Source organism: Enterobacter sp. RIT637, assembly GCF_019718755.1.
Lineage (GTDB): Bacteria > Pseudomonadota > Gammaproteobacteria > Enterobacterales > Enterobacteriaceae > Enterobacter.
On the sequence record NZ_JAIHAZ010000006.1, the window covers coordinates 146,599 to 244,147 of the forward strand.

84 protein-coding genes and 3 tRNA genes (1 of these 87 cut by a window edge) are annotated in these 97,549 nt (G+C 55.9%); 28 read left to right on the forward strand and 59 right to left on the reverse strand.

Features of this window, described 5'->3' with window-relative positions; genetic code table 11:
• A protein-coding gene (locus K5E19_RS11875; protein WP_221551373.1) for a MarR family winged helix-turn-helix transcriptional regulator crosses the window boundary here: on the forward strand, window positions 1-299 show its 3' portion. The gene continues 109 nt to the left of window position 1, outside the view; only the last 299 of its 408 coding nucleotides appear in the window; its start codon lies off the left edge, out of view; the stop codon is at window positions 297-299.
• Here K5E19_RS11875 and K5E19_RS11880 read toward each other — a convergent pair.
• Entirely contained in the window at window positions 296-1,183 is an 888-nt protein-coding gene (locus K5E19_RS11880) for a LysR family transcriptional regulator (protein ID WP_221551452.1), read from the reverse strand. The two genes, K5E19_RS11875 and K5E19_RS11880, sit on opposite strands and share 4 nt — an antisense overlap.
• 108 nt (window positions 1,184-1,291) lie before the next feature.
• On the opposite strand from K5E19_RS11880, the gene K5E19_RS11885 reads away from it, so the two are divergent.
• Together K5E19_RS11885 and K5E19_RS11890 are read left to right on the forward strand one after the other, a co-directional pair.
• Window positions 1,292-2,500: an MFS transporter gene (locus K5E19_RS11885; protein ID WP_221551374.1), complete on the forward strand. Its 1,209-nt coding sequence runs from the start codon at window positions 1,292-1,294 to the stop codon at window positions 2,498-2,500.
• Complete coding sequence (locus K5E19_RS11890; protein WP_221551376.1) at window positions 2,497-2,874, forward strand: DUF4440 domain-containing protein; 378 nt, start codon at window positions 2,497-2,499, stop codon at window positions 2,872-2,874. The genes K5E19_RS11885 and K5E19_RS11890 overlap by 4 nt, the downstream gene beginning before the upstream one ends.
• Before the next feature lie 54 nt (window positions 2,875-2,928).
• Here K5E19_RS11890 and rpoS read toward each other — a convergent pair whose 3' ends face one another.
• From rpoS to cysG, 13 genes are all read right to left on the reverse strand, one after another.
• Window positions 2,929-3,921, reverse strand: coding sequence for an RNA polymerase sigma factor RpoS (gene rpoS / locus K5E19_RS11895; protein WP_013098493.1), 993 nt, complete (start codon window positions 3,919-3,921; stop codon window positions 2,929-2,931).
• A 59-nt stretch (window positions 3,922-3,980) separates the two neighbouring features.
• Window positions 3,981-5,105: a murein hydrolase activator NlpD gene (nlpD, locus tag K5E19_RS11900; protein WP_126544875.1), complete on the reverse strand. Its 1,125-nt coding sequence runs from the start codon at window positions 5,103-5,105 to the stop codon at window positions 3,981-3,983.
• A 116-nt stretch (window positions 5,106-5,221) separates the two neighbouring features.
• A complete protein-coding gene (locus K5E19_RS11905; protein WP_010434533.1) occupies window positions 5,222-5,848 on the reverse strand; it encodes a protein-L-isoaspartate(D-aspartate) O-methyltransferase in 627 nt (208 codons plus the stop codon).
• Entirely contained in the window at window positions 5,842-6,603 is a 762-nt protein-coding gene (surE, locus tag K5E19_RS11910) for a 5'/3'-nucleotidase SurE (protein WP_010434534.1), read from the reverse strand. The genes K5E19_RS11905 and surE overlap by 7 nt, the downstream gene beginning before the upstream one ends.
• Entirely contained in the window at window positions 6,584-7,633 is a 1,050-nt protein-coding gene (gene truD / locus K5E19_RS11915) for a tRNA pseudouridine(13) synthase TruD (protein ID WP_221551378.1), read from the reverse strand. The genes surE and truD overlap by 20 nt, the downstream gene beginning before the upstream one ends.
• Complete coding sequence (ispF, locus tag K5E19_RS11920; RefSeq protein WP_221551380.1) at window positions 7,630-8,109, reverse strand: 2-C-methyl-D-erythritol 2,4-cyclodiphosphate synthase; 480 nt, start codon at window positions 8,107-8,109, stop codon at window positions 7,630-7,632. Before ispF ends, truD begins: the two co-directional genes overlap by 4 nt.
• On the reverse strand, window positions 8,109-8,819 hold the full coding sequence (gene ispD, locus K5E19_RS11925; RefSeq protein WP_221551382.1) for a 2-C-methyl-D-erythritol 4-phosphate cytidylyltransferase: 711 nt from the start codon (window positions 8,817-8,819) through the stop codon (window positions 8,109-8,111). Before ispD ends, ispF begins: the two co-directional genes overlap by 1 nt.
• Window positions 8,820-8,838: 19 nt before the next feature.
• Window positions 8,839-9,150, reverse strand: coding sequence for a cell division protein FtsB (ftsB, locus tag K5E19_RS11930; RefSeq protein WP_003862095.1), 312 nt, complete (start codon window positions 9,148-9,150; stop codon window positions 8,839-8,841).
• A 79-nt stretch (window positions 9,151-9,229) separates the two neighbouring features.
• Complete coding sequence (locus K5E19_RS11935; protein WP_042716229.1) at window positions 9,230-9,556, reverse strand: DUF3561 family protein; 327 nt, start codon at window positions 9,554-9,556, stop codon at window positions 9,230-9,232.
• Between the two features lie 58 nt (window positions 9,557-9,614).
• Window positions 9,615-10,220, reverse strand: coding sequence for an adenylyl-sulfate kinase (gene cysC / locus K5E19_RS11940; RefSeq protein WP_010434543.1), 606 nt, complete (start codon window positions 10,218-10,220; stop codon window positions 9,615-9,617).
• On the reverse strand, window positions 10,220-11,644 hold the full coding sequence (gene cysN / locus K5E19_RS11945; RefSeq protein WP_221551384.1) for a sulfate adenylyltransferase subunit CysN: 1,425 nt from the start codon (window positions 11,642-11,644) through the stop codon (window positions 10,220-10,222). Before cysN ends, cysC begins: the two co-directional genes overlap by 1 nt.
• Before the next feature lie 9 nt (window positions 11,645-11,653).
• Entirely contained in the window at window positions 11,654-12,562 is a 909-nt protein-coding gene (gene cysD / locus K5E19_RS11950) for a sulfate adenylyltransferase subunit CysD (RefSeq protein WP_010434549.1), read from the reverse strand.
• A 9-nt stretch (window positions 12,563-12,571) separates the two neighbouring features.
• On the reverse strand, window positions 12,572-13,930 hold the full coding sequence (gene cysG / locus K5E19_RS11955; protein ID WP_409334604.1) for a siroheme synthase CysG: 1,359 nt from the start codon (window positions 13,928-13,930) through the stop codon (window positions 12,572-12,574).
• A gap of 236 nt (window positions 13,931-14,166) precedes the next feature.
• Here cysG and K5E19_RS11960 point away from each other — a divergent pair, with 236 nt between their 5' ends.
• The gene (locus K5E19_RS11960; RefSeq protein ID WP_221551385.1) at window positions 14,167-15,210 is read left to right on the forward strand and encodes an aminopeptidase; all 1,044 of its coding nucleotides are present in this window, start codon (window positions 14,167-14,169) and stop codon (window positions 15,208-15,210) included.
• A 97-nt stretch (window positions 15,211-15,307) separates the two neighbouring features.
• Here the strand turns inward: K5E19_RS11960 and cysH are convergent, their stop codons facing one another.
• From cysH to cysJ, 3 genes are read right to left on the reverse strand one after another with little or no spacing between them, the layout of a single operon-like run.
• A complete protein-coding gene (gene cysH / locus K5E19_RS11965) occupies window positions 15,308-16,042 on the reverse strand; it encodes a phosphoadenosine phosphosulfate reductase (RefSeq protein WP_221551386.1) in 735 nt (244 codons plus the stop codon).
• A gap of 15 nt (window positions 16,043-16,057) precedes the next feature.
• Window positions 16,058-17,770, reverse strand: a complete 1,713-nt coding sequence (cysI, locus tag K5E19_RS11970) for an assimilatory sulfite reductase (NADPH) hemoprotein subunit (RefSeq protein ID WP_221551387.1) — start codon at window positions 17,768-17,770, stop codon at window positions 16,058-16,060.
• The gene (gene cysJ / locus K5E19_RS11975; protein WP_221551388.1) at window positions 17,770-19,575 is read right to left on the reverse strand and encodes an NADPH-dependent assimilatory sulfite reductase flavoprotein subunit; all 1,806 of its coding nucleotides are present in this window, start codon (window positions 19,573-19,575) and stop codon (window positions 17,770-17,772) included. Before cysJ ends, cysI begins: the two co-directional genes overlap by 1 nt.
• A 306-nt stretch (window positions 19,576-19,881) precedes the next feature.
• Here cysJ and queD point away from each other — a divergent pair, with 306 nt between their 5' ends.
• Window positions 19,882-20,244 carry a 6-carboxytetrahydropterin synthase QueD gene (queD, locus tag K5E19_RS11980; protein ID WP_023309002.1) on the forward strand — a complete coding sequence of 121 codons (363 nt, stop codon included), beginning with the start codon at window positions 19,882-19,884 and terminating at the stop codon, window positions 20,242-20,244.
• Between the two features lie 88 nt (window positions 20,245-20,332).
• Here queD and queE read toward each other — a convergent pair whose 3' ends face one another.
• The 6 genes from queE to rlmD all read right to left on the reverse strand — a co-directional run bounded on the left by queE (window position 20,333) and on the right by rlmD (window position 28,818).
• Entirely contained in the window at window positions 20,333-21,004 is a 672-nt protein-coding gene (gene queE, locus K5E19_RS11985; RefSeq protein ID WP_221551389.1) for a 7-carboxy-7-deazaguanine synthase QueE, read from the reverse strand.
• Window positions 21,005-21,136: 132 nt separating this feature from the next.
• Window positions 21,137-22,435 carry a phosphopyruvate hydratase gene (eno, locus tag K5E19_RS11990; RefSeq protein ID WP_023309012.1) on the reverse strand — a complete coding sequence of 433 codons (1,299 nt, stop codon included), beginning with the start codon at window positions 22,433-22,435 and terminating at the stop codon, window positions 21,137-21,139.
• An 82-nt stretch (window positions 22,436-22,517) separates the two neighbouring features.
• Window positions 22,518-24,155 (reverse strand): glutamine hydrolyzing CTP synthase, encoded by a 1,638-nt coding sequence (gene pyrG / locus K5E19_RS11995; RefSeq protein WP_010434601.1) that lies wholly within the window; start codon window positions 24,153-24,155, stop codon window positions 22,518-22,520.
• Between the two features lie 223 nt (window positions 24,156-24,378).
• Complete coding sequence (gene mazG, locus K5E19_RS12000; RefSeq protein WP_221551390.1) at window positions 24,379-25,170, reverse strand: nucleoside triphosphate pyrophosphohydrolase; 792 nt, start codon at window positions 25,168-25,170, stop codon at window positions 24,379-24,381.
• A 66-nt stretch (window positions 25,171-25,236) separates the two neighbouring features.
• Window positions 25,237-27,468, reverse strand: a complete 2,232-nt coding sequence (gene relA, locus K5E19_RS12005) for a GTP diphosphokinase (protein ID WP_109082232.1) — start codon at window positions 27,466-27,468, stop codon at window positions 25,237-25,239.
• A 51-nt stretch (window positions 27,469-27,519) separates the two neighbouring features.
• Complete coding sequence (gene rlmD / locus K5E19_RS12010) at window positions 27,520-28,818, reverse strand: 23S rRNA (uracil(1939)-C(5))-methyltransferase RlmD (protein WP_221551391.1); 1,299 nt, start codon at window positions 28,816-28,818, stop codon at window positions 27,520-27,522.
• 59 nt (window positions 28,819-28,877) lie between these two features.
• Between rlmD and barA the strand changes: the two genes are divergently transcribed.
• Window positions 28,878-31,637: a two-component sensor histidine kinase BarA gene (gene barA, locus K5E19_RS12015; protein WP_221551392.1), complete on the forward strand. Its 2,760-nt coding sequence runs from the start codon at window positions 28,878-28,880 to the stop codon at window positions 31,635-31,637.
• Between the two features lie 89 nt (window positions 31,638-31,726).
• Here barA and K5E19_RS12020 read toward each other — a convergent pair whose 3' ends face one another.
• From K5E19_RS12020 to syd, 8 genes are all read right to left on the reverse strand, one after another.
• On the reverse strand, window positions 31,727-32,866 hold the full coding sequence (locus tag K5E19_RS12020) for a glycerate kinase (protein ID WP_221551394.1): 1,140 nt from the start codon (window positions 32,864-32,866) through the stop codon (window positions 31,727-31,729).
• Window positions 32,867-32,943: 77 nt separating this feature from the next.
• Window positions 32,944-34,281 carry a glucarate dehydratase gene (gudD, locus tag K5E19_RS12025; RefSeq protein ID WP_221551395.1) on the reverse strand — a complete coding sequence of 446 codons (1,338 nt, stop codon included), beginning with the start codon at window positions 34,279-34,281 and terminating at the stop codon, window positions 32,944-32,946.
• Between the two features lie 15 nt (window positions 34,282-34,296).
• The gene (locus K5E19_RS12030; protein WP_221551454.1) at window positions 34,297-35,637 is read right to left on the reverse strand and encodes a glucarate dehydratase family protein; all 1,341 of its coding nucleotides are present in this window, start codon (window positions 35,635-35,637) and stop codon (window positions 34,297-34,299) included.
• The gene (gene gudP, locus K5E19_RS12035) at window positions 35,637-36,992 is read right to left on the reverse strand and encodes a galactarate/glucarate/glycerate transporter GudP (protein WP_221551396.1); all 1,356 of its coding nucleotides are present in this window, start codon (window positions 36,990-36,992) and stop codon (window positions 35,637-35,639) included. Before gudP ends, K5E19_RS12030 begins: the two co-directional genes overlap by 1 nt.
• 295 nt (window positions 36,993-37,287) lie before the next feature.
• A complete protein-coding gene (locus K5E19_RS12040; protein WP_221551397.1) occupies window positions 37,288-37,737 on the reverse strand; it encodes a flavodoxin in 450 nt (149 codons plus the stop codon).
• Window positions 37,738-37,752: 15 nt separating this feature from the next.
• A complete protein-coding gene (gene truC / locus K5E19_RS12045; protein ID WP_221551398.1) occupies window positions 37,753-38,538 on the reverse strand; it encodes a tRNA pseudouridine(65) synthase TruC in 786 nt (261 codons plus the stop codon).
• Entirely contained in the window at window positions 38,535-38,864 is a 330-nt protein-coding gene (locus K5E19_RS12050) for a YqcC family protein (protein ID WP_221551399.1), read from the reverse strand. The genes truC and K5E19_RS12050 overlap by 4 nt, the downstream gene beginning before the upstream one ends.
• Before the next feature lie 632 nt (window positions 38,865-39,496).
• Window positions 39,497-40,042: a SecY-interacting protein gene (syd, locus tag K5E19_RS12055; protein ID WP_221551400.1), complete on the reverse strand. Its 546-nt coding sequence runs from the start codon at window positions 40,040-40,042 to the stop codon at window positions 39,497-39,499.
• Window positions 40,043-40,111: 69 nt separating this feature from the next.
• Between syd and queF the strand changes: the two genes are divergently transcribed.
• From queF to xni, 5 genes are all read left to right on the forward strand, one after another.
• A complete protein-coding gene (gene queF, locus K5E19_RS12060) occupies window positions 40,112-40,954 on the forward strand; it encodes an NADPH-dependent 7-cyano-7-deazaguanine reductase QueF (RefSeq protein ID WP_221551401.1) in 843 nt (280 codons plus the stop codon).
• A 116-nt stretch (window positions 40,955-41,070) separates the two neighbouring features.
• A complete protein-coding gene (gene ppnN, locus K5E19_RS12065) occupies window positions 41,071-42,435 on the forward strand; it encodes a nucleotide 5'-monophosphate nucleosidase PpnN (RefSeq protein WP_221551402.1) in 1,365 nt (454 codons plus the stop codon).
• A 513-nt stretch (window positions 42,436-42,948) separates the two neighbouring features.
• Window positions 42,949-44,238, forward strand: coding sequence for an HAAAP family serine/threonine permease (locus K5E19_RS12070; RefSeq protein WP_221551404.1), 1,290 nt, complete (start codon window positions 42,949-42,951; stop codon window positions 44,236-44,238).
• 63 nt (window positions 44,239-44,301) lie between these two features.
• Window positions 44,302-45,669, forward strand: coding sequence for an L-serine ammonia-lyase (locus K5E19_RS12075; RefSeq protein ID WP_221551406.1), 1,368 nt, complete (start codon window positions 44,302-44,304; stop codon window positions 45,667-45,669).
• A 112-nt stretch (window positions 45,670-45,781) separates the two neighbouring features.
• Complete coding sequence (gene xni / locus K5E19_RS12080) at window positions 45,782-46,537, forward strand: flap endonuclease Xni (RefSeq protein ID WP_221551407.1); 756 nt, start codon at window positions 45,782-45,784, stop codon at window positions 46,535-46,537.
• A 62-nt stretch (window positions 46,538-46,599) separates the two neighbouring features.
• Here xni and rlmM read toward each other — a convergent pair whose 3' ends face one another.
• The 4 genes from rlmM to K5E19_RS12100 all read right to left on the reverse strand — a co-directional run bounded on the left by rlmM (window position 46,600) and on the right by K5E19_RS12100 (window position 49,620).
• Window positions 46,600-47,700, reverse strand: a complete 1,101-nt coding sequence (gene rlmM / locus K5E19_RS12085; RefSeq protein ID WP_221551408.1) for a 23S rRNA (cytidine(2498)-2'-O)-methyltransferase RlmM — start codon at window positions 47,698-47,700, stop codon at window positions 46,600-46,602.
• Window positions 47,693-48,088 (reverse strand): DUF423 domain-containing protein, encoded by a 396-nt coding sequence (locus K5E19_RS12090; RefSeq protein WP_010435099.1) that lies wholly within the window; start codon window positions 48,086-48,088, stop codon window positions 47,693-47,695. Before K5E19_RS12090 ends, rlmM begins: the two co-directional genes overlap by 8 nt.
• A gap of 39 nt (window positions 48,089-48,127) precedes the next feature.
• Window positions 48,128-49,045, reverse strand: a complete 918-nt coding sequence (gene gcvA, locus K5E19_RS12095) for a glycine cleavage system transcriptional regulator GcvA (RefSeq protein WP_010435102.1) — start codon at window positions 49,043-49,045, stop codon at window positions 48,128-48,130.
• A gap of 347 nt (window positions 49,046-49,392) precedes the next feature.
• The gene (locus K5E19_RS12100; RefSeq protein ID WP_010435104.1) at window positions 49,393-49,620 is read right to left on the reverse strand and encodes a YgdI/YgdR family lipoprotein; all 228 of its coding nucleotides are present in this window, start codon (window positions 49,618-49,620) and stop codon (window positions 49,393-49,395) included.
• Window positions 49,621-49,812: 192 nt separating this feature from the next.
• Here K5E19_RS12100 and csdA point away from each other — a divergent pair, with 192 nt between their 5' ends.
• Window positions 49,813-51,018, forward strand: a complete 1,206-nt coding sequence (gene csdA / locus K5E19_RS12105; protein WP_221551455.1) for a cysteine desulfurase CsdA — start codon at window positions 49,813-49,815, stop codon at window positions 51,016-51,018.
• On the forward strand, window positions 51,018-51,464 hold the full coding sequence (csdE, locus tag K5E19_RS12110) for a cysteine desulfurase sulfur acceptor subunit CsdE (RefSeq protein WP_221551409.1): 447 nt from the start codon (window positions 51,018-51,020) through the stop codon (window positions 51,462-51,464). The genes csdA and csdE overlap by 1 nt, the downstream gene beginning before the upstream one ends.
• Here the strand turns inward: csdE and tcdA are convergent.
• Together tcdA and mltA are read right to left on the reverse strand one after the other, a co-directional pair.
• Window positions 51,455-52,261 (reverse strand): tRNA cyclic N6-threonylcarbamoyladenosine(37) synthase TcdA, encoded by an 807-nt coding sequence (tcdA, locus tag K5E19_RS12115; RefSeq protein WP_221551410.1) that lies wholly within the window; start codon window positions 52,259-52,261, stop codon window positions 51,455-51,457. The two genes, csdE and tcdA, sit on opposite strands and share 10 nt — an antisense overlap.
• A 75-nt stretch (window positions 52,262-52,336) precedes the next feature.
• Entirely contained in the window at window positions 52,337-53,434 is a 1,098-nt protein-coding gene (mltA, locus tag K5E19_RS12120) for a murein transglycosylase A (protein WP_221551411.1), read from the reverse strand.
• 208 nt (window positions 53,435-53,642) lie between these two features.
• On the opposite strand from mltA, the gene K5E19_RS12125 reads away from it, so the two are divergent.
• The 3 genes from K5E19_RS12125 (at window position 53,643) to K5E19_RS12135 (ending at window position 53,961) form a co-directional block, all read left to right on the forward strand.
• Window positions 53,643-53,719, forward strand: a tRNA-Met gene (locus K5E19_RS12125).
• Between the two features lie 44 nt (window positions 53,720-53,763).
• Window positions 53,764-53,840 (forward strand) — tRNA-Met (locus K5E19_RS12130).
• Window positions 53,841-53,884: 44 nt separating this feature from the next.
• Window positions 53,885-53,961: transfer RNA gene (locus K5E19_RS12135), tRNA-Met, on the forward strand.
• 88 nt (window positions 53,962-54,049) lie between these two features.
• Here the strand turns inward: K5E19_RS12135 and amiC are convergent.
• Window positions 54,050-55,303, reverse strand: coding sequence for an N-acetylmuramoyl-L-alanine amidase AmiC (gene amiC / locus K5E19_RS12140; protein WP_089601161.1), 1,254 nt, complete (start codon window positions 55,301-55,303; stop codon window positions 54,050-54,052).
• 227 nt (window positions 55,304-55,530) lie between these two features.
• Between amiC and argA the strand changes: the two genes are divergently transcribed.
• The gene (gene argA, locus K5E19_RS12145; RefSeq protein ID WP_010435120.1) at window positions 55,531-56,862 is read left to right on the forward strand and encodes an amino-acid N-acetyltransferase; all 1,332 of its coding nucleotides are present in this window, start codon (window positions 55,531-55,533) and stop codon (window positions 56,860-56,862) included.
• 35 nt (window positions 56,863-56,897) lie between these two features.
• On the opposite strand, the gene recD is transcribed toward argA, so the two are convergent.
• The 12 genes from recD to rppH all read right to left on the reverse strand — a co-directional run bounded on the left by recD (window position 56,898) and on the right by rppH (window position 75,211).
• On the reverse strand, window positions 56,898-58,718 hold the full coding sequence (gene recD, locus K5E19_RS12150; RefSeq protein ID WP_221551412.1) for an exodeoxyribonuclease V subunit alpha: 1,821 nt from the start codon (window positions 58,716-58,718) through the stop codon (window positions 56,898-56,900).
• Complete coding sequence (recB, locus tag K5E19_RS12155) at window positions 58,715-62,257, reverse strand: exodeoxyribonuclease V subunit beta (protein ID WP_221551414.1); 3,543 nt, start codon at window positions 62,255-62,257, stop codon at window positions 58,715-58,717. Before recB ends, recD begins: the two co-directional genes overlap by 4 nt.
• Window positions 62,254-65,121 carry a pitrilysin gene (ptrA, locus tag K5E19_RS12160; protein WP_221551416.1) on the reverse strand — a complete coding sequence of 956 codons (2,868 nt, stop codon included), beginning with the start codon at window positions 65,119-65,121 and terminating at the stop codon, window positions 62,254-62,256. Before ptrA ends, recB begins: the two co-directional genes overlap by 4 nt.
• 140 nt (window positions 65,122-65,261) lie before the next feature.
• On the reverse strand, window positions 65,262-68,636 hold the full coding sequence (gene recC, locus K5E19_RS12165; protein ID WP_221551417.1) for an exodeoxyribonuclease V subunit gamma: 3,375 nt from the start codon (window positions 68,634-68,636) through the stop codon (window positions 65,262-65,264).
• A gap of 12 nt (window positions 68,637-68,648) precedes the next feature.
• Window positions 68,649-68,972, reverse strand: coding sequence for a prepilin-type N-terminal cleavage/methylation domain-containing protein (locus K5E19_RS12170; RefSeq protein ID WP_221551419.1), 324 nt, complete (start codon window positions 68,970-68,972; stop codon window positions 68,649-68,651).
• Window positions 68,957-69,358, reverse strand: a complete 402-nt coding sequence (locus K5E19_RS12175) for a DUF2509 family protein (RefSeq protein WP_221551422.1) — start codon at window positions 69,356-69,358, stop codon at window positions 68,957-68,959. The genes K5E19_RS12170 and K5E19_RS12175 overlap by 16 nt, the downstream gene beginning before the upstream one ends.
• Window positions 69,355-69,915 carry a prepilin peptidase-dependent protein gene (locus K5E19_RS12180; RefSeq protein ID WP_221551424.1) on the reverse strand — a complete coding sequence of 187 codons (561 nt, stop codon included), beginning with the start codon at window positions 69,913-69,915 and terminating at the stop codon, window positions 69,355-69,357. Before K5E19_RS12180 ends, K5E19_RS12175 begins: the two co-directional genes overlap by 4 nt.
• Window positions 69,906-70,370 (reverse strand): prepilin peptidase-dependent protein, encoded by a 465-nt coding sequence (locus K5E19_RS12185; RefSeq protein WP_221551426.1) that lies wholly within the window; start codon window positions 70,368-70,370, stop codon window positions 69,906-69,908. Before K5E19_RS12185 ends, K5E19_RS12180 begins: the two co-directional genes overlap by 10 nt.
• Window positions 70,371-70,554: 184 nt before the next feature.
• Complete coding sequence (gene thyA, locus K5E19_RS12190; protein ID WP_014171447.1) at window positions 70,555-71,349, reverse strand: thymidylate synthase; 795 nt, start codon at window positions 71,347-71,349, stop codon at window positions 70,555-70,557.
• Between the two features lie 6 nt (window positions 71,350-71,355).
• Entirely contained in the window at window positions 71,356-72,231 is an 876-nt protein-coding gene (gene lgt, locus K5E19_RS12195; RefSeq protein ID WP_221551428.1) for a prolipoprotein diacylglyceryl transferase, read from the reverse strand.
• A gap of 190 nt (window positions 72,232-72,421) precedes the next feature.
• The gene (ptsP, locus tag K5E19_RS12200; RefSeq protein ID WP_221551430.1) at window positions 72,422-74,668 is read right to left on the reverse strand and encodes a phosphoenolpyruvate--protein phosphotransferase; all 2,247 of its coding nucleotides are present in this window, start codon (window positions 74,666-74,668) and stop codon (window positions 72,422-72,424) included.
• Window positions 74,669-74,680: 12 nt separating this feature from the next.
• Entirely contained in the window at window positions 74,681-75,211 is a 531-nt protein-coding gene (rppH, locus tag K5E19_RS12205) for an RNA pyrophosphohydrolase (RefSeq protein WP_013098553.1), read from the reverse strand.
• 683 nt (window positions 75,212-75,894) lie between these two features.
• Between rppH and mutH the strand changes: the two genes are divergently transcribed.
• The 3 genes from mutH to K5E19_RS12220 all read left to right on the forward strand — a co-directional run bounded on the left by mutH (window position 75,895) and on the right by K5E19_RS12220 (window position 78,108).
• The gene (mutH, locus tag K5E19_RS12210) at window positions 75,895-76,587 is read left to right on the forward strand and encodes a DNA mismatch repair endonuclease MutH (RefSeq protein ID WP_221551432.1); all 693 of its coding nucleotides are present in this window, start codon (window positions 75,895-75,897) and stop codon (window positions 76,585-76,587) included.
• A gap of 129 nt (window positions 76,588-76,716) precedes the next feature.
• Window positions 76,717-76,935 (forward strand): YgdI/YgdR family lipoprotein, encoded by a 219-nt coding sequence (locus K5E19_RS12215; RefSeq protein ID WP_010435144.1) that lies wholly within the window; start codon window positions 76,717-76,719, stop codon window positions 76,933-76,935.
• A gap of 132 nt (window positions 76,936-77,067) precedes the next feature.
• The gene (locus K5E19_RS12220; protein ID WP_221551433.1) at window positions 77,068-78,108 is read left to right on the forward strand and encodes an NADP(H)-dependent aldo-keto reductase; all 1,041 of its coding nucleotides are present in this window, start codon (window positions 77,068-77,070) and stop codon (window positions 78,106-78,108) included.
• A gap of 106 nt (window positions 78,109-78,214) precedes the next feature.
• Here the strand turns inward: K5E19_RS12220 and lplT are convergent, their stop codons facing one another.
• Together lplT and aas are read right to left on the reverse strand one after the other, a co-directional pair.
• Window positions 78,215-79,408 carry a lysophospholipid transporter LplT gene (lplT, locus tag K5E19_RS12225; protein WP_221551434.1) on the reverse strand — a complete coding sequence of 398 codons (1,194 nt, stop codon included), beginning with the start codon at window positions 79,406-79,408 and terminating at the stop codon, window positions 78,215-78,217.
• Complete coding sequence (gene aas / locus K5E19_RS12230) at window positions 79,401-81,560, reverse strand: bifunctional acyl-ACP--phospholipid O-acyltransferase/long-chain-fatty-acid--ACP ligase (RefSeq protein ID WP_221551435.1); 2,160 nt, start codon at window positions 81,558-81,560, stop codon at window positions 79,401-79,403. Before aas ends, lplT begins: the two co-directional genes overlap by 8 nt.
• Window positions 81,561-82,184: 624 nt before the next feature.
• On the opposite strand from aas, the gene galR reads away from it, so the two are divergent.
• Complete coding sequence (gene galR, locus K5E19_RS12235; protein WP_010435148.1) at window positions 82,185-83,201, forward strand: HTH-type transcriptional regulator GalR; 1,017 nt, start codon at window positions 82,185-82,187, stop codon at window positions 83,199-83,201.
• Here the strand turns inward: galR and K5E19_RS12240 are convergent.
• The 4 genes from K5E19_RS12240 to K5E19_RS12255 form a co-directional block, all read right to left on the reverse strand.
• Window positions 83,162-83,638, reverse strand: coding sequence for a GNAT family N-acetyltransferase (locus K5E19_RS12240; RefSeq protein ID WP_221551436.1), 477 nt, complete (start codon window positions 83,636-83,638; stop codon window positions 83,162-83,164). The genes galR and K5E19_RS12240 overlap by 40 nt on opposite strands.
• Window positions 83,635-84,408 carry a GntR family transcriptional regulator gene (locus K5E19_RS12245; RefSeq protein ID WP_010435154.1) on the reverse strand — a complete coding sequence of 258 codons (774 nt, stop codon included), beginning with the start codon at window positions 84,406-84,408 and terminating at the stop codon, window positions 83,635-83,637. Before K5E19_RS12245 ends, K5E19_RS12240 begins: the two co-directional genes overlap by 4 nt.
• A 77-nt stretch (window positions 84,409-84,485) precedes the next feature.
• Entirely contained in the window at window positions 84,486-85,913 is a 1,428-nt protein-coding gene (locus tag K5E19_RS12250; protein ID WP_221551437.1) for a glycoside hydrolase family 1 protein, read from the reverse strand.
• 7 nt (window positions 85,914-85,920) lie between these two features.
• Complete coding sequence (locus K5E19_RS12255) at window positions 85,921-87,246, reverse strand: PTS sugar transporter subunit IIC (RefSeq protein ID WP_010435159.1); 1,326 nt, start codon at window positions 87,244-87,246, stop codon at window positions 85,921-85,923.
• Between the two features lie 300 nt (window positions 87,247-87,546).
• Here K5E19_RS12255 and K5E19_RS12260 point away from each other — a divergent pair, with 300 nt between their 5' ends.
• Complete coding sequence (locus tag K5E19_RS12260; protein ID WP_221551438.1) at window positions 87,547-88,584, forward strand: LacI family DNA-binding transcriptional regulator; 1,038 nt, start codon at window positions 87,547-87,549, stop codon at window positions 88,582-88,584.
• Here K5E19_RS12260 and lysA read toward each other — a convergent pair.
• The gene (gene lysA, locus K5E19_RS12265; RefSeq protein WP_221551439.1) at window positions 88,554-89,816 is read right to left on the reverse strand and encodes a diaminopimelate decarboxylase; all 1,263 of its coding nucleotides are present in this window, start codon (window positions 89,814-89,816) and stop codon (window positions 88,554-88,556) included. The two genes, K5E19_RS12260 and lysA, sit on opposite strands and share 31 nt — an antisense overlap.
• A gap of 127 nt (window positions 89,817-89,943) precedes the next feature.
• On the opposite strand from lysA, the gene K5E19_RS12270 reads away from it, so the two are divergent.
• Window positions 89,944-90,870 (forward strand): LysR family transcriptional regulator, encoded by a 927-nt coding sequence (locus tag K5E19_RS12270; RefSeq protein ID WP_221551440.1) that lies wholly within the window; start codon window positions 89,944-89,946, stop codon window positions 90,868-90,870.
• Here K5E19_RS12270 and K5E19_RS12275 read toward each other — a convergent pair.
• Window positions 90,865-91,557 (reverse strand): aspartate/glutamate racemase, encoded by a 693-nt coding sequence (locus tag K5E19_RS12275; RefSeq protein WP_221551441.1) that lies wholly within the window; start codon window positions 91,555-91,557, stop codon window positions 90,865-90,867. The two genes, K5E19_RS12270 and K5E19_RS12275, sit on opposite strands and share 6 nt — an antisense overlap.
• Before the next feature lie 137 nt (window positions 91,558-91,694).
• Between K5E19_RS12275 and K5E19_RS12280 the strand changes: the two genes are divergently transcribed.
• Window positions 91,695-92,018 carry a cupin domain-containing protein gene (locus K5E19_RS12280; RefSeq protein ID WP_042715918.1) on the forward strand — a complete coding sequence of 108 codons (324 nt, stop codon included), beginning with the start codon at window positions 91,695-91,697 and terminating at the stop codon, window positions 92,016-92,018.
• A 38-nt stretch (window positions 92,019-92,056) separates the two neighbouring features.
• On the opposite strand, the gene wzz(fepE) is transcribed toward K5E19_RS12280, so the two are convergent.
• The gene (gene wzz(fepE) / locus K5E19_RS12285) at window positions 92,057-93,199 is read right to left on the reverse strand and encodes an LPS O-antigen length regulator Wzz(fepE) (protein ID WP_221551442.1); all 1,143 of its coding nucleotides are present in this window, start codon (window positions 93,197-93,199) and stop codon (window positions 92,057-92,059) included.
• 538 nt (window positions 93,200-93,737) lie between these two features.
• Between wzz(fepE) and K5E19_RS12290 the strand changes: the two genes are divergently transcribed.
• The 4 genes from K5E19_RS12290 to K5E19_RS12305 all read left to right on the forward strand — a co-directional run.
• Window positions 93,738-94,628, forward strand: a complete 891-nt coding sequence (locus K5E19_RS12290; RefSeq protein ID WP_010435175.1) for a carbohydrate ABC transporter permease — start codon at window positions 93,738-93,740, stop codon at window positions 94,626-94,628.
• Complete coding sequence (locus tag K5E19_RS12295; protein ID WP_221551444.1) at window positions 94,621-95,523, forward strand: carbohydrate ABC transporter permease; 903 nt, start codon at window positions 94,621-94,623, stop codon at window positions 95,521-95,523. Before K5E19_RS12290 ends, K5E19_RS12295 begins: the two co-directional genes overlap by 8 nt.
• Before the next feature lie 12 nt (window positions 95,524-95,535).
• Window positions 95,536-96,663 (forward strand): ABC transporter ATP-binding protein, encoded by a 1,128-nt coding sequence (locus K5E19_RS12300; protein ID WP_221551445.1) that lies wholly within the window; start codon window positions 95,536-95,538, stop codon window positions 96,661-96,663.
• Window positions 96,664-96,676: 13 nt separating this feature from the next.
• A partial coding sequence (locus tag K5E19_RS12305) for an ABC transporter substrate-binding protein (RefSeq protein ID WP_221551446.1) occupies window positions 96,677-97,549 on the forward strand: 873 nt, incomplete at its 3' end.

The window sequence follows — 97,549 nt, forward strand, 5'->3', positions numbered from 1 at the left end:
TGCGCTCAATTGCCGAACATCCGGGCATCGAACAGGTGGCATTGACCGAAGTGGCGGTGAGTACGAAAGCGACGCTGGCAGAGATGCTCAGCCGCATGGAGGCGCGTGGGTTGGTAAAACGCGAGCACGATCCCGCAGATAAGCGCCGCCGGTTTGTCTTCCTGACGCCAGAAGGTGAAGCCCTGCTTGCAGGCTGTAAACCGGTCGGCAATGACGTGGATGAGGCGTTTTTAGGACGCCTGAGCAAGGCCGAACGCGAGCAATTTTCTGCGCTTGTCAAAAAGATGATGCACGACTAATTCACCCTCGCACGCATAAAATCGATAAACTTGCGGACTTTCGCGGGCACGTGTTGGGCATCGGGATAAACCGCATAGATGCCCTGCTGTGCAAAGGTGTAGCCGGGTAATACCGACACCAGCTGCCCGCCGTCCAGCGCATTTCGCGCCAGCCATTCAGGCAGTAACGCCACGCCGCTTCCGGCACGTGCGAAAGCCATCAGCGCCTGAGCACTGTCAGCATAGAGACGCGGGGCTTTCGTAATTTCAAACGAGACAAGCTCTCCGCTGCTCGCTTTCACCTGCCAGCGCAGTGGAGAAGGCAAACGCTCGTGAATGATCCAGTCGGCTTTTGCCAGCTGTTCAAGGGTGTCAACCGGGTGCTTAGCCAGCCAGTCCGGCGCCGCTACGGGCAATATGGTGAAAGAGGCGATCATCGCGGCGTGGTAGCGTGAGTCGGCGAGCGTTCCCAGCCGGATAGCGACGTCAAAGCGCTCCGAGATAAGGTCGGCATGCAAAGAGGACGAAACGTGACGCACGCGAAGTTCGGGGTGCTGTTGGTTAAATTCTGCCAGCAAGGGCACCACAACCTGCGAGCCGTACTCGGGCGTGGTGGTGATCCGCAATTCTCCGGTGAGTCCCGCATGATTCGCGCGAACATCGTCCTGCAGTTGTTCTGCATCCCTCAGAAGCACGACGCTTCTCTGATGAAAAAGCGCGCCCGCCTCGGTTAACGTCAGACGGCGGGTGGACCGCAGCAGCAGCGTCACGCCCAGCTCGTCCTCAAGCTGGCGAATGTTGAAACTGACCACGGCTTTTGTCAGCCCCAATGCCTCGGCTGCGGCAGTGAAGCTGCCGGTATCGGCCACCGCGACAAACATCTGCGTCCGCTGTAAGTTAATCATCATTACGCCTTTTACTGTCAAAATATTTTTGACAGTATATCGCGCTTTGTCAGGTTTATCCGTGCTTCCGGGGTCGATACGATACGCCACCTTACCGGAGGATCCGCCATGACGTATCGCAGCAAAGTCGCCGTTGTCTATCTGCTCGGCTTTTTCCTTGATTTGATAAATATGTTTATAGCCAGCGTCGCCTTTCCGGCCATGGCGCGCGCGTTCAACACTACTCCCTCAGCGCTTGCCTGGGTCAGTAACGGATACATTGCCGGTCTGACGCTTGCGATCCCTTTCGGCAGCGCGCTGACGCGCCGCATCGGGCCAAAGCGCGTCATCCTTCTCTCTCTGGCTCTCTTTAGCGCGGCCTCCGCTGCTGCGGGACTGTCTTCCTCGCTGGAAAGCCTGATTGCCTGGCGTGCGCTGCAAGGGATTGGCGGTGGATTGCTGATCCCGGTGGGACAGGCGCTGACCTGGCAACAGTTTAAGCCTCACGAACGCGCCAGACTCTCTTCGGCGGTGATGCTGGTCGCGTTGCTTGCCCCTGCCTGCTCCCCTGCTATCGGCGGACTGCTGGTGCAGACGCTAAGCTGGCGCTGGATCTTTTTTGCTACGCTTCCCATCGCCATCGTCACCTTTGTTTTAGCCTGCGTGTGGCTTAACGCTGAAATGCCGCCGAAGAAAGCAACCAGGCTGTTAAATCTCTCCTTGCTGGCCGACCCACTCTTGCGTTTTTCCATGCTTGTTTACGTGTGTGTGCCCGGCATCTTTATCGGGGTAAACGTAACGGGCATGTATTATCTTCAAAGCGAAGCCAGCATGACGCCCGCCGCAACGGGCATGCTTATGCTGCCATGGTCCGCGGCATCGTTTATAGCCATCATGGTAACGGGACGCTATTTTAACCGCGTCGGGCCCCGGCCTCTGGTGGTAATCGGGTGCCTTTTGCAGGCGACGGGCATTCTGCTGTTACTGTACGTCAGTTCTACAACGCCAGCGCTGTTATCTGTCGCGGCTTTTGTGTTGATGGGGGCCGGAGGTAGCCTTTGCAGCAGCACGGCGCAGAGCAGCGCGTTTCTGACGACAGCCCGGGACGATATGCCCGACGCCAGCGCCCTGTGGAATCTTAATCGTCAGCTAAGCTTTTTTGCGGGGACCCTGCTACTGGCGCAGGTGCTGAGCATTGCGCAGGTTTATCTTGCGCCGCTCGTCGCCTGGCACGGGATGTTTATTTTTGCCGCAGGCATCACTTTACTGCCTGTATTGTACGTTTTTCGTCTTAACACGATGCAGGTGCTCAGCCAGCTGCGACAGGAGAATTCATGACGCTTTTTGAACACGACATTATCGACCTCCACATTGCGCTTGAAAACTGGTTAGGCAAAGGTGAAGGTGAGGCTGAAACCTTGCTCATCCGCTTTCGATCAGACTTTCTGATGATACCACCGGGCGGCGCACATCTTGACCATCACGCGCTTGCCCATTTTCTCGACGCCCAGCGTGGCAGCCGACCCGGTCTGAAAATCATTATTGATGAACTCACCACGATAGAAGCCTGGGATAACGGCGCGGTGCTTCACTATCGGGAAACACAAACCCGCCCTGATATGCCGGTAAACGTGCGCTGGTCTACGGCGGTGCTGAATCTGGAAGGCGACAGGATTACGTGGCGTTTACTGCACGAAACGGCGCAGCCGTAGCCCCAAAGAAAAATGGCCCGTCCTAAGACGAGCCATTTTTTGACGAAAAGTTGCTTATTCGCGGAACAGCGCTTCGATATTCAGACCTTGTCCCTGCAGGATTTCACGCAGGCGACGCAGACCTTCAACCTGAATCTGACGAACACGTTCACGGGTCAGGCCAATTTCGCGGCCGACGTCTTCCAGTGTCGCAGCTTCATACCCCAGTAAACCGAAACGACGTGCCAGCACTTCACGCTGTTTGGCGTTCAGTTCGAACAGCCATTTAACGATGCTCTGTTTCATGTCATCGTCCTGCGTGGTGTCTTCCGGGCCGTTGTCTTTTTCGTCGGCCAGGATGTCCAGCAGCGCTTTTTCGGAGTCGCCACCCAGCGGGGTGTCAACCGAGGTAATGCGCTCGTTGAGACGCAGCATACGGCTTACGTCATCAACCGGTTTATCAAGCTGTTCGGCAATCTCTTCCGCGCTTGGTTCGTGGTCCAGTTTATGGGACAACTCGCGCGCGGTACGCAGATAGACGTTCAGCTCTTTGACGATGTGGATCGGCAGTCGAATCGTACGGGTTTGGTTCATAATTGCCCGTTCGATGGTCTGACGAATCCACCAGGTCGCGTAGGTTGAGAAGCGGAACCCGCGTTCCGGGTCAAATTTCTCAACTGCGCGGATGAGACCTAAGTTGCCCTCTTCAATCAGGTCCAGCAGAGCCAGACCACGATTGCCGTAACGGCGGGCAATTTTCACGACCAGTCGCAGGTTACTTTCAATCATGCGACGGCGCGAGGCAACATCACCACGCAAAGCACGACGTGCGAAATAGACTTCTTCTTCGGCCGTTAACAGTGGGGAGTAACCAATCTCCCCAAGGTAAAGCTGAGTCGCGTCCAGTACACGCTGTGTGGCGCCCTGCGATAACAGCTCTTCTTCAGCCAAATCGTTATCACTGGGTTCCTCTTCTACTAAGGCTTTTTCGTCAAAAGCCTCTGCTCCGTTCTCATCAAATTCCGCATCTTCATTTAAATCATGAACTTTCAGCGTATTCTGACTCATAAGGTGGCTCCTACCCGTGATCCCTGAACGAGACACCCTGGCTGGCATGCCCCGTCAAATTATCGCTGCGGCAGATACTGCAGCGGGTTTACGGATTTCCCCTTGTAACGAATTTCAAAATGCAAGCGTGTAGAACTGGTTCCGGTGCTACCCATGGTAGCGATTTTTTGCCCCGCCTTAACTTCTTGTTGTTCCCGGACCAGCATTGTGTCGTTATGGGCGTAGGCACTCAGGTAATCATCGTTATGTTTGATGATAATAAGATTACCGTAACCGCGCAGAGCGTTACCGGCATATACAACGCGTCCGTCTGAGGTCGCGATAATAGCCTGTCCCTTACTCCCTGCGATATCGATCCCTTTATTTCCTCCCTCGGAGGAAGAGAAGTTTTCGATAACCTTGCCGTCAGTCGGCCATCGCCATGCAGAGATAGGCGAACTGGTGGAGGTACTGCTGGCAGTCGGTTCAGTAGAGCTAACCACAGGTGCCGTAACCGGTGCTGTGACAGCAGTCGCAGTCCCTTTATTATTCGGCAACATTTTGTTAGCACTCTGATCACCTGAATCCTCAGAATACGTAATTACAGGTTGTGAAGCAACCACCGTGGTGGATTTTTGTGCAGGCACAACGCTGTTATTTTGCGCGGTCACATCCGCCGCAGAAACAGTGTTCCCCGGCGTGAGTGGCGTACCCGTCGCGTTGCCCACCTGGAGCGTTTGGCCGACTTCCAGTCCATACGGGGCCTGCACGTTATTGCGCTGTGCCAGGTCACGGAAATCGTTCCCGGTGATCCAGGCAATATAGAACAGCGTGTCGCCGCGCTTCACGGTGTAGGTGCTGCCGCCGGTATAGCTCCCTTTCGGAATGTTCCCATACTTGCGGTTGTATACAATGCGGCCATTTTCCGTCTGAACAGGTTGTTCAACTGGTTGAATCTGCGTTGGCTGCGTGGTTGGACGCTGAACCGGCTGGATCTGCGGAGTTTGCTGCGCCGTAGAGGTGCCCATTTTAGGCGGAGGAGTGATCAACATTCCGCTGGACGTGTTACCCGAGCCGCTGTTCCCGCCGACGGAGCTTACAGGCGCAGGTGCGTTATTCGAACTTGTACAGCCTGCCAGCCATAGCGAAACCAGTGATAATGCCGCAACACGGCTGATGGTGAATTTTGGGCTTCCCGCGCTCATTTATCCCCCAGGAATGTGTTAACTACCAGTGACTTAATAATAACCGTGATGGCACGAACCTTTTGCGCCACACAATACGCTGAATTTGCCTTAATAACCCTGGATAAATCCGAGTCTCAGGCCAGCTCTCCCTTAACCAGAGGCACAAAGCGTACGGCTTCTACGGTATCGATAATAAACTCGCCGCCACGCCGACGAACACGCTTCAGGAGCTGGTGTTCATCACCCACGGGCAAAACGAGAATGCCGCCTTCATCCAGCTGCGACAAAAGTGCTGCCGGGATCTCCAGCGGTGCGGCCGTGACGATAATGGCATCAAACGGGGCGCGAGCCTGCCAACCCTGCCATCCATCACCGTGACGTGTTGAAACATTATGTAAATCAAGTTGTTTCAGGCGACGACGCGCCTGCCACTGTAAACCTTTGATGCGTTCGACGGAACACACATGGCGAACAAGATGCGCGAGGATCGCGGTTTGATACCCCGACCCGGTGCCAATCTCCAGCACGCGGGACTCTGGCGTTAACTCCAGCAGTTCCGTCATGCGCGCCACCATGTAGGGCTGAGAAATGGTCTGGCCTTGCCCAATGGGCAGCGCCACGTTTTCCCACGCTTTGTGCTCAAACGCCTCGTCTACAAACTTCTCGCGCGGCACCTGAGCAAGCGCATCCAGCACATGCTCGTTGGTGATCCCCTGAGCGCGAAGCTGTTCCAGAAGAGTTTGTACACGTTTGCTTACCATTGCACGTTCACTCCGACCCGATCTAACCAGTCCGACACCACATCATGCGCGCTATAAGCGGTTAAATCTACGTGCAGCGGCGTAACGGATACATACCCTTCATCCACAGCAGCGAAGTCCGTATCTGGACCGGCATCGCATTTTTCGCCCGGAGGCCCAATCCAGTAGAGGGTATTGCCGCGCGGATCCTGCTGCGGAATAACCTGGTCAGCAGGATGACGGCTGCCACAGCGCGTCACACGGATCCCTTTGATCTCATTGAGCGGGAGGTCGGGCACATTGATATTCAGGATACGGCCCGTGCGCAGGGGTTCGCGCCCCAGCGCGCGAAGAATTGAACAGGTGACCGACGCCGCCGTGTCGTAATGCGTATGGCCGTTAAGCGAAACCGCCAGCGCCGGGAAACCCAGATGACGTCCTTCCATCGCAGCCGCCACGGTACCGGAGTAGATCACGTCATCGCCGAGATTGGGTCCGGCATTGATACCTGACACCACAATGTCCGGGCGCGGGCGCATCAGCGCATTCACGCCGAGGAACACGCAGTCGGTCGGCGTGCCCATCTGTACGGCGATATCGCCATTTTCAAAGGTAAAGGTGCGAAGCGACGACTCCAGCGTCAGTGAGTTAGACGCTCCACTGCGGTTACGATCGGGAGCCACAACCTGCACATCCGCAAATTCGCGAAGGTGTTTCGCCAGGGTCTGTATACCTGGCGCGTGGATCCCGTCATCGTTACTCAGCAATATTCGCATAATCACCCGAGGTGTTGATAAGTTCCCTGACAACACTGGTGGCAAAGCTACCTGCAGGTAGCCAGAAGCGTAACTCAACGGTCACGTCATCCCACCAGTTCCAGCTTAACTGCTGCGGGTAGAGCAGCATCGCGCGGCGTGCTGCTTCGACTTTTTCCCGCACCAGCAGTGATTGTAATTCTGGCGCATCCGCGACGGCGGACTGCTCAGAAGCCAGCGCGTCGCCCTGTGTGCCCCAGTCGCCCGTACCGGGCATCGCGGCAGTAATCATCAGCGCTTTGGCGTCCACACGAGACTGGACATCGGCCATTTCTTCGGCCGTTGCCACAAACCAGCTTCCGCGTCCCGCTAATTGTAGCGCATCGCCAACAACAACTTGATTCGCGTCCGATTTTTTCAGACGTTCGCTCACAATCTGATTAAACAACGCACTGCGGGCCGCCGACAACCAAAAACTGCGTTTATTCCTGTCGCGCACCGGCGCATCGCTCTGCGCCCAGCGCAGTGCGCCCTGCAGGTTGCTGCCACCGATACCAAAACGCTGTGCGCCAAAGTAGTTCGGTACGCCGCGTTCGTTTATCGCCTTTAGGCGTTTTTCAACGTCTTCGCGGTCGGTCACTTCACGCAGCACCAGGGTAAAAGCGTTGCCTTTCAACGCGCCCAGACGAAGCTTGCGCTTGTGGCGGGCATACTCCAGCACTTTACAGCCTTCAAGCTCAAACTGACTTAAATCCGGCATCGTATTGCCGGGAACGCGCGCACAAAGCCACTGTTCAGTGACGGCATGTTTATCTTTCTGCCCGGCAAAGCTCACCTCGCGGGCATGAATTTTGAGGAATTTTGCCAGCGCGTCGGCCACAAAGCGGGTGTTGCAGCCGTTTTTCAGAATGCGCACCAGAATGTGCTCGCCTTCGCCATCCGGCTCAAAGCCCAGATCCTCTACCACGAGGAAATCTTCCGGGCTGGCTTTCAGCACTCCGTTCCCCTGCGGTTTACCGTGCAGGTATGTCAGGTTGTCAAAATCCGTCATTTGCCCGCCTTCACCAGCAGCGCCACGGCCTCGCAGGCAATGCCTTCGCCACGGCCCGTGAAGCCCAGCTTCTCGGTGGTGGTCGCTTTGACGTTAACGTCGTCCATATGGCAGCCCAGATCTTCCGCGATAAACACGCGCATCTGCGGAATGTGCGGCAGCATTTTCGGTGCCTGAGCGATGATTGTCACATCGACGTTACCCAGGGTGTAGCCTTTAGCCTGAATGCGGCGCCACGCTTCGCGCAGCAGTTCGCGGCTGTCTGCCCCTTTAAATGCCGGGTCGGTGTCCGGAAACAGCTTGCCGATATCCCCCAGCGCGGCAGCGCCCAGCAGCGCGTCGGTCAGCGCATGTAGCGCCACGTCGCCATCAGAATGCGCCAGCAGTCCTTTTTCGTAAGGAATACGCACGCCGCCAATGATAATTGGGCCTTCTCCGCCAAAAGCGTGTACATCAAAACCGTGTCCAATTCGCATTATGCCTTCTCCTGATGGGTCGAACGGGTAAGATAAAATTCCGCGAGCTGCAAATCTTCCGGGCGCGTCACTTTAATATTATCAGCGCGCCCTTCAACAAGCTCAGGATGGAAACCGCAATACTCCAGCGCCGAGGCTTCGTCCGTAATGGTCGCACCTTCTTGAAGCGCACGCGTTAAGCAGTCGTGGAGCAGTTCGCGGGGGAAAAATTGTGGCGTCAGCGCGTGCCATAAATCAACGCGCTCGACGGTATGGGCGATGGCCTGTTTGCCCGGCTCGGCGCGCTTCATGGTGTCACGCACGGGGGCAGCCAGAATCCCGCCGACCTTGCTTGTTTCGCTCAGGGCCAGCAGTCGAGCAAGATCGTCCTGATGCAGACACGGACGCGCCGCGTCATGTACCAGCACCCACGAGGCGTGTCCGGCAGCCTGAATGCCCGCCAGCACGGAATCGGCGCGCTCGGCGCCACCGTCAACGACGGTAATTTGTGGGTGGTTTGCCAGCGGGAGCTGCGCGAAGCGCGCATCGCCTGGGCTGATAGCGATGACCACGTGCGTCACCCTCGGGTGCGCCAGCAGCGCCGCCACGGCGTGCTCAAGGATCGTTTTATCGCCAATTGAAAGGTACTGCTTGGGACATTCTGTCTGCATGCGCCGGCCAAAACCTGCGGCCGGCACCACGGCACAGACGTCCGAAAAAGTTGCTGCCATGTCGTAATCCTGGGCCTGATTATCGATTGTTTTGTGCTGAGCCCTGATTGCGTTTAGACGCATCCGGAACCAGACGATAAAAGGTTTCGCCCGGCTTAGTCATACTGAGTTCATTGCGTGCGCGTTCCTCAATCGCCTCTTGCCCGCCATTGAGGTCATCAATTTCAGCAAAGAGTTGATCGTTTCGCGCCTTGAGTTTGGCGTTTGTTGCCTGCTGAGCCGCAACGTCATCGCTTACCCGGCTATAGTCGTGCAGTCCGTTCTTACCGAACCACAGCGAATATTGCAGCCAGACCAGCAAAGCCAGCAACAGCAGCGTTAGTTTACCCATCCTGCCCCCTGAAAAAACGGCATCATCATCCCATAACTTTCCGTTCGACTCTACTCCGGGGTTTTAATTATGTCGCAAGTTAGCCCATCAGCCATAAAAACAGCAGGCCAAACATCACCACAACGGTCACAATCGTGATAACCGTACTATACAGGAGTCGGCCATTGAAGAGGGAATGCAGCGCAATACCCACCACGACCGCCACGGGCATCAGCGCCAGGAAGAAAGGCCAGGTATAGAGGAAGAAGAACAGCGTGTTACCGCCGTAAATGAGAAACGGGATGCCCAGCGCCAGTAACCACGAGATAAAGCCGACAATGGCCCCGGGGAAGGACCAGGTCGTCTCGTCGTCGGTCGTTAACGGCTCCGACCCGGTGGTGATAATGTAGTTTTCACTGTTGCGCATAGCTGATCCTGTGACCATGACTCATCGTTCGGGGAGACAGCTCCCGAACGATACCGTCTCAGGATCTGATAATATCGTCCCGTCTGAGCAGGTCTAATAATTGGCTTACTAAATTTGTTACCAATTGTTGACCTTCCAGGTGAATCTCTGGCGATTCAGGCGCTTCGTAGACCGCGTCAATGCCGGTGAAGTTGCGCAGTTCACCGGCACGGGCTTTTTTGTATAGCCCTTTCGGGTCGCGCGCTTCGCAAATCTCCAGCGGCGTATCGACAAACACTTCGATAAAGCGATCCTGACCCACGCGTTCGCGCACCATCTGGCGCTCGGCGCGGTGCGGAGAGATAAACGCGGTCAGCACCACCAGACCGGCGTCAGCCATCAGACTAGCCACTTCGCCCACCCGCCGGATGTTCTCTTTGCGGTCATCGTCGCTAAACCCTAAATCGCTGCACAGGCCGTGACGCACGTTGTCGCCGTCCAGCAGGTACGTGCTTACGCCCTGCTGGTGCAACGCCTCTTCCAGCGCGCCTGCAACCGTCGATTTACCCGAGCCGGACAGCCCGGTAAACCACAGCACAACCCCACGGTGACCGTGGAGCTGCTCGCGCTGTGCAACGGTCACCGGATGAGGATGCCAGACGACGTTCTCATCATGGGCGGCCATTACTTGCCTCCCAGCAGATCGCGTGCGCCCCAGTGCGGGAAGTGCTTGCGCACCAGCGCGTTCAACTCCAGCTCGAAGGCGCTGAATTCAGACGTCGCTGCAGCCTGCTCTTTAGGCTCGCGCACCATACCGGCCCCGACGGTCACGTTGGTCAGCCTGTCGATAAAGATCAGCCCGCCCGTAACCGGATTCTGCTGATACGGATCCAGCACCAGCGGTTCGTCGAAGGTCAGATCGACCAGGCCAATGCCGTTCAGCGGCAGTTCGGTGACGTCACGATGGGTCAGGTTGTTGATATCCACCTGGAACTGAATACCGTCCACGCGGGCGCGGGTTTTCTTACCGGCAATTTTGATGTCATAGCTTTGGCCTGCGGTCAGCGGCTGTTCGGCCATCCACACCACATCCACGGACGCGCCCTGCACTGCCGCCAGCGTTTCGTGGGCATCCACCAGCAGATCGCCGCGGCTGATGTCAATTTCGTCTTTCAGCACCAGCGTTACCGCTTCACCGGCGCCCGCTTCCTGCAGGTCACCGTCGAAGGTGACGATGCGGGCGATAGTCGATTCCACGCCGGATGGCAGCACCTTGACGCGCTGACCCACTTTCACGGAGCCTGACGCGAGGGTGCCGGAGAAGCCGCGGAAATCGAGGTTAGGACGGTTCACGTACTGTACCGGGAAGCGCATCGGCTGGGTGTCGACCACGCGCTGAATTTCAACGGTTTCCAGCACCTCCAACAGCGTAGGACCGCTGTACCACGGCATGTTCGCGCTCTGGGAGGCGACGTTATCCCCTTCCAGCGCCGAAAGCGGTACAAAGCGAATATCCAGGTTGCCCGGCAGCTGTTCGGCAAAGGTCAGGTAGCTCTGACGGATCTCCTCGAACGTCTCTTCGCTGAAGTTCACCAGATCCATCTTGTTGACCGCCACCACCAGGTGTTTGATCCCCAGCAGCGTCGAGATAAAGCTGTGACGACGGGTCTGATCCAGCACGCCTTTACGCGCGTCCATCAGCAGGATCGCCAGGTCGCAGGTAGACGCCCCGGTCGCCATGTTACGGGTGTACTGCTCGTGCCCCGGGGTGTCGGCAATAATAAATTTGCGCTTCTCGGTAGAGAAGTAGCGGTAGGCCACGTCGATGGTGATGCCCTGCTCGCGCTCCGCCTGCAGGCCATCCACCAGCAGGGCCAGGTCGAGTTTTTCACCCTGAGTACCGTGACGCTTGCTGTCGTTATGCAGCGAAGAGAGCTGATCTTCGTAAATCTGGCGCGTATCGTGCAGCAGGCGGCCAATCAGGGTACTTTTCCCGTCATCCACGCTGCCGCAGGTCAGAAAACGCAGCAGGCTTTTGTGTTGTTGCGCGTGCAGATACGCTTCCACGCCGCCTTCGTTGGCAATTTGTTGAGCAATAGTGGTGTTCATGGCGGCTCCTTAGAAATAACCCTGACGTTTCTTCAGCTCCATGGAGCCTGCCTGGTCGCGGTCAATCACGCGCCCCTGTCGCTCGCTGGTGGTGGACACCAGCATCTCTTCGATGATCTCCGGCAGCGTCTGCGCGCTGGATTCCACCGCGCCGGTCAGCGGCCAGCAGCCGAGAGTACGGAAACGCACCATCTGTTGTTTGATCACTTCACCCGGCTGCAGGTCGATGCGATCGTCGTCGATCATCATCAGCATGCCGTCGCGCTCCAGCACCGGGCGCTCAGCGGCCAGATACAGCGGAACGATTTCGATATTTTCCAGATAGATGTACTGCCAGATATCCAGCTCGGTCCAGTTGGAGAGCGGGAAAACGCGAATGCTTTCGCCTTTGTTGATCTGACCGTTGTAGTTGTGCCATAGCTCAGGGCGCTGGTTTTTTGGGTCCCAGCGGTGGAAGCGGTCGCGGAAGGAGTAGATACGCTCTTTGGCGCGGGATTTCTCTTCGTCACGGCGCGCGCCGCCGAAGGCCGCGTCAAAACCGTATTTATTCAGCGCCTGCTTCAGCCCTTCGGTTTTCATGATGTCGGTGTGCTTGGCGCTACCGTGCACGAACGGGTTAATGCCCATCGCCACCCCTTCCGGGTTTTTATGCACCAGAAGCTCGCAGCCGTAGGCTTTCGCGGTACGGTCGCGGAACTCGTACATTTCGCGGAATTTCCAGCCGGTATCCACGTGCAGCAGCGGGAACGGCAGCGTACCTGGATAAAACGCTTTACGCGCCAGATGCAGCATGACGCTGGAATCTTTACCGATGGAGTACATCATCACCGGGTTAGAAAACTCGGCGGCCACTTCGCGGATAATATGGATACTCTCCGCTTCAAGCTGCCGCAGGTGTGTAAGACGTTTTTGGTCCATAACCGTTCCTTAAGCCAAATTTACGACAGAAGAACCAAAGCCTTCTGTATCGGTTGTGTTCTGAAACCAGGCGAGCGTGCTGTGCAGCTGCACCACTTCCCCCACCACGATCAGGGCGGGCATCGGGGCATCTTTCGCCAGGGTTGCAAGATGTTCCAGCGTGCCCGTCGCAACGTGCTGATCGACGCGCGTGCCGCGAGAAATGACGGCAACGGGCGTCGTCGCCTCGCGACCGTGCTGAATAAGCTGTTCACTGATGTCTGCCGCCTTCATCGTGCCCATGTAGATCGCCAGCGTCTGGCGGCTCTGGGCGAGATGCGACCAGTCGAACGGCGTGCTGTCGGCCTTGTAGTGGCCGGTCACAAAGGTCACGCTCTGGGCGTAATCGCGATGGGTCAGCGGAATACCGGCGTAGGCCGTCACCGCAGAGGCCGCCGTGATGCCGGGCACCACCTGGAACGGTACGCCCGCCTCGGCTGCCGCCTGCAGCTCTTCGCCGCCGCGACCGAAAATAAACGGATCGCCCCCTTTCAGCCGCACCACGGTTTTACCCGCTTTGGCGGCGTCAACCAGCATCTGGTTGGTGTCGTGCTGCGGCACCGAGTGCTCGCCAGCCCGTTTGCCGACGCAAATTTGCTCCGCGTCGCGACGGATCAGTTCGCGCACGCCGTCGGTGACCAGATGGTCGTAGAACACCACGTCCGCGTCCTGCAGCACCTGCAGGCCACGCAGCGTCAGCAGCCCGGCATCGCCCGGCCCTGCCCCCACCAGAATGATCTCCCCGCTCGTGCTGCCGGGGTTATCCAGTTCGTCTTCGAGGATTTTCTGCGCCGCCGTTTCATTACCGGCATGCATCAGGCTGGCAAAGCGGCCGCGAAACACGCGCTCCCAGAAGCGACGGCGTTCCGTCACGCTGGTCAGGCGGTTTTTCAGGTGGTCACGCCAGAAGCTGGCTTTTTCGGCCATGCGCCCGAGGCTGGTCGGCAGCAGCGCTTCGATTTTTTCCCGCAGCACGCGCGCCAGCACCGGCGCGGTGCCGCCGGAGGAGATCGCCACCAGCAGCGGCGAGCGGTCAACAATCGACGGGAAGATAAACGAGCACAAAGGCTGATCGTCCACCACGTTCACCAGGCGGTAGCGGGCTTGCGCCGCGTCAGAAATTCGACGGTTGAGTTCACGATTTTCGGTGGCCGCAATCACCAGCACCACGCTGTCGATTTGCGACTCCTCGAAATCCGCCTCTTCGACTACCCGTACCTGCGCGCCTGCCCGTTGCAGGAACGCAATTTTGCGATCGGCAATTTCACCCGTACCAACAACCAGCACCGGTCTCTCTTTAATTGCGGCAAATAAGGGCAGATAGTCCACAGGCAACAACTCACTAACAACAGGAATAGTGGGACTATAGGGGGGGACTTAGACCGAATGAAATTACGAATTGGAATGAGTAGTTACTCAATGGAATAACGCCATGGAAAAGCAAATATCAAAAAGTGCTTAACACGCGAAATTTCGGGCATTTAAGAGCAATTCAAATTGTGTATGCACGATCACAGTTTCATACTAAGCGGGTTAAAAATTTGCTCTGTTTTTAAGGACTCACTATGTTTTCCGCAACGCGCCACCGTATTGCTGCCCTGGCGCTCGGCGTTTGCTTCATTCTTCCGGTTCAGGCAAAAAACCAACCTTATGGTGAAATCGCCAATATGCAGGCGCGGCATATTGCCACGGTCTTTCCTGGACGCATGACCGGTACACCGGCCGAGATGCTCTCCGCAGACTATATTCGCCAGCAGTTTGCCGATATGGGCTACCAGAGCGATATCCGCTCGTTTCACAGCCGCTACATCTATACCTCACGCAATAAAACAAAAAACTGGCACAACGTGACGGGCAGTACGGTCATTGCCGCACACGAAGGTAAAGCGGCTGAGCAGATCATTATCATGGCGCATCTCGATACCTTCGCCCCGATGAGCGACGCCGACACCGACAATAACCTCGGCGGTTTGACGTTGCAGGGGTTGGACGACAACGCGGCGGGTCTGGGCGTGATGCTCGAACTGGCCGAGCGAATGAAAAATATCCCAACGAAATACGGAATTCGCTTTATTGCCACCAGCGGAGAAGAAGAAGGAAAGCTTGGCGCTGAGAATCTCCTTAAACGCATGAGCAATGAGGAGAAAAAAAATACGCTGCTGGTGATCAATCTCGATAATTTGATCGTCGGCGATAAGCTCTATTTTAATAGTGGGCAGAGCACGCCCAGCAGCGTGCGTAAATTAACGCGCGACCGGGCATTAGCCATTGCCCGTAGCCACGGCGTGTATGCAACCACCAATCCCGGCGGCAACCCGGATTATCCGAAAGGAACGGGCTGCTGCAACGACGGCGAAGTGTTTGATAAAGCGGGCATTCCGGTGTTGTACGTTGAGGCGACGAACTGGGGTCTTGGCAAGAAAGATGGCTATCAGCAGCGGGCTAAATCGAAAGCCTTCCCGGACGGGACAAGCTGGCACAACGTGATGCTGGATAATCAGCAGCACATTGATAGCGCGCTGCCGCAGCGGATTGAGCACCGCAGCCGTGATGTGGTGAAGGTGATGCTGCCGCTGGTTAAGGAGTTGGCGAAAGCGGGGAAAGCGTGATGTCGTTAAGCCCGGTGGCGGCTACGCCTTACCGGGCCTACGTATCGATCGAGCCTTTGTAGGCCCGGTAAGCGCAGCGCCACCGGGCGAAATGACATTACCCTTCGTGCAGCCCGCACTCGCGCTTCAGCCCAAAGAATCGCGTCTCTTCTTCCGCCATTCCCGGTTCCCATTTGCGCGTGGTGTGGGTGTCGCCAACCGACAGATAGCCCTGGTCCCACAGCGGATGGTACTTCAGCCCGTGTTTTTGCAGATACTGATACACCGTCCGGTTATCCCAGTCGATGATCGGCAGCACTTTGAACACGCCGCGCTGAACCGCCAGCACCGGTAGCGTAGCGCGGCTTCCCGACTGCTCGCGGCGCAGACCCGCAAACCAGGTCTGAGCCTTCAGATCTTTCAGCGCACGGTTCATCGGCTCGACTTTGTTGATCTCATTGTATTTCTCAATGCCCTCAACCCCTTGCTCCCACAGCTTGCCGTAGCGCGCCTCCTGCCAGGCCGCGCTTTCCGTCGCGCGGTAAACTTTGAGGTTCAGCTTGAGCTTGTCCGTCAGCTCGTCAATAAACTGGTAGGTTTCCGGGAACAGGTAGCCGGTATCGGTGAGGATCACCGGAATGTCCGGGCTGATCTGATTCACCAGATGCAGGCTGACCGCCGCCTGAATACCAAAGCTCGACGAGAGCACATAGTCTCCCGGCAGGTTTTCCAGCGCCCACGCCACGCGCCCTTCGGCGTCCAGCTTTTCCAGTTGAGCGTTGGTTTCTGCCAGCGCCAGAATGCGTTCGACTTTTGGCAGGTCATTAAGGGCGTTTAGATCGAGTACGGACATAATTACCTCTCGTGGTTACTCCCAGAAATCCCTTGCGGGATCGAGCACCGGGCGAATGATGCCCGCACGCACCGTAAAGTCGCCGAAGCCTTCACCCGCTTCGCGCTCTTTCGCCCAGCGCCCGACAAGCTCGTCAATGGAATCGAGAATTTCCGGTTCCGTAATGTTTTCACGGTACATACGCGGAATGCGTGTCCCCATACGATTGCCGCCAAGGTGCACGTTGTAACGACCCGGCGCTTTGCCGACCAGACCCAGCTCGGCCAGCATCGCGCGACCGCAGCCGTTCGGGCAGCCGGTGACGCGCATAACGATATGCTCGTCCGGAATACCGTGTTTTTCCAGAATCGCTTCTACCTTGTCAGTGAATGACGGCAGGAAACGTTCCGCTTCGGCCATCGCCAGCGGGCAGGTCGGGAACGACACGCAGGCCATCGAGTTTTCACGCTGCGCTTTAACCGCATTCATCAACCCATGATCGCGCGCCAGCTTCTCGATCTTCGCCTTCTGGCTCTCCGGCACGCCGGCAATAATGAGATTCTGGTTAGCGGTAATGCGGAATTCGCCTTTATGGATCTTAGCAATTTCCAGCAGACCGGTTTTCAGCGGACGGCCCGGATAATCCAGAATACGGCCATTTTCGATAAACAGCGTCAGGTGCCATTTATTATCGATACCTTTCACCCAGCCAATGCGATCGCCGCGACCGGTGAATTCGTAAGGGCGGATCGGCTCAAACTTGATGCCTGCGCGACGTTCCACTTCCTCTTTGAACGTCTCCACGCCCACGCGCTCCAGGGTGTATTTGGTTTTCGCGTTTTTACGGTCGGTACGGTTGCCCCAGTCGCGCTGGGTGGTGACCACGGCTTCCGCCACGGCCAGCGTATACTCCAGCGGCAGGAAGCCGAACTCGCTCGCGGTGCGGGCGTAGGTTTTCTTGTTACCGTGTTCAATGGACAGGCCGCCGCCCACCAGCAGGTTAAAGCCAATCAGCTTACCGTTTTCGGCAATCGCCACGAAGTTCATGTCGTTGGCGTGCAGGTCGATATCGTTCTGCGGTGGGATCACGACCGTGGTTTTGAACTTACGCGGCAGATATGTCTGGCCGAGGATCGGTTCTTCATCCGTGGTCGCGACTTTTTCCTGATCGAGCCAAATCTCTGCATAGGCGCGCGTGCGCGGCAGCAGGTGCTCGGAAATCTTCTTCGCCCACTCATAGGCTTCGGCGTGCAGCTCGGACTCATACGGGTTCGAGGTGCAGAGCACGTTACGGTTCATGTCGTTGGCGGTTGCCAGCGCGTCCAGCCCGACCGAGTGCAGCATCTGATGCACCGGCTTCACGTTCTTCTTCAGAATGCCGTGGAACTGGAAGGTCTGACGGTTGGTCAGGCGGATGCTGCCGTAAATCGTGTTTTCACCCGCAAACTTGTCGATGGCCTGCCACTGTTTGGTGGTGATGACCCCGCCCGGCAGACGGCAGCGCAGCAGCATCGCATGACGCGGCTCCAGCTTCTGTTCTGCACGCTCGGCGCGGATATCGCGGTCGTCCTGCTGGTACATGCCGTGGAAACGGATCAGCAGGAAGTTGTCGCCTTTGAAACCGCCGGTCAGACCGTCATTCAAATCTTCGGCAATGGTACCGCGCAGGTAGTTGCTCTCTACCTTCATGCGCTCGGCATCAGTCAGTTTGCCTTCGACCACCAGTGGGCCAGGATGTTTTTCGCTCATTAGTAGACATCTCGCTGATAACGGCGCTCTACGCGCAGCTCACTTAAAAATTCATCCGCCGTTTCGGCATCCATACCACCGAATTCGGCAATCACTTCCAGCAGTGCCTGCTCAACGTCCTTCGCCATGCGATTGGCGTCGCCGCAGACATAAATGTGGGCACCGTCATTGATCCAGCGCCACAGCTCTGCGCCCTGTTCGCGCAGTTTGTCTTGTACGTATACTTTTTCTTTCTGGTCGCGGGACCAGGCCAGATCGATGCGGGTCAGTACGCCTTCTTTAACATAGCGCTGCCATTCAACCTGGTAGAGGAAATCTTCGGTAAAGTGCGGGTTGCCGAAGAACAGCCAGTTTTTACCCGGCGCTTCATCTGCCGCGCGCTGCTGCATAAAGGCGCGGAACGGCGCAATGCCGGTGCCTGGGCCAATCATGATGACCGGGGTTTCCGGGTTCGCAGGCAGGCGGAAGTTGTCGTTGTGCTCGATAAAGACGCGCACTTCGCCCTCTTCTTCCACGCGATCCGCCAGGAAGCTTGATGCCCCACCCGCGCGGGCGCGGCCTTCGATGTCGTAGCGCACCACGCCAACGGTAACGTGCACTTCACTCTCCACTTCGGCCTGCGAAGAGGCGATGGAGTACAGGCGCGGGGTCAGCGGACGCAGCAGGCCGATCAGCGCATCGGCATCCAACTGAGCCGGAGAGAAACGCACCATATCGACAATTGGCGTCGTCGCGGCGTAATGCTGCAGCTTCGCTTTGTCGCCCACCAGCGGCAGCAAGGATTCACTGCGCGTTAAGGTGGCGTAATTTTCGACGATATTCGGGGTGTTCACCGTCAGTTCGAAATGCCACTGCAGTGCCTCTGAAAGCGGCTGGTTTTTGCCGTCAACGGTGACAGGCTCATCACCCTTCAGCCACAGCAGCTCCACCAGCTCTTTCACCAGTGCCGGATCGTTCTGATACCAGACGCCCAGCGCATCGCCAGGCTGATAGCGCAGGCCAGAGTCACCGAGATCGATTTCGATATGGCGCACGTCTTTTTCCGAGTCGCGTCCGGTGATTTTCTGGTTCACCGATAGGCTCGCCGTCAGCGGCGCCTCATTGGTGTACGGGCTGGTGTGGATGTCGTTGACGGCACCCGTCGCGGTGAAGGCGGCCTGCGCCGACGTCTCTTTCGGCACGCGCGCTTTCAGCACCTCAACGATGCGGGCACGCCATTCGGCGGCGGCGGTCTGGTATTCGACATCCGCGTCAACGCGGTCCAGCAGGCGCTCCGCGCCCAGCTCCGCCAGCTTGCTGTCGAAGTCTTTACCGGACTGGCAGAAGAATTCATAGGAAGTATCGCCAAGGCCGAACACGGCAAACGCCGTACCATCCAGCTTCGGCGCTTTTTTTGAGAACAGGAACTTGTGCAGCGCCACCGCTTCTTCAGCGGGTTCACCTTCACCCTGCGTTGAGGCCACAACCACCAGCAGTTTTTCTGACGCGATTTGCTTAAATTTATAATCCCCGGCGTTGACCAGGTTCACGTTCAGTTTGGCGGCAATCAGGTCATCACGCAGCGCTTCGGCCACGCGGCGGGCGTTACCCGTTTGTGAGGCAGAAATGAGCGTGATGGCAGGGATTTCAACGGCCGTTGCCGGTACGCCCGCAACAGCGCCAGGCTGCTGGTTGAGCATTCCCCAGAAATAGCCGGAAACCCAGGCAAGCTGGGTAGGTGAAAAATCTGTAGTGGCAGCCTGAAGGCGCGCCAGTTGCTCCGGGTTCAGGGGAAGCAAATTTGAAGGTGGGGCCTGTGTTGTCATGCGTCGTTATGTTCCAGTAGCCAAGCGGACTTTAAGCGAATAAATCCAAACTGAAGATAAGGTTAACGGCGAGGATAATAACAATTAAAGAAGGGATGGAAATAATAAATAACCAAATGGACTAACCTGTTTTAGTTATCGTTCTTAACAGTAAAAACGATTAATTAACTCATTGAAATATAATGTGAAAATTACCGAAAACTGGACATTTAGCGGGTCAATACCTAATGAGCCGTTTTAGTTAATGCTAAAAATTGTGCTTTCCGGTACTATGCGGCGGTTTTTTCCGCATTACTGAGAGCGATCATGTCCACCACACTGTTTAAAGATTTCACCTTCGAAGCCGCCCACCACCTTCCGCATGTCCCTGAAGGGCATAAATGTGGCCGCCTGCATGGGCACTCGTTTATGGTGCGTCTTGAGATCACCGGTGAAGTCGATCCGCATACCGGTTGGATCATGGATTTTGCCGAGCTGAAGGCCGCGTTTAAGCCGACCTATGATCGTCTGGATCATTACTATCTGAATGATATCCCGGGCCTAGAGAACCCGACCAGCGAAGTGCTGGCAAAATGGATTTGGGATCAGATGAAGCCGCTGGTGCCGCTGCTGAGCGCGGTGATGATCAAAGAGACCTGTACCGCTGGCTGTATCTATCGCGGGGAGTGATGCTTGCCGGGTGGCGGCTTCGCCTTACCCGGCCTACAAAAGCCTCGAACCGTAGGCCCGGTAAGCGCTAGCGCCACCGGGCTTTTTTTTAGGCAATATTCAGGTACTTGTGCGTCTGCATCGACAGGCGCCAGTTGCGCGCAATACAGGTTTCAATGCAAAGGCGCGTCGCATCGTCTTTCTGGCTGATCGGCTGTAGCGCAATGACGCGCTGTTTTTCATCCGTCAGCGTTGCCAGCAGTTCATCCAGCGCTTCGATATCACGCACGCGCCCTACCGGGTGCTTAATCTCATCCGCACGTTCCAGCGCCTGTGAGAGAACGTCATACCCGCCGCGCATATTCACTTTCGGCGAGACCGTTACCCAGGTTGCATGGGAACAGCGAACTTCATGGGTGCCGCTGGTTTCTATCTGGCAGCTATAGCCATTGTATTCGAGGAGTTCGGTCAGCGGCGTCAGATCGTGAATGCAGGGTTCACCGCCGGTGATGACCACGTGGCGCGCCGTCCAGCCCTGACGGCCGATGATGGCCAGCAAGTCTTCAGCACTCCCCGCGCCCCACTTATCGCTCTCTTTGGTTTTAGCCAGAATGCTAAACAGCGACACTTCCCGATCTGCGAGTTTATCCCACGTATGTTTGGTATCACACCAGGCACAGCCAACCGGGCATCCCTGTAAACGAATAAAGATGGCGGGAACGCCGGTAAAGTAACCCTCGCCTTGCAGGGTCTGGAACATCTCGTTAATCGGGTACTGCATAGTCAACTCTGTTAATGGGGTGAACGGTAATTATCGCAGATGTTGCCCTTAAGATCATGTGCGAGAGCTGCTTTACCGCAGACATAAAAAAACCCGCCGAAGCGGGTTTCTCAGAAGAACGAAAGTTCAGGCTTATGCCTGGCCTTTGATCTCTTTCAGACCGTTGTATGGTGCTTTTTCGCCCAGCGCTTCTTCGATACGAATCAGCTGGTTGTATTTAGCAACACGGTCAGAACGGCTCATAGAACCGGTTTTGATCTGGCCTGCAGCGGTACCCACAGCCAGGTCGGCAATGGTAGCGTCTTCAGTTTCGCCAGAACGGTGAGAGATTACAGCGGTGTAGCCAGCGTCTTTCGCCATTTTGATCGCAGCCAGAGTTTCGGTCAGAGAACCGATCTGGTTGAATTTGATCAGGATGGAGTTAACGATGCCTTTCTCGATGCCTTCTTTCAGGATCTTGGTGTTGGTTACGAACAGGTCGTCACCAACCAGCTGGATTTTGTCGCCCAGTACTTTGGTCTGGTATGCGAAGCCAGCCCAGTCAGACTCGTCCAGACCGTCTTCGATAGACACGATTGGGTACTGTTTGGTCAGGTCTTCCAGGAAGTGAGTGAACTCTTCGGAGGTGAACGCTTTGTTGCCTTCGCCAGCCAGAACGTATTTACCGTCTTTGTAGAATTCAGATGCTGCACAGTCCATCGCCAGGGTGATGTCTTTGCCCAGCTCGTAGCCAGCTGCTTTAACTGCTTCAGCGATTACAGCCAGAGCTTCTGCGTTAGAACCCAGGTTTGGCGCATAGCCACCTTCGTCACCAACAGCAGTGTTCATACCTTTAGCTTTCAGAACTTTAGCCAGGTTGTGGAACACTTCAGAACCCATACGAACCGCTTCTTTCAGGGATTTCGCGCCAACTGGCTGAATCATGAATTCCTGAATATCAACGTTGTTGTCTGCGTGCTCACCACCGTTGATGATGTTCATCATTGGTACAGGCATGGAGTATTTGCCTGGGGTGCCGTTCAGTTCAGCGATGTGCTCGAACAGTGGCATTCCTTTCGCAGCAGCCGCCGCTTTGGCGTTCGCCAGGGAAACAGCCAGGATTGCGTTCGCACCGAAGTTAGATTTGTTTTCAGTACCGTCCAGATCGATCATGATCTTGTCGATGCCAGCCTGGTCTTTGGCGTCTTTGCCAAGGATTGCCTGAGCAATCGGACCGTTTACAGCGCCAACCGCTTTCAGTACGCCTTTGCCCAGGAAGCGGGATTTGTCGCCATCGCGCAGTTCCAGCGCTTCGCGGGAACCAGTAGAAGCACCTGATGGAGCAGCAGCCATACCAACGAAACCACCTTCCAGGTGAACTTCGGCTTCAACGGTCGGGTTACCACGGGAGTCGATGATTTCACGACCGATGACTTTAACGATTTTGGACATTAGATTTTCCTCAGTACAAGTTAAACTAAAACTCCAGACAAACAACGCGTACCCAAGGTACGCGTTGCCGTTCTAACTTTTTTTACTTCGCCTGACGCTTCTGGTAGTCGCTGGCGGCCTTCACGAAGCCTGCAAACAGCGGATGCCCGTCACGCGGCGTAGAAGTAAACTCCGGGTGGAATTGGCAGGCAACGAACCACGGATGGTTTGGCACCTCGATGATCTCGACTAACTGATCATCCCCGGAACGGCCCGCAACACGCAGACCCGCAGCTTCAATCGGTTTCAACAACATATTGTTGACTTCATAGCGGTGACGATGGCGCTCGGTAATGGTTGGCTCACCATACAGCTTGCGAACCACGCTATCGTCGGACAGCTGGCAGGCCTGTGCGCCAAGACGCATAGTGCCACCCAGATCGCTCTTCTCGGTACGGACTTCGACGTTACCTTCTTCGTCGCGCCATTCAGTGATAAGCGCCACTACAGGGTACTTACAGTCTGGCACAAATTCCGTAGAGTTCGCGTTTTCCATTCCCGCTACGTTGCGCGCAAATTCGATCAGCGCAACCTGCATACCCAGGCAGATGCCGAGGTATGGAATATTGTTTTCACGCGCATAGCGTGCGGTGGCGATCTTGCCTTCTACACCACGGTAGCCGAAGCCGCCAGGGATGAGAATCGCATCCAGATCTTTCAGAATTTCGACGCCACGCGTTTCAACATCCTGCGAATCAATCAGCTTGATGTTCACGGAAACGCGGTTCTTCAGACCACCGTGCTTCAGCGCTTCGATGACTGACTTATAGGCGTCCGGCAGTTCAATGTACTTGCCGACCATACCGATAGTCACTTCACCAGCCGGATTGGCTTCTTCGTAAATAACCTGTTCCCATTCAGACAGGTTAGCTTCCGGACAGTTCAAGCTGAATCGTTTACAAATATAATCGTCCAGGCCCTGTGATTTCAACAGGCCCGGGATTTTATAAATGGAATCGACGTCTTTCATTGAAATAACGGCTTTTTCAGGCACGTTACAGAACAATGCAATTTTCGCACGTTCGTTCGCCGGAACCGCGCGATCGGAGCGGCAAACCAGGATATCTGGCTGAATACCAATAGAGAGCAGCTCTTTCACAGAGTGCTGAGTTGGCTTGGTTTTCACTTCACCTGCGGCGGCCATGTACGGCACCAGAGTCAGGTGCATGAACAGCGCGTGCTCGCGACCAATATCGACCGCCAGCTGACGAATCGCTTCCAGGAATGGCAGGGATTCGATATCACCTACGGTTCCGCCGATTTCGACCAGCACTACGTCGTGGCCTTCGCCACCCGCAACGATGCGTTCTTTGATTGCGTTAGTGATGTGTGGGATCACCTGAACGGTTGCCCCCAGGTAGTCACCACGGCGCTCTTTACGCAGAACGTCGGAGTAGATGCGACCAGTCGTGAAGTTGTTACGACGGGTCATTTTGGTGCGGATGAAACGCTCGTAGTGGCCAAGATCCAGATCGGTTTCAGCGCCGTCTTCAGTAACGAACACTTCCCCGTGTTGGATTGGGCTCATGGTGCCCGGATCGACGTTGATGTACGGATCCAGTTTCATCATGGTCACATTGAGGCCACGGGCTTCAAGAATGGCTGCGAGGGAGGCTGCGGCAATGCCTTTACCCAGAGAGGATACGACCCCGCCGGTCACAAAAATATAGTTCGTTGTCATGCTGAACCTGAGAAGTTAGGGTGAAACGATGGAATAACCAGGACGGGAAAGTAGTATACCCGAACACAGCGAGCGCCACAAACTTTCATTCTCCGTCTCCATTCCAGGCCATGACAAACATAAGGAGTGAGAAAATAGCCCCTTTTGGGTAAATGTTTTTGACGCAAATCAAGCGCTTGTCATTTAAAAAATCACACAAATTGCGCTTGATCGCAAAATTCCGTTAGAGATCATGTTCCTGGCGTTTTACTTCCTGCCAGACTTCTTCCATGGCTTCGAGGTCGATTCCGGTCATTTCCAGGCCTCGCGAAGCCACAATCCGCTCAACTTCGCGAAAGCGTCTCTCGAACTTAATGTTGGCTTTTTGCAGGGCGGTTTCCGCTTTTACACCCAAATGGCGTGAAAGGTTGACGGTCGCGAAAAGCAGGTCGCCCATCTCCTCTTCCAGCTTTGCTTCATCCACAACGGCCTGCTGCGCTTCATGCATCACTTCGTCGATCTCTTCATGCACTTTTTCCAGCACCGGGCCCAGGGAATCCCAGTCAAAACCCACGGCGGAGCAGCGTTTCTGGATTTTATGCGCGCGCATCAGCGCAGGCAGGCTCAGCGGAATATCATCCAGCGCTGAGTGCTGGGATTTTTCTGCGCGCTCGGCGCTTTTTATCTGCTCCCAGCGAGCCAGCACCTCTGCGCTGTTGCCTGCGGTGGCATCGCCAAAAATATGCGGATGACGGCGCTCAAGCTTGTCGCTGATGGCTGCACAGATATCGTCAAAGTTAAAACGCCCTTCTTCCTGCGCCATCTGCGCATAGAACACCACCTGGAATAACAGGTCGCCCAGCTCGCCGCGCAGGTCGTCAAAATCCTCGCGTGAAATGGCGTCCAGCACTTCATAGGTTTCTTCGAGGGTGTACGGGGCGATGGTGGCGAAAGTCTGCTCCTTGTCCCACGGGCAGCCGTTTTCCGGGTCGCGCAGGCGCTTCATGATGCCGAGCAGGCGGTCGATTTGAGTCATGGTTTTGTCCTGATAAAAAAATGCCGGGTGGCGGCGAAGCCTTACCCGGCCTACAGAAGAGTGTGTTTAACCGCCGTGCAGACGACGCGCGTCTATCACATCCGGTACCTGGTTCAGTTTACCGAGCACGCGGCCCAGCACCTGCAGGTTGTAGATTTCGATAGTCATATCAATGGTGGCAAGCTGCTCGCGGGTATCGCTGCGGCTGGCGACGCCCAGCACGTTAACCTTCTCGTTGGCGAGAATGGTCGTGATGTCGCGCAGCAGGCCGCTGCGGTCGTTGGCGGTGACGCGCACCACCAGCGAGTAGCCTGCGGAGTAGCTCTCACCCCAGACCGCTTCCACGATGCGCTCCGGCGCATGCGACTGCAGCTCTGCAAGCTGGTCACAGTCGGAACGGTGAATCGAAATCCCGCGTCCCTGCGTGATAAAGCCGACAATATCGTCACCGGGAATAGGCTGGCAGCAGCGGGCAATGTGGTGCATCAGATTGCCCACGCCTTCCACGACCACGCGGCCGTTATCTTTGCTGCGCTGCTGCGGCGCATGGGTTTTCTGCTGCAGCTGCTTCAGCGCCGCCGCGTCCTGCTCTGCCGCGCTTGGCTTATTGAACTGCGCCTGCAGGAAGTTCACCATCTGATTCAGACGGATATCTCCGCCGCCAATGGCCGCTAGCAGCTCGTCAAGCTCGTTGAAGTTGTAGCGTGGCAGCAGGAATTTCTCCGCCTCTTTCAGGCTGATCCCCACATGCTCCAGCTCGTCATCCAGGATCTGGCGACCGGCAAGGATGTTTTTATCGCGATCCTGCTTGCGGAACCAGGCGTGGATCTTGGAGCGCCCGCGGCTGGTGGTGACATAGCCCAGGTTCGGGTTCAGCCAGTCGCGGCTCGGGTTGGGCTGCTTCTGGGTAATGATCTCAATCTGGTCACCCATCTGCAGCTGATAGGTGAACGGCACGATACGTCCACCGATTTTCGCCCCGATGCAGCGGTGCCCCACATCGCTGTGGATGTGGTAGGCAAAATCGAGCGGCGTAGAGCCTGCCGGGAGGTCGACAACGTCCCCTTTCGGGGTAAAGACGTAGACGCGGTCGTCAAAGACCTGGCTGCGCACCTCATCAAGCATTTCGCCGGAATCAGCCATCTCTTCCTGCCACGCAATCAGCTTGCGCAGCCAGGCGATGCGGTCTTCGTGTCCTGAACGCGCGCCGCCAGACGTACCCTCTTTGTATTTCCAGTGCGCGGCCACGCCCAGCTCGGCGTCCTCGTGCATCTGTTTGGTGCGGATCTGGATCTCAACCGTTTTGCCGCCGGGGCCAAGCACCACGGTATGAATAGACTGGTAGCCGTTCGGTTTCGGGTTCGCCACATAGTCGTCGAACTCGTCCGGCAGGTGGCGGAAGTGAGTATGTACTATCCCCAGCGCGGCGTAGCAGTCCTGCAGACGCTCCGCCACGATACGCACGGCGCGCACGTCAAACAGCTCGTCAAAGGCGAGGTGTTTCTTCTGCATTTTGCGCCAGATGCTGTAGATGTGCTTAGGCCGACCGTAGACTTCGGCGCGCACGTTCTCTTCTTTCATTGACTGACGCAGCCCGCTGACAAACTCGTCGATGTAGTGTTCACGATCGATACGGCGTTCATGCAGAAGTTTGGCTATGCGCTTGTATTCCGCCGGGTGCAGATAGCGGAAGCAATAATCTTCCAGCTCCCATTTCAGCTGACCGATACCTAAGCGGTTCGCCAGCGGCGCATAGATATTTGTACACTCCTTGGCGGCAAGGACGCGCTCGTCTTCCGGCGCATCCTTCACTTCGCGCAGGTGCGCAATACGTTCGGCAAGCTTGATGACCACGCAGCGGAAGTCATCCACCATGGCCAGCAGCATTCGCCGGACGTTATCAACCTGTTCTGAGGAGACGGAATCGGTATGGGCAGCTTTAAGCTGGCGAATGGCCGCCATATCGCGCACGCCGTGGATCAGCGCGACGACGGAGGTTCCGACGCTGTCACGCAGCACGTCTTCGCTGACCACGTCCGCATCGGCGAGCGGGAACAGAAGCGCGGCCTGCAGCGTTTCGATATCCATGTTGAGCATGGAGAGAATTTCGACCATTTCGATGCCGCGCCACAGCAGCAGCTCGGCGTCAGGATGCCCCTGCGTGGTGCGCAGACAGTAGGCCCAGGTTTCGGTTAAGCGTTCACACGACTGCTGGCTGGAAATCCCCAGACTTGCGATCCATTTTTGAGGGTCAAACTCACCAGCTTTATTAAGATGTGCACTTCTTACCGCAACCATCGTCCTCTCCTTTAGGGACCAGGGCCTGTCGAAGTCGACAAGCCAAACAAATTAGATGTGCTCAAACAACGCCATCGATTCCAGATGTCCAGTGTGCGGGAACATGTCCAGCATTGCCAGACGCTGAATCTGGTAACCCGCGCTGATTAATGCCTCGCTGTCCCGGGCAAGCGTCGCCGGGTTACAGGAAACATAGACCACACGCTTCGGCGCGAGTTTAATAATATGTGCCATGACGCCCGGAGCACCGGCACGTGCCGGGTCGAGCAAAATTTTATCAAAGCCCTGTTTTGCCCACGGCTGTTGAGTCACATCTTCCTCAAGGTTCTGATGAAAAAATGTCACATTTTGCAAGCCATTCTGTAGGGCGTTTTCCTGTCCTTTGGCGACCAGGGCCTCGACGCCTTCCACACCCACTACGTTTGCCGCTTTCTGCGCCAGGGGCAGCGTGAAATTCCCCATACCGCAGAAGAGATCGAGCACCCGGTCGGTCGGCTGGATATCGAGCCAGTCCAGCGCTTTCTCAATCATCTGCTGATTCACGCCGTCATTGACCTGGATGAAATCCCGCGGGCTGAACGTTAAGCGTAGCCCGTTTGACGCATACCAGGGAGCCTCTCCCGTAACCTGCTCAAGTATCTCGCTTTGTGGCGCCAGGAAAAGCGCGAGCTTGTGGGAATGCGAAAAGCGTTCCAGTTTTTCGCGGTCTTTTTCAGACAGCGGCGCAGTATGGCGCAGCACCATCAGCGGGCCGTTGTTAGCCAGAACCAGTTCCACATGCCCGAGATGACGAACCCCCTCAAGCCCGGACAGACACTGGTGCACATCAGGGAGCAATGCATCAAGTTGGGGCACCAAAACAGGGCACTGCTTTATATTCACGATATCGCTGGCGCTGGCTTTACGAAATCCCATCTCCAGCCGCTCGGTTTTCGGCTGATAGCTCAGGCTCAGGCGCGCGCGCCGACGGTAGCCCCAGGGCTGCCCGGCGATAATCTCGTTAACCTCGTGCTTAAGCTGACGCGCCAGCGCGCTGCTTTTACTTTTTTGCTGTAAATCTACGCTGGCATGCTGTTGCTGACAGCCCCCGCAGACGCCAAAATGGGGGCAGCGAGGCACTTCGCGTTCCGGGCTGTCGCTCAGTCGGCGCTTTACCTGGCCGCGCGCGTACTGGCGTTTATCTTCCGTCAGCGTAATTTCTGCTCGTTCTGATGGCAGCAAACCTGTTATAAACAGTGTCTTACCGTTGTGCCGTGCCACCCCCTGACCAAAGGGATCGAGGTCCGTGGCTTCAACAGTTATGATCTGACGCGTCGTCACGCGTCGCTTTGCAGAGTAGAATTGCGCCATCGCTGAGATTTTTCTCACATATAAACATAATTGTCCTAATTGTCCCATAACGGAACGCCATGACCAACTACAGCCTGCGTGCACGCATGATGATTTTGATCCTCGCCCCCACCGTATTGATCGGTTTGCTGCTGAGTATCTTCTTTGTGGTGCATCGCTATAACGATTTGCAGCGACAGCTGGAAGACGCCGGAGCCAGCATTATCGAACCGCTGGCGGTCTCCAGCGAGTACGGCATGAACCTGCAAAACCGGGAATCCATTGGTCAGTTAATTAGCGTGTTGCATCGTCGTCACTCGGACATCGTGCGGGCTATCTCCGTTTATGATGAAAACAACCGTCTGTTTGTTACCTCGAATTTTCACCTTGATCCGACGTCCCTGAAAATTCCTGACGGCACGCCGTTCCCGCGCCATCTCACCGTATTGCGGCGAGGGGATATTATGATCCTGCGCACGCCGATCGTCTCCGAGAGCTATTCTCCCGATGAATCTGCTCAGTCTGAAGCCAAATCCAGCAACAACATGCTGGGATATGTGGCGCTGGAGTTGGATCTCAAGTCAGTCCGGCTGCAGCAGTACAAAGAAATTTTTATCTCCGGCGTGATGATGCTCTTCTGTATCGGCATTGCGCTGATTTTCGGCTGGCGACTGATGCGTGATGTGACGGGGCCGATTCGAAACATGGTCAACACCGTTGACCGTATCCGTCGCGGCCAGCTCGACAGCCGCGTGGAAGGGTTTATGTTGGGCGAACTGGATATGCTGAAAAACGGCATCAACTCGATGGCGATGTCGCTGGCGGCGTATCATGAAGAGATGCAGCACAACGTTGACCAGGCCACCTCTGACCTGCGCGAAACGCTGGAGCAAATGGAGATTCAGAACGTCGAGCTGGATCTGGCGAAAAAACGCGCCCAGGAAGCCGCGCGCATTAAATCCGAATTCCTAGCCAATATGTCACACGAGCTGAGAACCCCGCTGAACGGCGTGATCGGCTTTACCCGTCTGACGCTGAAAAGCGAGCTTAACCCCACCCAGCGCGACCACCTGCACACTATCGAACGTTCGGCCAACAACCTGCTGGCGATCATTAACGACGTGCTGGACTTCTCCAAACTGGAGGCGGGCAAGCTGATTCTGGAGAGTATTCCGTTCCCGCTGCGCGGCACGCTGGATGAAGTGGTGACGCTGCTTGCACATTCGTCGCATGACAAAGGGCTGGAGCTGACGCTCAATATCAAGAACGACGTGCCGGATAACGTCATTGGCGATCCGCTGCGCCTGCAGCAGGTCATCACCAATCTGGTCGGTAACGCGATCAAGTTTACCGAGAGCGGCAATATCGACATTCTTGTCGAAAAGCGGGCGCTCAGTAATAACAAGGTGCAGATTGAGGTGCAGATCCGCGATACCGGTATCGGCATACCGGAGCGCGATCAGTCGCGCCTGTTCCAGGCATTCCGTCAGGCGGACGCCAGTATTTCCCGCCGCCACGGGGGCACCGGGCTGGGGCTGGTGATCACCCAAAAACTGGTAAAAGAGATGGGCGGCGATATCTCCTTCCACAGCCAGCCTAACCGTGGCTCGACCTTCTGGTTCCATATCAATCTCGATCTCAACCCGAACGTTATGACCGATGGGCCAGTTACCGACTGCCTGAAAGGGATGCGTCTGGCCTACGTTGAACCAAATGCCGCAGCGGCGCAGTGCACGCTGGACGTGTTAAGCACCACGCCGCTGGAGGTAGTCTACAGCCCGACCTTCTCTGCGCTTGCCGTCGAGCACTACGATATCCTGCTGATGGGGATCCCAGTGACCTTTACGGGCGAACTGACCATGCAGCAGGAACGCCTGGCGAAAGCGGCATCAATGACCGACTACCTGCTGCTGGCCCTGCCTTGTCATGCACAAATTAATGCCGAAGAGCTGAAAAATGACGGGGCAGCCGCCTGTCTTCTCAAACCGCTCACGGCCACACGCCTGCTGCCTGCGCTCACCGAATATTGTCGTCTGAGCCAGCACGCGCTGCCGCTCATCAGCGACGAGCAAAAGCTGCCGATGAGCGTGATGGCGGTGGACGATAACCCGGCAAACCTGAAGCTGATTGGCGTGCTGCTGGAGGATCAGGTTCAGCACGTGGAACTGTGTACCAGCGGTGCGCAGGCAGTGGAACAGGCTAAACAGATGCAGTTCGATTTGATTCTGATGGATATTCAGATGCCGGGTATGGACGGCATTCGCGCCTGCGAGCTTATCCGCCAGCTCCCGCATCAGCAGCAAACGCCGGTGATTGCGGTGACCGCGCACGCCATGGCCGGACAGAAAGAAAAATTGCTGAGCGCCGGGATGAATGATTATCTGGCCAAGCCTATCGACGAAGAGAAACTGCATAGCCTGCTGGTGCGCTACAAACCAGGGCATATTGGCGGGACGTACACGGTTGCAGCAGAATCGCCGGAGATTAGCGTCAACCAGAATGCCACCTTCGACTGGTCGCTGGCGCTGCGCCAGGCGGCAGGGAAAACCGATTTAGCCCGCGACATGTTGCAGATGCTGGTCGCCTTCCTGCCGGAAATCCGTAATAAAGTTGAAGAACAGCTGGTGGGAGAAAACCCCGAAGAACTGCTTGAAGCCATCCACAAGCTGCACGGCAGCTGTGGCTACAGCGGCGTACCACGGTTGAAAAACCTCTGCCAGCTTCTGGAGCAGCAGTTGCGTGCCGGTACGCCGGAATCGGAGCTTGAACCGGAATTCCTGGAGCTGCTGGACGAGATGGATAACGTGACAAGAGAAGCGATGAAGGTGTTGGGGAGCTGATAGTAAAGCCCGGTGGCGCTGCGCTTACCGGGCCTACAGGTGCCCTTACGTAGGCCGGGTAAGGCGAAGCCGCCACCCGGCAATCACAGCTAAAATGCCTGCCCCACTTTCAGCACCGCCGCGATATTCCTTGATGCCATCTGTACATTCTCGCTGGCATTTTCCAGCGCATCCTCCAGCGAGCAGATGGTGTAGATCACGCTAAACACCGCATCAATACCGTGATCGTGTACCACGCCAACGTCCGCCGTCAGGCTGCCCGCAATGCCGATGACGGGTTTGTTAAAGCGTTTTGCCACTTTCGCCACGCCCACGGGGACTTTACCGTGGATCGTCTGGCTGTCGATGCGACCTTCACCCGTGATCACCAAATCCGCATCCGCCACCTGGTCGGCAAGGTGTAGCGCATCGGTCACGATCTCAATACCCTGGCGCAGCTGTGCGCCGCAAAAGGCGTGCAGCGCCGCGCCCATGCCGCCCGCCGCTCCGCCGCCGGAAAGACTCACAACATCCCTGTCCAGATCGCGGGCAATCACCTGCGCGTAATGGGCAAGCGCGTTATCCAGGGTGACAATCATTTCCGGCGTCGCCCCTTTCTGCGGGCCAAACACCGCAGTCGCGCCCTCTTCTCCGATTAATGGATTGGTGACATCGCAGGCAACCTCAATCCGGCACGCTTTCAGGCGCTGATCAAGGCCGCTTACGTCAATATGCGCCAGATTGACAAGCTCACCGCCGCCCGGGCCAATAGATTCCTGTGAGGCATCCAGCAGTTTCGCGCCCAGCGCCTGGACCATGCCCGCGCCGCCGTCGTTGGTGGCACTGCCGCCAATGCCAATAATGATATGCTTAACGCCTGCGTCCAGCGCATGACGGATGAGCTCGCCCGTTCCCCACGAAGTGGTTTTCAACGGGTTGCGTTGCGAAGGTGGCACAAGCTCCAGACCGCTTGCCGCGGCCATCTCAATAAATGCGCACCTCTCGTCACCGGATAGCCCGTAAAATCCATCAACAGGCTCCCCCAGCGGGCCGGTCACCGGGACATGAATGACCCGCCCCTGAGTGGCCGCAACCATCGCCTCAACGGTGCCTTCGCCCCCGTCGGCAACCGGTAATTTTACGTAGTTAGCCGAGGGGAAAATCTCGCGAAAGCCGCGTTCTATCGCTGTCGCTACCTCAAGAGCACTCAAACTTTCCTTATACGAGTCCGGTGCGATAACAATTTTCATAAGCCATCCTTACGCATAGTCATTACGTTAAGCATACACCACGTAAACGACCGCTCATGGGAGCGGTCCCAATGCGTTTATCGTACCATGCACGGACGTTTATTGTCGAATGTCCAGTCCGGGATCAAATACTGCATCGCTATCGCATCGTCGCGCGCGCCCAGACCGTGTTTCAGGTACAGTTCGTGGGCTTTCATCACCTGGTCCATATCCAGCTCAACGCCCAGCCCCGGCGTGGACGGCACCTGCACCATGCCGCCTTTGATCTCAAACGGCTGTTTAGTCAGGCGCTGGTTACCCTCCTGCCAGATCCAGTGGGTATCAATAGCGGTGATCGTGCCCGGCGCGGCGGCGGCGACGTGAGTGAACATCGCCAGCGACACGTCGAAGTGGTTGTTGGAGTGCGAGCCCCAGGTCAGGCCGAACTCGTGGCACATCTGCGCCACGCGAACCGAACCCTGCATCGTCCAGAAGTGCGGATCCGCCAGCGGAATATCGACGGACTGAAGGGATAAGGTATGCCCCATCTGGCGCCAGTCGGTGGCGATCATGTTGGTTGCCGTTGGCAGACCGGTTGCGCGGCGAAACTCAGCCATCACCTCGCGTCCGGAGAAGCCCTGCTCGGCCCCACACGGATCTTCCGCGTAGGCCAGCACGCCTTTAAGCTGCTTACCGATTTTAATCGCTTCATCAAGCGACCATGCGCCGTTCGGATCCAGCGTGACGCGCGCCTGCGGGAAACGTTTTGCCAGCGCGGTAATGGCTTCTGCCTCTTCTTCCCCTGCCAGCACGCCGCCCTTCAGTTTGAAGTCGTTGAAGCCATATTTTTCGTAAGCGGCTTCGGCCAGACGCACCACCGCGTCAGGGGTCATCGCTTCATCGTGGCGAACGCGGTACCAGTCGCATTGTTCATCCGGCTGGCTCTGGTACGGCAGCGGCGTCAGCTTGCGGTTGCCGACAAAGAACAGATAGCCCAGCATTTCCACTTCGGTGCGCTGCTGACCCTCGCCCAGCAGGGACGCAACGTTCACGCCAAGATGCTGACCGAGCAGATCCAACATTGCCGCCTCAATACCGGTGACCACGTGGATGGTCGTACGCAGGTCGAAGGTTTGCAGCCCGCGCCCACCCGCATCGCGGTCCGCAAAGGTGCTGCGCACGCTGTTGAGAACATTTTTGTATTCGCCAAGGGTTTTCCCCACCACCAGCGGAATGGCGTCCTCCAGTGTTTTGCGGATCTTTTCCCCGCCCGGAATTTCGCCCACGCCCGTATGGCCGGAATTGTCTTTGATAATCACGATATTGCGGGTAAAGAAAGGCGCATGCGCGCCGCTCAAATTCATCAGCATGCTGTCATGGCCCGCAACCGGAACGATCTGCATGGAAGTGACTACAGGGGTAGAAAATGTGCTCATGGTTCAATCCTTTTATCAGTGACGTCCAAAAACAGGGCGCTTACGGTCAAATGTCCAGCCGGGGATCAGGTACTGCATCGGGCCCGCGTCGTTACGCGCGCCGCCTGGCAATCTCTTATACGCTTCGTGCGCTTTGTGGATCTGATCCCAGTCAAGCTCCACGCCCAGCCCAGGCGCATCCGGTACGGCAATGCTGCCGTTTTTAATCTCCAGCGGATTTTTCGTCAGGCGGGCTTCCCCCTCCTGCCAAATCCAGTGGGTGTCGATGGCGGTCGGGTTACCCGGCGCCGCTGCGCCAACGTGGGTAAACATCGCCAGCGAGATATCGAAATGGTTGTTGGAGTGGCAGCCCCAGGTCAGCCCCCAGTCGTCGCACAGCTGCGCCACACGCACCGCGCCGGACAGCGTCCAGAAGTGCGGGTCCGCCAGCGGAATGTCCACCGAATTCAGCATCACCGCATGGCCCATTTCACGCCAATTGGTGGCGATCATGTTGGTGGCAACCGGCAGCCCGGTGGCGCGGCGGAACTCGGCCATCACTTCCCGACCAGAGAAACCCTGCTCGGCACCGCACGGATCTTCCGCGTAGGTCAGTACATCGCCCAGACCTTTACAGAGCGAGATGGCTTCATCCAGCAACCATGCGCCGTTCGGATCCACAGTGATCCGCGCATCGGGGAAACGCTTTTTCAGCGCGCGGGCAGTTTCAATTTCCTGCTCGCCGGGCAGCACGCCGCCTTTCAGTTTGAAATCTTTAAACCCGTAGCGGTCCTGCGCGGCTTCCGCCAGACGCACCACCGCCTCGCCTGTGAGCGCCTCCTGATGGCGCAGGTGATACCACTCATGGTTGCCAGGCGAACGGTCCAGATAAGGCAGATCGGTTTTATTGCGGTCGCCTACGTAGAACAGGTAGCCCAGAACCGTTACCGCATCGCGCTGTTTGCCCGGCCCCAGCAGTTCGCAGACCGGGACATTCAGCGCCTTACCGAGCAAATCGAGCAGAGCGGCTTCCAGCGCGGCAACGGCGTTGACGCGCAGTTCAAACGTCCAGGCACCTTTTCCAAAGGTATCAAAATCTGCCGACTGATTGCCCTTATGCACCCGCTGAACCACCTTGTTCAGACGGGCCACTTCCTGGCCCACCACCTGCGGAATAGCATCAACCAGCGTCTGGTAAATCACCTCACCGCCTGGCGCCTCGCCCACGCCGGTATTCCCCGCGCTGTCGCTCAGCACCACAATATTGCGGGTAAACCAGGCGTTATGCGCGCCGCCAATATTCAGCAGCATGCTGTCCTGTCCGGCCACCGGGATGACCTTCATCTCAGTAACGATAGGGCTTGATTGCGTTGTCATCATCCACGCTCCCCTACAGGTTTAAGTTCGACGCGTTTGATATCGCCGACCAGCACCAGGTAACTCAGCACCGCCACCAGCGCATGCACCCCAACGTAAATCAACGCACCGTTAAAGGAACCGGTGGTACCGACGATGTAGCCGATAGCGATTGGCGTAACAATCCCGGAAATATTGCCGAACATGTTGAACAGACCGCCGCTCAGGCCGCTGATCTCTTTTGGCGCGGTATCTGCCATCACCGCCCAGCCCAGCGCGCCAATGCCTTTGCCGAAGAAGGCCATCGCCATAAAGCCGATAATCATCCACTCAGCGCTCACGTAGTTACAGAACACCATGGTCATGGAGAGCAGCATGCCGAGCACGATAGGCGTTTTACGCGCGATATTCAGCGAGCCGGTGCGGCGCATCAGCCAGTCGGAAATCACCCCGCCGAGCACGCCGCCCACGAAGCCGCAAATTGCCGGGATCGAGGCAACAAACCCCGCCTTCAGGATCGACATGCCGCGCGCCTGCACCAGATAAACCGGGAACCACGTGATGAAAAAGTAGGTTAAGGCGTTAATACAGTACTGACCCAGATAGATACCGATCATCATGCGCGAGCCGACGAGCTGCTTGATCTGCGCCCATTTCTGGCTGAACGGGACTTTTGCTTTTGCGGATTTCTGATCCATGTTGATCAGCGCCCCGCCCTCTGCGATGTACTCCAGCTCCTTCTTGTTCACGCCCGGGTGCTGGTTGGGTTCGTGGATCACTTTCAGCCAGATAAAGCTAATGACGATCCCAAGCCCGCCCATGAAGAAGAAGACATGCGACCAGCCCACCTCATGCGTCAGCCAGCCCATGATTGGCGCGAAGATCACCGTCGCAAAGTATTGTGCGGAGTTAAAAATCGCAACCGCGGTTCCCCTCTCCTGTGCCGGGAACCAGGCAGCGACAATACGGCTGTTCCCAGGGAAGGAAGGTGCTTCCGCTAAGCCCACCAGGAAGCGCAGCGTGAAGAGCGCCACGATTATGCCGAAGCCGCTGAAGATATCGACGAACCCCTGCAGCAGGGTGAACATCGACCAGATAAAGATGGACCAGAAATAGACCCGTTTTGATCCAAAGCGGTCAAGCAGCCAGCCGCCAGGAATTTGCCCGATGACGTAGGCCCATGAGAATGCGGAGAAAACGTAACCCATGCCCACGGGATCAAGGCCGATATCTTTTGCCATTTCCGAACCGGCAATCGACAGCGTGGCGCGGTCACCATAGTTAAAGGACGTGACGATAAACAGCATCACCACTATCCAGTAGCGGGCGTTGGTGCGCTTTTCAGCGCTGCTCGCTGCGTGGCTTAATGTACTCATTGTTGCACTCCTGAAACATAGCTTTCGCCTGGTTCATTCTGTACAGCACCGGTAGGGTAATCAGAATGAGACTTGTGTTTTGTCGTTTTGGTACGGCCTGAAGCCGTTTTATAGTGACCGGGAAAGTATATGAAGGAGTGACACGTTCTCTCACCGTGCAGAAACACAGTATTGAAGGGTGTATGAGAGGTTGTTTATGGCATAAGCCCAAGGGAGTGGAAGGTGGTTCACGGAATTGAGGATTTGCTGCGGCTTCGTTGCCGGGTGGCGGCTAAGCCTTACCCGGCCTACATAACTATTTAAGCAGAGTTGCCCAGTGCTCGACCCACGGGTTCGATTCGCTTTCTGGCTCAGGGTGTTCGCCTGCGTCAATCAGCAGCATCTCACCGACGCGCTGGGCGCTCTGCTCCTGCAGGAGCGCATCGAACTGCTTGCCGCCGCCGCAGAAGTTGGCGTAAGAGCTGTCACCCAGGGCAATGATGCCGTAGTGCACGTTCGGCTGATAGCCAAGCTGGTCTTTAATTCCCTGGAACAGCGGCACGATGCTGTCCGGCAGATCGCCCTGCCCGGTGGTGGAGGTCACCACCAGGATGTATTTATCTTGATACTTTTCCCAGTCTGCCAGTTCCGGGTCTTCATAGACCGTGGCTTTATGGCCCTGGCTGGCAAGTATTGCCTCAGCCTCTTCCGCTACCAGCAGCGAGTTGCCGTACATTGTGCCGACAAAAATGCCTACTTCAGCCATGCTTTGCTCCCTTAATTATTGTGCCTGCTGTTCATCCTGAACGTTGCCTGAGACAAACTCAACCCTTTCATTTTCGGGGAGTTGTCCCAGCCAGCCAAACTGTGACAGCGCCTGCATCCAGACGTCGTCCAGCCCCGCGCGGATAGTCAGCGGTTGGCCGGTGAACGGGTGCGTCAGGCTCAGCTCGCTGGCGTGGAGCATCAGGCGATGGCAGCCAAAATGCTCGGCCGCGCTGCGGTTCTGGCGCAAATCACCGTGTTTGCTGTCGCCAATAATCGGGTGGCGCAGGTGCGCGAGATGGCGACGAAGCTGGTGCTTGCGCCCGGTTTTGGGCAAAAGCTCAACCAGGCTGTAGCGTGTGGTCGGAAACTTGCTGGTCGCCACCGGCATTTCGGTCGTCGCCATGCCGCGATAATCCGTCACCGCCGGCTGCGGGCCTTTATCATCACGGGCAAATTTATCGGCGATTTTATCCAGTTCCTCCACCAGCGGATAATCGAGCGTGGCGGCTTCCGTCAGCCAGCCGCGCACAATCGCGTGGTAGCGCTTTTGCATCTGGTGCTGTTCAAACTGCTGAGAAAGCAGACGTCCTGCCTCGCTGGAAAGCCCCATCAGCAGTACGCCGGAGGTTGGACGGTCCAGACGATGGGCGGTAAAAACGTGCTGACCAATCTGGTCGCGAACGGTTTGCATCACCACCACTTTCTCATCGCGATCGAGCCAGCTGCGGTGCACCAGCCAGCCCGACGGCTTGTTGACCGCTACCAGCCACTCGTCCTGATAGAGGATCTCAAGCGTCATGCATCGTCACCAGCAAAGAGCGCATCCAGGCGTGCTAACTCAACCAGCATAACCTCGCGCGCGGGATGGGTCGCCTCGAGCGCCATTTCATAATAGGGAGAGACGGCAAACGCCTGTGGCAGCGGATGGCCGCCGTCCAGCAGAGCGTGCATGCGCGGAATCAATACCCACTGCAGCCACTCAAAGGGAGCCAGCTTATCCAGGCAGAATGGCTGGGTACTTGCGAATGCTTCTGGCTGCGGCGCAATCTCCTGCCACAGCTGATGTTGGCGCAAGAGTGCTTCGATGGCGTGCAACTGGGCACGAACGCTATCGTATTGCGTCATAGTCACCTCAACTGAAAAACTGAACGGCGCGCAGCATAGCATTGCAGAACGCAGAAATAAAAAAAGGGAGCACTGTAAAAACAGTGCTCCCGGTTCGTTCCGCAGCATTCCAGCTACAATTCGTGCTCCCTGCTCATCCGTGACAACTTTTCCTGATGCCCGAAGGCCTGGTCATCCGTCTACCTTTCGCATCCTGCTCACATCATCCTGACGTGATTGTTTCATCCTGAAACGTCCTGGCCATCCTGACCCACCGACCATCCTGACCGGCTCTCTTTCTCCTTCCTGGAGGTGTCCTTTACGCATCCTGCGCGATCCGCTTTGCTTCATCCTGAAGCCTTCCTGCAGCGCCATCCTGACGAGTCCTGAGTAAGAAACGCCATCATCCTGATGTTCGTTTCTCGTGTCGGCTTCCTGTCGACGGAGATAGAATCCGTTATTCCGCTTCGTCTTACAACCCACCCCGTGAGCACTGTAAGACGTCAGAAATCCTTAAAAACGATGCGATGAACAAGTAATTCATTGAAAAACAGCGTAATATTAATCTTAATTAAATAAGGTAATACTGAATGTTCCAGCGATCTCTCACAAACCTTGTAAGAGATCTCTCACACGCGCCGTAGCATCATGGATTACAGAAGTGGCTCAAGTTGGGTAAGAAATTCCGCAAGAGAGGGGGCGAGAATCTCGCGATTGCGGGTACCGATGGTCTCTTTAATCACTTCACCGGACAGATTGCAAACGGATAACACATCCAGTTCGCTGTCCAGGGTGGCAATAAAGAGCGTCGGAGAAAGCTTAAGGCGCTTTTGCGTGACCAGGTGACCAATCAGGTTTTCCTGCACACGCTGCAGATCGTCTTCGCTCCAGGTCTGCAACAGCGTCAGCGTAATATTGGCAAAGCGCGCAGGCATATCCCCTGCAAACTGCGCGGTATAAAACGCGTGAACCGCTGGTTGTACCACAATGTCCATTGCCCGTTCAACCGCATTTACATTTTGCTCGCCGGTATTGGGCTTCGGCTGCCAGATAACGTAATCGTCGAGTGAAGAGATAATGCACGGTGAGGGGATGCCATATAAATCAGCACTTTGCGGCCACGTCCCCTGTTTTTCATGCCATGCATCGCAATAGCGGGTCGTGAAGGTCGTCAGGGCATTTGCAGTTTCGATATCCACCGATTTCTCTCTTCTTGTAAGACAGGATAAACTCAGGCCATAAGTGTACCTGTAAAGTGGCTATGAAACATGTCTTACGAAAATCATCAGGCGTTAACCGGCTTAACGCTGGGTAAATCGACCGATTACCGCGACACCTACGATGCAAGCCTGCTGCAGGGCGTACCCCGCAGCCTGAACCGCGACCCGCTTGGGTTACACGCGGACGCGCTGCCGTTTGTCGGCGGCGATATCTGGACGCTATACGAACTCTCCTGGCTTAACGCGCGCGGGCTGCCGCAGGTGGCCGTGGGTCACGTTGAGCTGGATTACGCCAGCGTTAACCTCGTCGAGTCCAAAAGCTTTAAGCTCTATCTCAACAGTTTTAACCAGACAAAATTCAACAGCTGGGACGACGTCCAGGCTACGCTGGAGCGGGATCTACGCGCCTGTGCACAAGGAGACGTTGCCGTATCGCTGTATCGTCTGCATGAGCTGGAAGGGCAGCCTATCGCCCACTTTCACGGTGCCTGCATCGACGATCAGGACATTGACGTTGAAAGTTATGAGTTCAGTGCCGACTACCTCGAAAGCGCGGCGAGCGGAAAGGTGGTTGAAGAGACGCTGGTCAGCCATCTGCTGAAGTCCAACTGCCTGATCACCCACCAGCCAGACTGGGGCTCGGTGCAGATCCAGTATCGCGGGCCGAAAATCGACCGGGAAAAACTGCTGCGCTACCTGGTGTCGTTCCGCCATCACAACGAATTCCACGAGCAGTGCGTGGAGCGCATTTTTAACGACATTATGCGTTTCTGCCAGCCAGAAAAGCTGAGCGTTTATGCGCGCTACACCCGCCGTGGCGGACTGGACATCAACCCGTGGCGTACTAATACCGATTTTGTGCCTGCGACGGGCCGTCTGGTGCGTCAATAATATAAATATTTTCACAATATGCGCGGTATCTTCCGCGCTTTAGGTTGTGAAACGTCACGCGCCAGGGCTATTGTAATCAACAGGGAAAGACGATAATCGTCCCGTAAGGAGCTCACTTGATTACACATATTAGCCCGCTTGGCTCAATGGATATGTTGTCGCAGCTGGAAGTGGACATGCTTAAACGCACGGCCAGTAGCGATCTCTATCAACTGTTTCGTAACTGTTCACTTGCCGTACTGAACTCCGGAAGCCTGACCGACAACAGTAAAGAGCTGCTGTCTCGCTTCGAAAGCTTTGATATCAACGTGCTGCGCCGCGAGCGCGGGGTGAAACTCGAGGTTATCAACCCGCCGGAAGACGCCTTTGTCGACGGGCGCATTATTCGCTCTCTGCAGGCCAACCTGTTTGCCGTGCTGCGCGACATTCTGTTCGTTAACGGGCAGATCCACAACGCTGGCCGCTTCCAGCATCTCGACCTGGAAAGCTCGGTCCATATCACCAACCTGGTGTTCTCAATTCTGCGTAACGCCCGTGCCCTGCACGTTGGCGAAGCACCGAACATGGTCGTCTGCTGGGGTGGTCACTCCATTAACGAAACCGAATACCTGTATGCGCGTCGGGTGGGTACCCAGCTTGGCCTGCGCGAGCTGAATATCTGTACCGGCTGTGGTCCGGGTGCGATGGAAGCGCCAATGAAAGGAGCCGCAGTGGGACACGCGCAGCAGCGCTATAAAGAAGGACGTTTTATCGGTATGACCGAGCCGTCCATCATCGCGGCTGAGCCGCCTAACCCGCTGGTTAACGAACTGATTATCATGCCGGATATCGAGAAACGTCTTGAGGCGTTTGTCCGTATCGCCCACGGCATTATCATCTTCCCCGGCGGCGTGGGCACGGCGGAAGAGCTGCTTTATCTGCTGGGTATTCTGATGAACCCGGTCAACAAAGATCAGGTTCTGCCGCTGATCCTGACCGGGCCGAAAGAGAGCGCAGACTACTTCCGCGTGCTGGACGAATTTATCGTGCACACGCTGGGTGAAGCCGCGCGTCGTCACTATCGCATCATCATTGACGATGCGGCAGAAGTGGCTCGCCAGATGAAGAAAGCGATGCCATTGGTGAAAGAGAACCGTCGCGATACCGGGGATGCTTACAGCTTCAACTGGTCAATCCGCATCGCGCCGGACCTGCAGATCCCGTTTGAACCTTCGCATGAAAACATGGCGAACCTGAAGCTCTATCCCGATCAGCCAGTGGAAGTGCTGGCAGCCGATCTGCGCCGCGCCTTCTCAGGCATTGTGGCAGGTAACGTGAAAGAGGTAGGGATCCGCGCCATTGAAGAATTTGGGCCGTATAAGATCCACGGCGACCCGGAGATGATGCGTCGCATGGATGACATGCTGCAGGGCTTTGTCGCCCAGCACCGCATGAAGCTGCCGGGCTCGGCCTATATACCCTGCTACGAAATCATCAAATAAGATTTCAAGTTGCGCTTTTAAAGCCGGATCCTGTCCTTCAGGATCCGGCTTTTTTATTACTGATGCAATTCATAGACATCGTTTATGTTATTTATATTTTTCACCCACGCGCAAACGATTACCTCGTTTTCGGAACCGTAAAATATCAGCCCTAATCAAAATTACCTGCCAGAAAATCCTAAAAACCTATTTCTTTACAGCGTAACCCTCCTAACTCGCGGGCCAACCTTTCACGCTACATGTCGTTAATGGTAGCCTTCGCGCCCGTAAATTCTCTTTGACGTTTTTTTGACAGATAAATGGTCTAAACATGCCCACATAGAGAGTGGATTATTGCAATTGGGATCAGGATCACTGAAGGATTCATAACGAAAATGTATCTTTCCGCCCGCCAATAGTTACGGGTGAAAATTATTAAAAAACCGTCACTGAACGAATTTCATATTACCGTCAGGCACTTTTTCATCGGATTTGACTAGAAACCTGACAATTTGCTTCCTCCAGGAGATACAGATGGAAACCACTCAAACCAGCACCGTTGCTTCGATTGATTCCCGAAGTGGTTGGCGCAAAACGGATACCATGTGGATGCTTGGCCTTTACGGCACAGCAATCGGCGCTGGTGTACTGTTCCTTCCTATCAACGCAGGCGTCGGCGGTCTGATCCCGCTGATCATCATGGCTATCATCGCTTTCCCGATGACCTTCTTTGCACACCGCGGCCTGACCCGCTTCGTGCTGTCCGGTAAAAACCCGGGCGAAGACATCACTGAAGTGGTTGAAGAGCACTTTGGCGTCGGCGCAGGTAAACTGATTACCCTGCTCTACTTCTTCGCGATTTACCCGATTCTGCTGGTTTACAGCGTGGCGATCACCAACACCGTTGAAAGCTTCATGATGCACCAGCTGCAGATGACGCCGCCACCGCGTGCGATTCTGTCTCTGATCCTGATCGTCGGCATGATGACCATCGTGCGCTTCGGCGAGCAGATGATTGTGAAAGCGATGAGCGTACTGGTCTTCCCGTTCGTTATTGCTCTGATGGTGCTGGCCTGCTACCTGATCCCACAGTGGAACGGCGCAGCGCTGGAAACCCTGTCCCTGAGCAGCGCATCGGCAACCGGTAACGGCCTGCTGATGACCCTGTGGCTGGCGATTCCGGTGATGGTGTTCTCTTTCAACCACTCTCCGATCATCTCTTCTTTCGCTGTTGCGAAACGTGAAGAGTACGGTAATGGCGCAGAGAAGAAGTGCTCCAGCATCCTGGCACGCGCTCACATCATGATGGTACTGACCGTGATGTTCTTCGTCTTCAGCTGCGTACTGAGCCTCTCCCCGGTGGATCTGGCGGCAGCGAAAGAGCAGAACATCTCTATTCTGTCTTACCTGGCGAACCACTTTAACGCACCGGTCATTGCGTGGATGGCGCCAATCATCGCGATTATCGCTATCACCAAATCCTTCCTGGGCCACTACCTGGGCGCACGTGAAGGCTTCAACGGTATGGTGATTAAATCTCTGCGCGGTAAAGGCAAGAGCATTGAAATCAACAAGCTGAACAAAATCACTGCACTGTTCATGCTGCTCACCACCTGGGCGGTAGCGACCCTGAACCCAAGCATCCTGGGCATGATTGAAACCCTGGGCGGCCCGGTTATCGCAATGATTCTGTTCCTTATGCCGATGTACGCGATTCAGAAAGTCCCTGCGATGCGTAAATACAGCGGCCATATCAGCAACGTATTCGTTGTGATTATGGGCCTGATTGCCATCTCCGCTATTTTCTACTCGCTGTTCAGCTAATACCTCCTGCGCCGTCCTCGGGCGGCGCACTCCTCCTCTCTGACTGATAGCAATGGACGCATCATGATTAGCGTATTCGATATTTTCAAAATCGGTATTGGTCCTTCCAGCTCTCACACCGTCGGACCAATGAAAGCCGGTAAACAATTCACGGATGACTTGATTGCACGCGGCATCTTGCACGACATCACCCGCGTGGTCGTCGATGTATACGGTTCCCTTTCCCTGACGGGTAAAGGCCACCATACCGATATCGCCATCATCATGGGCCTGGCGGGTAACCTGCCGGATACCGTTGATATTGATGCGATCCCTGGCTTTATCCAGGACGTAAACACCCACGGTCGTCTGTTGCTGGCGAACGGCGAGCACGAGGTTGAATTCCCGGTTGACCACTGCATGAATTTCCATGCGGACAACCTGTCGCTGCACGAAAACGGCATGCGCATTACCGCACTGGCCGGCGACAAAGCGGTTTACAGCCAGACGTATTACTCCATCGGCGGCGGTTTTATTGTCGACGAAGACCATTTTGGTCAAACCAACAATTCCGCTGTTGACGTGCCTTATCCGTACGAAAACGCGGCGGATTTACAGCGTCACTGCCAGGAGACGGGCCTGTCCCTTTCCGGCCTGATGATGAAAAACGAACTGGCGCTGCACAGCAAAGAAGAGCTGGAACAGCACTTCGCAAAAGTCTGGGAAGTGATGCGCGGCGGTATCGAGCGCGGGATCACCACCGAAGGCGTACTGCCGGGCAAACTGCGCGTGCCGCGCCGTGCGGCAGCGCTGCGTCGTATGCTGGTGAGCACCGACAAAACCACGACTGACCCGATGGCAGTCGTCGATTGGATCAACATGTTCGCGCTGGCGGTAAACGAAGAAAACGCCGCGGGCGGCCGCGTTGTTACCGCACCAACCAACGGTGCGTGCGGTATCGTTCCGGCGGTGCTGGCGTACTACGACAAGTTTATCCGCGAAGTGAACGCGAACTCTCTGGCGCGCTACCTGCTGGTCACCAGTGCGATAGGTTCGCTGTATAAGATGAACGCCTCCATTTCCGGTGCGGAGGTGGGCTGTCAGGGTGAAGTCGGCGTGGCCTGCTCCATGGCGGCGGCGGGTCTGGCTGAGCTGCTGGGCGCAAGCCCGGCGCAGGTGTGCATCGCGGCGGAAATCGGCATGGAACATAACCTGGGACTGACCTGTGACCCGGTCGCCGGACAGGTGCAGGTGCCGTGCATCGAGCGTAACGCGATTGCCTCCGTGAAGGCGGTGAACGCGGCACGTATGGCGCTGCGCCGCACCAGCGAACCGCGCGTCTGTCTCGATAAGGTTATCGAAACCATGTACGAAACGGGTAAAGATATGAACGCCAAATACCGCGAAACCTCCCGCGGTGGCCTGGCGATGAAGATCGTGACCTGCGATTAAGCCTCTCAGGAAGCCTCGTTTTGCGAGGCTTCTTCCTGTTTTCCCCACCATTCATAGTTTCACGCTGCTGACAGTGTTACCCTTCTCGCATGAGATAGAAGGGAGATTATCTGTGGCCGTTCATTTACTTATCGTCGATGCACTCAATTTGATCCGCCGTATCCATGCGGTACAGGGCACCCCCTGTAAGGACACCTGCCTGCACGCGCTGGAACAGCTTATCCGCCACAGTGAACCCACCCACGCGGTCGCGGTATTTGATGACGAAGCCCGCAACACGGGCTGGCGACACCAGCGTCTGCCCGACTACAAAGCCGGACGCGCACCGATGCCGGACGATCTTCATGCAGAGTTACCTATGATACGCGCGGCATTTGAACAGCGCGGCGTCCCCTGCTGGGGAGCACACGGAAATGAAGCCGACGACCTCGCGGCTACTCTGGCCGTAAAGGTGGCGAGCGCCGGGCATCAGGCCACTATCGTTTCAACTGACAAAGGCTACTGTCAGCTGCTCTCGCCGACTATCCGCATTCGCGACTATTTTCAAAAACGCTGGCTGGACGCGCCGTTTATCGCCAGCGAGTTCGGCGTCTCGCCTGAGCAACTGCCGGATTACTGGGGGCTGGCAGGCATCAGCAGCTCTAAGGTTCCGGGTGTTACCGGTATTGGACCGAAAAGTGCCGCGCAGCTGCTGACGGATTTTCAGAGTCTGGAGGGGATTTACGCCCGTCTGGATGAGGTGCCAGAAAAGTGGCGCAAGAAGCTGGAGGCGCATAAAGAGATGGCGTTTATCTGCCGGGAAATCGCAACGCTACAGACGGATTTACAGCTGGACGGGAATTTACAGCAGTTGCGGTTAGAACGTTAAAGCGACTTCAGGGTTTTGTAGGCCCGGTAAGCGCAGCGCCACCGGGCAAAACAAAGCACGCACTATCGCTCGTCGCGACGTCCGCCAACCGCAGCCCACCAGCGACGAATGTGTACCGTCACCTCTTCGCGGTCGTGATATAGCTGACGCGCCTGAATGACCACGTTGATCCCGTGCTCGTCCATCTGCTCCTGAATGTAGGCCAGATTCTGAGAGACTTCCTCGTAGCGCTTTTTCATCGGCAGCTTGAGATTAAAAATCGTCTCACGACACCAGCCGTTCACCAGCCAGGAAGCCATCAGCGCAGCGACTTTTGCCGGTTTCTCAACCATATCGCACACCATCCAGGAGATGTTGTTACGGTTCGGGCGATAGCGGAAACCGTCCTCACGCAGCCAGGTGACCTGTCCGGTGTCCATCAGGCTTTGCGCCATTGGACCGTTATCAACGGACGATACCCACATGTTGCGTTTCACCAGTTGATAGGTCCAGCCGCCCGGGCACGCCCCGAGATCCACCGCATACATCCCGTTTGCCAGACGCTCATCCCACTCATCTGCCGGGATAAAGACGTGGAACGCCTCTTCCAGCTTGAGCGTTGAACGGCTCGGCGCATCCGCCGGGAAGCGCAAACGCGGGATGCCCATAAAGAAAGGCGAGTTGTTGGTGGTATAGGAATAGCCGGTATAGCAGCAGCCAGGGGCGATAAAGAAGATATGCACCACCGGACGCTTCGGCGTTTCGTAGTTCGTCAGCACGCCCGCGTCACGCAGCGCTGCACGCAGCGGCACGGTAAATTTGCGGCAGAACTTCATCAGCTCTTTGCTTTCATTGGTGTCGGCAACCTCAACGCGCAGATCGCCCCCCTTCTCCACCACGCCCTGCAGCATGCCGACAATCGGCGTGATGCGGTCTTCCGGCGGCAGATCTTTCAGCAGCTCGCCCGCGACAAACATCTGGCGTGCGAAGATCAGCGAGCTAAACGGCAGCTCGCGTGCCAGTTTGTCTGCGTCTTCAGGCTGATAACATTCGAATATCACATAGCCCGCATTCTCTTTAACGCGGGCAAAACCGAAGACTTCGCGCTTCGCGGCTTTATCCGTAATTTCCGCGGCGCACTCTTTCTCAAACCCCGGGCGACAATATAAAACAACCTTATTCATGAACAACGCCCTTGCGTTTCAGACGGATAGCTCCGATAAACATTAATACCCATCCCGCCAGGAAGCTGACGCCGCCGACAGGAGTAACAAACGCCCACAGGCGCAAATGAGAGAGCGCAAGGCAGTACAGGCTACCGCTGAACAGCACGGTACCCAGCGCCATAAACACGCTACTCCAGTAAAACCAAATGCTGATCCGGCGCTGCATTGCCACCGCCAGCCCAAAGATTGCCAGGGTGTGAAACGCCTGATATTCAAGGCCGGTCTGGATCCAGCCCATCTCTACCACCCCTAAGGTTTTGCTTAACACATGCGCGCCAAAAGCACCCAGTGCCACAAAAATAAAGCCACTCACCGCGGCAAAAATCAGCATGAATCGGCTGGTCATGTTTCTGTCCTAAAGTGATGCGTGCACAGCACACAAAAGTTATTGTTCATACCTGAAGCGGAATTTTTCTTGCTCGTTTGCCGCTTTAGACAGGATCCACTGTCGGAAGGCGGCTATTTTACCCAGTTCTGCCTGACTGTCATGACAAACCAGATAAAACGCATTCTTGCTGACCAGAACATCATTAAACGGGCAGACCAGACGGCCGGCCTCAATTTCGGACTGTGCCATCACGTTGTTCGCCAACGCGACGCCCTGCCCGTGAATAGCAGCCTGTAACACCATTGCGCTGTGGCTAAAAATGGGTCCCTGCTGCACATTTATATGGTTAAGACCTAATTGGCGGGTATAAGTTTGCCAGTCACGGCGAGAAGCATCATGCAAAAGCGTATGCTGCGCCAAATCAGCGGGCGTTTTCAGGGCCTTGTCGCCTGTCAGCAGTAGCGGCGAGCAAACTGGCAGCAGATATTCTGCGTATAATTTTTCTACACGCAAGCCCGGCCAGTTGCCGCGACCATAAAAAATGGCGACATCCACATCGTCAGCCAGCTTGTCTTCCTGACGGTCCACGGCCTGGATTCGAACGTCGATTCCCGGATAAGCTGAGTTAAAGCTTGAGAGTCTTGGCACCAGCCACTGAATGGCAAAACTGGGCAATAAACTGACCGTAAGCGCGCCTTTAGCACTCCTGGCCTGCAGTTTACGCGTGGCTTCCGTCAGCTGGGAAAAAATCTCTTTAATATCCTGAAAATAGCTCTGGCCTTCTTCAGTCAGAAGCAAGGAGCGGTTGCGTCGACGGAACAGCTTAAGCCCCAGAAAATCCTCCAGGGACTTGATTTGATGACTTACTGCGGCCTGAGTCACAAAAAGCTCATCTGCTGCGCGGGTGAAACTCAGGTGACGTGCTGCTGCATCAAAAACACGTAATGCATTAAGAGGTGGCAATCGCTTCGACATGGTTATCTGGCTTAGATGTTAACGAGATTTAACATATAGGAAACAACGTTTAACCTATTAGTTTTTTTTATCTGAGCCATTATAATTTGTCCGTTGAGGAACTACCAGCAAATACCTATAGTGGCGGCACTTCCTGAGCCGGAACGAAAAGTTTTTTGGAATGCGTGTTCTGAAGGGCTTTTGGCTTACGGTTGTGATGTTGTGTTGTTGTGTTTGCAATTGGTCTGCGATTCAGACCACGGTAGCAACGCTACCAATTTTTCACTTCCTGTACATTTACCCTGTCTGTCCATAGTGATTAATGTAGCACCGCCAACTTGCGGTGCTTTTTTTTGCCTATCTCGCTGTTAATGCTCGATTTCTTTCATCTCTTTCACATCACTTCGATTAATTTGCTGTTTGTTCCCGTTTGCATCTTTGTACGAAATCATCCCAGTATCATTATCGGTAGACGGTTTCCCTTCCGAAACGATAGATCGACCATCGTTGGTATGCATAACGTAGTTATTTCCGGAACACGCGCTCAGGGCAAAGGTAAACACACAGGCTGAGATGATTGCGGCTGTCTTTTTCATGATTATTCTCCTTTAGCAATTAATGCTATTCAAACCTCGATTTATAACAGGCTAAAACATCCACCTAACACTATTTAGCATAACCTGCTTTTCCGAGGTCGCCAGGATATGCAGACAAATCTTATAGATACCAACCTCCTTGCCCTGCCGATGAAATTGCGCGACGATCTCTTTATCGACATGAGGAATTCCATGAACGCTTTCAGTCCTGCGCACTTCCGCGCACAGTTTCCGGCGCTGGCCGATGCCGGTATTTACCTTGATAGCGCCGCCACGGCCCTGAAGCCTCAGGCGGTTATTGACGCAACGCAGCAATTCTACAGCCTGAGCGCAGGCAACGTGCATCGCAGCCAGTACGCAGAAGCGCAGCGTCTTACCGCGCGCTATGAGGCCGCTCGCGATCGGGTTGCACGGCTGATTAATGCCGAAAGCGGGAAAAATATTGTCTGGACGCGCGGCACTACCGAGGCCATCAATATGGTGGCCCAGTGCTACGCTCGTCCACGGCTTCAACCGGGCGATGAAATCATCGTCAGCGAGGCTGAACACCATGCCAACCTGGTGCCGTGGCTGATGGTCGCTGAACAAACGGGTGCGCGCATTGTGAAGCTCCCGCTGGGTGCCGATTTACTGCCGGACGTGGCGCGTTTACCAGAGCTTACCACCCCCCGCAGCCGGATTCTGGCGCTGGGGCAGATGTCTAACGTTACCGGCGGCTGTCCAGATCTGGCTAAAGCCATTGCGACTGCCCATGCCAGTAATATGGTGGTGATGGTCGACGGTGCGCAGGGCGTGGTGCATTTTCCGGCGGATGTGCAAACGCTGGATATTGATTTCTATGCCTTTTCAGGACACAAGTTGTACGGGCCAACCGGCATCGGCGCGCTGTACGGCAAACCCGACCTGCTGAAACAAATGACGCCGTGGCTCGGCGGCGGCAAGATGATCGCCGAAGTGACCTTCGACGGCTTTAAAACTCAGGAGGTGCCTTACCGTCTGGAAGCCGGTACGCCGAACGTGGCGGGCGTGATTGGCTTAAGTGCGGCGCTTGAGTGGCTGGAAGAAACGGACGTGGCTCAGGCTGAAAGCTGGAGCCGGGGTTTGGCTACGCTTGCAGAAGAAGAACTTAAAAAACGCCCCGGTTTCCGCTCGTTCCGCGTGCAGGATTCCAGCCTGCTCGCCTTTGATTTTGCAGGCGTGCATCACAGTGATATGGTCACGCTGCTGGCGGAATATGGCATCGCCCTGCGCGCCGGACAGCACTGCGCCCAGCCGCTGCTGACGGCGCTTGGCGTTAGCGGTACGCTACGTGCTTCCTTCGCGCCTTATAACACACAAAGCGATGTTGACGCTCTGGTTACCGCTGTTGACCGCGCCCTTGAATTACTGGTGGATTAATGACTAGCGCTGCTTTAGCCGGGCATCCGTTCGGCACCGTGATCACCGAAGAGACGTTAAAACAGACCTTCGCCCCGCTCCAACAGTGGGAAGATAAATATCGCCAGCTGATCCTGCTGGGTAAACAGCTCCCTGCGCTTTCAGACGATCTTAAAGCGCAGGCGAAAGAGATTGCAGGCTGTGAAAACCGCGTCTGGCTGGGGTATAGCATCTCCGGCGAGAAACTGCACTTCTTTGGCGACAGCGAAGGCCGTATCGTCAGAGGGCTGCTGGCGGTGCTGTTAACCGCCGTCGAAGGGAAAAACGCGGCGGAATTGCTGGCACATTCGCCGCTGGCGTTATTTGATGAACTTGGGCTGCGCGCGCAGCTCAGCGCCTCGCGCGGTCAGGGGCTGATCGCGCTCAGCGACGCGGTACTGGATGCCGCACGTCAGGCTCAGGCCTGACGTTCCGCCTTCGCCATCATTTTCTTGAGGGCGTGAGACACCGCCACAAAGCCGAAGGAGGCGGTCACCATGGTGGCCGCACCAAAGCCGGAGGCGCAATCCATTCGTTTTGGCCCTTCCGCCGTACTCTTCATCGCACAGACAGACCCATCTGCCTGGGGATAAACCAGCGCTTCAGTTGAGAACACGCAGTCGACGCCCAGCTTGCCTTTGCTGTTCTTCACCACGTTAAAGTCGCTCTTCAGGCGTTCACGCAGCTTGGCGGCCAGCGGATCCTGAATGGTTTTCGCCAGATCGGCCACCTGGATCTGCGTCGGATCAATTTGACCGCCCGCACCGCCCGTCGTGACCAGCGGCACCTTGTAGCGACGGCAGTATGCGATCAGCGCCGCTTTTGGCCGCACGCTGTCGATAGCGTCAATCACATAGCTGTAGCCTTTGCTCATGAACTCCGCGACGTTATCTGCCGTCACAAAGTCGTCGATCACCGTCACGCGGCACTCGGGGTTGATAAGACGAATACGCTCCGCCATGACCTCAGATTTCGCCAGGCCGACGCTATCGCGCAGGGCGTGGATTTGACGGTTGGTGTTGGTAACGCAAACGTCATCCATGTCAATCAGCGTGATTGCGCCAATACCGGTTCTCGCCAGCGCTTCTGCCGCCCACGACCCTACACCACCAATGCCCACGACGCAGACATGCGCATCCGCAAACAGCTGCAGGGCTTTTTCACCATATAAACGTGCCGTACCGCCAAAACGCTGGCGCCAGGCGTCGCTGATTACCACAGACATAAAACCTCAGATGTAAAAAGGGTGAGGTTTTCCTCACCCTGAACAGTAATCCGTATTGCGCTCAGAATACCACAATCAGCCGCTGAATACGTTTCCGGCACCCGGCGCAGCCTTCAGCACCCATACGCGTCCGTAGTGGTTATACCAGCCCGCACGATGGCCTGCGTCAGGGCCAATGCCCTGATAAATATCGAAGTGCTGGCCTTTGATTGCGCCGCCGACGTCCAGCGCCACCATCAGACGCAGCTCATACTTGCCGTTGAATTTGCCGTTGTTGTCCAGCAGAGGCACTTCAGCAAGCAGCGTGGTGCCCGCAGGAATAATCGACCGATCCGAGGCGACCGATGCGCGACCGATCAACGGTACCGCACTCGCCCCTTTCACAGGCGCGAAGTTTTGCGGTTTAAAGAAGACGAACGACGGGTTCTGCTCCAGCAGCTCGCGCACTTCGGCTTCGCTGTGTTTTTCGCCCCACTCGCGGATCGCCTGCATCGACATATCTTCTTTCTTTACTTCGCCGCGGTCGATCAGCACCTTACCGATGCTGCGATAGGCGTGGCCGTTTTTGCCGGAATAGCTGAAGAAGTTAAGCGGCGAACCATCACCGAAATCAATGTACCCGCTGCCCTGAACGTCCATGATGAAGTTATCCATCAGCGAGTTGCTGTAGGCCAGGATGTAATTTTCGCTCAGCGCACCGGCGTAGATCTCAGCACGAGACGGCAAGCGGCCGCGTTTTGGCGGCATACGGTAGATAGGATACTGGAACTCGCCCTGGCGGGTATGTCTCGCCTGAATCACGGGCGTGTAATACCCGGTGAACTGAACGTTGCCGTAGTTATCCGCCCCTTCCATCTGCCAGGCATCAATACCAAACTGGCGCATATTGCGCGTATCACCGCCCGCACGCAGCCAGTCCTGTACCGCGCTATAGACATTATTCTGTGAGCCATACAGACGCGGCGACGCAGTGCGGATCTGGTAGACCTGCTCGGAGAAATCGCCGGCATTGATCGGTGCGCCGACCGCATCAGGCTGATTAACTAAAGAGAAAGGCTGGGATAACTTCCCGTCTTTATACTGTTGACCGCGATCGGTCGGTTTGGAAGAACAGGCCGCAAGAATCGCTACCATTGCGCCCGTCATCAGATACTTCGCCCAACGTCCTTTCATTATATCTCGTCTTTAAGTTGCCCTTATCCGCGTGATGAAGATAACAAACCGCCAGGGCTAATGAAATGCAATCACATGCCCTTTGGCAAATTTTGCGCAAAAAATAGTCCAAATGGTGCCATGTCGTTCAATTTACATACAAAATCATGATTAATGTGAAAAAGGGGTTGCATCACAAACCTAACCGAGTATAGTGCGCATCCACGGACGCGGGGTGGAGCAGCCTGGTAGCTCGTCGGGCTCATAACCCGAAGGTCGTCGGTTCAAATCCGGCCCCCGCAACCAATTAAAATTTGATGAAGTATCTTCTACGACTGTAGAAAGACGGACGCGGGGTGGAGCAGCCTGGTAGCTCGTCGGGCTCATAACCCGAAGGTCGTCGGTTCAAATCCGGCCCCCGCAACCAATCAAATTTGAAGAAGTAAGTTTCTACGACTGTAGAAAGACGGACGCGGGGTGGAGCAGCCTGGTAGCTCGTCGGGCTCATAACCCGAAGGTCGTCGGTTCAAATCCGGCCCCCGCAACCAACACTTCTAAAAACAATAAACACCCTTAAGGGTGTTTTTTTGTATCTGCAGTTTGTGAAACGGCCGGGCGATAACCCGGCGTACAGCACTAACCACGTCGCGCCAGCGTCGCCCCGTCTGAGAAATACGCCCGTATCCCTGCCAGAATCGACTCCGCCACTTCCTGCTGGAATTTAGCGGTCTTGAGCTTGCGCTCCTCTTCCACGTTACTGATAAACGCGGTTTCGACCAGGATGGACGGAATATCCGGCGCTTTCAGCACCGCAAACCCGGCCTGCTCGACGCTGTTTTTATGCAGCTTATTGATGTTGCCCAGCTTACCGAGCACCGCTTTGCCAAATTTCAGGCTGTCGGTGATGGTTAATGATTGCACCATATCGAACATGGTGTGATCGACGTAGCGGTCGCCGCTCTTGCCCACGCCACCAATTAAGTCCGAGGCGTTCTGCGTATCCGCAAGGTATCTTGCCGCAGTACTGGTCGCCCCTTTGGTCGAGAGCGCAAACACCGATGAACCACTCGGTTGGCGACTGGTAAAGGCATCCGCATGGATGGAGACGAACAGATCCGCGCGCTGCTTCTGCGCTTTCGCCACGCGCACTTTCAGTGGAATAAAGACATCCTCATTACGCGTCATGTAGGCGCGCATATTGCCTTCTTTATCAATCAATGCCTTCAGGCGACGGGCGATCTGCAGCACCACATCTTTTTCACGGGTGTGATATTTCCCGACGGCGCCGGAGTCTTCGCCGCCGTGGCCGGGATCCAGCATGATCACAATCGGACGATCGCGCCCTGCTTTACCCGGCTGTGGGCCGCTTTGCGCGGGTGGAACCTGACGTTCAAGATCGCCTTTGTTGTAATCCTCCAGAAGCGCCAGAAGCGGATCCTGGATGTCCGTTGCGTTGGCGGGATAAAGATCCATCACCAGACGCTCTTTAAACGTTGCTACCGGCGCAAGCGCAAACAGCTGCGGTTTCACGTTCTGCTTCAGTTCAAACACCATACGAACCGTCTGCGGATCAAACTGGCCAACGCGCGCTGACTTGATAAAAGGATCGTCACCGCGGATCTGCGCCGCCATCCCCTTAAGCACGGAATTGAGGTTTACACCTTCGAGATCCACGACCACACGTTCAGGATTGCTGAGGGCAAATTGCTTATATTTCAGCACGCGATTGGATTCGACCGTCACGCGCGTATAGGTCGACGACGGCCAGACGCGCACTGCCACCACCTGGCTTGTGGCAGCAAGACCGACCTGACTGACGCTAAGCAACCACATTGCCCCGGCCCCTTTTAACAAACGGCGGCGGCTTATTGCTGAATTGGATCCCGACATGCTTCTCCCGAGCAAGAAAACGAACTGATATACAAAATGTCCAGATTGACCGAAAACTTTAACGAATGACGCATAAACTGTCATCTATAAAAGGGTAAACAATCATACGTTAACGCACGGATTACTTATTCTTTTCTGTGTGTCGCGGAAAATTTAGGCTTGCACACGCAGCCATAATCGAATAAAAATACAGAAATTACGAATAAACATTCATTAAGGGTTGTGCCATGGTGAAGGAACGTAGAACCGAACTGGTCCAGGGATTCCGCCATTCTGTTCCCTATATCAACGCCCATCGGGGGAAAACGTTCGTCATCATGCTCGGCGGCGAAGCCATTGAGCATGAGAATTTTTCCAGCATCGTCAACGATATAGGTCTTCTGCACAGCCTCGGCATCCGCCTGGTTGTTGTGTATGGCGCACGCCCGCAGATCGATGCCAATCTGGCCTCTCATCAGCATGAGCCTATTTATCATAAACATACCCGCGTGACGGATGCGAAAACGCTTGAACTGGTGAAACAGGCTGCGGGTTTGCTGCAGCTGGACATTACCGCCCGGCTGTCGATGAGCCTGAACAATACGCCGCTGCAGGGCGCGCATATTAACGTCGTGAGCGGTAACTTCATCATCGCTCAGCCGCTTGGCGTGGACGACGGCGTGGATTATTGCCACAGCGGTCGTATTCGTCGTATTGATGAAGAGGCCATTCACCGTCAGCTGGACAGCGGCGCCATCGTGCTGATGGGTCCGGTCGCAGTTTCCGTAACGGGCGAAAGCTTTAACCTGACGTCTGAAGAGATTGCCACCCAGCTTGCTATCAAGCTGAAAGCGGAAAAAATGATTGGGTTTTGTTCCTCACAGGGTGTCGAAAACGATGAAGGGATGATTGTGCCTGAACTATTCCCCAACGAAGCGCAGGCGCGCGTTGAAGCGCTCGAGGAAGCGGGAGATTACCACTCCGGCACCGTGCGCTTTCTGCGTGGCGCAGTGAAAGCCTGCCGCAGCGGCGTGCGCCGTAGCCACCTGATCAGCTATCAGGAAGACGGTGCGCTGCTGCAGGAGCTGTTCTCCCGCGACGGTATTGGTACGCAGATTGTGATGGAGAGCGCCGAGCAGATCCGCCGCGCGACCATCAACGATATTGGCGGCATTCTGGAACTGATCCGTCCGCTGGAACAGCAGGGGATTCTGGTTCGCCGCTCACGCGAGCAGCTGGAGATGGAGATCGACAAATTCACCATCATCCAGCGCGATAACCTGACCATCGCCTGCGCCGCGCTCTATCCGTTCCCGGAGGAGAAGATTGGCGAAATGGCCTGCGTGGCCGTGCATCCTGACTACCGCAGCTCTTCCCGCGGCGAGATGCTGCTGGAGCGTGTGGCAGCCCAGGCGCGCCAGATTGGGCTCAGCAAGCTGTTTGTTCTGACGACACGCAGCATTCACTGGTTCCAGGAGCGCGGCTTTACGCCGGTCGACATTGATTCACTGCCGGAAAGCAAGAAAGAGATGTACAACTATCAGCGCCGTTCAAAAGTGCTGATGGCTGACCTGGGGTGATAAAACGCCCTCACCGTCCGGTGAGGGCGTTTCACTTAGAGGGACTCGAATATCGCGCTTAAGCCGCTTCGACGTTCCGTGCGCGCGGCAATGGCCTGTACCAGAACGCGTTCATCGGTATAAAGCGACAGCCGCTGGCGCGCGCGGGTAATGGCGGTGTAAATCAGCTCGCGGGTGATGACGGGTGACAGCTGCGTAGGCAGGATCAGCGCCGCATGATTAAACTCAGAGCCCTGGGATTTGTGTACCGTCATCGCCCACGCCGTATCATGCTCGGGCAGGCGACTTGGCTGAACGGACTTCACGCTTCCATCCGGCATCATGAACCAGACGCGCAGCCCCTGACCGCGATCGAGCGCAATCCCGATATCACCGTTAAACAAGCCCAGCGCGCTGTCATTGCGGGAGATCATTACCGGTCGCCCCTCGTACCAGCGCGAATGCGGCAAACGGTTGATTTTACGCTTCTGCGCCAGCAGCTGTTCCAGCCTGTCGTTTAGCCCACTGACGCCAAACGGCCCCTCCCGCAGCGCACACAGGAGCTGATATTCACCGAATGCGGCAATGACCTGCTCCGGCGTATTCTGCTGTTGTACACAGGTCAGGAAGTGCTGATACCCTTCCAGCGCGTCATCCAGCATCGCCTGATACTCTTCGCTGCTTTGCAGCGATTTTTTCTCGATGTCGGTAAAGGTGCCGTCAAATACCACGCGCGTGCTGTGCCGATCGCCGCGGTTTACCGCAGCAGCCAACTGGCCGATACCGGAGTCGCTGCCGAAGCGGTAACTTTTTTGCAGCAGACACAAGCTGTCGCGCAGCGCCCCCGCTATCGGTGAATTATCGGGTTCGAGCGCGCAGCCGGTCAGGCGAGCCAGCTCCTGAGCACGCGCTGCGGTATAGCCAAAACTGGCGTAGGTGCAAATATCCCCCAGCACCGCTCCGGCTTCCACAGAGGCAAGCTGATCGCGATCACCAAGGAAAATAACCCGCGCGTGAGGCGGCAACGCATCAATCAGCCGCGACATCATCGTCAGGTCGATCATTGAGGCTTCATCCACCACCAGCACGTCCAGATGCAGCGGGTTGCCGGCATGATATCGCAGCCGCTGGCTGCCCGGCTGTGCGCCAAGCAGACGGTGTAAGGTGCTGGCCTCATTGGGGAAAAGGGCAAGCTGCGCCTCGGTAAGCGGCAGTTTTTGCAGCGCCCCACCCAACGACTCCGTGAGTCGCGCCGCGGCTTTACCGGTAGGTGCGGCCAGCCGGATACGGCATTTCTGCTCGCCAGATAGCTGAATCAGCGCCGCGAGGAGCTTTGCCACCGTGGTGGTTTTCCCGGTGCCCGGCCCGCCAGAAATCACCGAAATCCGCCGAGTCAGGGCCACGGCCGCCGCCACTTTTTGCCAGTCGATGGCCTCGCCCGAGCTAAACAGGCCATCCAGCGTTTGCCGGAGCTGCGCTTCATCACACGGAAGCGGGGCATTCGTTTCGCTGAAAAAGCGCGCCACCGTCAGCTCGTTGCGCCACAGGCGGTTAAGGTATAAACGCTCGCCGGTCAGGATCATCGGCGTTTGCGTTTCGGCCCCGCTGACGGCGGGAGAGCGGAGTAATACAGCCTGCCAGTCCACCGATTCCCCCAGCAGAACGAAACAGGACTGCAATGCCGCAGGCATTTGTTCATTCAGCACCAGGCGCGAAAGCGGCAGGCAAACGTGCCCTTCTCCGGCGTCTTTGCTGAGGAGAGCGGCTGCGAGCATCACTTCAGGCTCCTCGCCCGCCACCATCATGGCGAACTGAACGTCGAGGTGGCGCAGTACGCGTTGCTCCACGGCTTCCAGCAATAGTTCCTGCATCCTCATGCCATCTCCTCCGTGGTTGCGGCAAACAACTCATCCATCTTTTCTATCAATGCCGCGTCCGGGCGCGTGCTGAAAATGCCGGAGTGGGGATCCGTAGCGTCCACCCCGCGCAGGAAGAGATAAATAACGCCGCCGAAATGATCTTCATAACGGTAATCGGCAATGCGGTGGCGCAGATAGCGATGCAGCGCCAGCGTATAAAGCTGGTACTGCAGATCGTAGCGATGCTGCTGCATGGCTGATGCCATCGCGTCCTGCGTGTAGGCTTCGCTGCTGTCACCCAGCCAGTTCGATTTGTAATCCAGCAGGTAGTAACGCCCTTCATGGCGGAAAACCAGGTCGATAAAACCTTTTAACATCCCCTGAACCTGGCGGAAGTTTAACGGCGGGCATCCAGCGGAAAGCGGATCGTACTCACGGATCAACGCATCAAGCGCATCGGCTTTAAGCGGGCTGGCGATAGGGAGATAAAACTCCATTTCCACCTGCTTGTCTTTAGCGGTCAACTGGCTGAGCGAAATCCCCTGCTGCGTGAGCGGCGCCTGCAAAATCGCAGTGACCCAGTCGGTGAGGACGGGCTGCCATTTCTCGTCAAAGCCGCCGCTCTGGAGCATTTTCAGCACCCATTCCGTAGAAACCGGCTGGGTGAAATCCAGTTCTTCAAACAGGCTGTGTAAAAAGGTGCCGGGTGACGCGCCGCGTGGGAACTGATGCGGAGTCAGGGCAGGCTCAGGGAGTACGTCTCCCACTCCGGCGGCATCTACATCCAGCTTCGGCATCAGATCCTGCGCAATGCTCTGCCCGTGCTGCTGTAAACCGGAGTAACTGGTTACGCGCCAGTCGTCAGCGAGAGTTCGCTGGATTTGCCGGGCATTCAGATCGGAAACAGGCTGCTCCGGCATCTGCCAGCGGCTGTTATCCGGCGATGAGGGAATATGCAGAGCAATATGGTCACCACACAGCGCCTCAACGCACTTGCGCAGGCCTGCCGCATCTTTTGGCTCACCGAGCTGAATAAGACGCCCCAGCGCGCTTAAATGGAAATCGGTCTCTCCTGACTTATCACCACGGCGGCGGAACAGCGGCGCAATGCCCAGACTGCAGTGCCAGACCGAGCGGGTCAGCGCCACGTAGAGCAGGCGTAAATCCTCTGCCAGACGTTCGGCCTCCGCCAGCTCAACGCTGGATTCCGCTTTACTGAGATCGAGCACGGCTTCAAATGATTCACGGTCGTGGTAAAAGGCCTGGTCCTGCACACGATAGTTGGCGATAAACGGGAGCCAGACCAGCGGATACTCAAGACCTTTCGACTTGTGAATGGTGACGATCTGCACCAGATGCTTATCGCTTTCGAGGCGCATCTGCTGACTGGATGAATTGCTGTTCGGATCGCCAATCTGTTGTGACAGCCAGCGCACCAGCGCATGCTCGCTTTCGAGCTGCGTTCCCGCTTCCTGCAACAGCTCGCTGATATGCAGAATATCTGTCAGGCGGCGCTCGCCGCCTGCCGTAGCGAGCATATTCTCCGCAATTTGACGCTTCGCCATCAGCTCGCGCAGCATGGCCATTACGCCGCGCTTTTGCCAGCGTTCCCGGTAGTGGGCAAACTCTTCCACGACGTTATCCCAGGCTTCCTCATCGTTGTTTAGCGCGTCAATATCACGGGCATTCAACCCCATCATTGCGCTGGCCAGGGCGCTGCGAAGCGTGCTTTCACGCTCGGGGGCCAGCACGGCCTGCAGCAGCCACAGCATCTCCTGCGCTTCAAGAGTTTCAAAGACGCTGTCGCGATTCGAGAGATAGACGGACGGGATGTTGAGTAAAGTCAGCGCATCGCGGACCAGCGCCGCCTCCTGGCGACTGCGCACCAGCACCGTAATATCGGATGCCTTAACGGGGTGAGCCTGTTTCCCTCGCCATAACACGGCTTCGCCACGCGCTCCGGCACTCAGCCAGTCGCGGATCTGTGCGGCGCAGTGCTGCGCCATTGCACTTTGATAATCCCCAACGCCACAGCCTTCACCATCGAGTAGCCAAAGGTTCATGGCTGGCTGAGTCACGCCATTGAACTCAAAGCGCAACGAGGCATTTTTTTCAGCAAACTTGACCGGCAGGAAAGGAATTTCACGGAACATAAACGCCGCGTCCATCTGCTTAAAGAGCGTGTTGACGCTTTCCACCATGCCCGGAGCGGATCGCCAGTTAGTCTCTAAGGTGTAATGGGCTGCAACTTCGCTACGGGCCTTCATGTAGGTAAAAATGTCAGCGCCGCGGAAGGCGTAAATCGCCTGCTTCGGGTCACCGATCAACAGCAGCGCAGTGTCTGGCTGCTGACGCCAGATACGGCGGAAAATACGGTACTGCTGGGGGTCCGTATCCTGAAACTCATCGATCATGGCCACCGGAAAACGCGTGCGGATTGCCGCAGCGAGCGCTTCGCCATTTTCACTGCACAGCGCGGCGTCCAGACGGCTTAGCATATCGTCGAAGCCCAGTTCACCCCGACGGCGTTTTTCACGCGCCACGGCTTCACGGATTTCCGTCATGGCGCGGGTAATCATTAAGTCGTTAAGCGTTAACGGCTCAGCCAGTAGACCCTCGATGGCAACAAAAAGAGGATGCTCTGGCACAATGCCATCGGCTTTCGTCCGCTCGGTCAAAAAACGCTGGGAGAACTTTTCCAGAGCGTCCGGGAGCTGGTAGCCTCGCGTCTCTTCCTGTGCCCAGGCGCTGATCTTGTCGATCCATTTGCCCTGATTGCCGCGGTTAAATTTTTTCCTGTCGATACCGGAGTTTTCGAGGATCGAGGTAATTTCACCGACGGACGCATTCCACTTTTGCTTTAAGGTCGCAATTTGCGTGACGATCTTTTCATGGCGAGATGCCAGCGTTTCGTCCGCTGGCGGCGGTGATTTAATGACGGGCGCTTCCCCCTGCAGATAGCGATCGATAGCGCGCAAAAGCTCTTCAGGGCCTTTCCACAACGCATGTACCGCTTCGGCGATGTCACGCTGCAGGGGGTAACAGTGGCGACGCCAGAAATCTGCACAGGCCTGATAGCGAAGCTCAGACTCGTCTTCAATGAGCTGCTGTTCAAACAGCATGCCGGACTCAAAGGCATTCAGGCTCAGCATGCGCTGACAAAAGCCGTGGATGGTGAAAACGGACGCTTCATCCATTTGCCGTTCCGCCAGCAGCAGCCAATGGGCTGCCTGCTGCTTATCGGCAATTTCGTCCAGAAGGCTGGCGTAAAGCGGGTTATCGGTGCTCTGTCGCAGGCAAGCGATGCGAAGCTCGTGAATATTGGCACGGATACGGCCACGCAGCTCGGCGGTAGCTGCTTCGGTGAAGGTCACCACCAGCAACTCCTCCACGCTTAACGGACGCGGAAAAGCGGCAGTACCGCCAAGCCCTAACAGCAGACGCAGATAGAGCGCGGCGATGGTGTAGGTTTTTCCCGTTCCCGCTGAGGCTTCAATCAATCGTTCGCCCTGTAGAGGTAAACGTAAGGGATCAAGGGTCTCAGCGGTATCGGTCATTCTTTCTTACTCCAGGGCATTGATTGCTGCAGCGCAGTGACGCTCTTCCAGATTTTCCAGCCTTTCGGGTTAACGTAATCCGTTTTGCCGTTTTGGCTACCGGAAACCTGAGACAGAATGGCGATCCCCTGCGGTTTAATCACCGCCTGATGGAAGAAATCGGCAACCTTCTGAGGCGTCAGCTGTTTTATTTCGGCCACTACTTTATCACGCGAATCAAACTTCAGATTACCACGATCAAAATCTTTGCTCAGTTGAGACGCTTCCTCACCCAGGGTTTGCGGTGCCTGCATCACCTGCGCGATGACCGCCTGCTGGATCTGGGCAAACTCGTCCGGCTTCATGGCGCGCAGTTTTGCTTCCGCCTGCGGGAAGAAAGCCTGATAGCGCTGCCAGAGGTAGGCAGGCTGTTTATCACTGCTTTGCAGCAGGAAGCCAAGGCCCCACTGGCGGCCCACGTTCATGGAAAAGGCGAAGACCGCATAGCCAAGCTGCTCTTCAGTACGCAACTGGTTGTAGAACCACGGCTGGATGATTTGTCCAAGAACAGCACTCTGCGCAGAGCTGGCAAACTCATCATACCCGGTCGGGACAAACACGGCGGCCAGCGCGGAATCGGTGCTGCTACCCGCTTTTTCGAAAATCACATTCTGCTTTTTCTCAACCAGCACGTCCTGGTTGCGACACCACTCGTCACCTTTTGAACCCAGCTGTGTACGGACATTTTGCGCCAGGGTTTTAGCCTGATCTTCGCTCATGTTCCCCACGATCAGGAACTCCGGGCGCGTATTGACCTTCAGCGCGTCACGGTATGCCAGCACATCTTTTAATGTGATAGAGGGCAACAGCGCACGGCGCTCTTCACGCTGGAAGTAAGGGATCTGCGAAAGCATTTGCGCAGGCATAATCGCCATATCGTAGGCTTTGCCCTTCTCTGCGGAATCCATCATTTGCGCATACCAGGACTTAGCCTGCTCAAGCTGTTCTTGCGTTGGCGTGTAGCTGAAGTAGCCTTCCAGGAGCGCCAGGAACAGCTGCGGTAAGCGCTGAGTATAGCCGTTGGCATTGACCATTAAGCCGTTATTGGCGTTGGTCGAGAAGCTAATCCCCCCGACGGCGGCCTGGTTGCTGAGCTGATCGAGGGCAATACCGGCCAGATAGTCATTGAGCGCAAACATCACCTGATTTTTAGCGCTGTCCATCGCTTTCGGGTTACGCAGAACTACGCTGACATCGGCTTTTGGCTCACTTGCGAAGTAGCGGCTTGGGGTATAGACCACGCGCAGCGTTGGCTCATCAACGATAAGTTCCGGATGCGGGTACGCCTTTGTGGTCTTGATCAGCGAAAAATCGTCCGGGATGTAGGGATTCAGCTCCGGCAGTTTCAACGCAATCTCACCGGCTTTTTTCTGCCAGTCTGCAAACGTTGATTCGCTGATTTTATCAACCTGATAAGGCGCATCCACGAAATAGGCCGTTTTATTATGCGGCTCGTTCGGGCTGATGTACCAGATACGGGCGTTCTGCGGCGTCATCATCGCCAGACGCGCTTTCACCGCATCGGCGTCATACCGATCGGCAATATTGACCGCATCCAGCGTGTGTTCCACCGGCACGCGGATCATGGTATCCGCCAGCCACTCCACGTAATCCATGTCGCGGGTAATGGACGGGTAACGGAAATCGAGATCCAGTACATGTGCCAGTTCGTCAAAGTAGCGTTTATCGACGCCTTTCTCCCGCAGTAATGAGAGATAGCTAAAGATGGCCGCAACCACCTCGTCACGGTTAGCCAACCCTTTATCCGTCAGGGTCGCGGAAATGGCCAGCACGCCGCTGTTGCCGTTCACGACGGGATCGGAGTCTGCGCGAATACCTTCCACCAGCCCCTGCTTTTGCAGCCAGTCAGAGAGCGTGCCAGGGCTGCGATTACCGATAAGATAGGTTACCAGCTCGTCAGTTTTGCTGCGGAATTGCGCGGTGTTGTTATCAATGCGGAACTCAACGCGCAGCACCTTGCGAGGCATTGCCGGGACGTAGTGGATCACGATCCCTTTCTGTGCATCCGTGACAACCGGAACGCTAATCTGTGGGAGATCGATGTTCTTATTTGGCACACGACCAAACGTCTGCGCCGCCATGTTCGCCAGCTGCGGCAACGGCTTGTTGCTGTAGATAACCGCTTTCATCAGGTTAGCGGAGTAGTATTTATCGCGAAACGCGTGCAGCGCATCAAGCACCGGGCTACCCGGTTTATCGCTCAGCGTTTCCAGGTTGCCGCCCGAAAAACGCGAGCCTGGGTGCGCCGGGTTGATGGTTTCGGCACTCACCTGTGCCATACGCATACCGTCGCGGGTGCGGGCCAGGGTCAGCTCGGCGTTAACGGCGTTGCGTTCGCGGTCAGCGTATTTTTTATCCAGAAGCGGTGCAGCAATCGAATCCGCCAGGCGGTCGACAGCGCCTTCCAGCGCATCGTTTTCAACTTCGAGGTAAAACGCGGTGCGGTACGGTGCTGTACTGGCGTTATGACTGCCACCGTGCATTTTGAGGAATTCGGACAGGCTATCTGGCTGCGGGTATTTTTTCGATCCCATCAGCGTCATGTGTTCCAGATAGTGTGCCAACCCCGGATGAGCCTCGGGATCTTCAAGCGACCCAACCGGCACGACTAATGCCGAGAGCGATTTCACCGCCTGCGGATCGGAAACGAGCAGCACGGTCATGCCGTTATCAAGGCGGATTGCCTGATACTGGCGGGTGTCTTTTTCGCTCTTACGGATAGTTTCCTGAACGGGTTGCCAACCGGAATCTGCCTGAGTGAAGGGTGCCCAAAGGGCGACAAACAAAACCAACGCTTTAAACAAGGTGCTACCTCTTTATCACGGCTACATCATTAATACATTGCGTGCTGGACACGCCAACATCTCTTTATTGGGTACATCAGTCCGTGATAAGAAGTGCATCATAAATGAACACCTCATACTGCGCAATTTTTATACAGCGCTCAGGACTGATTAAATTTGAACAGCGGTAACAGGTAGCGCTGTGCTTCTTCAGTGATCGTGTCGAAGTATTCTGGCTCAAGCGTTCGCCACAAACGTTGATACCAGACATCTTCCCCTTCGCCACGCACCATCATGTTACCTTCGTAGGCCTGCACAAACTTATTCCGCGCTTTCTGCAGTGAAGCGTCATCCGTTAACATGGCATCATTCTGCGCGTCATAACAGGCTTTTATCCACGCGCCACCGCTTTCCGGCAGCAGGAGCAGAGGTTTATTCATTCCCCGACGGTAACCGTCGATGTAAAGTGACAAATAACACAAGGCCTGCTCAGCCTCCATCGGCGGAAAACGCCATTCGCCCTCTTTGCGCACGAAAATTCGGCTTTCACCCGTATTACCGCCAGCACTGTAGACAAGATGTTCGAGCCAGAGTTGCAAACCCTGTGAAACGCTGAGCATCGAGGGCCGCCAGCGCAGCAGTCCGTCCGGCTGAACCTGCGTCAGCCAGCCGGTCAAATGGACACCGTTACAGTCAAGGTCGATTTCGATGCTTTTACCGGGTTGTCTGCACTCAATGACGCGTTCAGCAAGTGCCTTCATTTCCTGACACTGCGCCTCCCAGACAATCTCCCCGAACGCACCGTAAGGCAACTGACCCGCGGCACGGTAGCGGCGAAAAAGCGTGGCTGCATCTTCCTGTTCGACCAGGGCATTCAGGAGCTGAAGGTTCAGCTTGTAGCGCTCCAATCCATCCAGAATAAAGGGTTCGGCATCAGGAATTTCACTCTCTTCAGAACGGAAGTTGACCTGCAAACGCTGCTGGAAGAACGCGCGCACCGGGTGTGCCCAAAAACGCTGAAGCTGTTCGAAGGTCAACGTTTCCAGGGGGATTTCATCAAGCTCCTGAATGAAATCGGTATGTGCCATCCCTTCTTTCTTCGCTGCCGGGAGCCACTCGCGGGCATAGCTCTGGTGTTCATTGGCAACATAGTTCACCGGATCAAAGGGCATACGGCTATGACAACAGGTGATGTGGGCCTTCACCCGCTGCTCACTCTCATCACAATTACGCGCTTCGTCTCCCGGTAAATAGTGGCTCTGCCCGATATAGTCCACCAGCTCCTGCACAAGAACCGACGGGAAACGTTCGCTGTTGTCCTGGATCGATCGGCCGATGTAGCTGATATACAGTTTGCTCTGCGCTGAAATGAGCGCTTCCAGGAACAGATAACGGTCATCATCGCGACGGCTGCGGTCGCCCCGCTTCGGTTTAGGACTCATCAAGTCAAAGCCTAACGGCGGTAATGCCCGAGGATAAATGCCGTCATTCATCCCGAGCAGACAGACCACTTTGAATGGAATGGATCGCATCGGCATCAGGGTACAAATATTGACCGGTCCTGCCAGGAAACGCTGGCTGATTCGCTCCTGATCGAGGCGCAGGGTCAGCTCATCGCGCAGAAGCGACAAAGGCACCGCCTCCTGATAGTGCGAATTCACGCCCTCATCCACGATGGCCTGCCACTGCTTTTCAATGAGTGCCATCGCCGCTTCTGTTTCACTGTCCGGCAGGAAGAAATCGGTGAGCATTTCCCGGCATACCGGCAGCCAGGCATCCAGCGGTCGCGGCTGCATCAGCTCCCGTCGCCAGCGGTTTAGCTGCATCAGCAGCGAGGCTAAATGCCCGACCAACTCCGCGATTAACCCGGTGGACTCGTCGTATGGCAGAACGTCATTCCATTCACCCTGGCTGCTCTCCATTGCGTACCCGAGCAGCATTCGCGTCAGGCCAAACTGCCAGGTGTGCTGCCCCGTTGGTGGGAGTTCAAACTCCTGCACGTTGTCGTCATCAATCCCCCAGCGAACGCCGGATTCGTTAACCCACTGGCGAAGATAGCGTAGCCCCTCTTCATTGATGTTGAAACGGGCAGCCAGAACAGGGACATCCAGCAGCGCCAGCACATCTTCAGAAATAAACCGGCTGTCCGGCAGCGACAGCAGGGAGATAAATGCCTGCAAGGCCGGATGGGACTGACGTGCACGACGGTCAGAAATGGCGTAAGGAAGATATCGATCCCCCGTCGCGCTGCCAAAAACGGCCTGAATAAAGGGGCTATAGCTGTCGATGTCTGCCACCATCACCACAATGTCGCGCGGCGTGAGCTCAGGATCGTCCTGCAGCATCGCCAGCAAGCGGTCATGAAGGATCTCCACCTCACGTTGTGGGCTATGGCAGACGTGAAGGGTGATACTGCGATCGTCAGGGTCCAGCTTCCTTTTCCTGTCGCTGCGTTCGAACTCTTCCTCCGTCACGCCCATGACTGCCCTGTTTTCCAGATCCAGAATATCCAACTGAATGTTGTGCAGCAGGCTGTCAGATTCGATTTCAACAAAGGCGTCCACGTCCCCCTCACCAGATGACGTAATGTCAGAGAGCATGTGAATGTAGTCGCGTCCCAGCTTGCCCCAGGACGCAAGCAGCGGATTCGGCAGGTTCTGAATGCCCTCCTCATCGAAAAGCTGCGCGGCGGTCGAACTGTCTTTAAACAGAGGGACAGAGCGCTCTTCAAAGAGGCGTTTTCTTTGACGGGTGACCAGCCGTGACAGCCAGCGCGCATCCTGGATATCGCCCCAGTAGTGGCGACACGGGTTGGTGAACAGAATATGGATATCAATGTGTTTACCCAGCGCTTTTAGCGCGTCCAGATAGACCGGCGGCAAAGCCGAAATACCGCAGATAAACACGCGTGACGGCAGACGGGTTGGTCGCTCCGACGCATTTTCGAGTATCGAGATAAACCGTTGGTAGAGGTTTGCACGGTGCCACTTTGGTTGACCGAGCGCCTCAGTATGTTCCACCAGCGCTTTCCACAGCGGTGCCTGCCAGACTTGTGCTTCCGGTAAGCCCTCCACCTGTTCACCCGCTTCCCAGGCAGTCAGCCATTCGGGCCGGTACACTAAATACTGGTCGTAGAGATCGGCCGTGCGCGACGCCAGCTGGAACAGCTTGCGCTTATCGGTATCGTCATTAAGGTAGTGACGCAGCATGGCGAACGCATCGCCTGGCAGCATATCGGGTAGCAGGGCCATCAGCTTCCAGCTCATGCTCTGCTTGTTGAAGGCGCTCTGTTCAGGGATGTCGGGCAGTACGCGCACGAACATCTCCCAGATAAAACTCGCGGGCAGCGGGAAATCAATGTTTGCCGCTATGCCAAATTTCCGGGAAAGCGACATTTGCAGCCACTGCGCCATGCCGGTGCTCTGCACCAGCACCATTTCAGGCTCAAAAGGATCGTCAAGCCGCTCGCGCTCAACGATAAACTCCATCAGTGCTTCCAGCACATCCAGACGATTTGAGTGGTAGACCCTTAACATAGACGCTCCCGACTACTGGCTAACCGGGCAATGCAGACGCGTCATCTCACCGCGCCGCCCCAGAGGAGAAATAAGTGTAACCGTGATGCTGACACATCTGGCGTGCGTTGTCTGCCCCCGACTGGCCTGCCAGCCTTCGGGGAGAACGGGTGCTGAGAGCTGAGCCTGATTCCAGGCATGGTGCCAGAGCTGACGATACTGGTTAAACAGGGTAAATCGCGCCGCCAGTGCCCGATGAAAACCCGACAGGGCCGTGACGATTATCACCAGCAGCATCATCGCCAGCAGAACCTCAACCAGGCTAAATCCTTTTTCTCTGTTTACGGCAACTGGCATAGCGCCCTCTCCTTAAGCGGACAAAAATCACTCCAGCCGTGTGGCAAAAAGTGAATCTTCCCGTCGACAATCTCTCCTGCGCGCCAGAGCAAAAGGTTATTGTTTCCGGCAATGAGCAAAACTCGCGACTCGCTCAGCCGACGCAAGCATGCTCGCCACGTCGACGCCTTTTTGCATTGAACCTCCGGGGAGACCAGCCAATCCTGAACGCGCCCCCATTCAAGGGCTGAGTGCGCAGACGCCTGCTGCTGAAGCGAACGGCTCTCTCCGCCAACGAGTGCGCTAAACGTTGTCAGCTGCTGATTAAGGCCCGTAAGGATCAGCGTGCCCAACACCAGTAAAAGCAGCACCAGCGCCAGCGAGGACATCCCGCGCTGACGGTTCACAAGTTATACCCTGTGACGCCATAAACAGCCTGGAAAGGCTCACCCTTTTCACCCTGACGAACGGCGGCCAGTTCGATCTTCAACTCAGGCGCGAAACCGGCGTGTTCAACTTTAGCCACCTTAAAGTGCTGGATCACCAGCCTGTTCGGATCGGTGAGCTTTTCCCATCCTTTTCCTTCACAGGATGTCGCCCCACGCAGCGTTTCCAGCGCGCCAGACTCAAGACGAAACCCTGTGCTGTCGTTTTCTGATGCAGAGGCATCCCAGATGCCATTACTGTTTGCATCCCACTGCACAATGACGCAGCTCCCCTGCCTTGCCATCACCAGGCCTTGCCCTGGACAGCTACCCGCGCAATATCCCGCTCTCTGCAGCTGTTTACCGAGGGCAAAAAGCCTTTGCCAGACCTCTTCTTCCACCTCCCGCTGACCGGATTGCAGTAATACCGCCCGCTGTAAGCCCGGTAAAAAACGCGATGCGCTTATGAGCAAAAGGCTGCTGATAGCCGTGGCAATCAAGACCTCCGTAAGTGAGAAACCCTGCTGGTTCATTGACATCCCGCTCCCTCTGAGACATTGCACATCCTGATGCGCCCTCCATTTGAGACAATAATCAGCCATTCCCCAGCACGGCTTTTCACGCGTATCCGCCCTGCCCACGCTGTATCTCTTAATCCATAGAACCCTAATGAGGGTGTTAACTCGCTTATGGTGACGTCAGCCCAAAGTGGAATCAGCACAAAGGCACTCTCCTTCACACAGCCTTGTACGACAGAACTCAACAGACAGACGCCAGCGTCATCTCGCTGAAGCGTAATGAGGTGGTCACGATTGTGCCGATTCGCATCGTTGCGAAGAAACACCAGGTAGTCGCGTATCTGTACGGCGGTCTGCCAGAGCCGCTGCTGTCGTTGCCAACTGTCCCAGCCGTATAAACCCGTTGCGCTCAGGATCACGACCAGCGAAATGGCCACCAGGGTTTCAATAAGCGTAAAGCCGTTCTCTTTTTTCATGCCGGGAGTGTGGCGAAAGGCGGGAAAAGCCGCGAGGGGCAAATCAGGTTTTTACGAGCCGTCATCCAGTGATTGTCGACTATTGCAGGACGTTGCAGCGTCTCTGAAAAACGGCTCGTAAAACAAATCGAGAACGAAAAAAAACCGGCGCTAAAAAGCACCGGTTGTGTGAGTATCTGCCGTATCAGATAGCGACGGGCGCTTTGATGCCAGGATGCGGATCGTAACCCTCAATCTCAAAATCATCAAAGCGGTAATCGAAGATCGATTCCGGTTTACGCTTGATAATCAGCTTCGGCAGCGCACGCGGTTCGCGGGTCAGCTGGAGATGCGTCTGCTCCATATGGTTGCTGTAGAGATGGGTGTCACCACCCGTCCAGACGAAATCACCTACGTCGAGATCGCACTGCTGCGCCATCATGTGAACTAACAGCGCATAGCTGGCGATGTTAAACGGCAGGCCGAGGAACACGTCGCAAGAACGCTGATAAAGCTGACACGAGAGCTTGCCATCCGCCACATAGAACTGGAAGAACGCGTGGCACGGTGCCAGCGCCATTTTATCCAGTTCACCCACGTTCCAGGCGGAAACGATGATTCGGCGTGAATCCGGGTCGTTTTTCAACTGGTTCATCACGGTGGTGATCTGGTCAATATGGCGACCGTCAGGCGTTGGCCATGCACGCCACTGCTTGCCATAAACCGGGCCCAGATTGCCGTTTTCATCTGCCCATTCGTCCCAGATAGAGACGTTGTTTTCATGCAGATAGGCAACGTTGGTATCGCCTTGCAGGAACCAGAGCAGTTCATGAATGATCGAGCGCAGATGGCAGCGCTTCGTCGTCACCAGAGGGAAGCCTTCTTGCAGATTGAAGCGCATCTGGTGGCCAAAAATGGAGAGCGTACCGGTTCCGGTGCGGTCATTTTTCGGCGTGCCCTCATCGAGCACTTTTTTCATCAATTCAAGATACTGTTTCATGGTTCCTCAGGAAATTTGTTGCTGTGGACGACGACGATACGCCCAAATCATCATAATGGCACCCGCGACAATCATCGGAATGGAGAGGATCTGCCCCATGCTGATGTACTGCACCCACTCGCCGGTGAACTGCGCATCCGGCTGACGGAAAAATTCAACGATGATGCGGAACGCACCGTAGCCAATCAGGAACAGACCGGAGACAGCCCCCATAGGACGCGGCTTGCGGATGAAGAGGTTCAGGATGATAAACAGCACCACACCTTCCAGCGCCAGCTCATAAAGCTGAGACATATGGCGCGGCAGAACGCCGTAGGTATCGAAAATGGATTGCCACTCCGGATGCGATGGCAACAGCGCGATATCCTCAGCACGAGAGCCCGGGAAGAGCATCGTATACGGCACGCTCGGGTCAACACGGCCCCACAGTTCGCCGTTGATAAAGTTACCCAGACGCCCCGCTCCCAGCCCGAATGGGATCAGTGGAGCAATAAAATCAGCCACCTGGAAGAAGTTGCGTTTGGTGCGTTTGGCGAAGATCACCATCACCAGGATCACACCAATCAGGCCACCGTGGAAGGACATTCCCCCATCCCAGACGCGGAACAGATAGAGCGGATCGTTGAGGAATACCGGGAAGTTATAGAACAGGACATAGCCGATACGCCCACCCAGGAATACCCCGAGGAAGCCAGCATAAAGCAGGTTCTCAACTTCGTTCTTCGTCCAGCCACTGCCGGGACGGCCCGCGCGACGGCTCGCAAGCCACATCGCAAAAATGAAGCCCACCAGGTACATCAAACCGTACCAGTGCAACGCGACAGGTCCTACTGAGAAAATAACCGGATCAAATTCCGGAAAATGCAGATAACCACTGTTCATCTGTCACCACAAGATGTTGTTATTCCGCTGAAAGTGGACAGCGGTAGAAATGCGCTTCTGCGTGTCGCAGAGGCTCCAAAGTTGCGAATGATAGCATAAGGCAGGCATGGAGGATGCGCCTGAGATGTAAAAGATGTGTATAGGGTATTTCACCCCAGCCCTCTCCTACGGGGAGAGGGAGAAATGCAAATTAGCGACCGCCGCGGATTAGGCCACCCATGCCGCGTCGTTCCATAAACGCTGCGACCTGATGCCGTACTTCTGTTGCCATCTGTGCGTCCAGACTGCGTTCCGCCAACTCGCGCGCATCTTCTATTTCGATATGACGTAACAGATACTTCACGCGCGCGACAGAACGGCCGTTCATGGACAGGTGACGGAAGCCCAGGCCAATCAGAATGGCGACGCACATCGAATCGCCAGCCATTTCACCACACAGACGCAAATCAAGACCGTACTGCTCCGCTTCACGTGCAATCATGGCGAGTGCCCGAAGCATCGCCGGATGCAGGCTGTCATAGATACTCGCGACGCGCGTGTTATTACGATCAACGGCCAGTATGTACTGCGTTAAATCGTTGGTCCCGACGGAGATAAAATCAACGCGGGTTGCCAGCTGCGGCAGCATAAAGACCATCGACGGCACTTCGAGCATCACGCCAATACGTGGTTTAGGGATCGCATAGCCGATCATCTCTTCCACTTCGCGGCCCGCGCGTTCGATCAAGCGTTTTGCTTCGTCGATTTCGTCAATGCTGGTGACCATCGGCAATAAAATGCTGAGGTTGCCCGTTGCCGCATTTGCACGCAGCATGGCACGAACCTGGATCAGGAAGATCTCCGGCTGGTCGAGCGTGATGCGGATCCCGCGCCAGCCCAGACACGGGTTTTCTTCACTGATAGGCATGTACGGCAGTTGTTTATCCGCCCCGACGTCCAGCGTGCGCAGCGTGACCGGCTTGTCGTTAAACATCTGCAGCATCCCCTGATACTGCGCCACCTGCTCCTCTTCTGACGGGAAGCCGCTTTGCAGCATGAACGGGATCTCAGTGCGGTATAAGCCAATACCGTCGATCCGGCTGCCGAGCTTCTCTTCGTGCTCGGGACTTAACCCGGCGTTGAGCATGACTTTGATCCGCTCACCGCTCTTAAGCTGTGCGGGCAGGTTAACGTCATCTTCCGCCAGCTTGCTTAATTCATTCTCTTCACTGATAAGCCGCTGGTATTCCTGCAGCAGAACCGGCTCAGGATCGACCAGCAGCTCACCGCGATAGCCGTCCACCACCAGCGTGCGGCGGTGGAGCACTGAGGGCTGGATATCGGCCCCCATGACGGTTGGAATACCGAGCGCACGCACCATGATGGCAGCATGGGAGTTGGCGGCACCATCGCGCACCACCACCCCGGCGAGCCTGTCCTGCGGTAGCTCTGCCAGCGTCGTCGCTGAGAGTTCATCCGCCACCAGCACAAACCGTTTTGGCCAGGCATTCGCGCCCTGAATGGTGTCATCAAGATGGAACAGCAAACGCTGCCCCAGCGCGCGTAAATCCCCGGCACGCTCCTTCAAATAACCATCGGTCAGTGCCGCAAACTGCTCGGCAAATTTTTCGATGACTTTTTTAACGGCCCATTCGGCCACCGAACCTTTATCCACTTCCGCAAAAAGCTCACGGCGCAGACGCGCATCGGAAAGCAGGTGCGAATAGAGGTCAAAGATCGCCGCAGTCTCTTTTTGCGCACCCGCAGCAAAGCGTTTGCTGTAGCGGCGAAATTCGTTGGAAGCCTCTTCCAGTGCAGCGGTAAGACGCTCGCGTTCGAGCGCTTCATCAAGCGTCGAGGCCTCGTAAACCTGCTCCATCAGCGGCAACGTGGCGTCCATCCAGCCTTCGGCGATTGCCACACCCGGTGACGCCGGGAGCGCACGAATGCGCGTGTGACGATACTGTCCAAACAGGGCAGCGAGCTGAGACTGAGAGAGGATGGCGGCCATCTGCGTGGCGAGCGTCACAAGGAATGACTCTTCGCTTTCATCGTACTGGCGCAGCTCCCGCTGCTGAACAACGAGAACGCCGAGCAGCTGACGACGCTGGATAATCGGCACGCCCAGGAAGGCGCGGAAGCGTTCTTCTTTTACGGAAGGAATATATTTGAAGCTAGGGTGTTTTTGCGCATCAGCAAGGTTAATGGGTTCGGCCAGACGACCAACCAGCCCAACGATACCTTCATCAAAAGCGAGCGTAACGGTGCGGCCTCGTGGTTTTTTCAAACCACGAGTCGCCATCAGGTAATAGCAACGCCGGTCATGGTCGGCCAGATACACCGAACAGACTTCGGTTTCCATCGCCAGACAGATATCAGTCACCAGAATATTCAGCGCCTCGTTCAGGCGAGGCGCACTGGCGACCTTCTCGACTATTTCGCGCAAGCGGGTGAGCATGATTTGCGTAGCTTAACCTCTTTTACGTCGCCAGGCAGGTGCGCTCTGCGGCTTAGGCGGGATCTCCTGAAGCTGCATAACAACACTTGCGAACTCTTTCATCACCCTACGGTAAACATCGCGCTTAAATGACACGACCTGACGAACAGGATACCAATAGCTCACCCAACGCCAGCCATCAAACTCCGGCGTACTGCTGGTTTGCATATTGATATCTGAATCGTTGCCCACCAACTGCAGAAGAAACCACTTCTGTTTCTGGCCGATACAAACCGGCTTTGTGTCCCAACGCACCAAACGTTTCGGTAACTTGTAACGCAACCAGTTGCGGGTCGAAGCCAGGATGCGAACATCTTTTCGGCTTAAACCGACCTCTTCAAACAGCTCCCGGTACATCGCTTGTTCTGGGGACTCTCCTGGATTGATCCCGCCTTGCGGGAATTGCCAGGAGTGCTGACCATATCGACGGGCCCACATAACCTGACCCTGACGATTACAAATTACTATTCCTACGTTCGGGCGGTAGCCATCGTCATCAATCACCGGACTACCCCAAACTAAACCTTATATATAAATGATTGTTTCACACTACAGGGAGGCGGTAAACCACTCTCTTACAGGCTTGCAACCTAATAACATTTGAATAACTCACAAATTTGCGTGGAGTTATAAACAGATAAGGGACCGTAAGGGCAATTTTATTCACCTTTTCTGTGGATATAGTTGTGAAGAAGTATGGAATTACCGATGAACAACCTGAATCGTCGTTTATAGCCGTTTATACCACTCATTATTAAAAACACTATTTTTCATAGAGTTAAAGGCATAATTGTTGATACCAGAACAGATAACGTGACGATCATCACATCAGCGATCGTTGTACTGATGAAAGATCGAACAGCGTCGGTTTTATCCACAGATTGTGCCAATAAGTTAGGCACAATTTGTCTGAAAATTCGATTTTCGTCGCACGTCAAGGCTGTAAATCGAAACAGTAGTGTGGGTTATTCCCAGTTATCCCACTTTTCTGTGGATAAGTGGGTGTAAGATCCTGTTTATTGTCAGTGACCAGATTTGAACAACCTGTTTTTAGACGCGGGCATAATAATTTTGCAGCAATAAAAAAACCTATAAATCATACACATGGATTATTCGTACAGAAAACGGTAGACTCTATCCACAAGGGATAATTTCTTAGTTCATTTTTTAATCATAAGGTTACCACCATGCTTCCGCTTGCTCCCTTGCTTACTCCTCCCTCCAGCGAAACCGAGTTACTGACCCAGGCGCAGCGTCTGGCAGGCTATTCGCTTGGTGACCTGGCGGCACTGGCGGGTTTACCGATCCCTGACGATCTGAAAAGAGACAAGGGCTGGATCGGCATGCTGCTGGAACTGTGGTTAGGTGCCAGCGCGGGCAGTAAGCCAGAACAAGATTTCGCCGCGCTGGGCGTGGAGTTAAAAACGATCCCCATTGACCGGCAGGGAAGACCGCTGGAAACCACGTTTGTCTGCGTGGCGCCATTGACCGGCAATACCGGCGTTACCTGGGAAACCAGTCACGTACGCCATAAACTGAAACGCGTACTGTGGGTTCCGGTGGAAGGTGAACGTCAGATCCCGCTAGCCGAACGGCGGGTGGGCGCGCCGCTGCTCTGGAGCCCTGACGAAGACGAAGAGCAGCAGTTGCGTCTGGACTGGGAAGAGTTAATGGACATGATCGTCCTTGGGCAGGTTGAGCGCATCACCGCTCGTCACGGTGAGGTGTTGCAGCTGCGTCCGAAGGCGGCCAACAGCAAGGCCCTTACCGAAGCGATCGGCGCTCACGGCGAGCCAATCCTGACGTTGCCGCGAGGCTTTTATCTCAAAAAGAATTTCACCAGCACGCTGCTCGCACGCCATTTCTTACTAAATACGTAGGTTTTTAACGAATTTTGCGAGCTATCAAACATAATCACCGGGTTTTTAAGATTTTACCGCTTCCTGCTTTCGTCATATCAGGTTATTACTACACTATGATTTAATACAAGCCAGGTGAGGACGATAACGATGAAAAAATGGGCAGTGTTAATTTCTGCAGTCGGGTTGGCGTTTGCGGTATCGGGCTGTAGCAGTGATTATGTTATGTCTACAAAAGATGGTCGGATGATCCTGACCGATGGTAAACCCGAAGTCGACGACGATACCGGGCTGGTGAGTTACCGCGACCCGGCAGGGAATAAAATGCAGATTAACCGCGACGAAGTCTCGCAAATTATCGAGCGATAAACCCGTTAAAGGTCAGTCGCTTGCTGGCCTTTTTTATTTTTTCCTTCCCCTTTTGCTTCCCCTCTGCCATGTTTATATTCCTTTGTCGGGAAGTACCTGACGCGTCTGTATGTTTAATGAAGGAAGCCGGCTATGCATTATCACCGTATCCCCCATAGCGCTCTGGAGATAAGCCAACTGGGGTTGGGCACGATGACATTTGGTGAACAAAACAGCGAAGCCGATGCCCATGCACAACTCGATTATGCCGTCAGCCAGGGCATTAACCTGATTGATGTCGCAGAGATGTACCCTGTCCCTCCCCGTCCGGAAACGCAGGGGCTCACTGAAACTTATGTGGGAAACTGGCTGGCAAAACGCGGCAATCGCGAAAAGCTCGTTATCGCCTCTAAAGTCAGCGGCCCCTCACGTAATAACGATGCCGGGATCCGCCCAAACCAGATCCTCGATCGTAAGAATATTCGCGCCGCGCTGGATGCCAGCCTGAAGCGTCTGCAAACCGACTATCTCGACCTGTACCAGGTACACTGGCCGCAGCGTCCGACCAACTGCTTTGGCAAGCTTGGCTACAGCTGGAACGAGAGCGCGCCCGCCGTTACGCTGCTGGAAACGCTGGAAGCGCTGACAGAGTGCCAGCGCGCGGGGAAAATCCGCTACATCGGCGTGTCTAACGAAACCGCATTTGGCGTGATGCGTTATCTGCACCTTGCCGATAAACACGATCTCCCGCGCATCGTCACCATCCAGAACCCGTACAGTCTGCTTAACCGCAGTTATGAGGTCGGTCTGGCGGAGGTGACGCAATATGAAGAGGTGGAGCTGCTGGCCTATTCCTGTCTCGGCTTCGGCACGCTGACGGGCAAATACCTGAACGGCGCGAAGCCTGCCGGGGCGCGTAACACGCTCTTCAGCCGCTTTACCCGCTACAGCGGTGAGCAAACGCAGAAAGCCGTTGCGGCCTATGTGGATATCGCCAAACGTCACGGTCTTGACCCCGCCCAAATGGCGCTGGCCTTCGTGCGCCGTCAGCCGTTTGTTGCCAGCACCCTGCTGGGCGCGACCACTATGGAACAGTTGAAAACCAATATTGAGAGTTTCAATCTGAACCTGAGTGAAGCGGTGTTAGCGGAGATTGAAGCGGTGCATCAGGTATACACATACCCGGCACCATAGCTGGACGCTTTTGCCGGGTGGCGGCTTCGCCTGACCCGGCCTACGTTTCGTGATGTTTGCTGATTTTGTAGGCCCGGTAAGGCGAAGCCGCCACCGGGCAAAGAGATCAACGCCGACGCTGCCAGATCCATAATCCTGCAATCGCCAGCGCAAACAGCGCGCCAAATCCAACGCCAATGGCCACCACCGGCACGCCCACTTTAACCGCCAGCGAATAAAGCCCCAGCATCAGCAGCATCGCTACGTTTTCACCAAGGTTTTGCACGGCAATGGCATTTCCGGCCCCCACGGTCTGTTTTCCGCGCTCCTGTAAAAGCGCATTCAGCGGCACCACAAAGAAACCGCCCAGAATACCAATCAGGATAAGCAGCACGTAGGCTGGCAACAGCGCATGCTGCAGCGAGAAGAACAGCACGCCGACACCGATTAAAATCCCTGCTGGCATACAGCGCGCAACGGTCTCAAGCGTGACCAGTTTCGCCGCAGCCCCTGCCCCGACGACAATCCCCACGGCGACCATTGCATTCAGGTAGGTTGGCGTTGCGTTGTCGGTGATCCCCAGCGCCATCGGTACCCACAGCACCAGCAGGAAACGTAGCGTGACGCCCGCCCCCCAGAACATGCTGGTTCCCATCAATGAGAAACGCGTTTCACCGTTGCGCCACAGTACGCGGCAGGCGTTAAAGAAGCTGCCGGTCATCGGCCCAAAACGCCAGGACTGGCCCGGACGCGCCACCGGCAGTCTGGGAATAAACAGGTTCGCGACAACCGCCCCGCCGTACACCACCGCACAAACGCCCAGAGCTGCCAGCACATGCCAGTCCGCCAGCACGCCGCCCGCGACGGACCCGAGCAAAATCGCCGCGATGGTTGAGGACTCCATCAGACCGTTGGCTTTCACCAGCTTATCGCCCGTCGTCAGCTCGCCCAGGATGCCATACTTCGCCGGAGAGTAAGATGCCGCGCCAATGCCTACCAGCGTATAGCCGATAAACGGGTTAATACCAAAGCAGATACTTGCCGCGCCCAACAGCTTCAGGCCGTTGGCGAACATCATCACCCGACCTTTAGGGAAGCTGTCCGCCACCTGCCCCACAAACGGCGCGAAAATAATATAAGCACCCACAAACACCATCTGGAGGATCGGCTGGCTCCAGTCGGGGTAAAACTCGGCCTTGAGCAACGCCAGTGTGGCAAACAGCAGCGCGTTATCGCCGAATGCAGAGAGAAACTGCGCGGCGATAACCGCCATCATGCCCTTCGACCGGAGTGAGTTGTTAGTGTGTGCTGACTCATGCATTTTGCTGTTCCGCCTCTTCCACCATGCCCTTGAGGGTCACGAAATCGGGCTTACCGCTACCCAGCACCGGAAGCTGTTTGAGGTAGCGAATATCACGCGGCACGGCCAGTTCAGGGATACCATGCTCGCGGGCATGCTTAAGCAACGCGTCGCGCTTAAGCTCACTGTCCGTGGTGAAGAGCACCAGCGCCTCACCTTTACTCGCATCGCTCTTCACGACCGTGGCGTGCAGCTTGTCAGCGGAGACCGCTGTTGCCAGCATCTCTACCATTTCAAGGGAGACCATTTCGCCCGCAATTTTAGCGAAGCGTTTTGCACGCCCCTGGATCTGCACAAAGCCCTGCTCGTCGAAGCGAACAATATCCCCCGTGTCATACCAGCCGGTCTCAACGTCCCCGTTGACGTTTTCCGCCGTTGGCGCTTCCAGCACGCCAGGGTTTTCTACGCGAAGATAGCCGTTCATCACGTTAGGTCCTTTCAACTGCAGGCGCCCCCCCTCTTCAATCCCCGGTACCGCCAGCAGGCGCGCATCCATGCCCGGCAGAATGCGGCCGACCGTTCCCGGTTTCGCCGCCATCGGCACGTTGATAGAGACCACCGGCGCGCACTCCGTGACGCCGTAGCCTTCCAGAATGCGCAGGCCAAACTTGTCCTGCCAAATCTGCCGCGTGCTGTCCTGCAGTTTTTCCGCACCGGCAACCACATAGCGCACGCGGAAGAAATCATACGGATTGGCGAAGCGCGCGTAGTTACCAAGGAACGTTGACGTGCCGAACAGTACGGTACAGTTACGGTCATAAACCAGCTCCGGCACAATGCGGTAGTGCAGCGGGCTTGGGTAGAGGAACACTTCGGCACCGGTCAGCAGCGGCGTAAAGAGACCAACGGTCAGGCCGAAAGAGTGGAACAGCGGCAGCGCGGACATAAAGCGATCGTTGGCGGTAAAGTCGGCAATCGTTTTGATCTGCTCAACGTTCGCCAGAATGCTTTTGTGACTGTGAACTACGCCTTTCGGATTGCCCTCAGAGCCGGAGGTGAAAAGGATAATCGCATCATCTTCCGGCTGCTGTTTGACCTGCGCCAGGCGCGGCGCGAGCAGGTGAGCAAAAATCCACAGCTTGTCGAGCGTCGTGACGTCCGCTTTCAGATCTTCCAGGAAGACCCAGCGCACCTGGGTAAGCTGCTCGGGAAGGTGCCAGAGCTTGCCCTTGTCCAGGAACTGACGGGAAGTAAAGACGGTATTAATCTGGGCGGCAGTGATAGCGCTGGTAAGCCCTTTCACACCCGCCGTGTAGTTCATCATCGCCGGAATACGTCCGCGAGAAACGGCACCAAAGATCACCGCCGCGCTGATCCCGGCGTTAGGCAGCATCAGGCCAATTTTTTCGCCCCGCTTGCTGTACTTCTCAAGAATACGGCCCACGAACAATGTTTTGGTCAGCAGCTTGCGATAAGTGTCCGGGGTAAAGTTGATATCTTCAATGCAGTTTTTCTTCGCGCCGTAGCGGTACTGCGCCGACAGCAGAGATTCGTACAACGTCTCGCGCGGACGGACGGCCATGCGCGCCTCCATCATTATCTGATGGAGCATTTCACCCGCGATTTTTCGACGATCGCGCGCGCGCGGCGCGTCCGGCATAGGGAGCGTTGTGGGCGGCAGAATATGCAGGGTAATTTTGGGGAACAGGCGCTGTTTCACAAGCCCCTTCAGGCGGCTGAAATGGGTCAGTTCTGCGCCATCAATGCGCAGCGGCACCACGGTGGCCTGTGACTTCGCCGCGACAAAACCGGCCCCGTCATAAATTTTCATCAGCGAGCCGGTCACGGAAATTCGTCCTTCCGGGAAAATGACCACCGGACGTCCCTGCTCAACCAGACGCACCAGATGTTTGATCATCATCGGTTTTGTTGGGTCGAGCGGGACAAAATCTATCAGCGGCGCCAGCCAGCGCATGTACCATTTTTGGCTGATGGAGCTGTAGACCGCGAAGACGGGCCGCACGGGCAAAAACAGCGCCAGCAATATGCCATCAAGAAAAGAGACGTGATTCGGCGTGATAAGAACACGTTCGCCATTAAGTGCCTGAGCATCGCCCGTGACGCGGAGACGGAAGAGAATACGGAACAGTGTGCGGAAGAACCCAAAAAGCATTTCAACTCCCTTTGCCAGCCAGTATGAAGGGGTAATAGTAAATGGTGGCAGATTACACGAGAAGTGGGGAGGGAGCGACAGCAAAAACGGAGGCGAAAAAAAACCTGCGCATCCGCGCAGGTTGGTGCAAGAGATGAGTACGAAACCGTACTAAGAATTCTCACCAATCAATACCTCTGGGATCTTGATTGTGGCTGTTCGCCCGGCGCTTCGCCAGTGAGAAAACGCAAGGGAATGAGCCTAAGTGCAACCAGGTGTGTAAATTATCTGTTGCTGTTACAGGTTGAACTTACAGGCAAAAAAAAACCTGCGTATAAACGCAGGTTGGTGTAAATCGTGTTAATCAACCGGAGTTGATTTCACCTATCAATACCTCTGGGATCTCGACTCTATCAACCGCGACATTGTGCTCGCCACCGGACAATCGCAACAGCCTGAGGCAAAGTGTAACTAAAGGTTCGGATTGACATTATTTTGACATGTCTGCCCGTGTAACGATTACACTACCAGTGGTGTTCTGCGTCACGTTTGGCGAGGGTGCTGCCCCGCTCCCCTTGAATGCGTGCCGCTTTTCCGTAACACTAGTTAGTGTGTAAACGCTTACCCCTAATAAGAAGGTAATAAATGGCGACAATTAAGGATGTGGCTCGTCTGGCTGGTGTTTCCGTCGCGACCGTCTCCCGCGTGATCAATAACTCTCCTAAAGCCAGTGACGCATCACGCCAGGCCGTGCAGGACGCCATGGAAAACCTGAATTATCACCCCAACGCCAATGCGCGCGCCCTTGCGCAGCAATCTACCGAAACCATCGGGCTGGTCGTGGGCGATGTGTCCGATCCGTTTTTCGGGGCGATGGTAAAAGCAGTTGAGCAGGTTTCTTACCAGACGGGTAATTTTCTGCTGATCGGCAACGGCTATCATAATGAACTCAAAGAGCGCCAGGCCATCGAACAGCTAATTCGTCACCGCTGCGCAGCCCTGGTGGTGCACGCCAAAATGATCCCCGATGCCGAACTTATTCATCTGATGAAGCAGATGCCCGGCATGGTGATCATCAACCGCATTATTCCCGGCTTCGAAAAGCGCTGCGTGGCGCTGGATGACCGCTACGGCGCCTGGCTTGCCACGCGACACCTGATTCAGCAAGGTCATACCCGAATTGGCTACCTGTGCTCAAACCACCCAATTTCCGACGCGGAAGATCGTTTGCAGGGGTATTACGACGCGCTGCGTGAAAACGGTTTGCCGTGTAACGACCGGCTGGTGGCGTATGGTGAACCCGATGAAAGCGGTGGTGAGCAGGCCATGACGGAACTGTTAGGCCGCGGACGGAATTTCACGGCGGTGGCCAGCTACAACGACTCGATGGCCGCAGGGGCAATGGGCGTGTTAAATGACAACGGCATTGAGGTTCCGGCAGAAATTTCGCTGATTGGCTTCGATGACGTGCTGGTGTCGCGCTACGTGCGCCCGCGTCTGACGACAGTGCGTTACCCCATTATCACCATGGCGACGCAGGCCGCCGAGCTGGCGTTAGCGCTGGCTGAACAGCGCCAGCCGCCGGATATTACGCATTTGTTCAGCCCGACGCTGGTGCGCCGTCATTCCGTTGCGTCTCTTGCAGAAGCACAGAGCGAATAACGGTAGAGGTGAACCTGCGTATTCGGGTATTCCAGCCCATCGCCAATGTACTGCCAGCCGTAGCGTTCGTAGAAGTCGCGGCAGGCAGACCACAGATGTAGCTCGGTGTACCCGGCCTGCGCGGCATACGCAATAACATGCTCCTGAAGCTTCCCCGCAAGTCCCTTTCCTCGCGCCGCCTCATCCACGTACAGCGCCGCCAGCCAGGGATACAGATCCTGACGCGTGATGAGATCGCAGCGCCATAATCCGACGGTGCCCAGAAGCCGATCATCCTCAACGGCAATAAACGTCATCGGCAGCGCGCCGGGCGTCTGGCTGTGATCGATAACGCTCTGGAAAAATTCACGCGGCAGGCCGTCACCGAAGGCCCGCCAAATCCAGTCTATCACCTGGTCCGCATACTGCGGCGCGGCGTACAGCGGCAGGATCGTCATACCAGTTTCCCCTGGAACAGGGGCACAGATTCAAACAGATAGCCGTCGAAATCCGGCGCATCTTCATCCGACAGCTCAAGCAAACTCTTTTTCACGTTTTCCAGATGCTGGAACATGGCCTGCCATGCGCCCATAACGTCGCGACGGCGCAGGGCCGCAAGGATAGTCTGCCGGTCGCCCAGCCATTTCAGGCGATACGCGCGGCTGGCGATATGGACGTTAAACTGCTGCCACAGCGGGCTGCTGTCCATGTGGTGCCAGATGCTCTCGACGGTCGCCAGAAGCATCTGGTTTTGCGTCGCCCCCGCCAGTACCAGGTGGAACATCTTGTTGTTGTCCTGGCTGCGATCGTCCGCGGCAATGGCACGCTGCTCCTGCTCGATGATGCGGCGCAGGTTATCGATATCGGCGCGCGTCGCCATTTTGGCGGCAAAGGCGGCAATGTTGCTTTCGAGAAGCTGGCGCGCCTGCAAGATCTCAAACGGGCCCACGTCGCTATTGAGGAAGCGTTCTTCCTCGTTTTCATGTTCTTCAGGAATACGCATCACGTAGACGCCGGACCCCTGGCGAATATCCACCGTGCCCTGTAGCTCCAGCATCAGCAGCGCCTCGCGCACGATAGTGCGGCTTACGCCGTAGGTCTCGGCAATGTTGCGCTCCGGCGGCAGGCGCGACCCAACGGGATAATGCCCCTGGATAATTTGCGCCCGTAAATCCTCGCCAATCTCCTGGTACTGTTTTTTTTCCGGCAGGATGACAGCCTTATCCACGTTTTCACCTGTGTTGTTCAGTTAAGCGCAGGCCGGGCGTCCTCCCGACCAGTTTGTGCGCTATTTTATCAGAATGCCTACTTCCATTCATCGTCAACGCTGAGCGTCAGCACGCGCTCATCGCGCAGCTGACGGAACCAGGTAGCCGATTTTTTCGCGCGGCGGGCGCGGTTGTTTTCGAGGTCGATTTCAATTAACCCATAGCGGTTTTTGAAGGCGTTCATCGGCGAGACGTTGTCGGTAAAGGCCCAGAGCATATAGCCGCAGCAGTTCGCCCCCTCCTCGCGCGCCCGCAGCGCGTAGTAAAGGTGTTCACTGATAAAGTCGATGCGATAGGCGTCATCAATCGTGCCGTCACGGTTGCGGAACTGCGCTTCGTTTTCAACCCCCATACCGCTCTCCGCCACGAACCAGTCGATATTGCGGTACTCCTTTTTAATCCGCATCGCCATGTCGTAGATAATGCGCGGATAAATCTCCCAGCCGCGGGATCTGTTCATCCGCCGCCCCGGCAGCTCGAACGGCTCGTAGTAGTACGCCGGGTGGAACGGCGTCTCCGGGTGCCAGGCGCGGGAAGGCGCTTTCACCCGGTGCGGGTAATAGAGGTTGATGCCCAACTCGTCGACGGTGTTATCGGCAATCAGCGCCAGCTCTTCCGCCGTGTAGTCCCATTCAACCCGATGCCGCTCAAGAAGGGTGAAGAGTTCCTGCGGATAGCAGCCGTGCACCAGCGGGTCGAGGAACACGCGGTTATAAAACAGATCGTACATCTCCGCCGCCCGCACGTCGTGCGTCGCGCGGGAACGCGGGTAGGTCACTTCCGGGTTGAGAATACAGCCAACGGAGCCGTCATACCCCTTTTCCCGGAATAGCTTCACGACCTTCGCCGTCGCCAGCACCTTGTGGTGATTCCACTGCATCCACGTACCGGTGTTTTGCTCATACGGCCAGCGCAGCGCGTCCAGGTAAACGCGGGTCTGCACCACGACAGGCTCGTTGAAGCTAAACCAGCGGGTAACTTTGCCGTGGTAGCGGTCAAACACCTTTTCCGCGTAGCGGACAAACAGCTCAACCACATGCTTCGACGCCCAGCCGCCGTAGGTTTCAAGCAGCACGCCAGGAAGCTCGTAATGCTCCAGGCAGATCATCGGTTCGATGCCCTGACGATGCATCTCATCGAACAGCGCGTCGTAGTACGCGGCGTACTCTTCATCCACCGTCGCGTTTTCATAGTCGGTCAAAAAACGCGACCAGTTGATGGAGGTGCGGTAGTGCGTCAGCCCCGCCTGCTTCATCAGGGCCACGTCCTCGCGAAAGCGGTTGATAAAATCGGTCGCCACCGCCGGGCCGTAGCCGTTATGCCAGACGTGACGATCGTTCTTGTACCAGAGATCGATCCACGAATCCTGACCCGGTTTTTTACCGCTCCAGCCCTCGGTTTGCCAGGCCGATGCCGCCGCGCCCAGAATGAAATCCTGCGGTATCGTAATCTGTTTTGTGCTCATCACGTCCTCATACGTTATCGGTGGCTTGCTTCAACGCGGCCTGCTCCGCACGGCGTGAGGCAATTTTCACAAACGGCAGATAGATAATCACCGCCGTCACAATGCAGATAAGCTGGGTGATCACCGCCCCCATCGAGCCTGCGGTAGAGAGCCAGGCGTTAATCAGCGGCGGCGTGGTCCACGGCACCATCACCACGGCTTTGCCGGCAAAACCGGTTACCGTCGCAAAGTAACCGATGGAGCCCGTCACCAGCGGCGTAATAATGAACGGAATGGCCAGGATCGGGTTGAGCATGATTGGCATACCGAAAATCACCGGCTCGTTGATGTTAAACAGGCCAGGACCAATGGAGAGCTTGGCGATCTCCTTCATCTCTTTGCGTTTGGTGGCAATCATCACCGCGATCAGCAGGCCGATAGTCAGCCCTGAGCCGCCAATGCTCATGTACACATCCCAGAACGGCATGGTGATAATGTTTGGCACCTCTTTGCCCTGCTCGAACGCGCTCATGTTGACGGTGATCGCCCCCAGCAGCAGCGGCTCGCGGATCGGCTTGATCATCTGGTTGCCGTGGATGCCGATCACCCAGAACAGCTGGGCGACAAACATCAGCAGCAGAATGCCCGGCAGGCTTTGCACCACGCGCTCCAGCGGCTGCTGCACCACCTGATAAACCGCGTCGTAGAGATACATGCCGGTAAGCTGGTGGAACACGAAGCCAAAGGTGGCAATGGCGGTGGTGGTAATAATGGCCGGGATCAGCGCGGAGAACGACGCCGCCACGTTAGGCGGCACGGTGTCCGGCATTCTGATTTTCAGCCCCTTGCGGTTCTCCAGCCAGCAGTAAATCTCAACCGACAGAATGGCGATAAACATGCCGAGGAACAGGCTGCGGGTATCGGAGAACTGGCGCAGCAGCACGTCTTTCACCACGTGCATTTCGCCGTCCACCAGCATCTCTACGGTGGTCGGCGTGACGCAGATAAAGCAAATCACCGCCAGCAGGCCGGGGAACAGCGATTTAATGCCGTTAATACGCCCCAGTTCAATCCCAATCAGGAACACCGCGCCGATATTGAGGAAGTTCAGCGTGGCGTAATTAAGCGCGCTGGTAATCGGTTTTAGCGCAGCGAGAAATGACAAAGACTCAAAGCTCGCCAGGCCATTTTTTGGATCCAGCACCATGTTGGAAATAAGCACCGAAAATGCCCCAACGATGATGACCGGCATTAAGGTAATAAAGGCAGACTTGATCGCCATGATGTAGCGATAGCTGTTGAATTTGGTGGCAAAACTGCCCAGAGCGTCGATCAGTTTTTCCTGTAATGCCATAGGGTAATACCTCAGTAAAAGGGCTTTTATTGAATAAGGTGTACAGCCGGATACTATTGGCATACCAAAAATAGCTTCACGCCCCGATTTGTTCTGTGATTAAGCTCTCAACGCGACGTCCGGTATTCCAGATTATGATTTATGACTGATTTGGCATACCACTTACAGGCATTTGTCCTGACCCGATGGATCGTTACCGAAAAGCGTGATCCTGGTGGGCGTTTTGCCCTTCCCGCGTCGCTTATGCGCCGGATGGTCTGTGTTAAACTGCATGCCATTACGTGGAAGCAGGAATTTCGAATGGCAACAATGCTGGATGTCTCACTGCGTGCGGGCGTGTCTAAGGCCACCGTCTCGCGCGTGCTGAACGGCACGGGTCAGGTTAAAGAGAGTACGCGTCAGCAGGTGTTCGCGGCGATGGAAGAGCTGGGCTACCGCCCAAACTTTCTCGCGCGCTCGCTCGCCAACCAGACCAGCAACAGCATTGGTCTGGTGGTCTCCACCTTCGACGGATTTTACTTCGGCCGCCTGCTGCAGCAGGCCTCCCGACAGACCGAAACGCACGGTAAACAGCTGATCGTGACCGACGGTCACGACGCGCCGGAGCAGGAAGAGCAGGCGGTACAGATGCTGGCGGATCGCCAGTGCGATGCCATCGTGCTGTACACCCGCTACATGAGCGAAAAGGCGATCATCAAGCTGATGAACAGGGTGCAGACCCCGCTGGTGGTGATCAACCGCGAGGTCAGCCAGGCGGCGGATCGCTGCGTCTTCTTCGAACAGCAGGATGCGGCCTTCAAGGCGGTGGATTACCTGATAAGCCAGGGCCACCGGGAGATCGCCTGCATCACCGTCCCGATCCATACCCCAACCGGAAAAGCGCGTCTGATGGGCTACCGCAAGGCGCTGGAAAAGCACGGCATTCGGCTGGACGAACGGCGGATTAAGTACGGCGACGCGGGAATGACGCGCGGCTATGAGTTGTGCAAAGAGTTGATTGGGGAAAAGGTCCCGTTCAGCGCGCTGTTTGCCTGTAACGATGATATGGCGCTGGGCGCGTCCAAAGCATTACACCAGGCCGGGCTGAAGATCCCGCAGGATATTTCGCTGTTTGGGTTTGACGATGCGCCGAGCGCAAAATGGCTGGAGCCTGCGCTCTCATCGGTGTATCTGCCGATTGACAGCATGATCGTCACGGCGATCGATCAGGCGATCCGGCTGGCAAAAAACCAGCCGGTCGAAGCGATCCCGCCGTTTACCGGCACGCTGGTGTTGCGCGACTCGGTGACAACGGGGCCGTATTTTACTCAGATAAGTTCTAGCGCCAGCAGTTCCTGAATGGTCTGGCGGCGGCGAATCAGTCGCGCGACGCCGTTATCAAACAGCACTTCCGGCAGCAGCGGGCGGCTGTTGTAGTTTGAGGACATCGACGCGCCGTACGCCCCGGTGTCGTGCAGCACCAGATAATCGCCCGGCTTCACTTCAGGCAGCGCGCGCGTTTCCACTTTGCCGCCCTCCTGCTGGGTAAACACGTCGCCGGATTCGCACAGCGGTCCCGCCACGACGGTTTCTACGCGCGGCGCGTTAATCAGATCGCGACCGTCCGCAGCGAGCGCCGTGATGTGGTGGTAGCTGCCGTACATAGACGGACGCATCAGATCGTTAAAGCCTGCGTCAATCAGCACAAAGTGACGGCTTCCCATCTCTTTCACGCTACGTACCTGCGAAACCAGCACACCGGCTTCCGCCACCAGGAAACGACCCGGCTCAATTTCCAGCTTCACCGCGTGACCAAGATGCGCGGCAATTTGATCACGCGCTGCGCTCCACAGACCGTAATAGTGATCGGTATCGATCGCCTCTTCCCCTTCGCGATAAGGAATGGAGAGACCGCCGCCTGCGGAGATCGCCTCCAGATCCTGTCCGAAGTCGATAACCTGGCGCACCATCGCACCGCACACCTGCTCAAGGTGACCATAATCCACACCTGACCCAATGTGCATATGAATGCCCACCAGCTTCAGGTTATAACGCTGCAATACCTCCAGCGCGGCGGGCATATCGGCATACCAGATGCCGTGCTTGCTGTTTTCGCCGCCGGTATTGGTTTTTTGGCTATGGCCATGGCCAAAGCCCGGATTCACGCGCAGCCAGACGCGGTGGCCGGGAGATACCTGACCCAGCTGTTCCAGCATATCCACAGAGCCGGCGTTGACCGGGATCTGCAGCTCATGCACGCGGGCCAGCGTCGCCTCGTCGATCACGTCGGCGGTAAAGACGATTGCGTCACCGTCGGCTTTCGGATCAAACCCGGCCGCCAGCGCGCGCTCGATTTCGCCCAGCGAAACGGAGTCGACCTTCACGCCCTGCTCGCGCATCAGGCGCAGAATATGAATATTCGAGCAGGCTTTTTGAGCAAAGCGCACCACGTCGAACTGATGCAGCGCGGCGATCTTCTCGCGAACGATCTGCGCGTCGTAGACCCACACCGGGCAGCCAAATTCGGCAGGCAGGCGCAGCAGGTTATCGGCGTTCAAATCAGTATCAGTCTGGTTCAGCGGGCGTGGCATGGTTATCTCCGGGGCATGAATCGGTTTTTTTATGATTACGCCACAAAACGAAGGGAATAAAAAATATCGCTTTATCCAGAGTCTATGCAAAAATGATATGGAACCCTCACCCGCTTTCAGGTGCCCTATGTCCGCCGTTAACCTACGCCACATCGAGATTTTTCACGCCGTGATGACCGCCGGCAATCTCACGGAAGCCGCACAGATGCTGCACACCTCGCAGCCAACGGTCAGCCGCGAGCTGGCGCGCTTTGAAAAGGTGCTGGGGCTGAAGCTGTTTGAACGCGCCCGCGGCAGGCTCCACCCGACGGTGCAGGGATTACGTCTGTTCGAAGAAGTCCAGCGCTCCTGGTACGGGCTGGACAGGATCGTCAGCGCGGCGGAGAGTTTGCGGGAGTTTCGTCAGGGCGAGCTTTCCATCGTCTGCCTGCCCGTCTTTTCCCAGTCGTTTCTGCCGACGCTGCTGCAGCCGTTTCTGGCCCGCTATCCTGAGGTCAATCTCACCATTGTTCCGCAGGAGTCACCGCTGCTTGAAGAGTGGCTTTCCGCCCAGCGCCACGATCTGGGCCTGACGGAGACGCTCGCCACACCCGCAGGTACCGAGCGCACGGAGTTGCTCTCTTTAGACGAAGTTTGCGTCTTGCCCGCCGGACATCGGCTCGCCGTTAAAGCCGTGCTGACGCCTGCAGATTTTCACGGGGAAAACTACATCAGCCTGTCCCAGACCGACAGCTACCGTCAGCTGCTGGATTCGCTGTTTGCTGAACATCAGGTGAAACGGCGGATGGTAGTGGAAACGCACAGCGCGGCGTCAATATGCGCTATGGTGCGCGCGGGCGTGGGGGTAGCGGTCGTCAATCCCCTCACGGCGCTGGACTATGCCGGAAGCGGGATCGTCATCCGCAGGTTTAGCGTGTCCGTTCCCTTCACCGTGAGCCTGATTCGCCCCCTGCATCGTCCGGCTTCGGCGCTGGTGGACGCGTTCACCGGGCATTTGACCGAGCACGCGCGTCAGGTGGCGCTTCGCTTGCCTGACCTACAAAACGCCCTATGACAGCATAAACTCGACGGCATCGGCGGCGTGAATGGCCGCGGTGTCGAACACCGGAATGGCGCTTCGCTCGGCCGGCACCAGCAAACCGATCTCCGTGCAGCCGAAGATTACCCCTTCCGCGCCCTGCCGGGCGAGCTTTTCGATAACGCTGGCGTAGTACGCGCGGGACGTTTCGCTGAAGGTGCCGAGACACAGTTCGTCGAAGATGATCTGATTGATGCGCGCCCGGTCAGCCTCGTCCGGGATCAGGCTTTCAATGCCGAATTCACTGCTCAGACGACCGCGATAAAAATCCTGCTCCATCGTATAGCGCGTGCCCAGCAGCGCCACGCGGGACATCCCGGATGCGCGAATCGCGCGACCGGTCGCATCCGCGATATGCAGGAACGGCAGCGAACAGCGGTTTTCGATATGGGACGCCACTTTATGCATGGTGTTGGTACAGAGCAAAATGCCTTCCGCCCCCGCACGCTCCAGCCCCAGCGCCGCCTGCGCCAGGATCTCCCCGGCTTTATCCCACTCGCCGCTCGACTGGCAGGCTTCGATTTCATGGAAATCGACGCTGTGCAGCAGCAGGCTCGCAGAGTGCAGGCCACCCAGACGCTGTTTCACCCCTTCATTTATCAGGCGGTAATAGGGGATGGTCGATTCCCAGCTCATCCCACCCAACAGGCCGATCGTTTTCATGCATCTCTCCTTATGTGTTTCTGCCAGTGAAGCAAACTTGTGATCCTGTTTCCACTTCTTTGTCGCGTCATTTCTTTTTATCGCAGGGTGCGATAAGTTAAATGAAACATTGTTTCATTACATAGCGGAGCGGAGAGATGTTTATTTTCCACAAAGAGACCACGCTTGAGGATCTGGGCAATGGCGTGACGCGGCGTATTCTGGCGCACGATGGAAAGATGATGGCGGTGGAGGTCAATTTTGAGCAGGGTGCGATTGGCCCGATGCACAATCACCCGCATGAACAGCTTACCTATGTGCTCTCCGGGGAGTTCGAATTTACGATAGGTGAAGAAAAGCAGATCGTGACGGCGGGCGATACGCTCTATAAAGCGCCGCACGTGATGCACGGCTGCGTTTGCCTGAAGCCCGGCACCTTGCTGGATACCTTTACGCCGGTGCGAGACGATTTCCTGAAGTAAAAAAAGGCGCTGAATCAGCGCCTTTTTTAATATCGTATTTATTCGGTTGCTGGCGTTACGGCTGTTATCGGCTCTGGCAGCGGATTGCGCGAGAGCATTGCCTCACGTAGCAGCACGCTGCCGCAGGCAAACAGTCCGCCCAGAATCCCCGCCAGCAGCACAATCAGCGCTTTACCCGGACCGTCTTTTTTCACCGGCAGCGACGGTGAAAGCTGATACTTGAAGGGTTCAAGCTTCACGTCTTCCACAGACAGTTTTTGCAGCTGAGCCAGATAGTATTCACGGTTCTGGAAATCCGCATTCAGCTCAGAAACGTCCTTCAGATTCTTTTCAATCTGCAGCTTTTGCGCAATACCGTCAGCACCCAGCGCCACGGAGTAGTCAGGATCGTCTTTTACCGCCTGTCCGTTACTGTAAACCGGCTTCTTAATGCCTGCCGCGTTCGCCACTTCCAGCGAATAGTTGAGGCGCTGCAAGTTGGTGTTGTGGATATTGGTCAGACGCACGCGATCCAGCTCCAGCTGCTGCTGAACGACTTTCGTTTTCAGCGTGATCTGGTTACGGATATTTTCCATCGTCTCCTGCTCAACAATGCGGGAGATATAGTTGATGTAACCTTCCAGAACCGTCTGCGCGTCTCCCGCCGTCGGGGCGGTAAAGCTCAGCGTCCATGAGGTATACGGCGCTTTGTCTGCGTCTTTAACCTGCGTGTTATCTATCGCTTTCATTTTTTCAGCAATATTCACCACCGCGCGATGCAGCTCCAGCGGGTCTACCTCGGTGCCTTCCAGCTGAGACATCACGTACGGGGAGGTTTTCATGTACTCTTCGAGCAGCGACTGCGACTGAAACTTTTTGATGAACAGGTTAAACACGTCTCCATGGCTCACCTTCGCGTCGACATCCAGCACCTGCAAAGTCACCATCATCTGGCGCAGCGTGTTCCACTGCGTCTGCTCGGCCGGTGTGATCACGGCTTTACTGGTCCATTTTTGCGGGATTAAAAACGCAATCGCCAGCCCTACCACGGCGAACGCCAGGACGATCGTCACAATACGTTTTTTGGCCGCCAGAAGTACGTCTAACAATCCCAGGAGATCTATCTCTTTGGTGCTTACCGCCGGAGTGGCATAACGGGGAAAATCGAGGTCCGTGTTTTTCTTGAAATCCATCGCTGACATAACCGTTCTTCTTTTTGGAGTGCAGTAAATTCTGCCTGATTGGTTGCAGTGGTCGGATGATACAAGAAAGTAAGAATAATCTGAACGCCAGATTGATCTATCTGGAGACCGACTATCAGATTTAGTAGGAAGTTTCTAAGCGGTATTGTTCTTATTAATCATTCGGTTTCTTCCCCCTCCTTTCCTTGCTGCCGGGTGCGATTGTGTGAAATAGCGCAAAAATGCCACCCTCATCACCTTATTGAAACACCGTTTCGACACCGATCACATTTCCATCATTAAGCGAATGACGCAGAAATAAATAGCAATAATATAAAATAAAACGTTGTTTTAGTATTCAAGAACACCGGTTCGTAAGTTTTGAAACCTGACCATAATGCATTAGGGCAATGACAATAAAATCCTTATAAAACATAGTGTAAAAAGCAAATACCAACACATCACCTGACATATTTCCTCTCATGCTGAGCAGGGCAAGCGCGAGAAAGTTGTAACAAACCAGATTCCGTTTTAACCATTGATCGCCAGGTAGGTATGTATGAATGAAAACAAGCTGCTGGGGTTAGCGTGGATATCTCCCTACATCATCGGGTTGATACTCTTTACCGCCTTCCCCTTTGTTTCATCGTTTTTCCTCAGTTTTACGGATTACGATTTAATGAGTCCGCCGGTGTTTAACGGCATCGAGAACTATCGCTACATGTTTACCGAAGACACGCTCTTCTGGACATCCATGGGCGTGACCTTTGCTTACGTATTTTTAACCATCCCGTTGAAGCTCGCGTTCGCATTAGGGATTGCGTTTGTTCTTAACTTCAAATTACGCGGCATCGGCTTCTTCCGTACCGCCTACTATATTCCGTCCATCCTCGGCAGCTCCGTCGCCATTGCCGTTCTGTGGCGCGCGCTGTTTGCCATTGATGGCCTGCTGAACAGCTTTATCGGCGTGTTTGGTTTCGACCCGGTGAACTGGCTCGGCGAGCCGTCGTTGGCGCTGATGTCCGTTACCCTGCTGCGCGTCTGGCAGTTCGGCTCTGCGATGGTCATCTTCCTGGCGGCGCTGCAAAACGTTCCGCAATCGCAGTATGAAGCGGCGATGATCGACGGCGCATCCAAATGGCAGATGTTTACGAAAGTGACCGTGCCGCTGATTACGCCGGTGATCTTCTTCAACTTCATCATGCAGACCACCCAGGCGTTCCAGGAATTTACCGGGCCGTACGTGATTACCGGCGGCGGGCCAACCTATTCGACCTACCTGTTCTCACTCTACATCTACGACACCGCGTTTAAATACTTCGATATGGGCTACGGCGCGGCGCTGGCGTGGATCCTGTTCCTGGTGGTGGCCGTCTTTGCCGGTATCGCCTTTAAGTCGTCGAAATACTGGGTGTTCTACTCCGCCGATAAAGGAGGCAAAAATGGCTGATATTCAGGAACTCGCCACGGCAAGAAGCGTTGCAGAGCGCGAAGTCGCCCGCACGCTGCGCAGAGAGAAAATCAACGCCGGTATACGCTACACGATCCTGCTGATTGTCGGCCTGCTGATGCTCTACCCGCTGGTGTGGATGTTCTCGGCCTCGTTCAAACCGAACCACGAGATCTTCACCACCCTGAGCCTGTGGCCAGCGCACGCCACCTGGGACGGCTTCGTGAACGGCTGGAAAACCGGGACCGAATATAACTTCGGCCATTACATGCTGAACACCTTTAAGTATGTGATCCCGAAAGTGATCCTGACCATTATCTCCTCCACCATCGTGGCGTACGGCTTTGCCCGCTTCGAGATCCCGTGGAAGAAATTCTGGTTCGCCACGCTCATCACCACCATGCTGCTGCCCAGCACCGTGCTGCTGATCCCGCAGTACCTGATGTTCCGTGAAATGGGCATGCTCAACAGCTATATGCCGCTGTACCTGCCGCTGGCCTTCGCCACGCAGGGGTTCTTCGTCTTTATGCTGATCCAGTTCCTGCGCGGCGTGCCGCGTGACATGGAGGAAGCGGCGCAAATTGACGGCTGTAACTCCTTCCAGGTGCTGTGGTACGTGGTGGTGCCGATCCTGAAACCGGCCATTATCTCCGTCGCCCTGTTCCAGTTCATGTGGTCGATGAACGACTTTATCGGGCCGCTGATTTACGTCTACAGCGTGGATAAATACCCGATTGCACTGGCGCTGAAAATGTCCATCGACGTCACCGAAGGTGCGCCGTGGAACGAAATTCTGGCAATGGCGAGCATCTCCATTCTGCCATCCATCATCGTCTTCTTCCTGGCACAGCGCTACTTCGTACAGGGCGTCACCAGCAGCGGAATTAAAGGTTAAGAGGGAAATATCATGGCTGAAGTAATCTTCAACAAACTGGAAAAGGTCTACTCCAACGGCTTCAAAGCGGTACATGCTATCGACCTTTCCATCTCCGAAGGGGAGTTTATGGTGATTGTCGGGCCGTCCGGCTGCGCCAAATCCACTACCCTGCGCATGCTGGCCGGGCTGGAAACCATCAGCGGCGGCGAAGTGCGTATCGGCAATAAGATCGTGAACAATCTCGCGCCGAAGGAGCGTGGGATTGCGATGGTGTTCCAGAACTACGCGCTCTATCCGCACATGACGGTGCGCGAGAACCTGGCCTTCGGCCTGAAGCTGAGCAAGTTGCCGAAAGATCAGATTGAGTCTCAGGTGAACGAAGCGGCGAAAATCCTCGAGCTGGAAGATCTGCTCGACCGCCTGCCGCGCCAGCTTTCCGGCGGTCAGGCGCAGCGCGTGGCGGTGGGCCGTGCGATTGTGAAAAAGCCGGACGTGTTCCTGTTCGACGAGCCGTTGTCCAACCTCGACGCCAAGCTGCGCGCCTCGATGCGAATCCGTATTTCTGACCTGCACAAGCAGCTGAAAGCCTCCGGTAAACCGGCCACCACCGTCTACGTCACCCACGACCAGACCGAAGCCATGACCATGGGCGACCGCATCTGCGTAATGAAGCTCGGCCACATCATGCAGGTAGATACGCCGGATAACCTCTACCACAAGCCGAAGAACATGTTCGTGGCGGGCTTTATCGGCGCGCCGGAGATGAACATTCGTAAAAGCCTGCTGGTGGAAAAAGCGGGGCAGCTGCACATCGCCATCGGCAATGAAACCATGCCGCTGAACGCGGAGAAGCAGGAGAAAGTTTCCGCTTACGCCGGTCAGGAGGTCTTCTACGGCGTGCGCCCGGAGTTCGTGTCCCTTTCCGACGAGCCGTTCCCGAACGGTGGCTGCAGCGGCGAGATGGTGCGCGTGGAAAACATGGGCCACGAGTTCTTTGTGTACCTGAAAGTCGCGGACTACGAACTGACCGCCCGAATTCCTTCCGATGAAGCTAAGCCAATGATTGATAAAGGCCTTCACCGCAAGGTGTACTTCACGTTTGACATGAACAAGTGTCATATTTTTGACGCAAAAACTGAACAGAACCTCTCTCTCTGATGGAGTGATAAAAATGAAAAAAGTGCTTTTAAGCGCAGCAATCTCCGCGACTCTGGGCCTTACCGCTTTGCCATCGATGGCGCAAGACGTTGATTTACGCATGTCCTGGTGGGGCGGCAACGGTCGCCACCAGGTCACCCTGAAAGCCCTGGAGGAGTTCCACAAGCAGAACCCCGACATCAACGTGAAGGCGGAGTACACCGGCTGGGACGGACATCTCTCACGCCTGACGACTCAGATCGCAGGCGGCACCGAGCCGGACGTGATGCAGACCAACTGGAACTGGCTGCCGATCTTCTCCAAAACCGGCGACGGCTTTTACGATCTGAACAAGATGAAGGACGTCATCGACCTGACGCAGTTCGATCCGAAAGAGCTGCAGTCCACCACCGTTAACGGCAAGCTGAACGGCATTCCGATCTCCGTGACCGCGCGCGTGTTCTACTTCAACGACGAGACCTGGAAAAAAGCGGGCGTGGAATACCCGAAAACCTGGGACGAGCTGATGGCGGCGGGCAAGGCGTTCGAGAGCAAGCTCGGCAAGCAGTACTACCCGGTCGTGCTGGAGCATCAGGACACGCTGGCGCTGCTGAACTCGTACATGATCCAGAAGTACAACATCCCTGCGGTGGACGAGAAAACCAAAAAATTCAGCTACTCCAAAGAGCAGTGGGTGGAGTTCTTCCAGACCTACAAAAAGCTGGTGGACAGCCACGTGATGCCGGATACCAAATACTACGCGTCGTTTGGTAAGAGCAACATGTACGAGATGAAGCCGTGGATCCAGGGCGAATGGGGCGGCACCTACATGTGGAACTCGACCATCAACAAGTATTCCGACAACCTGAAGCCACCGGCGAAGCTGGAGCTGGGCAGCTACCCTATG

Excerpts from the sequence above, each read along its gene's own strand:
- K5E19_RS11880 (WP_221551452.1), bottom strand. The coding sequence starts at position 1,183 with ATGATTAACTTACAGCGGACGCAGATGTTTGTCGCGGTGGCCGATACC.
- K5E19_RS11885 (WP_221551374.1), top strand. The coding sequence starts at position 1,292 with ATGACGTATCGCAGCAAAGTCGCCGTTGTCTATCTGCTCGGCTTTTTC.
- K5E19_RS11890 (WP_221551376.1), top strand. The coding sequence starts at position 2,497 with ATGACGCTTTTTGAACACGACATTATCGACCTCCACATTGCGCTTGAA.
- rpoS (WP_013098493.1), bottom strand. The coding sequence starts at position 3,921 with ATGAGTCAGAATACGCTGAAAGTTCATGATTTAAATGAAGATGCGGAA.
- nlpD (WP_126544875.1), bottom strand. The coding sequence starts at position 5,105 with ATGAGCGCGGGAAGCCCAAAATTCACCATCAGCCGTGTTGCGGCATTA.
- K5E19_RS11905 (WP_010434533.1), bottom strand. The coding sequence starts at position 5,848 with ATGGTAAGCAAACGTGTACAAACTCTTCTGGAACAGCTTCGCGCTCAG.
- surE (WP_010434534.1), bottom strand. The coding sequence starts at position 6,603 with ATGCGAATATTGCTGAGTAACGATGACGGGATCCACGCGCCAGGTATA.
- truD (WP_221551378.1), bottom strand. The coding sequence starts at position 7,633 with ATGACGGATTTTGACAACCTGACATACCTGCACGGTAAACCGCAGGGG.
- ispF (WP_221551380.1), bottom strand. The coding sequence starts at position 8,109 with ATGCGAATTGGACACGGTTTTGATGTACACGCTTTTGGCGGAGAAGGC.
- ispD (WP_221551382.1), bottom strand. The coding sequence starts at position 8,819 with ATGGCAGCAACTTTTTCGGACGTCTGTGCCGTGGTGCCGGCCGCAGGT.
- ftsB (WP_003862095.1), bottom strand. The coding sequence starts at position 9,150 with ATGGGTAAACTAACGCTGCTGTTGCTGGCTTTGCTGGTCTGGCTGCAA.
- K5E19_RS11935 (WP_042716229.1), bottom strand. The coding sequence starts at position 9,556 with ATGCGCAACAGTGAAAACTACATTATCACCACCGGGTCGGAGCCGTTA.
- cysC (WP_010434543.1), bottom strand. The coding sequence starts at position 10,220 with ATGGCCGCCCATGATGAGAACGTCGTCTGGCATCCTCATCCGGTGACC.
- cysN (WP_221551384.1), bottom strand. The coding sequence starts at position 11,644 with ATGAACACCACTATTGCTCAACAAATTGCCAACGAAGGCGGCGTGGAA.
- cysD (WP_010434549.1), bottom strand. The coding sequence starts at position 12,562 with ATGGACCAAAAACGTCTTACACACCTGCGGCAGCTTGAAGCGGAGAGT.
- K5E19_RS11960 (WP_221551385.1), top strand. The coding sequence starts at position 14,167 with ATGTTTTCCGCAACGCGCCACCGTATTGCTGCCCTGGCGCTCGGCGTT.
- cysH (WP_221551386.1), bottom strand. The coding sequence starts at position 16,042 with ATGTCCGTACTCGATCTAAACGCCCTTAATGACCTGCCAAAAGTCGAA.
- cysI (WP_221551387.1), bottom strand. The coding sequence starts at position 17,770 with ATGAGCGAAAAACATCCTGGCCCACTGGTGGTCGAAGGCAAACTGACT.
- cysJ (WP_221551388.1), bottom strand. The coding sequence starts at position 19,575 with ATGACAACACAGGCCCCACCTTCAAATTTGCTTCCCCTGAACCCGGAG.
- queD (WP_023309002.1), top strand. The coding sequence starts at position 19,882 with ATGTCCACCACACTGTTTAAAGATTTCACCTTCGAAGCCGCCCACCAC.
- queE (WP_221551389.1), bottom strand. The coding sequence starts at position 21,004 with ATGCAGTACCCGATTAACGAGATGTTCCAGACCCTGCAAGGCGAGGGT.
- eno (WP_023309012.1), bottom strand. The coding sequence starts at position 22,435 with ATGTCCAAAATCGTTAAAGTCATCGGTCGTGAAATCATCGACTCCCGT.
- pyrG (WP_010434601.1), bottom strand. The coding sequence starts at position 24,155 with ATGACAACGAACTATATTTTTGTGACCGGCGGGGTCGTATCCTCTCTG.
- mazG (WP_221551390.1), bottom strand. The coding sequence starts at position 25,170 with ATGACTCAAATCGACCGCCTGCTCGGCATCATGAAGCGCCTGCGCGAC.
- relA (WP_109082232.1), bottom strand. The coding sequence starts at position 27,468 with ATGGTTGCGGTAAGAAGTGCACATCTTAATAAAGCTGGTGAGTTTGAC.
- rlmD (WP_221551391.1), bottom strand. The coding sequence starts at position 28,818 with ATGGCGCAATTCTACTCTGCAAAGCGACGCGTGACGACGCGTCAGATC.
- barA (WP_221551392.1), top strand. The coding sequence starts at position 28,878 with ATGACCAACTACAGCCTGCGTGCACGCATGATGATTTTGATCCTCGCC.
- K5E19_RS12020 (WP_221551394.1), bottom strand. The coding sequence starts at position 32,866 with ATGAAAATTGTTATCGCACCGGACTCGTATAAGGAAAGTTTGAGTGCT.
- gudD (WP_221551395.1), bottom strand. The coding sequence starts at position 34,281 with ATGAGCACATTTTCTACCCCTGTAGTCACTTCCATGCAGATCGTTCCG.
- K5E19_RS12030 (WP_221551454.1), bottom strand. The coding sequence starts at position 35,637 with ATGACAACGCAATCAAGCCCTATCGTTACTGAGATGAAGGTCATCCCG.
- gudP (WP_221551396.1), bottom strand. The coding sequence starts at position 36,992 with ATGAGTACATTAAGCCACGCAGCGAGCAGCGCTGAAAAGCGCACCAAC.
- K5E19_RS12040 (WP_221551397.1), bottom strand. The coding sequence starts at position 37,737 with ATGGCTGAAGTAGGCATTTTTGTCGGCACAATGTACGGCAACTCGCTG.
- truC (WP_221551398.1), bottom strand. The coding sequence starts at position 38,538 with ATGACGCTTGAGATCCTCTATCAGGACGAGTGGCTGGTAGCGGTCAAC.
- K5E19_RS12050 (WP_221551399.1), bottom strand. The coding sequence starts at position 38,864 with ATGACGCAATACGATAGCGTTCGTGCCCAGTTGCACGCCATCGAAGCA.
- queF (WP_221551401.1), top strand. The coding sequence starts at position 40,112 with ATGTCTTACGAAAATCATCAGGCGTTAACCGGCTTAACGCTGGGTAAA.
- K5E19_RS12070 (WP_221551404.1), top strand. The coding sequence starts at position 42,949 with ATGGAAACCACTCAAACCAGCACCGTTGCTTCGATTGATTCCCGAAGT.
- K5E19_RS12075 (WP_221551406.1), top strand. The coding sequence starts at position 44,302 with ATGATTAGCGTATTCGATATTTTCAAAATCGGTATTGGTCCTTCCAGC.
- rlmM (WP_221551408.1), bottom strand. The coding sequence starts at position 47,700 with ATGAATAAGGTTGTTTTATATTGTCGCCCGGGGTTTGAGAAAGAGTGC.
- K5E19_RS12090 (WP_010435099.1), bottom strand. The coding sequence starts at position 48,088 with ATGACCAGCCGATTCATGCTGATTTTTGCCGCGGTGAGTGGCTTTATT.
- gcvA (WP_010435102.1), bottom strand. The coding sequence starts at position 49,045 with ATGTCGAAGCGATTGCCACCTCTTAATGCATTACGTGTTTTTGATGCA.
- K5E19_RS12100 (WP_010435104.1), bottom strand. The coding sequence starts at position 49,620 with ATGAAAAAGACAGCCGCAATCATCTCAGCCTGTGTGTTTACCTTTGCC.
- csdA (WP_221551455.1), top strand. The coding sequence starts at position 49,813 with ATGAACGCTTTCAGTCCTGCGCACTTCCGCGCACAGTTTCCGGCGCTG.
- csdE (WP_221551409.1), top strand. The coding sequence starts at position 51,018 with ATGACTAGCGCTGCTTTAGCCGGGCATCCGTTCGGCACCGTGATCACC.
- tcdA (WP_221551410.1), bottom strand. The coding sequence starts at position 52,261 with ATGTCTGTGGTAATCAGCGACGCCTGGCGCCAGCGTTTTGGCGGTACG.
- mltA (WP_221551411.1), bottom strand. The coding sequence starts at position 53,434 with ATGAAAGGACGTTGGGCGAAGTATCTGATGACGGGCGCAATGGTAGCG.
- amiC (WP_089601161.1), bottom strand. The coding sequence starts at position 55,303 with ATGTCGGGATCCAATTCAGCAATAAGCCGCCGCCGTTTGTTAAAAGGG.
- argA (WP_010435120.1), top strand. The coding sequence starts at position 55,531 with ATGGTGAAGGAACGTAGAACCGAACTGGTCCAGGGATTCCGCCATTCT.
- recD (WP_221551412.1), bottom strand. The coding sequence starts at position 58,718 with ATGAGGATGCAGGAACTATTGCTGGAAGCCGTGGAGCAACGCGTACTG.
- recB (WP_221551414.1), bottom strand. The coding sequence starts at position 62,257 with ATGACCGATACCGCTGAGACCCTTGATCCCTTACGTTTACCTCTACAG.
- recC (WP_221551417.1), bottom strand. The coding sequence starts at position 68,636 with ATGTTAAGGGTCTACCACTCAAATCGTCTGGATGTGCTGGAAGCACTG.
- K5E19_RS12170 (WP_221551419.1), bottom strand. The coding sequence starts at position 68,972 with ATGCCAGTTGCCGTAAACAGAGAAAAAGGATTTAGCCTGGTTGAGGTT.
- K5E19_RS12180 (WP_221551424.1), bottom strand. The coding sequence starts at position 69,915 with ATGTCAATGAACCAGCAGGGTTTCTCACTTACGGAGGTCTTGATTGCC.
- K5E19_RS12185 (WP_221551426.1), bottom strand. The coding sequence starts at position 70,370 with ATGAAAAAAGAGAACGGCTTTACGCTTATTGAAACCCTGGTGGCCATT.
- thyA (WP_014171447.1), bottom strand. The coding sequence starts at position 71,349 with ATGAAACAGTATCTTGAATTGATGAAAAAAGTGCTCGATGAGGGCACG.
- lgt (WP_221551428.1), bottom strand. The coding sequence starts at position 72,231 with ATGAACAGTGGTTATCTGCATTTTCCGGAATTTGATCCGGTTATTTTC.
- ptsP (WP_221551430.1), bottom strand. The coding sequence starts at position 74,668 with ATGCTCACCCGCTTGCGCGAAATAGTCGAGAAGGTCGCCAGTGCGCCT.
- mutH (WP_221551432.1), top strand. The coding sequence starts at position 75,895 with ATGCTTCCGCTTGCTCCCTTGCTTACTCCTCCCTCCAGCGAAACCGAG.
- K5E19_RS12215 (WP_010435144.1), top strand. The coding sequence starts at position 76,717 with ATGAAAAAATGGGCAGTGTTAATTTCTGCAGTCGGGTTGGCGTTTGCG.
- K5E19_RS12220 (WP_221551433.1), top strand. The coding sequence starts at position 77,068 with ATGCATTATCACCGTATCCCCCATAGCGCTCTGGAGATAAGCCAACTG.
- lplT (WP_221551434.1), bottom strand. The coding sequence starts at position 79,408 with ATGCATGAGTCAGCACACACTAACAACTCACTCCGGTCGAAGGGCATG.
- aas (WP_221551435.1), bottom strand. The coding sequence starts at position 81,560 with ATGCTTTTTGGGTTCTTCCGCACACTGTTCCGTATTCTCTTCCGTCTC.
- galR (WP_010435148.1), top strand. The coding sequence starts at position 82,185 with ATGGCGACAATTAAGGATGTGGCTCGTCTGGCTGGTGTTTCCGTCGCG.
- K5E19_RS12240 (WP_221551436.1), bottom strand. The coding sequence starts at position 83,638 with ATGACGATCCTGCCGCTGTACGCCGCGCCGCAGTATGCGGACCAGGTG.
- K5E19_RS12250 (WP_221551437.1), bottom strand. The coding sequence starts at position 85,913 with ATGAGCACAAAACAGATTACGATACCGCAGGATTTCATTCTGGGCGCG.
- K5E19_RS12255 (WP_010435159.1), bottom strand. The coding sequence starts at position 87,246 with ATGGCATTACAGGAAAAACTGATCGACGCTCTGGGCAGTTTTGCCACC.
- K5E19_RS12260 (WP_221551438.1), top strand. The coding sequence starts at position 87,547 with ATGGCAACAATGCTGGATGTCTCACTGCGTGCGGGCGTGTCTAAGGCC.
- lysA (WP_221551439.1), bottom strand. The coding sequence starts at position 89,816 with ATGCCACGCCCGCTGAACCAGACTGATACTGATTTGAACGCCGATAAC.
- K5E19_RS12270 (WP_221551440.1), top strand. The coding sequence starts at position 89,944 with ATGTCCGCCGTTAACCTACGCCACATCGAGATTTTTCACGCCGTGATG.
- K5E19_RS12275 (WP_221551441.1), bottom strand. The coding sequence starts at position 91,557 with ATGAAAACGATCGGCCTGTTGGGTGGGATGAGCTGGGAATCGACCATC.
- K5E19_RS12280 (WP_042715918.1), top strand. The coding sequence starts at position 91,695 with ATGTTTATTTTCCACAAAGAGACCACGCTTGAGGATCTGGGCAATGGC.
- K5E19_RS12290 (WP_010435175.1), top strand. The coding sequence starts at position 93,738 with ATGAATGAAAACAAGCTGCTGGGGTTAGCGTGGATATCTCCCTACATC.
- K5E19_RS12295 (WP_221551444.1), top strand. The coding sequence starts at position 94,621 with ATGGCTGATATTCAGGAACTCGCCACGGCAAGAAGCGTTGCAGAGCGC.
- K5E19_RS12300 (WP_221551445.1), top strand. The coding sequence starts at position 95,536 with ATGGCTGAAGTAATCTTCAACAAACTGGAAAAGGTCTACTCCAACGGC.